The organism is Microbacterium sp. CIAB417 (assembly GCF_022788845.1).
The window spans coordinates 448,451-563,190 of sequence record NZ_JAHZUT010000002.1 but is presented as its reverse complement, the minus strand read 5'-3'; the positions used below and the strand labels follow the sequence as shown (position 1 = coordinate 563,190).

104 protein-coding genes, 2 tRNA genes and 1 pseudogene (2 of these 107 running past the window's edge) are annotated in these 114,740 nt (G+C 69.3%); 43 read left to right on the top strand and 64 right to left on the bottom strand.

Features of this window, described 5'->3' with window-relative positions; genetic code table 11:
- Positions 1-374, top strand: partial view of an NtaA/DmoA family FMN-dependent monooxygenase gene (locus KYX17_RS09390; protein WP_243226728.1) — the end only. The gene continues 970 nt to the left of window position 1, outside the view; 374 of the gene's 1,344 nt are visible here — the last part of the coding sequence; the start codon falls outside the window, past its left edge; it ends in the stop codon at positions 372-374.
- A 659-nt stretch (positions 375-1,033) separates the two neighbouring features.
- Here KYX17_RS09390 and KYX17_RS09385 read toward each other — a convergent pair.
- Positions 1,034-1,897: a sulfurtransferase gene (locus tag KYX17_RS09385; protein WP_243226727.1), complete on the bottom strand. Its 864-nt coding sequence runs from the start codon at positions 1,895-1,897 to the stop codon at positions 1,034-1,036.
- 152 nt (positions 1,898-2,049) lie between these two features.
- Between KYX17_RS09385 and KYX17_RS09380 the strand changes: the two genes are divergently transcribed.
- Positions 2,050-2,493: a MarR family winged helix-turn-helix transcriptional regulator gene (locus tag KYX17_RS09380; protein WP_243226726.1), complete on the top strand. Its 444-nt coding sequence runs from the start codon at positions 2,050-2,052 to the stop codon at positions 2,491-2,493.
- Between the two features lie 40 nt (positions 2,494-2,533).
- A complete protein-coding gene (locus KYX17_RS09375; protein ID WP_243226725.1) occupies positions 2,534-2,956 on the top strand; it encodes an organic hydroperoxide resistance protein in 423 nt (140 codons plus the stop codon).
- Between the two features lie 6 nt (positions 2,957-2,962).
- On the opposite strand, the gene KYX17_RS09370 is transcribed toward KYX17_RS09375, so the two are convergent.
- The 7 genes from KYX17_RS09370 to KYX17_RS09340 all read right to left on the bottom strand — a co-directional run bounded on the left by KYX17_RS09370 (position 2,963) and on the right by KYX17_RS09340 (position 11,074).
- Positions 2,963-3,634: a response regulator gene (locus KYX17_RS09370; RefSeq protein WP_243226724.1), complete on the bottom strand. Its 672-nt coding sequence runs from the start codon at positions 3,632-3,634 to the stop codon at positions 2,963-2,965.
- On the bottom strand, positions 3,631-6,141 hold the full coding sequence (locus KYX17_RS09365; protein ID WP_243226723.1) for an ATP-binding protein: 2,511 nt from the start codon (positions 6,139-6,141) through the stop codon (positions 3,631-3,633). Before KYX17_RS09365 ends, KYX17_RS09370 begins: the two co-directional genes overlap by 4 nt.
- Before the next feature lie 223 nt (positions 6,142-6,364).
- Positions 6,365-6,973, bottom strand: a complete 609-nt coding sequence (kdpC, locus tag KYX17_RS09360) for a potassium-transporting ATPase subunit KdpC (protein WP_243226722.1) — start codon at positions 6,971-6,973, stop codon at positions 6,365-6,367.
- Positions 6,974-6,994: 21 nt separating this feature from the next.
- The gene (gene kdpB, locus KYX17_RS09355) at positions 6,995-9,163 is read right to left on the bottom strand and encodes a potassium-transporting ATPase subunit KdpB (protein ID WP_243226721.1); all 2,169 of its coding nucleotides are present in this window, start codon (positions 9,161-9,163) and stop codon (positions 6,995-6,997) included.
- 2 nt (positions 9,164-9,165) lie between these two features.
- Positions 9,166-10,848 (bottom strand): potassium-transporting ATPase subunit KdpA, encoded by a 1,683-nt coding sequence (gene kdpA / locus KYX17_RS09350; RefSeq protein WP_243226720.1) that lies wholly within the window; start codon positions 10,846-10,848, stop codon positions 9,166-9,168.
- Entirely contained in the window at positions 10,848-10,937 is a 90-nt protein-coding gene (locus tag KYX17_RS09345; RefSeq protein WP_137418923.1) for a potassium-transporting ATPase subunit F, read from the bottom strand. The genes kdpA and KYX17_RS09345 overlap by 1 nt, the downstream gene beginning before the upstream one ends.
- Positions 10,934-11,074 (bottom strand): hypothetical protein, encoded by a 141-nt coding sequence (locus tag KYX17_RS09340; protein ID WP_243226719.1) that lies wholly within the window; start codon positions 11,072-11,074, stop codon positions 10,934-10,936. Before KYX17_RS09340 ends, KYX17_RS09345 begins: the two co-directional genes overlap by 4 nt.
- A gap of 215 nt (positions 11,075-11,289) precedes the next feature.
- On the opposite strand from KYX17_RS09340, the gene KYX17_RS09335 reads away from it, so the two are divergent.
- Genes KYX17_RS09335 through KYX17_RS09325 form a run of 3 tightly spaced genes read left to right on the top strand, consistent with a single transcriptional unit; the run spans position 11,290 to position 13,923 of the window.
- Entirely contained in the window at positions 11,290-11,964 is a 675-nt protein-coding gene (locus KYX17_RS09335) for a TetR/AcrR family transcriptional regulator (RefSeq protein WP_243226718.1), read from the top strand.
- On the top strand, positions 11,961-13,595 hold the full coding sequence (locus tag KYX17_RS09330; RefSeq protein ID WP_243226717.1) for an MDR family MFS transporter: 1,635 nt from the start codon (positions 11,961-11,963) through the stop codon (positions 13,593-13,595). The genes KYX17_RS09335 and KYX17_RS09330 overlap by 4 nt, the downstream gene beginning before the upstream one ends.
- Before the next feature lie 10 nt (positions 13,596-13,605).
- Positions 13,606-13,923 carry a YbjQ family protein gene (locus KYX17_RS09325; RefSeq protein ID WP_243226716.1) on the top strand — a complete coding sequence of 106 codons (318 nt, stop codon included), beginning with the start codon at positions 13,606-13,608 and terminating at the stop codon, positions 13,921-13,923.
- A 4-nt stretch (positions 13,924-13,927) separates the two neighbouring features.
- On the opposite strand, the gene KYX17_RS09320 is transcribed toward KYX17_RS09325, so the two are convergent.
- The gene (locus tag KYX17_RS09320; protein ID WP_243226715.1) at positions 13,928-14,152 is read right to left on the bottom strand and encodes a hypothetical protein; all 225 of its coding nucleotides are present in this window, start codon (positions 14,150-14,152) and stop codon (positions 13,928-13,930) included.
- 104 nt (positions 14,153-14,256) lie between these two features.
- Here KYX17_RS09320 and KYX17_RS09315 point away from each other — a divergent pair, with 104 nt between their 5' ends.
- Together KYX17_RS09315 and KYX17_RS09310 are read left to right on the top strand one after the other, a co-directional pair.
- A complete protein-coding gene (locus KYX17_RS09315; RefSeq protein WP_243226714.1) occupies positions 14,257-14,754 on the top strand; it encodes a DUF6328 family protein in 498 nt (165 codons plus the stop codon).
- Positions 14,755-14,804: 50 nt separating this feature from the next.
- Positions 14,805-15,128: an ATP-dependent DNA ligase gene (locus KYX17_RS09310; protein ID WP_243226713.1), complete on the top strand. Its 324-nt coding sequence runs from the start codon at positions 14,805-14,807 to the stop codon at positions 15,126-15,128.
- Here KYX17_RS09310 and KYX17_RS09305 read toward each other — a convergent pair.
- Positions 15,097-15,555: a MarR family winged helix-turn-helix transcriptional regulator gene (locus tag KYX17_RS09305; RefSeq protein ID WP_243226712.1), complete on the bottom strand. Its 459-nt coding sequence runs from the start codon at positions 15,553-15,555 to the stop codon at positions 15,097-15,099. The two genes, KYX17_RS09310 and KYX17_RS09305, sit on opposite strands and share 32 nt — an antisense overlap.
- Before the next feature lie 146 nt (positions 15,556-15,701).
- Here KYX17_RS09305 and KYX17_RS09300 point away from each other — a divergent pair, with 146 nt between their 5' ends.
- Entirely contained in the window at positions 15,702-15,884 is a 183-nt protein-coding gene (locus KYX17_RS09300) for a hypothetical protein (RefSeq protein WP_243226711.1), read from the top strand.
- An 11-nt stretch (positions 15,885-15,895) separates the two neighbouring features.
- On the opposite strand, the gene KYX17_RS09295 is transcribed toward KYX17_RS09300, so the two are convergent.
- A complete protein-coding gene (locus KYX17_RS09295; RefSeq protein WP_243226710.1) occupies positions 15,896-17,344 on the bottom strand; it encodes an MFS transporter in 1,449 nt (482 codons plus the stop codon).
- Positions 17,345-17,471: 127 nt separating this feature from the next.
- On the opposite strand from KYX17_RS09295, the gene KYX17_RS09290 reads away from it, so the two are divergent.
- Complete coding sequence (locus tag KYX17_RS09290; RefSeq protein ID WP_243226709.1) at positions 17,472-18,023, top strand: NUDIX hydrolase; 552 nt, start codon at positions 17,472-17,474, stop codon at positions 18,021-18,023.
- Between the two features lie 6 nt (positions 18,024-18,029).
- Here KYX17_RS09290 and KYX17_RS09285 read toward each other — a convergent pair whose 3' ends face one another.
- Positions 18,030-18,569 carry a YaeQ family protein gene (locus KYX17_RS09285; protein WP_243226708.1) on the bottom strand — a complete coding sequence of 180 codons (540 nt, stop codon included), beginning with the start codon at positions 18,567-18,569 and terminating at the stop codon, positions 18,030-18,032.
- A gap of 38 nt (positions 18,570-18,607) precedes the next feature.
- Positions 18,608-18,997: a hypothetical protein gene (locus KYX17_RS09280; protein WP_243226707.1), complete on the bottom strand. Its 390-nt coding sequence runs from the start codon at positions 18,995-18,997 to the stop codon at positions 18,608-18,610.
- Between KYX17_RS09280 and KYX17_RS09275 the strand changes: the two genes are divergently transcribed.
- On the top strand, positions 18,963-19,706 hold the full coding sequence (locus tag KYX17_RS09275; RefSeq protein WP_243226706.1) for an Ig domain-containing protein: 744 nt from the start codon (positions 18,963-18,965) through the stop codon (positions 19,704-19,706). The genes KYX17_RS09280 and KYX17_RS09275 overlap by 35 nt on opposite strands.
- Here the strand turns inward: KYX17_RS09275 and KYX17_RS32255 are convergent.
- From KYX17_RS32255 to KYX17_RS09255, 5 genes are all read right to left on the bottom strand, one after another.
- Positions 19,614-21,368, bottom strand: coding sequence for a helix-turn-helix transcriptional regulator (locus tag KYX17_RS32255; RefSeq protein WP_243226705.1), 1,755 nt, complete (start codon positions 21,366-21,368; stop codon positions 19,614-19,616). The two genes, KYX17_RS09275 and KYX17_RS32255, sit on opposite strands and share 93 nt — an antisense overlap.
- A 102-nt stretch (positions 21,369-21,470) precedes the next feature.
- Positions 21,471-21,998, bottom strand: a complete 528-nt coding sequence (locus KYX17_RS09265) for a hypothetical protein (RefSeq protein WP_243226704.1) — start codon at positions 21,996-21,998, stop codon at positions 21,471-21,473.
- 83 nt (positions 21,999-22,081) lie between these two features.
- The gene (locus KYX17_RS09260) at positions 22,082-22,978 is read right to left on the bottom strand and encodes a DUF808 domain-containing protein (RefSeq protein ID WP_243227283.1); all 897 of its coding nucleotides are present in this window, start codon (positions 22,976-22,978) and stop codon (positions 22,082-22,084) included.
- A gap of 83 nt (positions 22,979-23,061) precedes the next feature.
- Entirely contained in the window at positions 23,062-23,133 is a 72-nt protein-coding gene (locus KYX17_RS32425) for a CGNR zinc finger domain-containing protein (RefSeq protein ID WP_374208945.1), read from the bottom strand.
- 73 nt (positions 23,134-23,206) lie between these two features.
- On the bottom strand, positions 23,207-23,476 hold the full coding sequence (locus KYX17_RS09255) for a hypothetical protein (protein ID WP_243226703.1): 270 nt from the start codon (positions 23,474-23,476) through the stop codon (positions 23,207-23,209).
- 680 nt (positions 23,477-24,156) lie between these two features.
- Here KYX17_RS09255 and KYX17_RS09250 point away from each other — a divergent pair.
- Positions 24,157-24,894, top strand: a complete 738-nt coding sequence (locus tag KYX17_RS09250; RefSeq protein ID WP_243226702.1) for a UPF0158 family protein — start codon at positions 24,157-24,159, stop codon at positions 24,892-24,894.
- A 173-nt stretch (positions 24,895-25,067) separates the two neighbouring features.
- Entirely contained in the window at positions 25,068-26,150 is a 1,083-nt protein-coding gene (locus tag KYX17_RS09245; RefSeq protein ID WP_243226701.1) for a hypothetical protein, read from the top strand.
- A gap of 309 nt (positions 26,151-26,459) precedes the next feature.
- Here KYX17_RS09245 and KYX17_RS09240 read toward each other — a convergent pair whose 3' ends face one another.
- Together KYX17_RS09240 and KYX17_RS09235 are read right to left on the bottom strand one after the other, a co-directional pair.
- Positions 26,460-26,678, bottom strand: coding sequence for a helix-turn-helix domain-containing protein (locus KYX17_RS09240; protein ID WP_243226700.1), 219 nt, complete (start codon positions 26,676-26,678; stop codon positions 26,460-26,462).
- A 585-nt stretch (positions 26,679-27,263) separates the two neighbouring features.
- Positions 27,264-27,530: a hypothetical protein gene (locus tag KYX17_RS09235; protein ID WP_243226699.1), complete on the bottom strand. Its 267-nt coding sequence runs from the start codon at positions 27,528-27,530 to the stop codon at positions 27,264-27,266.
- A 98-nt stretch (positions 27,531-27,628) separates the two neighbouring features.
- Between KYX17_RS09235 and KYX17_RS09230 the strand changes: the two genes are divergently transcribed.
- The 3 genes from KYX17_RS09230 to KYX17_RS09220 all read left to right on the top strand — a co-directional run bounded on the left by KYX17_RS09230 (position 27,629) and on the right by KYX17_RS09220 (position 28,733).
- On the top strand, positions 27,629-28,039 hold the full coding sequence (locus KYX17_RS09230; protein WP_243226698.1) for a hypothetical protein: 411 nt from the start codon (positions 27,629-27,631) through the stop codon (positions 28,037-28,039).
- A 53-nt stretch (positions 28,040-28,092) separates the two neighbouring features.
- Complete coding sequence (locus tag KYX17_RS09225) at positions 28,093-28,329, top strand: hypothetical protein (protein ID WP_243226697.1); 237 nt, start codon at positions 28,093-28,095, stop codon at positions 28,327-28,329.
- A 224-nt stretch (positions 28,330-28,553) separates the two neighbouring features.
- A complete protein-coding gene (locus KYX17_RS09220; protein ID WP_243226696.1) occupies positions 28,554-28,733 on the top strand; it encodes a hypothetical protein in 180 nt (59 codons plus the stop codon).
- A 93-nt stretch (positions 28,734-28,826) separates the two neighbouring features.
- Here KYX17_RS09220 and KYX17_RS09215 read toward each other — a convergent pair whose 3' ends face one another.
- The 13 genes from KYX17_RS09215 to KYX17_RS09155 all read right to left on the bottom strand — a co-directional run bounded on the left by KYX17_RS09215 (position 28,827) and on the right by KYX17_RS09155 (position 41,108).
- Positions 28,827-29,582: a phage major capsid protein gene (locus KYX17_RS09215; RefSeq protein ID WP_243226695.1), complete on the bottom strand. Its 756-nt coding sequence runs from the start codon at positions 29,580-29,582 to the stop codon at positions 28,827-28,829.
- Between the two features lie 819 nt (positions 29,583-30,401).
- On the bottom strand, positions 30,402-30,785 hold the full coding sequence (locus tag KYX17_RS09210; RefSeq protein WP_243226694.1) for a helix-turn-helix transcriptional regulator: 384 nt from the start codon (positions 30,783-30,785) through the stop codon (positions 30,402-30,404).
- Positions 30,786-30,997: 212 nt separating this feature from the next.
- Positions 30,998-31,891, bottom strand: a complete 894-nt coding sequence (locus KYX17_RS32250; RefSeq protein WP_243226693.1) for a M23 family metallopeptidase — start codon at positions 31,889-31,891, stop codon at positions 30,998-31,000.
- Positions 31,888-32,304 carry a hypothetical protein gene (locus tag KYX17_RS09200; protein WP_243226692.1) on the bottom strand — a complete coding sequence of 139 codons (417 nt, stop codon included), beginning with the start codon at positions 32,302-32,304 and terminating at the stop codon, positions 31,888-31,890. Before KYX17_RS09200 ends, KYX17_RS32250 begins: the two co-directional genes overlap by 4 nt.
- Before the next feature lie 182 nt (positions 32,305-32,486).
- Positions 32,487-34,100 (bottom strand): apolipoprotein N-acyltransferase, encoded by a 1,614-nt coding sequence (gene lnt / locus KYX17_RS09195; protein WP_243226691.1) that lies wholly within the window; start codon positions 34,098-34,100, stop codon positions 32,487-32,489.
- The gene (locus tag KYX17_RS09190) at positions 34,100-35,044 is read right to left on the bottom strand and encodes a cytochrome c oxidase assembly protein (RefSeq protein ID WP_243227282.1); all 945 of its coding nucleotides are present in this window, start codon (positions 35,042-35,044) and stop codon (positions 34,100-34,102) included. The genes lnt and KYX17_RS09190 overlap by 1 nt, the downstream gene beginning before the upstream one ends.
- Before the next feature lie 91 nt (positions 35,045-35,135).
- Positions 35,136-36,827 (bottom strand): cytochrome c biogenesis protein ResB, encoded by a 1,692-nt coding sequence (locus KYX17_RS09185; protein ID WP_243226690.1) that lies wholly within the window; start codon positions 36,825-36,827, stop codon positions 35,136-35,138.
- A complete protein-coding gene (locus KYX17_RS09180; RefSeq protein WP_243226689.1) occupies positions 36,808-37,572 on the bottom strand; it encodes a cytochrome c biogenesis CcdA family protein in 765 nt (254 codons plus the stop codon). The genes KYX17_RS09185 and KYX17_RS09180 overlap by 20 nt, the downstream gene beginning before the upstream one ends.
- The gene (locus KYX17_RS09175) at positions 37,569-38,174 is read right to left on the bottom strand and encodes a TlpA disulfide reductase family protein (RefSeq protein ID WP_243226688.1); all 606 of its coding nucleotides are present in this window, start codon (positions 38,172-38,174) and stop codon (positions 37,569-37,571) included. The genes KYX17_RS09180 and KYX17_RS09175 overlap by 4 nt, the downstream gene beginning before the upstream one ends.
- Entirely contained in the window at positions 38,171-38,692 is a 522-nt protein-coding gene (locus KYX17_RS09170; protein ID WP_243226687.1) for a signal peptidase II, read from the bottom strand. The genes KYX17_RS09175 and KYX17_RS09170 overlap by 4 nt, the downstream gene beginning before the upstream one ends.
- Entirely contained in the window at positions 38,682-39,326 is a 645-nt protein-coding gene (locus KYX17_RS09165; protein ID WP_243226686.1) for a copper resistance CopC family protein, read from the bottom strand. Before KYX17_RS09165 ends, KYX17_RS09170 begins: the two co-directional genes overlap by 11 nt.
- Before the next feature lie 94 nt (positions 39,327-39,420).
- Positions 39,421-40,413 carry an NAD(P)/FAD-dependent oxidoreductase gene (locus tag KYX17_RS09160; protein WP_243226685.1) on the bottom strand — a complete coding sequence of 331 codons (993 nt, stop codon included), beginning with the start codon at positions 40,411-40,413 and terminating at the stop codon, positions 39,421-39,423.
- 26 nt (positions 40,414-40,439) lie between these two features.
- The gene (locus tag KYX17_RS09155; protein WP_243226684.1) at positions 40,440-41,108 is read right to left on the bottom strand and encodes a thioredoxin domain-containing protein; all 669 of its coding nucleotides are present in this window, start codon (positions 41,106-41,108) and stop codon (positions 40,440-40,442) included.
- Positions 41,109-41,786: 678 nt separating this feature from the next.
- Between KYX17_RS09155 and KYX17_RS31995 the strand changes: the two genes are divergently transcribed.
- Positions 41,787-42,236 (top strand): tyrosine-type recombinase/integrase, encoded by a 450-nt coding sequence (locus KYX17_RS31995; RefSeq protein ID WP_374208933.1) that lies wholly within the window; start codon positions 41,787-41,789, stop codon positions 42,234-42,236.
- A gap of 37 nt (positions 42,237-42,273) precedes the next feature.
- Here the strand turns inward: KYX17_RS31995 and KYX17_RS09145 are convergent.
- Positions 42,274-42,365 (bottom strand) — tRNA-Ser (locus tag KYX17_RS09145).
- A 117-nt stretch (positions 42,366-42,482) separates the two neighbouring features.
- Between KYX17_RS09145 and KYX17_RS09140 the strand changes: the two genes are divergently transcribed.
- Positions 42,483-43,127, top strand: coding sequence for a YoaK family protein (locus KYX17_RS09140; RefSeq protein WP_243226683.1), 645 nt, complete (start codon positions 42,483-42,485; stop codon positions 43,125-43,127).
- An 83-nt stretch (positions 43,128-43,210) separates the two neighbouring features.
- On the opposite strand, the gene KYX17_RS09135 is transcribed toward KYX17_RS09140, so the two are convergent.
- From KYX17_RS09135 to KYX17_RS09105, 7 genes are all read right to left on the bottom strand, one after another.
- Positions 43,211-44,416, bottom strand: a complete 1,206-nt coding sequence (locus tag KYX17_RS09135; protein WP_243226682.1) for an LCP family protein — start codon at positions 44,414-44,416, stop codon at positions 43,211-43,213.
- A gap of 68 nt (positions 44,417-44,484) precedes the next feature.
- Entirely contained in the window at positions 44,485-45,750 is a 1,266-nt protein-coding gene (locus KYX17_RS09130) for an LCP family protein (protein ID WP_243226681.1), read from the bottom strand.
- Between the two features lie 121 nt (positions 45,751-45,871).
- Positions 45,872-46,789 (bottom strand): sensor histidine kinase KdpD, encoded by a 918-nt coding sequence (locus KYX17_RS09125; RefSeq protein WP_243226680.1) that lies wholly within the window; start codon positions 46,787-46,789, stop codon positions 45,872-45,874.
- Positions 46,786-47,505 carry a response regulator transcription factor gene (locus tag KYX17_RS09120; RefSeq protein ID WP_243226679.1) on the bottom strand — a complete coding sequence of 240 codons (720 nt, stop codon included), beginning with the start codon at positions 47,503-47,505 and terminating at the stop codon, positions 46,786-46,788. Before KYX17_RS09120 ends, KYX17_RS09125 begins: the two co-directional genes overlap by 4 nt.
- A complete protein-coding gene (locus KYX17_RS09115; protein WP_243226678.1) occupies positions 47,502-47,768 on the bottom strand; it encodes a DUF4190 domain-containing protein in 267 nt (88 codons plus the stop codon). The genes KYX17_RS09120 and KYX17_RS09115 overlap by 4 nt, the downstream gene beginning before the upstream one ends.
- 5 nt (positions 47,769-47,773) lie before the next feature.
- Entirely contained in the window at positions 47,774-48,277 is a 504-nt protein-coding gene (locus KYX17_RS09110; RefSeq protein ID WP_243226677.1) for a DUF3060 domain-containing protein, read from the bottom strand.
- A 12-nt stretch (positions 48,278-48,289) separates the two neighbouring features.
- Positions 48,290-49,468, bottom strand: coding sequence for an OmpA family protein (locus KYX17_RS09105; protein WP_243226676.1), 1,179 nt, complete (start codon positions 49,466-49,468; stop codon positions 48,290-48,292).
- A gap of 53 nt (positions 49,469-49,521) precedes the next feature.
- Here KYX17_RS09105 and KYX17_RS09100 point away from each other — a divergent pair, with 53 nt between their 5' ends.
- Both KYX17_RS09100 and KYX17_RS09095 read left to right on the top strand, forming a co-directional pair.
- Positions 49,522-50,196 (top strand): hypothetical protein, encoded by a 675-nt coding sequence (locus KYX17_RS09100; protein WP_243226675.1) that lies wholly within the window; start codon positions 49,522-49,524, stop codon positions 50,194-50,196.
- A gap of 29 nt (positions 50,197-50,225) precedes the next feature.
- On the top strand, positions 50,226-50,639 hold the full coding sequence (locus KYX17_RS09095) for a hypothetical protein (RefSeq protein ID WP_243226674.1): 414 nt from the start codon (positions 50,226-50,228) through the stop codon (positions 50,637-50,639).
- Between the two features lie 202 nt (positions 50,640-50,841).
- Here the strand turns inward: KYX17_RS09095 and KYX17_RS09090 are convergent, their stop codons facing one another.
- From KYX17_RS09090 to serS, 4 genes are all read right to left on the bottom strand, one after another.
- On the bottom strand, positions 50,842-51,177 hold the full coding sequence (locus KYX17_RS09090) for an Lsr2 family protein (RefSeq protein WP_243226673.1): 336 nt from the start codon (positions 51,175-51,177) through the stop codon (positions 50,842-50,844).
- A 336-nt stretch (positions 51,178-51,513) separates the two neighbouring features.
- Positions 51,514-51,598 (bottom strand) — tRNA-Ser (locus tag KYX17_RS09085).
- A gap of 55 nt (positions 51,599-51,653) precedes the next feature.
- A complete protein-coding gene (locus KYX17_RS09080; RefSeq protein ID WP_243226672.1) occupies positions 51,654-52,553 on the bottom strand; it encodes an HAD family hydrolase in 900 nt (299 codons plus the stop codon).
- The gene (gene serS, locus KYX17_RS09075) at positions 52,550-53,815 is read right to left on the bottom strand and encodes a serine--tRNA ligase (RefSeq protein WP_243226671.1); all 1,266 of its coding nucleotides are present in this window, start codon (positions 53,813-53,815) and stop codon (positions 52,550-52,552) included. The genes KYX17_RS09080 and serS overlap by 4 nt, the downstream gene beginning before the upstream one ends.
- A gap of 252 nt (positions 53,816-54,067) precedes the next feature.
- Between serS and KYX17_RS09070 the strand changes: the two genes are divergently transcribed.
- The 3 genes from KYX17_RS09070 to KYX17_RS09060 are packed head-to-tail and all read left to right on the top strand — an operon-like array spanning position 54,068 to position 57,099.
- A complete protein-coding gene (locus KYX17_RS09070) occupies positions 54,068-55,066 on the top strand; it encodes a diacylglycerol kinase family protein (protein WP_243226670.1) in 999 nt (332 codons plus the stop codon).
- Positions 55,067-55,114: 48 nt separating this feature from the next.
- Positions 55,115-56,461, top strand: coding sequence for a deoxyribodipyrimidine photo-lyase (locus tag KYX17_RS09065; protein WP_243226669.1), 1,347 nt, complete (start codon positions 55,115-55,117; stop codon positions 56,459-56,461).
- A 20-nt stretch (positions 56,462-56,481) separates the two neighbouring features.
- Positions 56,482-57,099, top strand: a complete 618-nt coding sequence (locus tag KYX17_RS09060; protein ID WP_243226668.1) for a hypothetical protein — start codon at positions 56,482-56,484, stop codon at positions 57,097-57,099.
- A 59-nt stretch (positions 57,100-57,158) separates the two neighbouring features.
- Here KYX17_RS09060 and KYX17_RS09055 read toward each other — a convergent pair whose 3' ends face one another.
- Complete coding sequence (locus KYX17_RS09055) at positions 57,159-57,539, bottom strand: hypothetical protein (RefSeq protein WP_243226667.1); 381 nt, start codon at positions 57,537-57,539, stop codon at positions 57,159-57,161.
- A gap of 86 nt (positions 57,540-57,625) precedes the next feature.
- Between KYX17_RS09055 and KYX17_RS09050 the strand changes: the two genes are divergently transcribed.
- The gene (locus tag KYX17_RS09050) at positions 57,626-58,672 is read left to right on the top strand and encodes an LLM class flavin-dependent oxidoreductase (protein WP_243226666.1); all 1,047 of its coding nucleotides are present in this window, start codon (positions 57,626-57,628) and stop codon (positions 58,670-58,672) included.
- A gap of 192 nt (positions 58,673-58,864) precedes the next feature.
- Here KYX17_RS09050 and pheA read toward each other — a convergent pair whose 3' ends face one another.
- Positions 58,865-59,818 carry a prephenate dehydratase gene (gene pheA, locus KYX17_RS09045; RefSeq protein ID WP_243226665.1) on the bottom strand — a complete coding sequence of 318 codons (954 nt, stop codon included), beginning with the start codon at positions 59,816-59,818 and terminating at the stop codon, positions 58,865-58,867.
- Between the two features lie 107 nt (positions 59,819-59,925).
- Here pheA and pgm point away from each other — a divergent pair, with 107 nt between their 5' ends.
- On the top strand, positions 59,926-61,569 hold the full coding sequence (gene pgm, locus KYX17_RS09040; RefSeq protein ID WP_243226664.1) for a phosphoglucomutase (alpha-D-glucose-1,6-bisphosphate-dependent): 1,644 nt from the start codon (positions 59,926-59,928) through the stop codon (positions 61,567-61,569).
- Positions 61,570-61,829: 260 nt separating this feature from the next.
- Here the strand turns inward: pgm and KYX17_RS09035 are convergent, their stop codons facing one another.
- Together KYX17_RS09035 and KYX17_RS09030 are read right to left on the bottom strand one after the other, a co-directional pair.
- Entirely contained in the window at positions 61,830-65,897 is a 4,068-nt protein-coding gene (locus KYX17_RS09035) for a glycoside hydrolase (protein WP_243226663.1), read from the bottom strand.
- Between the two features lie 339 nt (positions 65,898-66,236).
- The gene (locus tag KYX17_RS09030) at positions 66,237-67,280 is read right to left on the bottom strand and encodes a LacI family DNA-binding transcriptional regulator (protein WP_243226662.1); all 1,044 of its coding nucleotides are present in this window, start codon (positions 67,278-67,280) and stop codon (positions 66,237-66,239) included.
- Between the two features lie 120 nt (positions 67,281-67,400).
- Between KYX17_RS09030 and KYX17_RS09025 the strand changes: the two genes are divergently transcribed.
- The 6 genes from KYX17_RS09025 to galE all read left to right on the top strand — a co-directional run bounded on the left by KYX17_RS09025 (position 67,401) and on the right by galE (position 74,989).
- Entirely contained in the window at positions 67,401-68,321 is a 921-nt protein-coding gene (locus KYX17_RS09025) for a carbohydrate ABC transporter permease (protein ID WP_243226661.1), read from the top strand.
- Positions 68,318-69,196: a carbohydrate ABC transporter permease gene (locus KYX17_RS09020; protein ID WP_192900654.1), complete on the top strand. Its 879-nt coding sequence runs from the start codon at positions 68,318-68,320 to the stop codon at positions 69,194-69,196. Before KYX17_RS09025 ends, KYX17_RS09020 begins: the two co-directional genes overlap by 4 nt.
- 87 nt (positions 69,197-69,283) lie before the next feature.
- Entirely contained in the window at positions 69,284-70,633 is a 1,350-nt protein-coding gene (locus KYX17_RS09015; protein WP_243226660.1) for a sugar ABC transporter substrate-binding protein, read from the top strand.
- 73 nt (positions 70,634-70,706) lie between these two features.
- On the top strand, positions 70,707-72,224 hold the full coding sequence (locus tag KYX17_RS09010) for an alpha-N-arabinofuranosidase (RefSeq protein WP_243226659.1): 1,518 nt from the start codon (positions 70,707-70,709) through the stop codon (positions 72,222-72,224).
- A 17-nt stretch (positions 72,225-72,241) separates the two neighbouring features.
- The gene (locus tag KYX17_RS09005) at positions 72,242-73,987 is read left to right on the top strand and encodes a beta-galactosidase family protein (RefSeq protein WP_243226658.1); all 1,746 of its coding nucleotides are present in this window, start codon (positions 72,242-72,244) and stop codon (positions 73,985-73,987) included.
- A gap of 27 nt (positions 73,988-74,014) precedes the next feature.
- The gene (galE, locus tag KYX17_RS09000) at positions 74,015-74,989 is read left to right on the top strand and encodes a UDP-glucose 4-epimerase GalE (RefSeq protein WP_243226657.1); all 975 of its coding nucleotides are present in this window, start codon (positions 74,015-74,017) and stop codon (positions 74,987-74,989) included.
- A gap of 723 nt (positions 74,990-75,712) precedes the next feature.
- Here the strand turns inward: galE and KYX17_RS08995 are convergent.
- Positions 75,713-76,570, bottom strand: a complete 858-nt coding sequence (locus tag KYX17_RS08995) for a LacI family DNA-binding transcriptional regulator (RefSeq protein ID WP_243226656.1) — start codon at positions 76,568-76,570, stop codon at positions 75,713-75,715.
- 725 nt (positions 76,571-77,295) lie between these two features.
- Here KYX17_RS08995 and KYX17_RS08990 point away from each other — a divergent pair.
- The gene (locus KYX17_RS08990) at positions 77,296-80,331 is read left to right on the top strand and encodes a discoidin domain-containing protein (RefSeq protein ID WP_243226655.1); all 3,036 of its coding nucleotides are present in this window, start codon (positions 77,296-77,298) and stop codon (positions 80,329-80,331) included.
- A gap of 98 nt (positions 80,332-80,429) precedes the next feature.
- Here KYX17_RS08990 and KYX17_RS08985 read toward each other — a convergent pair whose 3' ends face one another.
- The 7 genes from KYX17_RS08985 to KYX17_RS08955 all read right to left on the bottom strand — a co-directional run bounded on the left by KYX17_RS08985 (position 80,430) and on the right by KYX17_RS08955 (position 89,990).
- Positions 80,430-83,732: a GH92 family glycosyl hydrolase gene (locus KYX17_RS08985; protein ID WP_243226654.1), complete on the bottom strand. Its 3,303-nt coding sequence runs from the start codon at positions 83,730-83,732 to the stop codon at positions 80,430-80,432.
- Complete coding sequence (locus KYX17_RS08980; RefSeq protein WP_243226653.1) at positions 83,713-84,513, bottom strand: HAD-IIB family hydrolase; 801 nt, start codon at positions 84,511-84,513, stop codon at positions 83,713-83,715. The genes KYX17_RS08985 and KYX17_RS08980 overlap by 20 nt, the downstream gene beginning before the upstream one ends.
- Positions 84,510-85,595 (bottom strand): glycosidase, encoded by a 1,086-nt coding sequence (locus KYX17_RS08975; RefSeq protein WP_308220860.1) that lies wholly within the window; start codon positions 85,593-85,595, stop codon positions 84,510-84,512. The genes KYX17_RS08980 and KYX17_RS08975 overlap by 4 nt, the downstream gene beginning before the upstream one ends.
- Positions 85,596-85,638: 43 nt before the next feature.
- Positions 85,639-86,400 carry a carbohydrate ABC transporter permease gene (locus tag KYX17_RS08970; RefSeq protein ID WP_243226652.1) on the bottom strand — a complete coding sequence of 254 codons (762 nt, stop codon included), beginning with the start codon at positions 86,398-86,400 and terminating at the stop codon, positions 85,639-85,641.
- A 119-nt stretch (positions 86,401-86,519) separates the two neighbouring features.
- Positions 86,520-87,365 carry a carbohydrate ABC transporter permease gene (locus tag KYX17_RS08965; RefSeq protein WP_243226651.1) on the bottom strand — a complete coding sequence of 282 codons (846 nt, stop codon included), beginning with the start codon at positions 87,363-87,365 and terminating at the stop codon, positions 86,520-86,522.
- 139 nt (positions 87,366-87,504) lie between these two features.
- Positions 87,505-88,842, bottom strand: coding sequence for an extracellular solute-binding protein (locus KYX17_RS08960; RefSeq protein WP_243226650.1), 1,338 nt, complete (start codon positions 88,840-88,842; stop codon positions 87,505-87,507).
- A 125-nt stretch (positions 88,843-88,967) separates the two neighbouring features.
- Positions 88,968-89,990 carry a LacI family DNA-binding transcriptional regulator gene (locus tag KYX17_RS08955; protein ID WP_243226649.1) on the bottom strand — a complete coding sequence of 341 codons (1,023 nt, stop codon included), beginning with the start codon at positions 89,988-89,990 and terminating at the stop codon, positions 88,968-88,970.
- 212 nt (positions 89,991-90,202) lie between these two features.
- Here KYX17_RS08955 and KYX17_RS08950 point away from each other — a divergent pair, with 212 nt between their 5' ends.
- The 3 genes and pseudogenes from KYX17_RS08950 to KYX17_RS08935 all read left to right on the top strand — a co-directional run.
- Positions 90,203-93,706, top strand: a complete 3,504-nt coding sequence (locus KYX17_RS08950) for a hypothetical protein (RefSeq protein ID WP_243226648.1) — start codon at positions 90,203-90,205, stop codon at positions 93,704-93,706.
- A gap of 796 nt (positions 93,707-94,502) precedes the next feature.
- Positions 94,503-94,802 carry a helix-turn-helix domain-containing protein gene (locus KYX17_RS08945; RefSeq protein ID WP_308220873.1) on the top strand — a complete coding sequence of 100 codons (300 nt, stop codon included), beginning with the start codon at positions 94,503-94,505 and terminating at the stop codon, positions 94,800-94,802.
- Positions 94,803-95,562: 760 nt separating this feature from the next.
- Positions 95,563-96,345, top strand: a pseudogene (locus KYX17_RS08935) (sugar ABC transporter substrate-binding protein); the annotation flags it as partial.
- A gap of 61 nt (positions 96,346-96,406) precedes the next feature.
- On the opposite strand, the gene KYX17_RS08930 reads toward KYX17_RS08935, so the two are convergent.
- Positions 96,407-97,372: a LacI family DNA-binding transcriptional regulator gene (locus tag KYX17_RS08930; protein WP_243226646.1), complete on the bottom strand. Its 966-nt coding sequence runs from the start codon at positions 97,370-97,372 to the stop codon at positions 96,407-96,409.
- A gap of 53 nt (positions 97,373-97,425) precedes the next feature.
- Here KYX17_RS08930 and galT point away from each other — a divergent pair, with 53 nt between their 5' ends.
- From galT to KYX17_RS08915, 3 genes are read left to right on the top strand one after another with little or no spacing between them, the layout of a single operon-like run.
- Positions 97,426-98,592 (top strand): galactose-1-phosphate uridylyltransferase, encoded by a 1,167-nt coding sequence (gene galT / locus KYX17_RS08925; protein WP_243226645.1) that lies wholly within the window; start codon positions 97,426-97,428, stop codon positions 98,590-98,592.
- On the top strand, positions 98,589-99,776 hold the full coding sequence (gene galK, locus KYX17_RS08920) for a galactokinase (RefSeq protein ID WP_243226644.1): 1,188 nt from the start codon (positions 98,589-98,591) through the stop codon (positions 99,774-99,776). Before galT ends, galK begins: the two co-directional genes overlap by 4 nt.
- Positions 99,777-99,814: 38 nt before the next feature.
- Positions 99,815-102,004 (top strand): alpha-galactosidase, encoded by a 2,190-nt coding sequence (locus KYX17_RS08915; RefSeq protein ID WP_243226643.1) that lies wholly within the window; start codon positions 99,815-99,817, stop codon positions 102,002-102,004.
- Positions 102,005-102,099: 95 nt separating this feature from the next.
- On the opposite strand, the gene KYX17_RS08910 is transcribed toward KYX17_RS08915, so the two are convergent.
- Positions 102,100-104,310: a glycoside hydrolase family 3 C-terminal domain-containing protein gene (locus KYX17_RS08910; RefSeq protein ID WP_243226642.1), complete on the bottom strand. Its 2,211-nt coding sequence runs from the start codon at positions 104,308-104,310 to the stop codon at positions 102,100-102,102.
- Positions 104,311-104,410: 100 nt separating this feature from the next.
- Here KYX17_RS08910 and KYX17_RS08905 point away from each other — a divergent pair, with 100 nt between their 5' ends.
- The gene (locus KYX17_RS08905; protein ID WP_243226641.1) at positions 104,411-105,007 is read left to right on the top strand and encodes a TetR/AcrR family transcriptional regulator; all 597 of its coding nucleotides are present in this window, start codon (positions 104,411-104,413) and stop codon (positions 105,005-105,007) included.
- Complete coding sequence (locus KYX17_RS08900; protein WP_243226640.1) at positions 105,004-106,455, top strand: carboxylesterase/lipase family protein; 1,452 nt, start codon at positions 105,004-105,006, stop codon at positions 106,453-106,455. The genes KYX17_RS08905 and KYX17_RS08900 overlap by 4 nt, the downstream gene beginning before the upstream one ends.
- Positions 106,456-106,574: 119 nt before the next feature.
- Here KYX17_RS08900 and KYX17_RS08895 read toward each other — a convergent pair whose 3' ends face one another.
- From KYX17_RS08895 to KYX17_RS08885, 3 genes are all read right to left on the bottom strand, one after another.
- Positions 106,575-107,441 (bottom strand): site-specific DNA-methyltransferase, encoded by an 867-nt coding sequence (locus KYX17_RS08895; protein ID WP_243226639.1) that lies wholly within the window; start codon positions 107,439-107,441, stop codon positions 106,575-106,577.
- Positions 107,438-108,487, bottom strand: a complete 1,050-nt coding sequence (locus KYX17_RS08890; protein WP_243226638.1) for a biotin/lipoate A/B protein ligase family protein — start codon at positions 108,485-108,487, stop codon at positions 107,438-107,440. Before KYX17_RS08890 ends, KYX17_RS08895 begins: the two co-directional genes overlap by 4 nt.
- Before the next feature lie 244 nt (positions 108,488-108,731).
- On the bottom strand, positions 108,732-109,580 hold the full coding sequence (locus KYX17_RS08885; protein WP_243226637.1) for an alpha/beta fold hydrolase: 849 nt from the start codon (positions 109,578-109,580) through the stop codon (positions 108,732-108,734).
- Positions 109,581-109,658: 78 nt separating this feature from the next.
- Between KYX17_RS08885 and KYX17_RS08880 the strand changes: the two genes are divergently transcribed.
- The 3 genes from KYX17_RS08880 to KYX17_RS08870 are packed head-to-tail and all read left to right on the top strand — an operon-like array spanning position 109,659 to position 113,104.
- Positions 109,659-111,248: a DHA2 family efflux MFS transporter permease subunit gene (locus KYX17_RS08880; RefSeq protein ID WP_243226636.1), complete on the top strand. Its 1,590-nt coding sequence runs from the start codon at positions 109,659-109,661 to the stop codon at positions 111,246-111,248.
- A 45-nt stretch (positions 111,249-111,293) separates the two neighbouring features.
- Positions 111,294-111,725, top strand: a complete 432-nt coding sequence (locus tag KYX17_RS08875; RefSeq protein WP_243226635.1) for a MarR family winged helix-turn-helix transcriptional regulator — start codon at positions 111,294-111,296, stop codon at positions 111,723-111,725.
- A 5-nt stretch (positions 111,726-111,730) separates the two neighbouring features.
- Positions 111,731-113,104, top strand: a complete 1,374-nt coding sequence (locus KYX17_RS08870; protein ID WP_243227280.1) for an MFS transporter — start codon at positions 111,731-111,733, stop codon at positions 113,102-113,104.
- 134 nt (positions 113,105-113,238) lie between these two features.
- On the opposite strand, the gene KYX17_RS08865 is transcribed toward KYX17_RS08870, so the two are convergent.
- Positions 113,239-114,084 carry a transglutaminase family protein gene (locus tag KYX17_RS08865; protein ID WP_137418863.1) on the bottom strand — a complete coding sequence of 282 codons (846 nt, stop codon included), beginning with the start codon at positions 114,082-114,084 and terminating at the stop codon, positions 113,239-113,241.
- Positions 114,081-114,740 carry the 3' portion of an alpha-E domain-containing protein gene (locus KYX17_RS08860; protein WP_243227279.1) on the bottom strand. Its footprint extends 273 nt past the window's final position, so 660 of the gene's 933 nt are visible here — the last part of the coding sequence; its start codon lies off the right edge, out of view — the gene reads right to left on this strand; its stop codon occupies positions 114,081-114,083. The genes KYX17_RS08865 and KYX17_RS08860 overlap by 4 nt, the downstream gene beginning before the upstream one ends.

Genomic DNA, 114,740 nt, shown 5'->3' with positions numbered 1-114,740 from the left:
ACGGGTCCTTGACCGTCGCGGAGGCGGCAGCGCTGGCGGGTGTGGATGTCGGCGGCCTCGGTCTCGCGCCGGAGCGGACGGTCGCGGAGACTCTCGACGGTTTCCGGCGCAGCCGCGAGGACCGGTACTTCGTGGTGGGCACCCCCGGAGTCGTGGCCGACGAGATCGAACGGTGGCTCGACGAGGACGGCATCGACGGGATCAACTTGCGCCAGTACCACTCCTTCGACACGCTCCGCGATGTCGCTGAGCTCGTCGTGCCGGAGCTGCGCCGGCGCGGGCGACTCCGCGAGGACGGCGCGCCCACCACCCTGCGCGATCGCCTGTTCGGCACCGGCGATCGCCTCCCCGCAACGCACCCCGCCCGCCGTTAGCGCCACCGCGCCCGCATCCGTGCTCACGCGCATCCCGTCGCCCGTGCTCGCGCGCGGCCCGTCGCCCGGCCGCCCCGGCCTGCGTGTCCCAACCGTGCACGCGAAAGCGCCCGTCCGCGTGCACACCTGAGACACGCGTCCATCCGCCCGACCAACGCACACCTCCGTGTCTCAACCCTTCACGGAAAAGGGCCCGTTCGCGTGCATAAGTGAGACACGCATCCGTCTGCCCGACCGACGCGGACTTCCGTGTCTCAGGCGTTCACGGAAAAGGGTCCGTTCGCGTGCACAACTGAGACACGCATCCGTCCCCCCGACCAACGCAGACTTCCGTGTCTCAACCCTTCACGCAAAAGCCCCCTCAAGCGTGCACAACTGAGACACGCATCCGTCTGCCCGACCAACGCAGACCTCCGTGTCTCAGGCGTTCACGGAAAAGGGCCCGTTCGCATGCACAACTGAGACACGCAGACAGCGGAACACGCACGCGGCGGGGCACACGCACGCGGCGGGGCACACACACACGACGGGGCACACACACGGCGGCACACTCACGCAACGGGACACACGCACACGACGGGGCACACACACGGCGGGACACACGCACACGATGGGGCACACGCACGCGACGGGGCACGCACGCGACGGGGCACGCACGCTCAGCGGGCGAAGACCTCGCCCCAGGGCGTGGGGCCGACGGCGATCGGACGCCCCGGGGTACGCGACCAGCGGCTCCAGCCACCGGGAAACACCCGCGCATCGATGCCCGCTGCGGCGAGCGCGAGCGCGCTGTGGGCCGAGGCGATGCCGGAGCTGCACGTCAGGACGAGCTCGGCGGATGCGTCGACACCCGCATCCGCGAGCGTCCGCTGCACCTCGGCGGCTGGTCGCAGCCGCCCGTCGGCCTGCATGTGGGCGAGGGTCGGCACGTTGATCGCGCCCGGGATGTGACCGGCGGCGGGATCGGCGGTGGGAGCGAGACCCCGGTAGTGCTGCGGTGCACGCGCGTCGATCAGCGCGCCGTGCTGCGGAGCACCCGCGGCGGCCTCGATCGAGGCGATCCCGGGATCGGCGTCGGCGAGCCGGACGTTCCCCGGCTCCGGACGCACATCGCCGCCCTCCAGCAGCCCGCCGGCTCCGATCCAGGCTCGCAATCCGCCGTTCAGCACACGCACATCGACGCCTCGGCGGCGCAGCAGCCACCAGGCACGCGCCGCGGCAACGCCGTCGTTGTCGTCATACGCCACGACGAGATCCCCCGCATCCGCTCCCCACGCCCGCGCGGAACGTTCCAGGTCGGCGAGCGTCGGCAGCGGATGCCGGCCTTCCTCCGGATGTCCGGGACGCGCGAGCTCGCGCTCGAGGTCGACGTAGACGGCACCGGGCAGGTGCCCGGTGAGGTAGGCCGGGCGCCCCTCGGGCAGGTCGAGTCGCCAGCGCACGTCGAGCAGCCGCACGGGGCGCCGAGCGGCGGCGAGGGCGTCGCGCAGGTCGTGGGGGTCGATGACGGGTGGGGACGTCATACCGCGAGCCTGCACGCCCGGCATCCGGCGTTCACGGCCCGCCGCAACAGCACGTCACCCGACGTCACACCCCGTCACAGATCGTCGCCATCGTCACATCCTCGCCACGGGATTGAATTGCGCACAACTCAATTGCGTGCAATGCTTCTTCCATGACGGAGACGGCCGGACCGGCACTGGATCGGATGCTGTGCTTCTCGCTGTACTCGGCGAGCAGGGCGACGACCCAGGTGTACCGCCGTCTGCTCGAGCCGTGGCAGCTCACCTACCCGCAGTACCTCGTGCTCGTCGAGCTCTGGGACCGCGGGCCGCGCACCGTCAGCCAGCTCGGCGAGGGCCTCGGCCTGGACTCGGGCACGCTGTCGCCGCTTCTCAAGCGCCTCGAGAAGGCGGGACTCGTCAGCCGCACCCGCGACGACGGTGACGGGCGCGTCGTGACGGTCGCACCGACCGAGCGCGGCACGGCCCTGCGTGCGGAGATGTCCGACCTGCCCTCCCAGATGTGGAACTGCTACGGACTCGAGCCGGATGCCGCCCGCGCACTGCTGACGGCGCTCCACTCGCTCACGGACACGCTGCACGCCGACGCCGACTGAGCCCGAAAACCCCCCGAAGAACCAACGAAAGGTATCCCCCATGGACATCCTCTACACCGCAGAAGCCCTCGCCACCGGAGACGGCCGCAACGGCCACGTCACCACGAGCGACGGACTGCTCGACGCCGACGTGCGTGTTCCGAAGGAGATGGGCGGCGCGGGCGGCGCGCTGAACCCCGAGCTGCTGTTCGCCGCCGGCTACTCGGCCTGCTTCCACAGCGCTCTGCTGTCGGTCGCCCGGATGCAGAAGGTCGCGATCCACGACACGAGTGTCGGCGCGCGCGTCGGCATCGGCTCCAACGGCCAGGGCGGCTTCCAGCTGGCCGTCGAGCTCGAGGTCGTCATCCCCGACCTCCCCGCCGACCAGGCGCAGGCTCTCGCCGACGCCGCCCACCAGGTCTGCCCCTACTCCAACGCCACCCGCGGCAACATCGAGGTCACGGTCCGCGTCGTCGAGGACTGATCCCCCTCAGAGCTGGAGGCGGTATCCCATTCCGGTCTCGGTGAGCAGATGCACCGGACTGGCGGGGTCCGCCTCCAGCTTCTTGCGCAGCTGCGACATGTAGAGGCGCAGATACCCCGAGTCGTTGACGTTCTCGCTCGCCCAGATCTCCTTCAGCAGACTCTGGCGCGTCACGAGGGCGCCCGGATGCCGCGCGAGGAACTCCAGCATCCGCCACTCCGTGGGGGTCAGGTGCACCCGGGCACCCGCGCGGGTGACGGTCTTCGTCGCCAGATCCAGCTCGACGTCGCCGAAGCGCACGACAGGATCGTCGACGGATGCGGCGGCTCGCCGCCCGAGCGCCCGCAGCCGTGCCAGCAGCTCGTCGATCTGGAACGGCTTGGTCACGTAATCGTCGGCACCCGCATCCAGCGCGTCCACCTTGTCGGCGGACCCCGTGCGTCCGGAGACGACGATGATGGGCGCCGTCGTCCACCCGCGCAGCGCCTCGATCACCTGCACGCCGTCGAGATGCGGCATCCCGAGATCGAGCAGCACGATGTCGGGATGCGACTGCGCCGCCAGCGTGATCGCCGCCGCGCCGTCCGCGGCTGCCACCACGTCGTAGCCGTGCGCGGCGAGGGTGATCCGCAGGGCTCGCACGAGCTGCGGATCGTCGTCCGCGACCAGGATCTTCACGAGCCCATCCTCCCCTCGGGTGCCGCATCCGCGGGCCACAGCGGCAGCGAGACGACCATGGTGAGCCCGCCGCCGGGGGTGTCCTCCGCGGTGAGCGTGCCGCCCATGCCCTCCGTGAAGCCGCGGGACAGCGCGAGACCGAGGCCGAGTCCGACCGTGTTGTCGGTGTCGCCGAGGCGCTGGAAGGGCGCGAACATGTCGTCTCGCCGATCCGCCGGCACCCCGACTCCGCGGTCGACGATGCGGATCTCGGCCCGCTCGCCGAGACTGCTCGTCGCCACCCGCACCCGGGCGTCCGGCGGCGAGTGGCGCGCGGCGTTCGCGAGCACGTTCACGATGACCCGCTGCAGCAGCACGGGATCGGCGGCGAGCGCGGGCAGCGCCGGGTCGAGCGCGAGCTCGACCCGGTCGGGACCGAGCCCCAGTTCATCGAGGGCGGCCAGGACGGAGCCGGCGGCATCCACCGGGGCGAGCGCGACGGCGAGCACGCCGGCCTCGACACGACTCACGTCCAGCAGATCGGTCACGAGCGCCGACAGGGTCGCAAGACTCTCCTCGGCGGTCTCGAGCAGCTCGCGCCGATCGGCGGGGCTCATGTGTGCTCCCGCGGCACGGAGGCCGCCGATGGCCGCGACCGCCGCGGCCAGAGGCCGGCGGAGGTCGTGGCTGACCGCGGACAGCAGAGCGGTGCGCACCTGGTCGGTGGCGGCGAGCGCATCGACCTCTCGTGCCGCCGCCGACAGGTCGGTGTGCTCGAGGGCTGCGGCGAGCTGCGCGACGATCACGTCGAGCAGGCGCCGGGCCGACGCATCCGGGTCGGGTCCGTGCAGTTCGAGCACTGCCTCACCGACGGGGAGCGTCGTGAAGTCACCGCCGCGCACCGGCTCGCCGTCGGTGGCGATCACCTCTCCGTCGGCGGCGACGAGGCGGACCCCCGCGAGGCCGAACGCCTCGCGGGTGCGGGTGATGAGGGCGGGCACGGCGCTCTCGCCACGCAGCACGGACCCGGCCACAGTGGCCAGCAGCTCTGATTCGGCCGCGGCGCGTTCCGCGCGGCGGGTGCGGCGAGCGGCCTGGTCGACGATGTAGCTCACCAAGATGGCGATCACGACGTAGAGCCCGAGGGCGAGCGCGTGCAACGGATGCGCGATCGACACGGTGAAGGTCGGTGCGACGAAGAGGAAGTCCAGCGTCAACCCCGACAGGACCGCGGCGAACAGCGCCGGCCAGATGCCGCCCACGAGCGCGACCACCACCACGAGCAGCTGGAACGCGAGCACGTCCGAGGTGATCGACTCGTCGCTGCGGAACGTGAACAACAGCGCCGACAGCAGCGGGCCGACCGTCAGGGCGATCACGAAGCCGAGGATGCGGCGCTTCACGCTCAACGCCCCGCGCTGCACCGAGGGCAGCCGCATCCGTCCACCGGCGGCGGCGTGGCTCACGATGTGCACATCGATGTCGCCCGAGAGCCGGATGACGGTGGCGCCGATGCCGGGGCCGGTGACCGCGGCGGTCCACCGGGAGCGGCGGCTGACACCGATGACCAGCTGGCTCGCGTTGACCGAGCGCGCGAAGTCGACGAGGGCGCGCGGGACGTCGTCGCCGACGAGCTGGTGGTACGTGCCGCCGAGGGATTCGACCAGCGCGCGCTGCTGCGCGAGCGCGCCCGGCGTCGCACGGCGCAGCCCCTCGGCGCTGGACACGTGCACCGCCAGCAGTTCGCCGCCGGCCGAGCGCGCCGCGATCCGCGCGCCGCGACGCAGCAGCGTCTCGCCCTCCGGACCGCCCGTGAGCGCGACGACCACCCGCTCGCGCGTCTGCCAGGTGCCGCGGATGCCGTTCGCGCTGCGGTAGTCGTTGAGAGCGCTGTCGACCTCGTCGGCGAGCCACAGCAGCGCGAGCTCGCGCAGCGCCGTGAGGTTGCCGAGCCGGAAGTAGTTGGACAGCGCCGCATCCACGCGTTCGGCGGGATACACGAGTCCGGCCGACAGGCGGTCCCGCAGCGACTGCGGCGCGAGGTCCACCACCTCGACCTGGTCGGCACCGCGCACCACCGTGTCGGGCACGGTCTCGCGTTGCGCCACGCCCGTAATCTGCTCCACGACGTCACCGAGCGAGGCGATGTGCTGCACGTTCACCGTGGTGATCACGTCGATGCCGGCCGCGAGCACCTCCTCGACGTCCTGCCAGCGCTTCTCGTTCCGCGATCCCGGGGCGTTCGTGTGCGCGAGCTCGTCGATGAGGGCGACGTCGGGATGCCGCGCGATGACCGCATCCACGTCCATCTCGTCGAGCTCGACGCCGCGGTGCGCCCACCGCCGCCCCGGGATCTGCGCGAGCGCCTCGGCCTGCTGGGCCGTGGCTGCCCGACCGTGGGTCTCGACGACGGCGATGACGACGTCGTGGCCCTCCTGGGCGAGCCTCGCGCCCTCGCGCAGCATCTGGAACGTCTTGCCGACGCCCGGCGCCGCGCCCAGCAGCACGCGCAGCTTCCCGCGCTTCATGCCCTCACCCTAATCTCCGCCACGAATCTCCCCCACGCTGCCCGTTCCCCTGTCACAGATCGATCCGCGAGCGTCGATCTGTGACAGGGGAACAACACCACCACCCGCTCGCCTGTCGTAGATCGAGCCGGGAGCGTCGATCTGTGACAGGCGAGCAGAGCCGACGGGCGAGCAGGGCCGGCGGGCGAGCAGAGCCGGCGGGCGAGCGGGGCGACGCACCTCGTCACCGGCTCAGGGCGTCGAGGGCGAGGTTCAGCTCGAGCACGTTGACCCGCGGCTCGCCCAGGTACCCGAGGTCGGGACCGGTGGTGTGCGCGGCCACGAGCCGGCGCACCTCGGCCTCGTCCAGCCCGCGCGTGCGGGCGACGCGCGCCACCTGCAGGTCCGCGTAGGCGGGGCTGATGTGCGGGTCGAGTCCGGACCCGGATGCGGTGAGCGCATCGACCGGCACGGATGCGGGGTCCACGCCCTCGAGCTCGGCGACCGCCTGCCGGCGCTGGGCGATCGCGTCGATCAGGTCGGGGTTCTCGGGACCGAGGTTGGACCCGGACGACGCCGCCCCGTCGTAGCCGTCACCCGCGGCGGAGGGCCGCGACTGGAAGTACTGCGGGAGGGCTGCGCCGTCGGCATCCGTGAACGACTGGCCGATCAGGGCACTGCCGACCACCGTGCCGGCGGCGTCCGTCACGAGTGAGCCGTTGGCCTGCGCGGGCAGCGCGAGCTGGCTGACGCCCGTGATGAGCGCGGTGTAGCCGACACCGAGGACGAGGGTCGCGGCGAGCAGGGTGCGCACGGCGACGCCGGACTGGCGGAGGGCGGAACGAAGGGACATGGTGTCGTCTCCAGAGGGGGCTCAGAAGCCCGGGATGAGGCTCACGACGACGTCGATGAGCTTGATGCCGATGAACGGGGCGATCACGCCGCCGAGTCCGTAGATGAGGAGGTTGCGCGTCAGCACCTGCGACGCGGAGGCCGGGCGGTACCTCACGCCGCGCAGGGCCAGCGGGATGAGGAACACGATCACGATCGCGTTGAAGATGATCGCGCTCGTGACGGCGGATGCCGGCGAGCTGAGCTGCATGATGTTCAGCGCCGCCAGCCCGGGGAAGACGCCCATGAACATGGCCGGGATGATCGCGAAGTACTTCGCGACGTCGTTCGCGAGCGAGAACGTCGTGAGGGCGCCGCGGGTGATGAGCAGCTGCTTCCCGATGCGGACGATGTCGATCAGCTTGGTGGGGTCGCTGTCGAGGTCGACCATGTTGCCGGCCTCCTTCGCGGCCGACGTGCCCGTGTTCATCGCGACGCCCACATCCGCCTGCGCGAGGGCGGGCGCGTCGTTCGTGCCGTCACCGGTCATCGCCACGAGGTTGCCGCCGGCCTGCTCCTTGCGGATGAGCGCCAGCTTGTCCTCGGGGGTGGCCTCGGCGAGGTAGTCGTCGACGCCGGCCTCGGCGGCGATCGCCCGGGCGGTCAGCGGGTTGTCGCCCGTGATCATCACGGTGCGGATGCCCATGGCCCGCAGCTCGTCGAAGCGTTCGCGCAAGCCCTCCTTGACGATGTCCTTGAGGTGGATGACGCCCAGGATGCGGGTGCCCGCCGCATCCGCCACCGCGACGACGAGCGGGGTGCCGCCGGCGGACGAGACCGCCTCGACCTCGCTGGTCAGCTGAGCCCTGGTCGCCGTGGCGATCGCGCTCGATTCCGACTCGACCCACGCGATGATCGCGGAGCCGGCGCCCTTGCGGATGCGGGTGCCGTCGGGAAGGTCGAGCCCGCTCATCCGGGTCTGCGCGGTGAAGGGCACGACCACCGCACCCTCCGGTTCGACGGCGTCGATGCCCTGCGTGCGGGCGAGGTCGACGACGGAGGTTCCCTCGGGGGTCGGGTCGGCGAGCGAGGAGAGCGCGGCGGTGCGGGCCAGCTCCTGCGCATCGATATGCGGCAGCGCGACGAACGCGGTGGCGCGGCGGTTGCCGTAGGTGATCGTGCCGGTCTTGTCCAGCAGCAGCGTCGTGACGTCGCCCGCCGCCTCGACGGCACGGCCCGACATCGCGAGCACGTTGCGCTGCACGAGACGGTCCATGCCGGCGATGCCGATCGCGGAGAGGAGGGCTCCGATCGTGGTGGGGATCAGACAGACGAGCAGCGCCACGAGAACCGGCACCGAGACGGGGGCGGCGGCGTAGGACGCGATCGGGTTCAGCGTCAGCACGACGACCACGAACACGATCGACAGGCTCGCCAGCAGGATGTTGAGGGCGATCTCGTTGGGCGTCTTCTGGCGCGAGGCGCCCTCGACGAGCGCGATCATGCGGTCGACGAAGGTCTCGCCGGGGCGGGAGGTGATGCGCACGACGATGCGGTCGCTGAGCACCCGCGTGCCGCCGGTCACGGCACTGCGGTCGCCGCCGGATTCGCGCACGACGGGCGCCGATTCGCCCGTGATGGCGGACTCGTCCACGGTCGCGATGCCCCACACGATGTCGCCGTCGCCCGGGATGAGCTCACCCGCCGACACCACGACGACGTCGCCGAGGGTCAGCTCGCTCGAGGCGACCTCGGTCGTCGCCGTCTTCTCGGCCGCGCGGTCGCGCTCGGGGTCGTAGGCGAGCAGGCGCCGCGCCATCGTGCTCGTGCGTGTCGAGCGCAGCGCCTGCGCCTGCGCCTTGCCGCGCCCCTCGGCGACGGCCTCGGCGAGGTTCGCGAAGATCACGGTGAGCCACAGCCAGAGGGCGATGCCCCACGTGAAGCCGAACGGCACGGGCGAGCCGCCCGTGCTCTCGGGGCCGCCGAGGAAGGGCTCCGCGATCGCGATGACGGTCGTGAGGGCGGCGCCGACCCACACGAGGAACATGACGGGGTTGCGCCACAGCGCTGTGGGGTTGAGCCCCGCGAGCGCGCCGGGCAATGCCTCGGCGATCTGGGCCGCGCCGAACGCGCGACGGGCGCCGTGCGCGGCATCGGAGGGCGACGGCTCGTCGGGACGGACGAGGTCGGGGGATGCGGGAAGTCGGGACATGGTCACAGAAGCCCTTCCGCCAGGGGACCCAGCGTGAGAACGGGGAAATAGGTGAGGGCGGTGATGAGCACGCTCACGACCGCGAGGAGGCCGACGAACTGCGGCCGGTGAGTCGGGAGGGTGCCGGAGGTGCCGGGGATGCGCTCCTGCGCGGCGAGCGAGCCCGCGAGCGCCAGCACCAGCACGATCGGGATGAAGCGCCCGAGCAGCATCACGACGCCGAGAGCGGTGTTGAGCCACGGGGTGTTCGCGGTGAGCCCGGCGAACGCGGAGCCGTTGTTGTTGGCCGCCGAGGTGAACGCGTAGAGCACCTCACTGAAGCCGTGCAGCCCCGGGTTGAGGATCGAGGTGGACTCGACGTCGTCGCGCACGCCGGGCAGCGCGAAGCTCAGCGCGGTGCCGGAGAGCACGAGCACGGGGGTCACGAGGATGTACAGGCTCGCGAGCTTGATCTCACTGGGACCGATCTTCTTGCCGAGGTACTCGGGCGTACGGCCTACGAGCAGGCCGCCGATGAACACCGCGATGACGGCGAGGATCAGCATCCCGTACAGACCCGATCCGACACCGCCCGGCGCGACCTCGCCGAGCATCATGTTGATCATGGTCATGGCTCCGCCGCCCGCGGTGAAGGAGTCGTGCATCGAGTTGACCGCACCCGTGGAGGTGACGGTCGTCGAGGTGGCGAACAGGGTGGACGCCCAGATGCCGAACCTCGTCTCCTTGCCCTCCATCGCCCCGCCCGCCAGCTGCGGCGCGCTGCCGAAGCCCTGCACCTCGAACCAGGTCATCAATGACAGCGACACCGCGAACAGCGTCCCCATCACCGCGAGGATCGCGTAGCCCTGACGGTTGTCGCCCACCATCCGACCGAAGGCGCGAGGCAGCGACACGGGGATCACGAGCATGAGGAAGATCTCGAAGAGATTGGTCCACGGGGTCGGGTTCTCGAACGGATGCGCGGAGTTGGCGTTGAAGAAGCCGCCGCCATTCGTGCCGAGCTCCTTGATGGCCTCCTGCGAGGCGACGGGGCCGCCGGGCAGGTTCTGCACCGCACCGCCGATGGTGTCGACGGGCGTGAAGCCCGCGACGTTCTGCACGACACCGCCGATGACGAGCACGATCGCTGCGACGATCGCGAGGGGTAGCAGGATGCGGCCGACACCGCGCACGAGGTCGACCCAGAAGTTGCCGATCGTTGCGGAGCCGCGCCGCGCGAAGCCGCGCACGAGGGCGACGGCGACGGCGAGCCCGACGGCCGCCGAGAGGAAGTTCTGCACGGCCAGCCCCGCGAACTGCACGGTGTAGCCGAGCGTGGCCTCGGGCGAGTACGACTGCCAGTTCGTGTTGGTCACGAAGGAGACGGCGGTGTTGAACGCGAGTCCCTCCGGCACCGCGGGAAGGCCCAGCGCGTACGGGAGGAACTGCTGCGTGCGCTGCAGGAGGTAGACCAGCAGCACACCGGCGGCGGAGAAGATCAGCACGCCGCGCGCGTAGGCCTGCCAGCTCTGCTCCGCGTCCGCGTCGACACCGATCACACGGTAGACGCCGCGTTCGATGCGCGCGTGCCGGGGCGAGGTGAAGACGAGGGCGATGAGGTCGCCGAGGGGTCGGTAGGCGAGCCCGAGCGCCAGCAGCAGGGTCGCGATCTGGAGGATGCCGAAGGTGATCGATTCCGCATCCATCAGAACTTCTCCGGACGCACGAGCGCGATCACGAGGTAGACGACGGCAGCGACGGCCAGCGCCGCGGCCACGAGGGAGATGACGATCATGCGCGCTCGCTCCGGGTGGCGGCGGCGTGACGGGTCGACGCGCGGTCGCCCGCCTGCAGAGCGTCGACCCCCTTCAGCACGAGGGCGACGAGCGCGAACAGCGCGAGCGTCGCGAGAACGTAGACGAGATCGAGCACGGGACTCTCCAGGGAACAAGGCCGCGCAGTCGGCGCGGGCGCCCCACTCGGGGCACTCGTCGATCGAACGCCTGGGGCGGGGCACATCCCGTCGTCCTTACGGAATCCGAACGCCCGCCGGGCGGATCCTCATGTCCTCCTCATCCGGCCGCGTCACGGACGACACACTCAGCATGAAATTGCACTATTAGATTAATGGTGCAAAAATGCACATCATGTCCGAAAGTGCAGAATCGGGACGCGATCGCAAACGCCGCCAGACGGAGGGCGCGCTCGTCTCCTTGGCACGCCGACTGACGGCAGAACACGGACTGGCAGGGTTCACCCTCGAGCAGCTGTGCGAGCAGGCGGGCGTCTCGCGCCGCACGTTCTTCAACTACTTCGCCTCGAAGGAGGACGCCGTCCTGGGTTTCGGCCTGCACCGCGACGACAGCGCCGCCGAGCGCGCCTTCCTCGATGGGCGAACCGGCGCGGGGAGGCTCTCGCCCACCCTGCTCGACGACCTTGCCGAACTCGTCTCCGCACGGTGGACGAGCATGGACGTCGCGCCCGAGAGCATCGCGGAACTGATCACCGCCGTGGACCGCGAACCCCGCCTTCTGCCGCGCCTGCTGGCGCACGCCGTGGAGATGGAGCGCTCAGACGCCCGGTTGATCGAGAAGCGCGAAGGACTCGACCCCGGAGATCTGCGCGCGCGGCTCGCTGCCCAGATCATCGGCACCATCGCGCGGGACACCGCGGAGGCGTTCCTCGGCTCCGGCCCCGGCGAGCCTCCGCCCACGCGGCGTGAGCCATCAGCCAGCTACGCCGACCTCTACGCCGAACGCCTCACCGCGGCGCGCGAGCTCTTCCTCACTCAGGACCTCCTCCCGAAAGGCCCCTCCGCATGACCTCGACCACCGCTCGGGCCGACGCCCCGCTGCTGCTGACCAAGCGCCGGATCTGGGTGATCTTCTCCGCCCTGATCGCCGGGATGCTGCTGTCCAGCCTCGATCAGACGATCGTGTCGACGGCCATGCCAACGATCGTCGGTCAGCTGGGCGGCGTCGAACATCAGGTGTGGATCACGACGGCCTACATCCTCGCAACGACGATCGTGATGCCGGTCTACGGCAAGTTCGGCGATGTCCTGGGCCGACGGCGACTCTTCCTCCTCGCGATCGCGATCTTCACGCTGGCCTCCGTCGGCTGCGCGTTCGCGAGCGACTTCTGGATGTTCGTGGCCTTCCGCGCGGTCCAGGGCCTCGGGGGCGGCGGGCTCATGATCCTGTCGCAGGCGATCATCGCCGACATCGTGCCGGCGAAGGAACGCGGCAAGTACCTGGGACCGCTCGGAGCCGTCTTCGGCCTCTCGGCCGTCGCGGGCCCCCTCCTCGGCGGATTCTTCGTGGACCACCTCACCTGGCAGTGGGCGTTCTACATCAACATCCCCGTGGGCATCGCCGCGTTCGTCATCGGGCTCTTCGCGCTCCAGCTCCCCAACAAGCGCGCGACCAAGCCGATCGACTGGCTCGGCGTGCTGTTCCTGTCGGCGGCGACCACGTGCCTCATCATGTTCACCGACTTCGGCGGCGATCGCGAGGTGGGCTGGACTTCGCCCATCACGTGGGCTTGGGGTGCGGGCATGGCCGTGGCCGTCGCGATGTTCGTGTTCGCCGAGTCGCGCGCGGCCGATCCGATCATGCCGCTGAGCCTGTTCCGCAATCCCATCTTCGTGAACGCCACCGCGATCGGCCTCGTGCTGGGCATCGGGATGTTCGCGGCCATCGGCTTCGTCCCGACGTTCCTCCAGATGTCCACGGGCACCTCGGCCGCGACCTCCGGGCTGCTCATGCTGCCGATGATGGTGGGACTGATGGGCACCTCGATCTTCTCCGGGATCGCGATCACCCGCACGGGCCGCTACCGACTGTTCCCCATCGTGGGGACGATCGTGACCGGCATCGCGATGACAGCCATGACGACCTTGACGGCCTCGACGCCCGTGTGGCTGATCTGCGTCTTCCTCTTCGTCTTCGGCGCCGGGCTCGGGCTGATCATGCAGGTCGTCGTGCTCGTGGTCCAGAACGCGGTACCGGCGGCGGAGCTGGGCACGGCGACCAGCTCGAACAACTACTTCCGCGAGGTCGGCGCGGCGCTGGGGACGGCCGTGTTCGGAGCGTTGTTCACGAGCCGACTGACGGAGAACCTCAACGGTGTTTTCACCGGCGCGGGAGCATCGGCATCGGATGCGGCCGCAGCGACCGCCACGATCGACCCGAGTGTGCTCGGCTCACTGCCGGAGTTGGTGCGGACGGGTGTCGTCGACGCCTATGCAGACGCGCTGGCGCCGGTGTTCTGGTACCTGCTGCCGTTCGTGGCCGTCGCCTTCGTCCTCTCGCTCTTCCTCAAGCAGATCCCGCTCTCCGACGTCTCGGGACTCGTGGCGCGCGGAGAGGCGATCGGCGGGGACGAGGCCGAACGTCTCGAAGCGGAGCGCCAATCGACCATCACCCGCGACGCGGGGCGCACCCTGCCCTAGGGTGTGGCGCATGATCATCGTCACAACGAACGACGTCCCCGGTCGCACGATCACCGAGGTGCACGGCGAGGTCTTCGGCCTCACCGTGCGCTCGCGCCATATCGGCTCGAACATCGGCGCGTCGTTCAAGGCTCTCGCCGGTGGCGAGTTGAAGGGCATCACCGAGCTGTTGCAGGAGACCCGCACCGAGGCGCTGTCGCGCCTTGCTGCGGAGGCCCAGCAGAAGGGTGCCAACGCCGTCGTCGCGTTCCGGTTCGAGACGAACGACTACGGCGACACCGGGGGCGTGGAGGTCTGCGCCTACGGCACCGCGGTGACGATCGCCTGACGCGTCAGAGGATCGCGTCGGCGTAAGCGGCCGCCTCGAGCACGGCCTTGGCGTCGTCGAGACTTGCGAAGACGCCCCGGCAGGTGCCGAGCCCGTCCACGGCCTCGAAGCCGTTCGCCGTCTCGGTGACGGTGCCGACGAACGCGGACACGGTGCTGGCGACGTGGAGTCCGTCTTCGACCTGCACCCACAGCGCCCGCGGCGCCGCGGCGGGCACCTGCCGAATCATCGTGTGAGCTTCCACATCCGAGATTCTGCGTCGCACCTCCGACATCCGGGGGCCCCTGGCAGCCGAACGAACGATCTGCTAGTCACGTCCAGGAGGGAGGCGACATGTCGGAGCGAGTGCAGGATGCCGTACCGGGAGACGGTCGCGACGAGAGCGCGAACGAACGGGCGGATCGCAACTGGGACGAGCTCATGCAGGAGCTTCGCGTGATGCAGACGGGCACCCAGATCCTCACCGGATTCCTGCTCGCCGTCGCATTCCAGCCCCGCTTCACAGACCTCGACGGCGTGCAGGTCGCTCTCTACATCGCACTCGTCGTGCTCGCGGGCCTCTCGACGCTTCTCGCACTGGCTCCCGTCACGCTGCACCGCACCGTCTTCGCCCGCCGGATGAAACCCGCCCTCGTACGCGTCGCCGCACGGATCATCGCGGTGGACCTCGCTGTCATCGCCCTGCTCAGCGTCGGCGTCACGGCCCTCATCGTGGACGTCGTGCTCGGGCGGACGGCCGGCGCGATCGCACTCGTCGTGGGCGCCGTGCTCGTGATGGGGCTCTGGGTCGTGCTCCCCCGCCGGTTCCGGCATGATACCCAAAGTAGTTAACCTAGTTAAACGGAATTAGTTAAGCACCTGCCCGGGGTTACCTTAGGTCAATGGGCCAATTGCTTTATGACGGCGGCAGCCAGTCTTTCGACATCGACGACCGGGCCCTCGCCCATCTGCGCCTCGTCTTCATGAACAAGCTGCGCCGCGGCGAGCCGTTCCTGCTGCACCTGGCCGACACCAGCGGCATCGGTACCCGCAGCCTCTGGGTGCATCCGGGCATCTCCCTGGTGTTCGCCTTCTACGGCAGCCGCAACCCCGCCCTCAACCGGGAGTGGGTGGACGCCATGATGGCCGAGGCCAATGGACCTCACGGCTTGACCCTGTCGCCCGAGCCGGCGGTCAGCGACACTCCGCATCGACAGCCTGCGTGATCTTCTCCATCAGCTGAACCACCGCCGCCGACGTTTCCGGGTCGAGCTCTCCGACGGCCTCGCGGATGCGGGCGCCGACCGGGTCGAGATCGTCGATGTCGGTGTCGCGGTCGAAGGGAACGACGAGCTTGCTGCGTCGATCGTCGGGATTGGTTCGGAAGGCAACGAGCCCGCCGGCGTGGAGCTTGTCGAGGATGCCGCTGATCGCCGCGGGCGAGACACCCAGGTACTCGGCGATGTCGCCGGGGGTGAGATCCTCGCCCGCATCCGCACGTTCGAGGATAAGGCGCATCGCGGCGCGCGCGTTCTCGCTCGGGCCGCACGCGGTCTGGCGACGCCGGCTGAGACTGGCCTCGGCGAGCCTCAGCCGTTCGATGGCCGAGACCGCCGGATCCATGGTGCGTTCCTCTGCCGTCTTGCCCGCCATGTCACTCCGCTCCTGGATTAACTACTAGTCTATCTAGCGAACATCCTTGCCGACACACGGGACGGCCACAACCCGGACCCGAGAACGAGGACGCGGTTTTGCGCAACCCCTCGGCCCCCGATATCGCCGCGCGCTATCCTGCCGGGATGTACATGCTGGACGGCGGACCCCGAGCCGGGCAGCTGGTGGACGACCTCCCCGAAGGCTACGCGCTGGGAGACACGCGCTCCCCGGCTGCGGTCGTGCTGGTCGGCGACATCCCCGCTGCACGTGCGTCGTGGCGTGAGAGCTTCCCGCGCTTGCGCGCGCTGCGCCGCCAGGACGGCTGAGAACCGCCGAGTCATTCGCGACCTGCGCCCTTCGCGTCGACCAGGGAGAGCGGATCGGCGATGTCCTCGAGCGACTTGCCGGCGGCGCTGACGCCGAAGATGCCGCACACCACGCCGCCGAGGATCATCACCGCGGAGCCGAGCACGTATCCCCAGAAGAGCGGCCCGCGATCCGATCCGGTCCCGATCAGGGCCCCGTAGAGCGCGGGCGCCGCGGCCCCGACGAGCTGGCCGATCGAGAAGACGTAGGAGATCACCTGGCTGCGCAGCTCCAACGGGAAGATCTCGCTCACCGTCAGATACGCCGCCGACGCCCCGGCGGAGGCGAAGAAGAACGATGCGCACCAGAAGATCGTGTGCGTCACCGCATCCAAAGCGCCGACGTGGAACAGGAAGGCGCTGACCAGCAGGATGAGCCCGGCGAGCACGTAGGTGCCGAACAGCATCCGTCGCCGGCCCCACGTGTCGAAGAAGTGCCCCAGCACGAGCGCGCCGGCCAGGTTACCGAGCGCGAAGACGATGAAGTACTGCGATGCGGACGCGGGTGGGACGTCGTAGAAGTTCTCGAGTACGAGCGCATAAGTGAAGAAGATCGCGTTGTACAGGAACGACTGCGTCACCATCATCGTCACCCCGACCAGAGTGCGCCGGGGGTACTGACGGAACAGCACCTTGGCGATCACGAGGAACGGCACGCGACCGTACTCCTTGACGACGATCGCCTTGCTCTCGTCGACCGGCGGGATCTCCTTGCCTTCCTTACGGATGCGTTCCTCGATCTCGTCGACGCCGCGCTCGGCCTCCTCCTCGCGTCCGTGCGTCATCTGCCACCGCGGGCTCTCCGGGATGTGGCGACGCAGCCAGATGATGAGGATGCCCAGCACGGGTCCCACGAAGAAGCTCAGCCGCCAGCCGAGGTCCTCCGCGAAGATGTCCTGGTTCAGGAAGAAGGAGCTGGCCACAGCGCCGAGCGCCGCGCCGCCCCAGTAGGTGCCGTTGATCGCGATGTCGACGCGTCCGCGGTACTTGGCGGGGATGATCTCGTCGATGGCCGAGTTGATCGCGGCGTATTCGCCGCCGATGCCCGCCCCGGCGACGAAGCGCCAGATGTAGAAGAACCACGGGGCGAAGGCGAGGCCGGCGACGGCGCTGCCGACGAGGTAGATCGCGAGGGAGATGAGGAAGAGGTTCTTGCGCCCGAGCTTGTCGGTCAATCGTCCGAACACGACGGCGCCGGTGACCTGCCCCAGCAGGTAGAAGGTGCCGGCGAGCCCCACCTCCAACGGGCCCATCCCGAGGGTTGCCGCGTATCCGGTCGCCGCGACGATCTGCACCTCGAGTCCGTCGAGGATCCATGAGAAGCCCAAGCCCACCACGATCATCCAGTGGAATCTCGACCACGGCAGGCGGTCTATGCGGGCGGGGACGAGGGATCGGATCTCGGTGGGCTGCAGCGACATGGCTCACTCCTTCCGCAGGCGGCACCGCTGCCCCTGCCGCCGATATTCCTACTCCCGCCAAGCGCACCCCGATGGAACCTTGACCTCGGCGGCGCCGAGGAGTACGCGCATCGCCTACCGTCGAGGGATGAGCGCCCTCCTCGCATCCGTCACCGCCGCCGTCGACGCCTGGCGCACGCGCGACGAGGCGGAGGCCGCGACGCGTGCGGACTTCGTCGCCGCGCTGCGCGATCACGGCCAGGCGACCCTGGAGCGCTCGGGCCCGCCGACGCACGTCACGGCGAGCGCCTTCGTGTTCGACGAGGACGCCGCGCACGTGCTGCTGTGCTTCCACGGCAAGGGCAGGTTCTGGGTGCAGCCCGGCGGGCATCTGGAGGCGGGCGACACCTCCGTGGAAGGTGCCGCACTGCGCGAGCTGCACGAGGAGACCGGGGTGCCCGCAGCGCGGCTGGACGGCATCGTGGTGGCCGATCTGGACCATCACGCCCTCGGCGGCGGGTTCGGCCGGTGCGCGTCGCACCTCGACATCGGCGTCACGGCCCGCGTTTCGGACATCGCCGTTCCTCTCGTCGTCAGCGACGAATCGGATGCGGTGGCGTGGTGGCCGGTGGCGGCGCTGCCGTCGGACTCGGCACCGGGCCTCGCCGATCGGCTGGCACGGGTGCTCGCTGCCCGCTGAGCGGCGCTACTGCGCGGGCTGCGCGATGACCTCGGCGTCGACGGCCGTGCCGTTCAGCTCGAGATAGAGGCGGGACTCCACGACGGAGACCGTCGCGGTGTTGCGGCGCTCGAGAGCGGGACGAGCCTCGTCGATGAACCCCGGCGTGAAGCTGACCAGGCGGATCGCATCGCCCCGGTGGATCTTCTTGCCGTCCCACGCGGCGGCGACCTTCGCCGGATCGCGGTGGGTGTAGACCACCACGCGGCCGGCGAGCTTGCTGCCGAAGTGCAGCCGCGCCGCATCCGGGGCACCGACCTCGATCCATGCCGTGATCGCGCCCGTCGCGTCCCGCACGAGCACCGCGGGCTCCTCGGCCTGCGAGATCCCCTCGCTGAAGGCGATGCCTTCCTCGTACTCCAGGCAGAACGCGAGCACGCGGGTCAGCATGAACGCATCCGTCTCGGAGGGATGGCGCGCAGCCCGCACCGTGAACTGCTCGTAGACCCCGCGGTCCACATCCGACAGCGTCACATCGAACGTGTACATCGTCGCGCCGGCAGCCATAGCCCTCGAGCCTACGCGGTGGTCAGGCCGCCGCCGGTTCAGCGCCGGCCGCGCCAGCGCACGGCGATCATGGCGGCGATCACGCCCGCCAGTGCGCAGGTCGCCACCGGGGCCGCAGGAAGGAGCACGATCGCCGCTCCGGACGCCGCGGCCAGTACGGCCGCATCCAGCGCCCACACGAGCCGCACGCCGGCCATCGGATCCCCCATCGGCGTCGAGATCCGCGTCGCCTGACGCGGATCGACACCGGGCCCATCGTCGTCGACTGCCACGACGAGCGGATCGCCGCGCTCGCGCACGGTGCACCGGATGCGGGTGCCCCCGCCTCCGCGGCGTCCCGGCGCGGCCTCGGCCGGCCAGATCGCCGTGAACCCCGCCGGCACGCTGGCCGCGGTGACCGCCCCGAGTGCGCAGCGGGTGTTCCTCATCGACATCGACGCCTCATCCGCTGCCTACGGCACGATCGTGCGCACGGCGACCGTGCCGCACGATGCGGCGGCGGCCGCTTTCTCGCCCGACGGAACGAATCTGCTCGTGGTGGGCGCCAACAACCTGTCGACGCTCGAGGTCGCGACCGGCGGTGTGACCGAGACGACGGCGATCGATACGACGGATGCGGCCGCCGTGCTCGTCTCCCCCAGCGGCAACCGCGTCTGGGTCGGCAACCGCGCCTCGGGCGCAGTCGGCCTGCTCTCCCGTGCCACGCTCACCGCGGCGACCGGCGGCGCGGGGACCGTCGGCGCGCCGTTCACGGCGACCGTGACCGCATCCGCGTTCGACATCGCGCCCACGTTCGCCGTGTCACCCGCGCTCCCTGCGGGCCTCGCACTCGACGCCGCGACCGGCACGATCTCGGGAACGCCGCTCGCCGCGCAGCCGTCGCAGACGTACACGATCACCGCGTCCGCCTCTGACGGCACGGTCCTGGCGACGACGATCACTCTGCCGATCGACGCGGCGACCGAGCCCACCTTCCCGACGGCGCCGGCCGCGGGCGCTGCGGCCGGCCCGGAGCGACTGGCTGCGAGCGGCGCAACGGATGCGTCAGGTGCGGCGATCGGCGCGCTCGGCGCTCTCCTCGGGGGCGCGGCGCTGGTGGTCGGTGCCGGGATCCGGCGCCGGGGCAACCGCGGTTGAGGCCATCGGCTCGAACGAGACCGTGGCGAGGCCCGCTCGCGAGGGAAGCCCGAGCCGATGCAGGGCCTCGGCGAGGTGGTGCTCGACGGTCTTCACGCTGAGCCCGACGGATGCGGCGATCTCGGCGTTGCGGCTTCCCGCCGCGGCGAGCTGGGCGACCTGACGCTGACGCGGGCTCAGCTGCGCCAGATCGAGCCCGCGCCGCGGACCGAGGAGGGCCGCCGCGCGACCACGCGTCGGCGCTCCCGTGATCCGCAGGATGTCCTCGACGTGGCTCTGGACGGTGCGCGGCGAGAGGTAGAGCACCTGCGCGATGGCGGCGTTCGTGTTTCCCTCGGCGAGCAGCACCGCCACCTCGCGCTGCTTCTCGGTCATCACGGCGAGATCGCCCCGCGCTCCGCCGACCCGCGCGGCCAACTCCCGCCAGCGACGAGCCGCGAGCAGGCGGTGGCGTTCGTAGCCGACCGCATCAGCCTGCCGTGCGAGGCGCAGCAGGAGCTCGAGCGCCGCCGCGGGTTCGGCGGCAGCGAGGGCGTCCGCACGCACGAGCTCCCCGCGCAGCACCTCGGTCGCCGCTCCCGCGGCTTCATCGATGCGCACGGATGCCGCGGCCAGCGCCTCCGCATCCGCCGCCTGCCCCTGCGACAGAGCGATCGCACCACGAGCGCGAGTGAGTGACGAGGCCGCCACGCGATGGCGGGCCAGAGCGCCGCCGCGACGCAGCAGGACGCCGGCGCGATAGGTGTCCCCCCGCGACAGCGCCGCCTCGACGAGCACCTCCGTGGCGAAGGCGCGGTCCCACACCTTGCAACGTGACAGGTCGGCGCCCGCCGCCGAGACGAGCAGCGCCGCCGCGCGCTGCAACTGCCCCACGGCGCGGAAGCCCCAGGCCACGTAGAGCGACGAGCCCACGGAGAGATAGTTCTCGTCGCGGCGCGTGCGTGCGATCACCGCATCGGCGATGGTGAAGAACCGGTCCCGGTCGCCGGCGACAGCGGCGCCGTAGCTTCCGATGGCCTGCAGCACCACGAGCGCCCGCGGCGGCACGATCGCCGCGCTGCGGAAGAGTCCCTCCGCGATGGAGCGCACCTCGTCGCGGCGCCCGTGGAAGGCACCGCTGCGCGCGGCGAGCAACTGCAGGGCCACGGCGGCCGGGTCGGCGCGCTCGGCATCGTACGTCGCCACCTGTCCGGGGGCGAGCTCGGCACCGCGGATGAGCGCGTCGGCGACATCGAAGCCCCCCGAACTGAGCGCGGCCTCGGCCAGCAGATATCTCGTCAGCAGCGACCCCTCACCTGCCTCGGAGAGGGCCCCGGCCACGGCGTTCGCGTCTACGCCGAGACGGTGCGCGTGCTCGGTGCCCGCCATGGCATCCGCGGTCAGCATCGCGGATGCCGCCAGGCGCACGACGGGAACCGCGCACCCGTCGCTCTCGTCCAGCGCGCGTCGGGCGTGCGCGGCCGCATCCGGGAAGCGGCAGGCGATCACCGCGGCGATCGTCGCGGCGACCCGGAAGAGCGCGCGGTCGGCGCGGTGCATAGCCGCTTCCGAGCGCACCGAGGCGCCCGCCAGCTCGGCGGCCGCATCCCCGCCGAAGACGCGCAGCAGGATGCCCGTGACGAACCGCCACGCTTCGGCGCTGCCGTCGACGTCGTCCCCCACGCGGTCCGCCCCTCTGCCCGTTTCGGGGGAATCGTGCCACGCAGGATGCCCGCCGCGATACGAACCGGATGCGGATTCCGCCGAAACCCGCAGCGGGCGGGGTCAGAAGCGGTTCGCGATCGTCTCCCCGAGGCTCGCCCACAGCGCCGGGTCCGCGCCCGATCCACCCGGATCGATGTCGACGAGCAGCAGACCCTCGTTGCCCTTGACGACGAGGATCGTGCCGATGGAGGCATCGGCCCAGCCGCGCGTGACGCCCGGGATCGGCTGCGCGTTCGCGCCTTGGGGATAGAGCTCGGCCGGCAGAAACGCGTCGGCGTCGCCGGTGTACTGGGCGATCGCGGTGTGCGTGTCGGCAAAGGCCCACGTGCACTGCTGCAGTCCCTGCTGCCCCTCGGCAGCCACGCCCTCGATCGTGTCGACACCGAGAGCTGCCGCGATGTCGGCGGAGGGCACGAGCGCGCATGCGTCGCCCGTGCCCGACCCCGCCTCCGGCGCGGGCGCCGAACCCGAATCGGCGTCCGTCGTAGCCGAGCTCCCCGCGGACTCGGCGGTATTCGTCGCAGCCTGCGAGCAGCCGGTGAGCACCAGGGCTGCCGCGACCAAGACGAGCGGCTTGAGAAATTTCACGCCGCGATCATGACAGTCGGCGAGGCGCGCCGATACGACCTGCGACGCAATCCCGCCGGATCCCGCAGTGCGCGCGTCAGGTCTCAGTGGGCCGCATCCGCGCGGGCGCCGCGCTTCGTGAGACGTGAGATTCCGGTGACGACAGCGACGATGACGAGGCCGAGGGCCAGACCGAAGACGGCGGACAGGATCGTCTCGACGATCCACACCACTACGGGACCGGCCGCCTCCACGAGGTGCGTGATGGCGTGAACCAGGTGTTCGGGTCCGTCCCAGAGCGTCTCGGCCAGGTTGCCCACGACGAGATGACCGCCGACCCAGAGCATCGCGACGGTGCCGACGACGCTGATGACCCGGAAGACGGCGGGCATCGACACGACGACGCGTACGCCGAAACGGCGGATGCGGCGCGCGTCGCTCTTCATGAGACGCAGGCCGATGTCGTCGATCTTCACGAGCAGCGCGACCGCGCCGTAGACCAACGCGGTCATGGCGAGACCGATGATCAGCAGCGCGCCGAGGGTCATCCAGATGCCGAAGTCGGGATCGAGGCTCGACAGGGCGATCAGCATGATCTCGGTGCTGAGGATGAGGTCGGTGCGGACCGCGCCGAACACGAGCTTCTTCTCGTCGCGGGGACCGTCCTCGTCGGCATCCTCGTGGTGCGCACCGAACCACTCGAGCACCTTCTCGGCCCCCTCGAAGCAGAGGAACCCACCGCCCAGGATCAGCAGGAACGGCAGGACCCACGGCGCGAACGCGGTCAGCAGCAGCGCGATCGGGATGATGATCACGAACTTGTTGACGAGGCTGCCGAGCGCGATCTTCCACACCACCGGCAGCTCCCGCGCCGGCGTGATGCCCTGCACGTACTGCGGGGTCACGGCGGCGTCGTCGATCACGACGCCCGCGGTCTTCGCGCTCGCCTTGATGGCGGCGGTCAGGATGTCATCGACGACGGCGAGCAGGCCGACCGACATACGCACTCTCCCGGATGCGAGGGCCGCAGCCGAACGGCTGCGGGGGCGGATGCCCTCAGCGAGGATATCGGCCCCGACGGTGCTCACGCCCCCTTGCGCGCCTGATGGCGCGCGACTCGGTTGCGATTGCCGCACCCCGCAGCGGTGCACCAGATCCCTCGGTCGCTCGCACGCGGGTTCGCCGAGCCGAAGTCACCCGCGGTGCGTTGACTCAGCGAAGAGGGTGAGTCACCAGATCGTGCCGCCCCCGACGGAGATGCCGCCCCAGGTGAGGAGGATGAAGATGATCGCGAACACGACGGGCGCGATCCCCTGACCGCTGCGCGCGAGACCCTTCAGCAGGCCGATCACCGTGAACACGGCAGCGACGAGGGAGAGCCCACCGCCGAGGATGAGCCCGATGAACAGCGGGATGGGCATGAGCACGAGCCCCGCGAGACCGAACCAGAATCCAGCCCAGGCGCTCGGGTTGCGGCGACGTTCGACGGTGTAGGACACGTGCCCATTATGCGGTGCGCGGCCTGCAACCCGAGGAGCACTGGAGCGGTAGCAACACAGCCCATGGCCCGAGGGCGCCTGTGGATACGCCCGGCGACGGTCGCCCTAATGACCACCCACGGACCGCCCAGGTTGACCGCCCGTGCAACTTGGAGCAACCGCTGCGTCTTGGTTTGCATCCAGGCAACAACTTGCCTAATATGGCGTCTGAGAAATCGAAGCCTTAGTCGTACCCACGATTAGGGCCGCAGTACTGACCGCACCATAGTAACGCCGACCACCTCGTCAACAGGGCTGGACGGCTATGGCTTGGACCGCAAGGTACCCCGCGAGGGGAAGGCGCTCAGTGAGGTGTTGGCGTTTCTCGCGTAGCTCAGTAGATCCTTTCTGCTGAGAGATCAGTCGAATGCGCGAGGAGCTTGGCAATGACCAACCAACCTGCAGGACATCGAGACAGCGGTTCTCCATTTGAGTTCGCTGGCGACCAACAAGGTAGCGATGTCGAGAATGCGGTAGGTATTGGGGCCAAGTCTCCCGCGACCCATTTACCTCGCGACTCTGCCGGGGGCGCAAGCTCCCGGCAGAGTACGCCCTTGGAGAGTCTTGCCCTGTTGCGCGCTGCGCTGCGAGGGATGCAGAGCTCCCAATCAATTCCGACTGCCGCAGGCGTCTATTCGCGAATGCTCAAGCTAGACAGCGCATTCACCTACCGCTCCGCAGGCTTCACATCATTCCGTCATTTACTTGCCGACGCCGAGTCCCGCGGCGTCGTCGCAACAAGACCGATGGCATCAGGAAGCGACGTCTACGTCATTCTCCTCGGGGACACAGAACCCGCTGCGCCGGAGCCCCCTGCCTCCAGGCTCGAAGGTTCCGTGTCCATTCATAGCGATCTATGGAGAGCAATCCTCGACTGGGGTGACGGCGCGGCCTACGTCTTCGAACGTGATACTTCGCGCACCTTGCCCTTGGCCCCCGAGGAGCATTCCGACGCGAAGAAGTTCGTTCGCGTCCCGACAGTGAGTCGCGCCGAGCAGATCCAATGGATGGCGGAGTTCGCGAACGAGACCAGTCTTGATGCTGGGGGAGCTGAGCTACTGAGCGCCCTGAACGCCGATAACCCAGCGAGAGGGTTCTCTCTCGTACTGAAGTCGCGCGCCTCTGCTGGCCGCCGTTGGAAGAAGTACCTCCGAGAGCGCGTACTCGAACGCGCGAATGATTGGGCCACCAAGAACGGGATCCCGGCGGCTGCGCTTGAAGCGCAATCTCGGGACGTCGTCGACCGCTCCGCACAGAGCGCGAGGTCGATGAGCGCCGAGGAGGACGCGCGAAAGCGCATCCTCGGGCTGCTCTCCAGGCTTCCCCTCCAGGAGCTCTTGCGCTTGAGAATTCCGATCGAGTACGCGCTCGACCAATGACTGCGCCAGCCGACGGATACATCCGTCGGCTGGCTATTGCTGCTCAGTCTCTCGAAGCATCGATCGCGAAGCTGGGCTCAGCTCGCCCTCACCCCGTAGGACCGGGCATCAAGCGGGATCGGACCTACAGCACCGAGCGAATGAGGTTCCGTCTGCCCGCATCGCAGGTCGCTTTGGATGTTCTGCAGCCGTTGGCTTCGAGCAACGTTCTGAGCCTTGATGAGGCGAACTCGAAAGCCGCATGGCGTGCTCTTCTGGACTCTCCCACGCTTACTCTGAGCCTCCCGGCCCCCACCTCACTTGAGACTGGTGCAGATCCGCTCTTGAGCGAGGAGCAACTTCGGCGCATCCGGAGAGTGGCGCTAGCTACGGTCGTTCATCCTGACCCCGAGTGGGACGCAGCCCGGCAACTCACCGGTCCACGAGTGGGCGGCTTGATCGTAATGTCAGCGCTGCCCACAGCTGACGGCTCAGGCCACTCGCACTTCTGGGCGGAGGCAGAATGGAGTTCCTCCGCTCGTGCGTTCTCGGTCCTCATTGAACCTTGGGTTGCGTTAGCCGGAGAGGCAATCCCGAGCAAGGCGCGCCGCATCGCCGTCGTGGCTGAGCCGAGTGCCTACCTAGACACAGCCCAGTTCGCGGAGGACTCACAGCGCATGGCTGCAGTCGTCGGAATGCAGCTCACGAATCACGAGCTCACGCCGTCAACTCACCAGAACGTTCGCAGCGCGTTAGCGTCATCCCGCCCATCCCATCTTGTCGTTGTCGGAACGAGCGCGGCCATGAGGAACATCGCTGATGATTTCGCTCGCGTGAACTCAGGCTCCTCGGTCACACGTCTCGCGTCCGATCACTCGAGTCGCGAGCTTCTTCGTGAGCAGCTACTCGATCTGGCGGGCGTCTCACTCAGCTTCCATGCGTTTCCTGTTAGCGCGACCGTCGACAGGATAAGGATGCCCATAACCGTCGGAGCTTGCTATCACAACGGCAGTTACGTCTATGTTGAAGACCAATCAACCGGGCTTTACTGGACAAAGGACCTCGATAATCACGGGGGCAGCATCTTCAAGACATACATCAAGACTGCGACCGAGCTCGTTTGGGAGAGTGATCGAAACGGACTGGGCGACTCGATCAACAAGCACAAGAGCGAAAACGGAAAGAGCATCCCACTAGGATCGCTCGCGCCCTGCAACCACCAGGGAACACCAAGCCATGCCATCGTCGCTGTCGAGACCCCCGAGACTCAACGCTGAGCGGCCGTTCGCAGCCAAGTCGCTGGCACCCCGGAATTAAGCCACCCGAAGAAACACCCCGGTCACGCGAACTCTGAAGGTAGCGAAGAACGCCCCCGATCTCGCGTGATTCCGCAGGTTCGAGGGCGTTCAGTCTGACGGAGACGGAGGGATTTGAACCCTGCCAGTGCCCGCGGAGTTGCGTGATGACTACCTTAGAGTCGCGTGATTATGCGGTTCTGTGGTCACCAGTGCCATGGTGAATCACCACGCTCAGCGGCCGAGTGTTGCCTCGGCGTTGTCACGCAGCGGGGCGCCCGGGCGCGCGGATCACTCCTTATCGTTGCGATCCGCGCATAGCCACGCGACGACGTCGTCGCGTGTGTAGCGGATGAGACTGGACCCCGGCGGCTGGACGAACCGAGGCCCCATATTCGGTAGCCTGCGCCACCGCTCGAGCGTCTTCGTCGACACCTCGAGCAGCTCCGCCAGGACCTTCGGGGACATGAGCGCCGGCCACGCGTCGAACTGCGACTGATCGTAAGTCATGGCCGCCATTGTGCCGCCAGCCGCGCGAGGATGCCCGTGTGCAAGAGATCGTCTGACTGAACTACCGCGACGAGGCTGCCCGTCGTGTTCGCCGCGACGTGCGCACCGTGCAGCGCTGGCGAGCCGCGGGCATGCCCATGTGGCTGCGCGACGGCGAGCGCGTCGTCGACGAGGAAGTGCTACTCGCCTGGTGGCGCGATCGTCTCGACAACTGGCCCGCTCACCAATACCGAATGCGGCGCAGCACAGCCAACGAAATGTAGTTCGACAACTCCCACTACTACGCGTCGAAGCATGTGCATAAGTGGCGCGACTCCTGCAACCTTCAAGCAGCACTTTAACCATGCGACATTCTTCGCCTGTGGGAGACGGAAAAAGGCAGATCGTGGGCGTATTCACGATCGGCGGCTCGCTGCACTAGTTCACCTATCCCCAGCGCCTGTCCACAGGGAGGGCGGCGTTTTGCACACTTTGGCCACATAGTTATCCACAGGCTCGGTTGGCGAATGACGGAGGCGGGTGATGAGCTTCCTGTACCAACTGAAGAGCGGCTCCACCGGGACTGGAATCACGAGAAGCCGCTCTTCACCCAACATGAGCACTGGAGGTCACATGGGTTCCGACGAGCCTAACCACATCACCGAAGCAGTCCAACTCCATCTCGGCTACATCGCCGCAGGCGCAGCGCAACAGCGCGCCAACGAACAGCGGATGGCACGCCTCCTTGCGGACCGATACCGCATGGATCGCGTCATCCTGGCGGAGCGCCTGGACGTTCCTCTCGAGATCCTCGATCGGATGCTCGGGAACGACGGCCGTGATCGTGATCCGAGCTGCGCGCAGCTCCACCATCGCGCCTGTATCGGGGCTTGGACGCCGCCCGCCGGCGCAGACATCGCGGTCTGCGAATGCGAGTGCCACGAGAGGTAGCTTCTGCCACACTCGCTGGCATGGAGAACGGATTCATCTGGCGCGACGCCGCGGTCACCTACGCCGATTGGGAAGGCACCGCGCAACTCGATCAGCGACTCACCGGACCGGGCATTGAGGAAACGGTCGGCCTAAACAGGGACGAGTGGATGGTCATCGGAATCGACATCGGCGGCGGCGAGCTCGAACACGATCTGCGCGTGATCGCCGTCCACCGCGACCGGATTCCCGATGGCGGCGGCGTCCTCCCAAGGATCGCGGAAGCCAACGAAGGGGAGATCCCCGCGACCGAGTTCCTGATCCACGACGTTGACCCCTATGCCGTCCTGCAGGCGATCACGCACGTCTTCGAGTTGCGCATGCGCCTCAGCGGTGCCAGTGGGCTGCCGATCAGGGTCATCGAGCAATCTGACGTCCCCGAACAGGCGTAGAGAGCGCCGTGAGCTATGGATACACGGGCCCAACCCGTGAACAGTTCGACGCGATGCAGCGCAGCTCGATTGAAGCCAGCACGAGGAGCACCGCCACCGCCGCAGCTGCGACCGCCGAGCGGATGAGCTCGCTCATCGACGCGATGGGGACGCAGCTCGAGCTCGCGAAGCAAGCCCGGGCAGACGCGGCGCGTTCCGAACGATTCACGCGAATCATGGCCTGGTGCTCGCTCTTCGTGGCCGTCGCCTCACTCGGCGCCGCGGTAGCCGCGATCGTCGTTGCGGGCTAGGGCAGCGCTCCCAGGAGCCTGACTGAGCTACGGCACGGGGCTACAGGTGCTATGTGTAACACCATATGGCGCGCGCACCGGATCCGCGGGGAGAGAGGCCGCCCCGCGCGCGGGAGGTGGGCCGCTTCCGGGGTGGTGGAGATGTGGCCGCCCCCCGGTGTCGGTAGTGAACCATATGCTCTGCGGTGCGCCTGGAGTGGTTCCGGGCGGGGGACGGAGTCGACATGACCAAGTTCAAGATCAACGCAGACGTCAGTGGGGTGCCGTACCGCAAGACTGTGGAAGCAGTGAAGTTTCGCCACGAGGGCGACTACTTCTTCTTCTACGGGCCGGGCGACTCGAAGGTCTACGCCGTCGCTTCGTCGCAGGTTCTCACGGTGGAGAAGGAGCTCGACTCGAAGTAGTCCGCGCGGGCTGCTGAACGACCACATGAGAAAAGGCCCCCGCACGACTCACGTGCCGGGGCCTTTGGGGTGCTTGGTGTCTGACTTCTGCGCCTACTCAGCGATGTTGACTCTGGTCGGCGACGCTGGCTGCAGGAACTGGAACACGGCGCGAGTCTCGCCGCGGGCTCGGAGGAGGTTCCGCTCGTACAGGTCGAGGAGCGTGGGCTCACCGTCGGGCTCGGCGGCGGGCTGCTCGTACACGCCCTTGTCGGTCATGGTCATCTCGACAGGGCCGCGTCGTCGGCCGAGGATGGACTTCCAGTCGCCGACCCACGCGGTGCTCTCGATCTGCGGCGAGACGACGATGGGCACGTTCCAGAGGAAGCGGCCGCGGGCGTCGCCGAGCAGAGACGTGGTGAGCGGGCAGTCGTTCGTGTCTTCGGCGAGCTCGACCTCGGTCCGGTCGTCGGAGTGCAGAGCGATGCCGTTCGCGAGGACGCCGGCGATTTCGAGGTCACCGAGCGCGAGACGGATCGACCGGAACATGTTGCCAACGAACGGCTGCATGTTCGTGCCCGGCACGGCGTCGAGGCCACGCGCGGTGGCGCCGCTCTCCGTCTCGCCGCCGTTGATCATGAGGTCCTGCAGCGCTTCGGTGAGGCCGTAGGCGAGCTCGACGGACAGCCACGGCTCGAGCTGACCGAAGTCCTGCAGCCACTGTTCGCGGATCGGCTCGGTCAGGTGCGCGATCGTCGACAGCTCCCACGGCACCGACTCGAGCTCGTATCGGCTGGTGGGCTTCTTCGCGCCGCCGGCGACGGTGGCCGCGTTGTTCTCGCGCGTCGTTTGCCGCAGGTATGAGGCCATCGGGCCGCGAGTTGTTGTCGCCTCGTTGCCATGCGAGGTCTGAGGGGAACGAGAAACGCCCCCGGTCTCGCGTGATTCCGCAGGTTCGAGGGCGCTCAGTCTGGCGGAGACGGAGGGATTTGAACTTCAGCCACTGCTGAGGCGTCCGAGGCTCAACACCGAGCGAGGAAAGATCAACCGCGGATTCCCGCGGCTAACGCGCTCGCGGACCTTTCGTCGAGCGTTGCCGACTGCAGTGCACTTTCGCCCGTCCGTGGGCAAAATGTGGGCACTACACCCAATCGCTCCGCGACGCGGGTGGCGGTCGGGAGCCTTCCGCGAGCAACAAGAGCCGCGCCGCTCAGACAGGGCCTCGCCCGAGGAACCTGACCGGAACTGAACGCTCCATCTGCTCCGACGCTACCTCGGCAAGCTACACCCCGCACGAAGCAGTCACCCGCCTCCTAGCGATTGATCGCCGAATGGGCCCGCCGGTCCACTCGGAAACGTACCCGGCGAGCAGGGTTACGCCCGCGATGGCGGATGGCAGCAGGGCGGTGTCCCGCCACCATGGCGGTCGCACTTCGAGCCCGTCCCCGTGGTCATGCTCGTCGTCATCATCGTGGTCGTCGTGACCGTGCGCGTGCGTAGCGGGTTTCTCGTCGCGCCCGCAGCAGGCGTCACCGTCGACTTGGTGCACGCGAGGTGCCCTGTCCGCCGAGGCGGGCTCGTCGATCGGGCCGCAGCACGCGTCTCCGGTGGTCAGCGGCTTGCTCAGGTGAAGCCGCTTCACGGTCGTGGTGACCTTGCGGTGCTCGTCCGGCCCACAGCACTCCTCGCTCACCGCGCTCCCTCCGCGTTCATGTCGGCCATCGCACCGGGCCCGCAGCACAGCGGCACGTCGCAGTTCTCGTCAGCGCACGTGACGCCGTCATCGAATGCGAGGACGGTATCGACTAGCAAGGTGATCGCCTTGGTCAAGTGGCGGTCGGCGATCTCATAGCGGGTCTGCCTCCCCTCCGGAGTCGCCACGACAATCCCGCATCCCCTGAGACACGTCAGGTGGTTGGAGACGTTGGTTCGGCTGAGTCCGAGAGATTCGGAGAGCCGTGCAGGGTATCCCGGCCCGGCGAGGAGTTCCAGCAGGATCCGAGACCTGGTGGGATCGGCCATCGCGCGACCGAGACGGTTCATCACATCTACCCGTGACGCAAGAGTCAGCATGCGGTGACTATACATCGAATGCTGTATTATTAGGCGCGGATTCTGGGAGCCACCTGAACGGTCGGTGGGCTCCAGGCGATCGTGGCGACTATTGGAGTACAGGCGTCCATGTCAGCACCAGCCTCACCGATCTCGGCGCCCCGCCATAGAGGTGGAATGATGCAAGCGCACGGGCGTCTCAAGAAGATCAGTACGCCCCGCCCTCCACGAACTCACATCCCACCGCTTCTCAAGAACGGGAGCGGGTCGAAGGGTTGGTCGCGCGCGTCCATGATCTCCAGATGCAGGTGCGCCCCGAATGAGCGCCCCGTGTTCCCGACCGCTCCGACCGTCTCGCCCGCCGCGATCGTCTGGCCGGATTGCACACGGAGAGATCCGGATTGCATGTGTGCGTAGCGGCTGGCCACTTTCCTCCCGTCGATGACGTGGTCGATGATGACCATCACTCCGTAGCCCCCGCCTGCTTCCGTGGCGATGCGAACGGTGCCGTCGGCGATGCTCTGGATCTGCGCTCCTTCGCCGGGAGTGAGGTCGAGGCCCTGGTGCATGGTTCCCGAACGCATCCCGTATCCGTAGGTCATGGGGACTCCGACCGCGAACGGCCATTGGACGAGCGCCGACGGGTCGTTCCGAAATAGATCTGATGTGTGCCTGATTCCAGCCGACGCCGCGATGCCCGCCGTGTCGGTAGCAATGTAGTCGCCGCGATTCAGCGGCGCTGCCGCATCGCGTTCCGGCGTGACAAAGGCCTGGATCTCCTCCGCGCGGGGCGCCGCACTCCCCCTACCGACTGACTCAGCGGTATCGGACGAGGATCGCACCGAGGCGGTGAGAGGCACGGTCATCGCCAGCATGACAGCCGCGATGGCCGCTGTGATCGAGCGAGTCACAGCGAAGGATCTGCGCCGTGTCGGCCGACGCGCATCGCTTTCGAGCGCCGAGACGACAGTCGCGCGCGGAACGGATGATCGGTGCGAGGTCGTCGTGCGCGAAAGCTCGACCCACGCCAGGTCGAAGGCATCGACGATTCCTTCCGCATCTCTTGCTGCAATCGGACGACGCGCCTCTCGCAATTCGCGCCGGGTGCGTGGATGTGCATCATTCACCGACCCATCACCTCCCTTCCGCCATGATGTACTCCTCTTTCTCGGTCAGATTGAGATTCCCCGAGCGGCAGGAGCAGCTCTACCGTGGCGGCATCGCCACCGTCGCGGTACAACTGCGCAGCGAGCCATCCCGCACGGTTGGAGGCCTCAGCGGCGGCTTCGGCTTCGGTGTCTGCCTGGGATTGGAGCGCGTCGGCTCGTTGGCTGGCGGCGAAGAAGTCCTGCTGCGCGGCGTAGAACGCATCCGCCGCTTGTTCGGCCGTCGCGCGAGTACGTTGCACCTCATTGGTCAGGCTCTGTATGAGACCCCGGATGCGGGTGATCTCGGCCGTCTTCAGCGTCCCGTTCACCTTCGCGGCCTGCACGTCATCCCAGGACGGGTAGTCGGCGGCGAAAGCGGGCAGCGGCGACACGGAGCCGCCGATCGAACTCGCAGCGATGAGCCCGAGAAGCCCCGCCCCGAGTACCGCGCGGCGGGGCGCACGTAGCCCGAGGATCCGCTGCTCCGCGAGTGAAAGAGCGCAGCGCATGTCGACGCTGGTCGGCCCTCCATCCGGCGTGTGGGGTTCGGCCTGGACGATGGGTTTTGTCGGTCTCATGCTCGTTTCGCCCTTCGTGAATGGGGGTGTGCGCGCGGGCTGGCAGGCCGGGCGCTGTGGTGGATGCCGAGCCCACTGAAGGCGATGACCGCGAGGACGGGGACCAGCCAGGTCAGCCACGGACCGAGAAGCACAGCTGCAGTGAGCCCGGTGCGCAACGGGATGGTGCTGATCTGCGCGGCCGCGGTGTCGACGTCGACGCTGTCGGTCGTGGCCCCTTCGGGGGCGATGACCTGACTTGTACCGACGGTGGAGACATTCACGACGGCCCGGCCGGTCTCAATGGCGCGCATTCTCGCGAATGCGAGCTGTTGTAGGTTCTCGTCGGTGCCACGGAAGTCGGCGTTGTTGGTCTGGAAGACGTATAGTTCCGCGCCGGCGCGAGCGGCGTCCCAGATCACCTGGTCGTAGATGACGTCGAAGCAGATCGCCAACCCAACACCGATGTCGCTCACGGTGACGATCGGCGGATTGCTGCCGGGAGTGTACTCTCGCTGAATCCGCCCGACGAGGTCGGGGACGATGCGTTCGTACAGCCACCGGTCGGGCACGTATTCGCCGAATGGGACCGGGTTGACCTTGTCGTACTGCTGCCGCGCGTTGGTGTCGGCCGTCCACAGCAGGGACGTGTTGAACACGGCTTCACCGCGGGAGGTGACCGCGTTTATCAGCAGCGGCGCACCCGCCGCCTCGACGACACGATCTAGCTGAGTCGCGACCACGGAAGTTCGCAACGGGTCGGCGTCGATGCTGCCTTCCGGCCACACCAGCAGGTCCATCTTCTCGCCCAGTAGCGGCTGCGAGGCGGCGGTCTGCGCGGCGAGCATGTCGCCGGGCGCCTTGGGGTCGAAGTAGGCGGCGGGTCCGTTGCCCTGCACCCACCCGACCCGCAGCGTTCCGGCGGTGGTGGTCGGGAACTGCGGCGTCACGACGAGCAGGAATGCGAGGACGGCGGCGGGGATGATGCCGAGCAGGAACCGGAGGCCGCCCGCGCGGGCCCACTCCAGGATGCCCGCGCACAGCGCTACGACCAGCAGGCTCAGCCCGGTGACGCCGGTCCAGGATGCGGCATACGCCAACGGGCCCTCGACCTGTGTCATCCCGATCCGCGCCCAAGGGAACCCGCCGTAGGGCCACGCCCCCATCGCGATCTCCCGCGTAGCCCAGAGGCTACCGATCAGCAGCGGCACGAGGATCAGTTGCACGGGTCCGCGCGGCCGGTACCACCCCGTCCATCGGTAGGCAAGTGTGAGCGGGACGCCGCCAGCGCCGAACAGAAGCGCCTGCAGGCTGGCGAGAGCGACCCAGGGTATCGGGCCGAGGAACTGTCCGACCCAGGCGAGGTGTGTGAAGAAGAACACGACGCCGAAGACCGTGCCGACGAGGAATGAAGTGAGGATGCTACGTCCGATCAGGCTGATCAACGACATCGTGACCGCCACCAACGCCAGCGGCCACCATCCGATCGCCGGGGTGGCAAGATCCAGCGCGAGCCCGCCGGCGGCCGCCACCACCATCGCAGCCCACAGTGGCAGCCGCGCCGTGCGGTCTAAGGCCATCGCTGTGTTCATGATCGGCTGAGCTGAGGTGGCGAAGTTGGTCGTGATCATCAGCGGGTGTCCTCATGGCGGAGCCTGTCGAGGTACGCGTTGTAGGCGTCGAGCTCGGGATCTCCGTGGGTGTCGGCGTAGCGAGCGGCGGCGGCGTCGCGGACAGTGTCCTCGCGGAACCAGCGGTGCATCACGAACAGCAGCATCAACAAAGTGGGCGCTTCGCCGTACGACCAGGCCAAGCCCCCGGCGAGACCCTGGTCCGCGATCGGATCTACGCCCATAGCCAGCGTGGGCGCCGTGAACGCATCGACCAACAGGGTGGTCGACATCATCAGGAATACCCCGAAGAATGCGTGCAGGGCGGCTTCAGCGAACACGTCCACCGCGCGGCCGCCGTGGCTTAGTCGCACCGGCAGCGGATCGGCGGAGAGCACCGGGATGGTGAAGAGGATGCCCGCGGCCAAGAATCCAATCTCGAGGCCGATGTGCCCGCCGGGCGTTTCCAGAATGCGGTCGGCGGTGTCGGCGAGGTACAGACCGTAGAACGCGAACAGGTAAAGCGGGAGCGCCACCCAGGGGCTCAGAACCCACCGGGCGCCCCGGGTGCGCAGGCCCCAATGAGCTGCGAGGAGCACGAACCGACCGACTCCCTGGTGGGGAGTGGCCCGCAGCAGGAGCGTGCCAGGTGACCCCAGCACCAGCAGCGGGGGAATAGCCATCATGAGGGTGAGCTGCTGGAACATGAACACCGAGAACAATGCATACCCGTACGCCTCGACGCCGAGACCGGTGACCGCGGCCAGGGTGAGGCAGCCGAGCAGGAAGCTAACCGTGCGCCACACTGGCCAGCGCCGTCGGCCGGTCCACAGCCGGATCGCGCCGGCCAGGTAGGCAGCCGCAAGCGCAGAGGCGATCACCGGCAGCAGTGGGAACGGTAGCGGCACGGGGCTGAGAAAGCCGAGCAGGGTCGGCGGTGTCCCAGGGATCCAGTCGTTCACGATGTCATCCCGGTCAGGACGATCGAAGGTCGAGCAGGTCGACCAAGTTGGCCGTCGTCGATCTCGAGATTGAGAGTGTTGTCAGCCGGGCCTCTCATCGGGCGTTCCCTTCCGGGTTCGCATCGCGCGCACGGTTCAGGGCGACAGCGTGGACGTTCGCGATGTCGCGGACGGCCTTATGGAGCGTGGGATCCTCCCCGCGGGCGAGTCCCGCGTATTCGACGTGGACGCCCTCGGCGGTGGTGCGGGCCTTGACCCAGATGCGTCGACGAGGCACGAACAGACCGGCGAACAGTCCCACCGTGGCGAGGATCGCGAAGGCGAGCACCCATCCGCTGGTGGGGTCGTTCTGGATCTGCAGCGACGCGAACCGCTTCACCGGCTCCTGCTCGGACACCGCCTCCCAGGTGATCGTTCCCCAGCCGTTGGGCAGGTCCACCGTGGCGCCGGGGGTGAGTTCGAGGGAGTCCAGGCCGGTGTCGCCGCCGGTGTGCTGAGTGAGTCGGTCGGCCTCGAGGGTGTACACGGATCGGGGCGTGCCGTCGTCGATGCCGAGGTCGCCGCTGAACACGTTGAGGGTGAGCACCGGGTTGACCACGTCCGGGTAGACCGACGTGAACGCGCCGGAAGGCAGCACCCCCTGGGTGGGATAGAAGAAGCCGACCAGGCCGAGCTGCTCGGGCAGCCCGTCCGGAATCTTGATGATCCCCAGCGAGGTCATGTTCGAGTCCTGCGGCAGGAACGGCTGCGATTCGCTCCACACGATCTCGCCGGCGGCGTCACGGACGGTGAGGGTCGGGGCGTACCCGTTGCCGAGCAGGTAGATGCGGTCGCCGGCGACGGCGATCGGATAGTTCACGATCACGCTCTCCGCCCGATCGTCTTGACCGGCGCTGCGGATGGTGACGTCGGCGGAGAAGTCGCCCGCCTGCCCGGCGCCGGGGCTGCCGGGCAGCCGGTAGGAGACGCGGAAGTCGTCGAGGGTGAGCGAGTACGGGGCCAAGCCGGCGCCGTCGACGAACCGGCCGGGGTTGAACGAGGAGTAGTCGCTGAGGGCGTTGACGAACGTGGTGCCCTCCACCACGACCCGTTGCCCGGTGTAGGCGAACCCGCCGCCGATCGCGACCGAGGCGAGCACCCCGACCAGGGCGACGTGGAAGACCAGGTTGCCGGTCTCTCGCAGATACCCGCGCTCGGCCGAGACCGATGCCCATCCCGGCCCGTCGTAGCGGTGCACCCGGTAGCCGGCCCGGCGCAGCTGATGCTCCGCAAGCCGCACCGCCTCCCCCGCCGGATCGGGGACGGCTTCATCGGCCGCGATCGTCGTCTCCTGGTAGGCGGCTAGGCGGGACAGTCGTGCGGGGGTACGGGGCGGCAGGGACCGGAGCGCCTTGTAGTGGTGCTTGGCGCGGGGGATGACGCAGCCGATGAGGGACGCGAACAGCAACAGGTAGATCGCGGAGAACCAGGGCGAGGAGTACACGTCGAACAAGCCGACCGCATCGGCCAAGGGGAACAGGTCAGGGTTGTCGCGTTGCCACTGGGTGACCCCGTTGGGGTCGGCGGTGCGTTGCGGGAACAACGATCCGGGGACGGCGGCGATCGCGAGGAACAGCAACAGCACCAAGGCGGTGCGCATGCTGGTCAGTTGCCGCCACGCCCATCGTGCCCAACCGACCACCCCGAGGGAAGGACCGGTGATCTCGGACGAGGAGTCGGAGTCGAGGTGGTCGGCGGGGCGCAGCGGGTCGACGACCGTGTCGGTCTCAGAGCGGGGCGGGGACATTGATCACCACCTGTTGCAGAGCAGACATCAGCATCGTCCACAGCCCGGTCACCATCAGCATCCCGAGCAGCACCAGCAGGGCGCCGCCGACGATGTTCAGGACACGGATGTGGCGGCGCAGGAACGACGCCGAGCGGGACGCCCATCCCCACCCCAGTGCCAGCAGCAGGAACGGGATGCCCAACCCGAGCGAGTAGGCGAGACCGAGCAGGCCTGCGCGGGCGGGGTCGCCGAGGTTCCACGACATCGACAGGATCGCCGCGAGCGTCGGACCGATACAGGGGGTCCATCCCACTCCGAGCGCGAACCCGAGCAGCGGGGCGCCGATCAGGCCGGCGCGGCTCTGCACTCGGGGACGCAGAGTGCGTTGGGCGATACCGAAGAACCCGATGAACACCAGGCCGAGGGCGATCACGACCGCCCCGAGGATCCGGGTGAGGATGTTGGCGTACTGCAGCAGCAGGAACCCGAACGTGCCACCCAAGATCGTCACCGTGACGAACACCACCGTGAACCCGGCGATGAACAGGCCCACCCCCAGCAGCAGGCGGATGCGCTCCGCTGTGACCGTCGACCCGGTGGCACCGGCACCTGGGTTGCTGCCGGCGGCGCCGCCGAGGTAGCCGAGGTAACCGGGCACCAGAGGCAGCACGCAGGGGGAGATGAACGAGACCAGGCCGGCGAGGGCCGCGATCGGGATCGCGATCCAGAGGGCGCCGTCGACGACCAGCTGACCGGGGTTCATGACGGGTTCTCCTCTGCGAGGGTGTCGGCGACCAGGGTGGACAGGATGGAGGCGCTGGCCAGCTGTCCAATGATCCGGGCGGCGACTCTTCCGTCCCGATCGAGCACGAGGGTGGTGGGGGTGGCCTGGATCGGGGTGACCTGAGCGAACGCGAGCTTGACCTTGCCGTCGTTGACGTCGATCACGCTCGGGTAGGTGACGTTGTTGTCCCGGGCGAACGACAGTGCGGTAGCGGGCTGGTCGTAGGTGTTCACGCCGAGGAACGCGACGTCCTGGTCCTGGTACTCCTGCCAGACCTCTTCCAGCAGCGGCGCCTCGACGATGCACGGTCCGCATGCGGCGTACCAGAAGTTCACCACCAGCACCCCGCCGCGGTAGTCGTCGCTGGTCACGCTGTCGCCGGTCTCGGTGACCCCCTCGAACGCGACCGGTTCGCCGCGGTCAGGCTCCGGGATCTCCACCACTTGGAACTCGCCCGCGATGTAGCCCTTCTCATTCCCATCCCGGTACTGCTGTGCGAGCGAATCGCTGCTCGCGCACCCAGCAAGTACGAGGACAGCCAGCATCACTACGGCTGTGGTGACCACGCGGCCGCGAGTCATGAGCGGCGCACCTTGATCATCGCGCCGGCGACTCGTGCGGTGGCATCTCGTCGCCGCGCCCACAGCACGCCCACGAGGACGATGGCGCCCGCGCCGAGAGCGATGTCGGCGAGGTTGCCGATGAACCAGGTGCCGTAGGCGAGGAAGTCGGTGACGTGCCCGACCCCGAATCCGGGTGGAGAGAAGAGACGGTCGATGAGGTTCCCGATCGCGCCGCCCAGGATCAATCCGAGCCCCACGGCCCACCCCACGGTGCGAGCTCGGACGACGGCGATCACCAGCAGAATCACGATTGCCGCGCCGAGGAGGGTCAGCAGCCCGGTGAAGCTGGCGCCAAGGGAGAGAGTCGCGCCCGGGTTGAAGGCGAGCTGCAGCCCGAGCAGATCTCCCAGCAGCGGCACACGGCGCTCTGTGCTGAGCCCGGACAACGCGGCCGCCTTGGTGGCCTGGTCGATCAGCACCACCGCCGCGGTGATCGCGCAGGCGATCGCGAGTCGTGTCCGTCGGTTACGAGCCATCTGCCTTGCCATCCGTTGAGGACTCTGGCTGGGCCGCTGCCGCGGCGGCGCGGTCACGGCGGCGGCGTTCCCGCGCCACCATGAAGACCACGATCAACGCCCCGCCGACGATGGTCACGCCGCTGATGACGGCCAGCACGGGGAAGGCCTCTCCCCCGCCGGACGCCTGACCGCCGTAGCCGTCATCCCCGGATTCGGCGGCGGAGGATGTGGGAGATGGTTCGGGCGTCTGCTCTGTGGCGGTAGGCGCGGGAGTGGGGGTGTTATCAGGAATCGCGGCGGATTCGAGGGTGTACGTGTACTCGTCACTGATGGGATGACCGTCGCTGGAGACGACCCGCCACCGCACCGTGTAAAGACCGGGCTCCTGATCGCCGGTGAGCGCCTGAGTGACCGTCGTGCCGTCGATCTGCGGCTGTTCGGTCGCGAGGTTCTGACCGCCCGGGGTGATCACTTCGATGACCACAGCGCTGCCCACGGTGAGGATCTCGCCGCTGAACGTCAACGAGATCTCCTGCGGCACCACGCCGATGGTCGCGTCAGCCTCGGGAGTGGCCGAGACGATGCTGTCGTGCGCGGCCGCGGACGATGCGGTTGCGAGCACCATGCCAGTTGCCAGCAGCAGGCTCGCCAACAGGGCGAGGAACGTGGCAGAGCGAAGCCTTCGCGGCATCCGCGCGATGCCAGGGGTGATGTCGGTGTGTGAAGAGGGTGTCATGGCGTGGCTTTCAGGGACGGTCGATGATGTGGTGGGCGATGGTGGTGGCATCTCGCCAGACCCCGGCGATCGTGTCTGCGCCGCGGCCGCTGTACTGCGGCATGCCGGCCACGAACAGTCCCGGGATCCCCGTCTGGGTGCGGGCTCCCCGATCGGTTCGCGCGGCATCGGGCAGCCAGTCGTCGCCCGGTTCGAAGCCGGTGGCGAAGATCACGGAGTCCGGTGCGAGCTCGCTGCCATCAGCGAATGTCACCACGCCGGCGTCTGCGGCTGTCGCGGCGGGGACGATCGTGACGCCGGCGCGTCGCAGCTGGTCGTAACTGTCGCCGAAGACCGGTTCGGGGTGCCGCCTGCGGGTAAGCCACGAAACGGCCGGTCCAGCAGCTGCCGGGTAGCTGCCACTCGGCCGGTGTCGGCGCGGGGTACGCACGGACAAGGTGACCGTGTGAGACGCGGTCAGCTCACGGGCCAGCTGCACCCCGCTGTTGCCGCCGCCGACGACGAGCACCTTTCCCGAAGGGAGCTGGTTCGGGTACAGGTAGTCGCTGCTGTGCAGCACGACGCCAGGAACACTCACGCGTGCGGCCCACTCCGGCACGCGCGGATACGCCGCGGCGGCGGTGGCGCACACGACGTTGCGGGTCTGCACCTCCCCTGCCGTGGTGGACAGCAGCAGCGTGGTTCCGGTGCCGGGACGCTCAACCCCGGTGGCGCGGACCCCCCAGACCGTCTCGACGCGAAGACCGGCCTCGACGAAGGTGAGATAGTCGACGATCTCGTCGACGCGGGGACGCCTGCGTTGATCTCCGGGGAGTCCTCGAGGCGGGAGCGTGCTATGTCGGGCGTCGCTGAGCAGCTCCATCGAATGCCATCGGGATGCCCAGCTGCGCTGCCCCTTGCCGGCCGCGTCGATCATGACGAAGTCCTGCTGCGGACGCAGCCCCTCGGCGTTCAACGCCGCAGCAACGGCCAGTCCCGACTGCCCGGCTCCGACGATGATCACTCGTCGGTGTGACAGGCCCGTGTGCATCACTGACCACCGGAGACGGCAGCCGCGATGGCGTCTTCGAGGTCGTTCAGCGTCTGCAGTTCGAGCTTCTCCCCATCGAGGAAGAACGTCGGGGTGCTGTCGACTCCCAGAGCGCGTCCCTCGTTGAAGTCGAGCTCCACCCGTTCGGTGGTGGCGGGATCGGCCACGGCCGCGTCGTAGGCAGCCATGTCCAGTCCGAGCTCTTCGGCGAAGCCGCGGAACAGGTCGGCTCGGGATTCCTGCGCTTCGCCCCACTCCGCCTGTGTCTCGAACAGCCGGTGGTACATGTCCTCGAATCGGTCCTGCTGTGCGGCCGCTTCCGCGGCGATCGCCGCGTTCTTCGAGTTGAAGTGACCGGGCAGGGGAAAGTACCGCACCACGTAGGTGATCTGACCGGCGTACTTCTCGCGGAGATCTTCAACGATCGGGTAGAACGCGCCACACGCCTCACACTCGAAGTCCAGGAACTCCACCACTGTCACCGCATCCGGCCCACCCTCGTCCAGCACATGCGAGCCTTCCCGCACCACAGATGAGCCGCCGGCGCCGCTCCCTTCCTCCGGGGGTGGGGTGGGCCTCTGATTGACGAGGGCGTACACCACCGCGACCAACACCAGCACGACGACAACAGCGACGGAGATCAACGTCGCCTTCACAGGGGTTTTCATCCGAGTACTCCAAACCGAGCCATGGCACACGACAGAACCCGGGCGTGAGCCCGGGGCGAAGCGCCACCCAGCGAGGGGCGGCATGCCGAATGTCAGGTTCGGGAGATACTCAAATGCGTCAGCGAGAGAATACTCACCCGCGAGTAGGTCAACGGGTGGGGAAACAGCGACAGTACCCGAGGCGAAGTCCCGCGATCAGGGAGAACCCGTCGATTCCAAAGCCGGTGAACCAGCGCCACGAATACGAGCCCGCACAGCACGCCAAGAACACACAGTGCTGCACCCATCAGAGCGCTGGCTCCCGAAGACTCACCAGCCACCGTCTGAAGCTCGCCAACCGCACTCGCATCTACAGCGCTGTCACTCAACGGCTCGGGGAGCGGGGCCACGAGTGCGGACATTCCCAGCGGCGCAGGTGTGGCACCGTCGGCTTCAAGGTGTCCTGCGGCGGCGACGCCCAGCATGAGCAAGAGCGCCAGGCCGAGCCCAGCAATGATCCTCGTTATCAGAAGACGCTCGCTCAACACGGTAACGTGCGGGGTTCGAGCCGACGGGACCATCGCCGATGAGCATACCGTAGGCCTCGTCCAGACCGATGAACGGGCTCCGAGGCGAACCATCCGAACCTCCTCATGGATGAGGATGCCCGAGCACTCCCCATCGAGCAGCACGTAGGGCTTGAATGACGACGATCACCGTGGCAGCTTCACGATGCACCAGCGCCGCGCCTGCGTGTCAGATCCCACCCAAGCGCGCAAGAGGTCGAGCCCAACGGCTCACGTCAAGCTCAAGATCGACGTGCAGGCCCTCGACGGATCACGCACACGTGCGAGCAAGGGCTCGAAGTCGTGGTTCCGCACCGCCGCTGCTGCTGCCGGGGCACCGAACCTGACGCCTCATGAGCTCCGCCACACCGCGGCGTCTCTCGCCGTGCAAGCAGGAGCAAACGTCAAGGTTGTCCAACGAATGCTCGGTCATGCTTCCGCAGCGATGACGCTCGACATCTACGCCGACCTGTTCGACCGCGACCTCGAGGCGCTTTCAGACGCCATGGACCGCGCACGCCACAATGAAGTTGTGGGCAAAATGTGGGCAAACAGCCCAGATGGCGGGGACTTGAGTCGCTGACATCCGCGGAATTCCGGGGGAAACAGCGAGGAAGATTTGGCGGAGACGGAGGGATTTGAACCCTCGGTCCCCTTACGGGGACTCCACCTTAGCAGGGTGGTGCACTAGGCCTGACTATGCGACGTCTCCAGTGGCGGCTTGCGCCGAACACACCCGACCATCATAACCGGTCGGTTCGCCCCCACCGAACAGGTCCCGGATACTCGATAGCGGATGCGGTGGGCACCACATCCGGAAGGGCATGCGGTGGACCCGAAACACCTCGCGAGTTCGGCGGCGCTCGCGCTGCTGGCCGGCTTCGTCGACGGCTTCGCGTTCGTGATGCTCGGCGGCTTCTTCGTGTCGTTCATGAGCGGCAACACGACGCAGGCCTCCGCCGAGCTGACGGGCGGCGCGTGGGGCGCCGCGGGGTACGCGGGACTACTCGTCGCGGCCTTCGTCGCCGGGGGCGTGACGGGCACGGCCGTGTCGATCCGCGCACGGTCGCGCGGCGTCATGACCCTCGTGGCGCTCACGCTCCTCGTGGCCGCGGCACTGGCCGGGATTGGTGACGTGCTGGCGGCGGGACCGGTGCTCGCGGCCGCGATGGGCGCGACGAACGCCGTGCACTCCCGCGACGGCGCCGCGCCCTTCGGCATCACGTACATGACGGGTCAGCTCATGAAGCTCGCGGAGAACATCGTCGCCGCCTTCCGCGGCGGCGATCGGCGCGCGTGGATGCGGCACCTCGCACTGTGGGTCGCGATCGCGATCGGAGCGATCGCCGGCGCGGCGGCGGCGCGCCTGGTCGGCCCCGTGGCGCTCTGGCTTCCCGCCGTCGCCGCGGCGGCGACAGCGGGCGTGCTCGTTCTCCGCCGGAGAACACGGCCAGCGACGTCGTCAGAAGGATGACGCGGACAATCAGCCCCTGATCGGGGCTCACGCCCTATCGGGAGGGACCCGACGTCACGCCGCGTCGCCTCGACCTCTGAGGTCTACTTCTGCGGAACCGTGCAGGTCACCTGGCTGGCGTTCTGGCCGGGAATCGACGACGGCAGCTCGACGGCCGTGTCGGACGGCAGCGCCTCGCTGCCCTCCGTGGCCGTAGGTGCGGGAGCAGTCGCGGCCGGGTCGGGGGCAGCTGTGTCGGGCACCTCACCGGTCACCTCGACGCCGAAGCCGCCGCTCGCGTCACCGGTGAGCTGCAGCGGCCGGTTCTCACGCAGTGCCGCGAACAAGGCGTCCGCGGCACTCGAGATCGGTACGAGCCCGCTACCGGAGTAAGCGGCCGGGTACTGCACGAAGACGATGTCTTCGAACGGTACGTCCTTCAACGCCATCGCGATCTGCGCCATGCGCGTCGGATTGGCGAGCTGCTTGTCGAGCACGAGCTGCTTCTCGCGCACCTGCGTCATGGCGACGTTCGCGAAGTTCAGCAGCTTGCCCGCATCCCCGAACACGGCGTCACCCTTCAGCTTGCGCACGAGCGACGACATGAACTGCTGCTGGTTCGAGATCCGGCCGAGGTCCGAGCCGTCGCCGATCCCGTGACGGATGCGCAGAAACTGCAGCGCCTGCTGACCCTGCAACGTGTGCGTCCCGGCGGAAAGCGCCAAGCCCGTGTGCCGGTCCGAGATGTCGCCCTGCACACAGACGTCGACGCCGCCGACGGCGTCGGAGAGGTTGATCACGCCGGTCCATCGGATGGCGGCCGCGAACTGGATGTCTTCGCCGGTGAGCTCCTCGACGGTGCGGACCGTACACGGGAGCCCGCCGTACATGTACGACGAGTTGATCCGGTCCGTTCCCCCGCCCGCCGTGTTGCCGTCGGCATCCTGGCACTCGGCGATCGGCACGAAGGTGTCGCGCGGGATGGACACGACCGTCACCCGCCGCGGCGCATCGCTGATGTGGACAAGCATCGTGACGTCGTTGCGCTCACCGCCGTCATCGTCGATCCCGCAGCGCGGGAACAGGGCGAGGTCCTGCCCCTCGCACGAGTCGGTGCCCACGAGCAGCACGTTCACCCCGCCCTCGATCTCGCCGAGGCCGGGAGGCAGAGCGGGGTCGCCGTCATTACCGATGTCGACGGCGTTGTCCTGGATGGTGGCAGCGGCATCCCAGAGGTGGAAACCGACGACGCCGGCGGCCGAGGCGATGCCGACGACCACGGCGACCGCCGCGATCGACAGCGCTTGCATCAGCGGATGCGGAGACTGCAACCGCCCATGCCGGGCCACCGGAGCGCTGCGGCCGCGCCGTCTCGGCATCAGCGCAGGTTCCCGTTCGAGCACGTCTCCTCAGCGGCGGTCTGCCCCGCGATGGAGGACGGCAGCGCGACGCTGTCGGTCGGGGTGGTCGGCTGCGCCACGTCGGCGGACTGCGTCGGCGTGGGCGTCGTCGGATCGGTGGGCGCCTCAGAGGGTTCGGCGACGATCGTGCCGTCTCCCTGACTCGTCGAGCCCGTCAGCACGAGCTGCTGGTTCGCGTCGATCGCATCGAACAGAGCCTGGGCGGCGCTCTTGTTGGGCACGACCCGGTTGGCGTCGTCCGGGTCGGTGAGCGTCGGGTACTGCACGAAGACGATCTCGTTGAACGGCACTTCCTTGACGGCGAGCGCGATCTGCACGAGCGTCATCGGATTCGTGAGGCTCTGGCTCGGCGTCACGTTCTCGACGCCGACGGTAGCGAGCTTGTAGAGCGTGGCGGGATCGCTGAGCACACCCTCGCCGACGAGCTTGCGCGCGAGACGCGACATGTACTGCTGCTGGTTGGAGATGCGACCGAGGTCGCCACCGTTCCCGACGCCGTGCCGCGTCCGGAGGAACTGCAAAGCGTCCCAGCCCTGCACGTTGCGCGTGCCGGCGGGCCAGTCGATGCCCGTGTACGGGTCGCGGATGCCGTTCGCGATGCAGACGTCGACGCCACCGATGGCGTCGGTGATCTGGATGACGCCGCCGAAGGTGACGGATGCGGCGAACGGAATGTTCTGCCCGGTCAGCTCGGAGATCGTCTTCACCGCGCAGCTGAGGCCTCCGTAGGAGAAGGTCGAGTTCAGCTGCTGCTTGCTCATGGCCGATGTGGTCGAGCCGTCCGCCCGCGTGCAGGAGGGGATCGGGATCATGAGGTCGCGGGGGAAGGAGATCACCGTCACGCGACGCGGGTTGTCGGAGATGTGCAGCAGCAGGTTGACGTCGTTGAGGTCGCCCTCGGCGTCGGCGCCCGAGCATCGGTCACCGAAGAGCGCGGCGTACTCCGGCTCACAGGCATCGGTACCGGCGAGGAAGAGGTTCACTCCTCCCTCGATCGCCCCGATGTCGGGCGGCACGGCGCTCTGGCCCTCGAGCGCGACCGCGTCCTGCGTGAGGTTGGTCGTCAGGCTCCAGACGTTGTAGCCGACCACACCGATGCCGGCGACGAGCACCACGGCGAGCGAGACGGCGACGAGCTTGAAGAACTGTGCGACGGGATGCGGCGAGCGCAATCGGCCGTGGCGCGCCACCGTCTGGCGACGCCCGCTTCGGGTCGGGCTCACACGGGTCCTCTCGTATGCACAAGCTGCAGGCGCGGCGCGATCCACACGCCCTGCCCCCATAGATCAGAGCCCATCCTAGGAGTGGCGACCTGAGAACGACGTGCGGATCGCCCGGGCGCGCTCAGCGCGGTGCCCGCGGAAGCGCGAGCCGCACACTCGTTCCGCGTCCGAACTGCGACCGGAGGGAGACCTCCCCGCCGTGCCGGTGCACCACCACGCGCACGAGCGAGAGACCGAGACCCGTTCCTTCGACGCCCCGGGCGTCCTGGGCCCGCCACAGCTCCTCCCACACAAAGGGGAGGTCTTCGCCTCGGATGCCCCACCCCGTGTCGGCGACCTCGATCACGACGGCATCCGTCTCCTCCGTGCCGCGCACCTCGATGCGTGCGCCCTCGTCCGAGTACTTCACCGCGTTCAGCAGGAGGTTGCGCACGGCGACGGCCAGCAGATCCGGGTCGCCGGTGACCGGCGGCAAGGGCCACGGGACGGTGGGCAGCGAGGTCTCGACGCTGCGGTGCGCGCCGCGCGCGGCGAGTTCGTCACGCAGCGCGGCCACCTCTTCCTCCACGATGACCGTCAGATCCACGCGGGATGCCTCGATCGGCCGTGTCTCCAGGGAGGAAAGGGCGCGCAGCTGCGTGACGACGCCGCTCAGCCGCGCGGCCTGGGCCGACGCGATCACCAGGTTCTCCGACGGCGTCTGCTCCCCCGCCGCCAGCGCCGAGCGGATGGCGGTCACCGGGTTCTTGAGCTCATGGTCGAGCCGGCGCAGGAACCGCCGGTGCGCATCGCGTTCGGCGACCGAACCCTCGGCGCGGGCGGCGACGAGAGCGGCATCGCGCCGCCGCATCCGCATCGGTCGCACGACGAGCGCAAGCACCAGAACAACGGACAGGAGCGCGCCGGACACGACGAGCACGGTGGCCAGCGGCATCCGCAGCACGAGAGAGCCGTTGCCGCCGGCGAGTGCGAGCACGACGGCGAGGAGTGCGGCCACCGCGAGCGGGGCGGCGACGAGCACCAGGCGCACGGGTTTCACGACGCGCTCACCGGCGCGCAGAAGCGGTAGCCCGCGCCCGGCAGCGTCTCGATCCAGCGCGGCTGCTGGGCGTCATCACCCAGCGCGCGACGCAGTTCCGCGATGCGGTGATCGACGGCGCGCGTGGTGACGGCGAACTCGAAGCCCCAGAGAGTCTCGAGCAGGTGCTCCCTCGTGTGCACCTCGTCGGGGTGCGACATCAGGTACTCCAGCAGGGTGAGCGCCTTGGGCGTCAGCTCGAGCGTCGCGCCGTCGCGGTGCACGCGACGGGCCACACGGTCGAGCCGGAGCCCCGCGCTGACCAGCTGCGACGATGCGGTCAGCGGCTTGCCGCCGCCCGCCGTGCGGCGCAGCACCGCACGGATGCGGGCCACGAGTTCCGGCGGGTCGAACGGCTTGCCGAGATAGTCGTCGGCGACTTCCTCCAGCGCCGCGGTGCGCTCGAACGAGGCGTCCACCTTGGTCAGCATGATGACCGGGGTCCACGCATCCGCACGGCGCAGGCGTCGCACGAGCTCGCGGCCGTCCATGCGGGGCATGAGCACGTCGGAGACGACGATGTGGGGCGCGAAGGCGGCATGTGCGTCGAGGGCGCTCTGCCCGTCGGCTTCCACGCGCACATCGAATCCGCTGCGTTCGAGGAACGGCGCGAGGGTGGAGGTGATCGCCTCCTCGTCGTCCACGAGCAGCACACGGGTGCGCGCCTGGTCGCTCACGAGGCATTCACCACCCAGATCCCGATCCCCAACGCGGCGAGGATCACGACGGCGATCGCCGCGATCGTGAGGTAGCCGATCACGAGCCCCGCGATCGCGAAGCCCGCTCCGCCGGCATGGGTACGGCGGATGCGGGCGAGCGCGACGTGGCCGAAGATCACCGCGAGCAGGTTGAACCCCAGGAGCGCGAGCACGAATGAGGTGATGGCTAGCCCGTCGGTGGGGCGGGTGACGTAGACGTACTGCTGCTGCGACTGGGACATGGTGGTCATCCTCCGGTCGTGGCGCGCGCGGTGTTCGCTGCGCCGGTATCGGTCACGGCTGGGGTTCCGCTCTCCCACCGCACGTCGTTGCCGCTGCCACCGAGTCGGGCGATATCGACCGACGCAGCCTGTACCTGATTGGCGGCTCCGGTGATCTCGAGCGTGCCGATGCGATCGGCGAGCACGACGGCGCCGCTCGCCGTGACCGTCACGAGGGCGCACTCCCCCGTGATCGACACCGTCGCACCCGCCTGCGCGACGACGACCTCGCCCGAGGCGCACGACGTCTGCTGCGCCACGTCGGCATAGCGCTCGCGCAGCTCGTCGGATGCCGCGGACGGACGCACCGATGCGTCCAGGTCCTGCTCCTTCGAAGCCGACGTCGCGGGCGCCGGCGTCGACGAGGGAGCGGGGTCGGCCGCGGGATCCCCGGGCGCCTCGTAGGCGACGGAGCACCCGGTCAGGAGCACGGCGAGGGCGGCGAGCGTGAGCGGCAGCGTCTTCTTCATCGTCTCGTCCGCTCAGAAGGCCGGGATGAAGATCTCGACACGGCGGTTGAGCTGGCGTCCGGCGGGGTTGTCGACGCCGTCGATCTCGTTCGCGGCGACCGGAGCGCTCTCGCCGTATCCGACCGCGCTGAGCGACGCGCTCACACCGCGATCTTTCAGCGCGGCGACGACGGATGCGGCGCGCCGCTCGGACAGCTCCTGGTTATAGCTGTCCGAGCCGATCGTGTCGGTGTGCCCGCCGATCTCAGCCGTCGGGACGTCGAGCTCCGTCATCGCGGCCGCCAACTCGTCGAGCACGCCCGCCGAATCCGCCCGGATCTCGGAGCGGTCGAAGTCGAAGAGCACGCCGTCGCTGAGGGTGATCGTGGTGCCGCAGGAGGTGATGGGTGCGAGTGTGCCGAGCGGCGGGAAGACACCGACCGGCGCGACGGCGGGCAGCGGATCCACCTCGACGGGCTCGCCGTTGACGGCACCGGTGCCGTCGCCGTCGTTGCGGATGTCGAGTCCCTTCGCGACGTAGGAACCGGAGCCGTCGCCGTAGTTGTGGATCTCGACGTCGGCGTCGCGGTACATCGCGGAGCCGTCGCCGTAGTTCCAATGCTCGACGCCGTCGCCGGTGCGCGAGGCGGAGCCGTCGCCGTAGACCCAAGTGGCACCGTCGGCCGTGGTCACCGAGCCGGACCCGTCACCGTAGTTGTGGATCTCGATACCGTCGGCGATGTAGGAGCCCGAACCGTCGCCGTAGACGTTCGCGGTCACCCCGTTGAGGGTGAAGCTGCCCGAGCCGCCGCCGTAGTTGTGCACCGTGCCGTCGGGTCCGGTGAAGGTTCCCGACCCGTCGCCGTAGAGGAGCACCGACCCCTGCGCACTCGCCCGCTCGGTCACGTCGCCGCAGGCAGCGGGGCGCACCTCGATGCCGGGTCGCGGCGCGATCTGGCGGTCCAGCTGGATCGCGAAGCCGCCGAGGGCGCTGTCGAGCAGTGCCAGGTCGGGCATCGTGAACAGCGGGACCGGCGGCACTTCACCGGGCGCGTACCCCGCGACGACGGGAACGGTCGGCGTCGACGACGTCGACGGCGTGCTCGCGGCGACGGGCGCGGACGCGGCCGGGCGGGCCTCGGCGGCGCATCCGGCGACCAGGACGCCGACGGCCGCGACGAGGGCCAGGATGCGGGGGGCGGTGCTGCTCATGCAACGACCGTATCGAGCGGGCGCGGACCGTCGGTCGCAGGACGGTCGCACCTGTGTATCAATCCCGCGACACGGGGGTCGCGCTGCTGCTGGCGCTCTTTGCCGGGTCCCTCGGCCTGCTGAATCTCATCGGCACCCCGATCGTCGCCGCACGCGGTCGCGCGATGGCTCGCCGTGCCGGGGATGCGGCGCACCTGATCGCCGGACGCGAGCTCGCCGCCCACGCATCCGTCGCCTGGCGACGCGTCTCAGCGATCGCGATGGTCTCGTTCATCGCGGTCGTCGGCGGGGCAGGCATAAGCCTGGTCGCGCTGGCCGGCGACGACGTGGCCGACAGCGGCACGGTGTTGGCCGACATCCGCACGGGCGTGCTCGTCACGCTCGCGTCGGCCTTCCTGCTCCTGGCGTGTTCCGTCGGGGTGACGCAGGCCGCATCCGTGCTCGAGGACCGGGAGCCGATCGTGGGCCTCGACCGTCTCGGCGTTCCCGCGTCCGATCTCGCCCGCGCCCGGCGCATCACCGTGCTGCTCCCCCTGCGCTGGGCCGCGCTCGGCGGCGCGCTCGCGGGCATCGCGCTGAGCCTGCCGATCATCGGCATCACCCTGGTGCTGGCGCCGACGTCGCTGCTGATCATCGCCGGGACGTTCGCCGTCGGCGTCGCGCTCGTGCTGGGCTCACTCGCCTCGACCGAACCCCTCGTGCGATCGATCCGGCGGGAGGCCGCCTGATCCACACGGCCAACCCGTGGGACGTCCTCGTGGGGCAGAGCGACCTGCCGCTGACGGCGGGCGTCGACTACATCACCGCGGACGTGCGCGCGAGCGATCCCGCTACGCTCGTGACCCAGGCGGCCCCGAAGGTCGCGGATGCGTCATTTAGCACCTACACGAGCCAGACCGCCTCGCTCACGGACGCGTCCCAGAGACTCAGCGATACCTTCATCGTCCGCGACTTCGGCCAGGGCGCGGTCTCTGGCCTGCAGTTCCGCCTCGGCGCGAACAGCATCCCCACCACGTTCTGTCTCGATAACGTCTCTCTCATCGAGGAGGACTCCGTGCCGCCCGGCGCGGCCGCCAACCTCTGGGACGTGCTGGTCGGACACAACGACATCCCCCTGCCCGGGCGCGACGGCCTTCCGGCTCGACTTCACCGCATCCGCCGCGCGGCCTGAGCACACGATGAGGCCCCGGCGGGTGATTCCCGCCGGGGCCTCGTCGTGCAGCCCTTGCCGCCGGGCGGGCCGGGCTCGCCGTATGGATCCGACACCTGCACCTGCCCGAAATCCTGCAGAATGCGCGTTCCACATCCATTCGCTCTCCTGTCGAGCAGGAATTGCAGGAGTTCGGGCGAAAGGACTTCTGCGAACGCGCGGATTAGTGTGCGGCGTCGTAGGCCTCGAGGACGGCGGCGGGAACTCGTCCGCGCGCGCTCACCTCGTGACCATTCGCCGCGGCCCATTCGCGCACGGCACCGAGGTCACGCGTGTCCTTCTTCGTGCTGCGACCACGCGTCGTGGTGCGCGATGCACTACCGATGGAGCGCCCCGCCTTGATGAACGGCTTGAATGCCTCACGGAGCTTTTCGGCGTTCTTCTCGGAAAGGTCGATTTCGTACGAGCGCCCCTCGAGAGAGAAATGGATCGTCTTTCCCTCTTCAAGAACTTCGCCGTCGAGGTCGTCGATGAGTCGGGTGAAATGCTGTTTGGCCATAGCTCGGGAGTATGACACATCAACCTTTTGCATTTCGGCATCTTGCGCGCCGAAAGAAAACTCATGCGCGGAAACAATGCATTCTTGGTCGGCATGCCTCGGGCAGCGTGGGCCCAACTCCGTTCGAACCCGCTCAGCTCGTCATAACGACGAAAGCGAGCCCCTGCGGGGCCCGCTTTCGTCGTTGCGGAGGGTGTGGGATTCTCCCCACCGCCCCTCCACGCGCCGCTGCGCGACACGCGGAGCCTCCGGCGGCGTGGGCCCAACTCCGTTCGAACCCGCTCAGCTCGTCATAACGACGAAAGCGAGCCCCTGCGGGGCCCGCTTTCGTCGTTGCGGAGGGTGTGGGATTCGAACCCACGGGACATTGCTGCCCACCGGTTTTCAAGACCGGGTCCTTCGGCCGCTCGGACAACCCTCCCGACGCGCAGAATGCACGCGCCGAACGGGCCGAGTCTAGTCGACCCGCCGACGGCTCAGAGGCGGCGCAGCACCTCGGCGACGCCGCCGTCGAGCACGGATGCGGTGACTTCACCCGCCGCATCCTGCACTTCCTGCGGACCCTGTCCCATCGCGACAGCGCGGCCGCCGTGCTGCTTCGCCCACGCGAACATGCCGACGTCGTTGCGGCCGTCGCCCATGACGAGGACGTTCTCGGGCGCCACCTCGAGCCACTCGCGCACGAGCGCGAGCGCCGTGCCCTTGTCGACGCCCTTCGGGGCGATGTCGAGCCAGGCCGTCCATCCCACGGCGTACGAGACCTGGTTGAGCCCCACGCGATCGACCAGCTCGACGAAGTCGCCCTCGTTGTGCTCGGGCGAGACCACGACGACACGGGTCACCGGCTGGCGCGCGAGCTCCTCGAAGGCGACCTTCGACGCGCGGTCGAGGTTCCAGTCGTCCATGTAGTCGGTGTACTCCCGGCGCCCGTCGGGCAGCTCGACGAGGTAATGCGCGTCGGGCAGGTGCTCGCGAAGCAGCGTCAGCACCTCGGCCGCATCGAACGTCTCGACGTGTCTGCGCTCGTAGACGAGGGATGCGGGATCCGCCGCGCCCACTCGCGCCATGATCACCGCGCCGTTCGAGCACACGGCGTAGTCGGGCGCGATCTGCAGGAGTTCCTGGATGCCGCGGGTCGCCTCCCAGCTGCGCCCGGTGGCGAGCATCACCTCGTGACCGGCGCGTCGCGCATCCGCCACGGCCTCGACGATCCCGGGGCTCGGCGACTCGTCCTCGAGCAGCACCGTGCCGTCGATGTCGAGCACGATCAGCATCCGCTCCGCATCCGCGGCCGCGATCTCCTCGACGAGAGCGGCAGCTTCGGCCGGCGTCTCGATCTCGATCTCTCCGGTCGCCGGCAGCCGCGCCTCACTCACGCGATCGGCTCCAGAACCTCGAGGCCGCCGAGGAAGGGCCGCAGCACCTCCGGCACGGTGACCGAGCCGTCGGCGCGCTGGTGCGTCTCGAGCAGCGCCACGATCCAGCGCGTGGTCGCGAGGGTTCCGTTCAGCGTCGCGACCGGCTGCGTCTTGCCCTCCTCGGGGCGGTACCGGATCGACAGGCGCCGAGCCTGGTACGTCGTGCAGTTGCTCGTGCTGGTGAGCTCGCGGTACGCGTCCTGCGTCGGGACCCATGCCTCGATGTCGTACTTGCGCGCTGCGGAGGAACCGAGGTCTCCCGCGGCGACGTCGATGACGCGATACGACAGACCGAGATCCTGCATCATCCGCTCCTGCATCTCGACGAGGCGCAGGTGCTCGGCCTCGGCTTCGGCCGGGTCGACGTAGACGAACATTTCGAGCTTGTTGAACTGGTGCACCCGGATGATGCCGCGGGTGTCCTTTCCGTACGAGCCCGCCTCGCTGCGGTAACAGGTGGACCAGCCCGCGTAGCGCTTGGGCCCGCGGCCCAGGTCGAGGATCTCGTCCATGTGATACCCGGCCAGGGGCACCTCGCTCGTTCCGACGAGGTACAGGTCTTCGTCGTCGAGGTGGTACACCTCGGCGGCGTGCTTACCGAGGAATCCGGTGCCGCGCATGACCTCGGGGCGCACGAGCGTCGGCGGGATGATGGGGGTGAACCCGGCCTGCAGGGCGCGATCGAGCGCGAGGTTCATCAGCGCGATCTCGAGGCGCGCGCCGACACCCGTGAGGAAGTAGAAGCGACTGCCGGAGACCTTGGTTCCCCGCTCCATGTCGATCGCGCCGAGCAGCTCGCCGATCTCGAGGTGGTCGCGCGGGGTGAAGTCGAACGACGGGATCTCGCCGTGCGTGCGCAGGGTCACGAAGTCGTCCTCACCACCGACGGGCACGCCCTCGATGACGATGTTCTCGATCTTCGCGAGCGCCTCCGCGGCAGCCTCCTCCGCCTCGGTCACGGCGGCCTGTGCGGCCTTGACCTGAGCGCTCAGTTCCTTCGCCTCGGCGACGAGCGCAGCCTTCTCCTCCTTGGGGGCGGCGGCCACCCTCTTGCCGTGCGCGTTCTGCGCGGCACGGAGCTCTTCGAACGCCGTGATGGCCGATCGCCGTTCGCGATCGGCGGCGAGCGCCGCATCCACCGTCTCCGCGGACTCGCCGCGGGCTTCCTGGGAGCGCTTGACGAGCTCGGGGTTATCGCGAAGGAGGGCCAGATCGATCACCCGTGAAGTCTAGACGCGGCGGGTGCGCCGCGGATTCCGCCCGCCATGTCCCACTTCCCGCAACGCACGTCCCACTTCCCGCAGAGCATGTCCCAGTTTCTGCAGAAATCGACCCCGGAAACTGCAGCAAGTGGGACACGGATGCGGAGACAACCGCGAAACCTGCGGCAAGTGGGACATGCGGAGGAGACAGTCCCGAGCAGCACCACCGCCCGAGACGCCACAGTGCGCCCGCGGCCCTACTCTGTGAGCATGACCTCGGATGCCGCCGCCGTCCGGCGCGCGGCGCTGGTCTACAACCCCGTGAAGGTCGACGCCCGTCGCCTGCGTACGCAGGTCGTGCACGCCGCCGAGCAGGCGGGATGGGCCCCGCCCCTCTTCTTCGAGACGACCCCCGAGGATCTGGGCCAGGGTCAGACGCGCAGCGCACTCTCGCAGGGAGCGGATGCGGTGCTGGTCGCCGGCGGCGACGGCACGGTGCGTGCGGTCGCCGAAGCCCTCGCCCACACGGGGGTGCCGCTGACGATCGTGCCCAGCGGCACGGGAAACCTCCTCGCCCGCAACCTGCGCCTCCCCCTCGACGACCCCGACCGCGTGATCGCCACCGCGTTCGCCGGCGACACGGTGATGATCGACGTCGGCTTCGCCGAGTTGCACCGCGTCAATGGGGCTCGCGAGACCCACGCGTACGTGGTGATGGGCGGTATCGGACTGGATGCGGCGATGATCGCCAACACCCGTCCGTCGCTGAAGAAGAGCGTCGGCTGGGTCGCCTACGTCGACGGAGCGGCACGCTCGCTCGTCGGGGCCGCGCCGTTCCGCATCGTCTACCAGGTGGGCGACCAGCGCCTGCACTCCGCCCGCGTGCAGAGCGTGCTGTACGCGAACTGCGGGTCGCTGCCCGCGGGGCTCTCCCTCATTCCCGAGGCGTCGGTGATCGACGGGACCATGGACGTCGTGCTGTTCCAGCCCAAGGCATGGTGGGGGTGGCTGTTCGTCTGGCGCCGCGTCGCGTGGGACAACAGCGTGCTGCGCAGGTTCCGCGCCGGCCGCCGGGTGCTGCAGTTGCGCACCCGCGACAACGCCGTGCGCTACATGCGCGGGCGGACGATGGAAGTCGCCGCGGCCGAACCGCATCCGGTGCAGCTCGACGGCGACGAGTTCGGGGAGGCCGTGCGGATCGTGAGCCGCATCGACGCCGGCGCGCTGCGCGTGACCGTGCCGGCCGGGCACGACCTCAGCCGGCTCTGACTGTCAACCCTTCGACTCCGATTCCGGCCCGTTCGCGAGGATGAGCGGGTGAGCAGCCCCACCCTCGTCTGGTTCCGCGACGATCTTCGCCTCGCCGACAACCCGGCCCTGCGCGCAGCGATCGACCGCGGCGAACCGGTCGTCGGGGTGTATGTGCTCGACGAGGAGTCGCCCGGTGTCCGCGCCCTCGGCGGCGCCGCTCGCTGGTGGCTGCACCACTCGCTCGCCTCGCTCGGCGAGCGCCTGCGCGAGCGCGGCGGCAGTCTGGTGCTGCGCCGAGGCGCCGCCGCATCCGTGCTCCCGGAGCTGGTGTCGGATGCGGGTGCCGGTGCCGTCTTCTGGAACCGCCGCTACGGCGGACCGGAACGCGAAATCGATGCCGGCCTCAAGCAGAGCCTGCGCGATGACGGCCTCGAGGTGCGCTCGTTCCAGGCGTCGCTCCTGTTCGAGCCGTGGACCGTGCGCACCGGCTCCGATACCCACTTCTCCGTGTTCACGCCCTTCTGGCGCGCCTGTCTGCATCTGCCGGCACCGCGGGCCCCGTTGCCGGAACCGCGGGAGATCGACGGGGTGGGCAGGACGCCCGCATCCGACGCGCTGGACGATTGGCAGCTGCTTCCGGCACAGCCCGACTGGGCAGGGGGCCTGAGGGAGACGTGGGAGCCGGGCGAGCCCGCCGCGCGATTCCGGCTCCGAGAGTTTCTGAAGGACGATCTCGCGGGCTACGACACCGCACGCGACGAGCCCGCCGCGGGGGTCACCTCCCAGCTGTCGCCGCGCCTGCGCTGGGGCGAGCTGAGCCCCTTCACCGTCTGGCACGACACCCTCGCGACCGGCGCGGATGCGGGACGCTTCCTCTCCGAGGTCGGCTGGCGCGAGTTCGCCTGGCACACCCTGTTCCACTTCCCCGATCTCGCCCGGGAGAATCTGCGTCCGGCCTTCGACGCGTTCCCCTGGCCGCGGCTCCAGCGCTCGCACCTCGAGGCGTGGCAACGGGGGCGCACGGGGGTGCCGCTCGTGGACGCCGGGATGCGGGAGCTGTGGCACTCCGGGATCATGCACAACCGCGTGCGCATGGTGACGGCCTCGTACCTGATCAAGAACCTGATGATCGACTGGCGCCACGGCGAGCAGTGGTTCTGGGACACCCTGGTCGACGCGGATGCGGCCTCCAACCCGTTCAACTGGCAGTGGGTGGCGGGATCAGGCGCGGATGCAGCACCGTACTTCCGGATTTTCAACCCCCAGACCCAAGCGGAGAAGTTCGACAAAGATGGTCTCTACGTCTCGCAGTGGGCCCCGGATTCCGCATCCTTGGACCCGCTCGTCGACTTGGGGGCATCGCGCAAACGCGCGCTGGACGCGTACGAGCACGTGAAAGCCGCCGCGCGCTGAGCGCCCTGGAAGGACCCGAGATGCCCCGTACCGCCGGCAGGCTCCTGCTGCCAGGTGCCGCCGCTGCCGCGCTGGCCCTCGCGGGGTGCACGGCTGCGGGTCCCGACGTCTCTCCGGTAGACGTCCCAGACGCACCCGTGGAAGCTACCCACCCCGGCACGACGCTCTCGGTCGGCGACACGGCATGGGTGAAGGTCCCCGCCGCGAGCGGCGACACGGAGCTCGTGGGCGCAACGGTCCTCTCGATGGATCCCCTGGCTCCCGAGAAGATCGACGGATACACCGAGAAGGCGGAACTGAGCAGCCGGCATCCGTTCGCGATCGTCGTGCAGTACACGTGGACGCCGGTCAGCGAGTACGACAGCACGACCCGCACCGTGCCGCTCATCCCGATCGAAGCGGACGGTTCGTTCGCCGGATGGCTCGCGAACGACGTCGGCAACGTCGCGATGGGCGATGCGGATGCGTGCGGACTGTCGCTTCCCGAGCCGGAGGACGGGACCGCCCTGGAGTGCTGGGTCGCCCTGACGACAGGGCCCGATCTGGGCGGGGTCGAGTTCAACGGCACCAGCCGAGCCGCGACGTTCCCCGACGAGGAACACCCCTACGCCCAGCAGCCCGTCACCTGGAAGCCGTAACCGACGGCTCGATCCGGCGCGCCGCGGAATGCGGGGGCCCGCATCGGCCGTGAACGCCCCTACTCTCGCGTGCGACGGCGCGGAGCGAGCACCAGCGCAAGCGCGCTGCCGACGACGGCGGCGAGCAGCATCCACGTCGAGCGCTGCTGCTGAGCGTCGGCGCACACGTCATGCACGTTCGATACGACGGAGCTCATCTGGTCGGCCGTGGGCGACTGGCCCTCGTCCAGGTAGCCGACGGCGACGAGCCACTCCTCAGCGATCTCGTTCTGCTGCGGGGTGAGGTTCGATACCAGGCTCACGCCCTCGATCGGAGCGAGCACCGCTCGGCACTCGATCGAGCCCACCCAGTTGGACAGCGCGGCGGATGTCGGAGCGAACCCCAGCCACGCCACGCCCGCCACCGTCACCACTGCCACGGCCGCGCTCAACCAACGCATCGCTCCCCCTCGCATGCGGCCCACCATATTCAGCATCGCCGGGTCGCCGGGGAATGCTTCCACAGCCGCTTCGGTTGCCCTCTGCGATGAGCATCACCGTTTCCGTCCTCGACCTCGTTCCCGTGCGCACCGGCCAGACCAGCGCGCAGGCCGTCGCCGCATCCCTCGACCTCGCCGAGCGCGCGGACGAGCTGGGCATCGGCCGCTACTGGTTCGCCGAGCACCACAACATGCCCGCGGTGGCCTCGACGAGCCCGCCGGTGCTGATCGCGGCGGCTGCCGCACGGACGAAGCGGATGCGGGTCGGGTCGGGCGGCGTGATGCTCCCCAACCACTCGCCCCTCATCGTCGCCGAGCAGTTCGCCGCGCTCGAGGCGCTGGCGCCGGGCCGCATCGACCTCGGCATCGGGCGTGCGCCGGGCAGCGATCCGGTCATCACCCAGCTGCTGCGCCGCAGCGGCACCACGAGCGATGTGGAGCAGTTCCCGCAGCACATCGCCGACATCCTCTCGCTCACGAGCGACGCGGGCGCCACGGTGCGCTTCACCTCCGGCGACACCTACAGCGTGCACGCGACGCCCGCCGCGACGACCCTTCCCGAGGTGTGGCTGCTGGGGTCGAGCGACTACTCCGCGCAGCTCGCCGCCGCATCCGGCCTGCCCTACGTCTTCGCGAACCACTTCGCCGGCGACGGCCTCGAACGCGCGCTGACGCTGTACCGCGACCAGTACCAGCCCTCCGAAGCGCACCCGAGCCCGCGCACCTTCGTCACGGCGAACGCGGTCGTGGCGCCGACGGAGGCCGAGGCATGGGAGCGTGCGCTGCCGCAGCTGCGCATGATGTCCCGCATCCGCTCCGGCCGTCCGCTCGTGCCGATGGAGACGGTCGAGCAGGCGCGGGATGCGGAGGCACACGACAACCTCGCCGCGCACATCATCGACAACGCCCGCCGCACCTGGTTCGTCGGGGCGCCCGAGCAGACCGCCGATGCCCTCCGCGCGTTCTCGGCCCGATACGGCGTGGACGAGATCATGGTCTCCCCCGTCGCCGGCGCCTACGACGCGGAGCCGTTGGACACCGCGGGCGGGCGGGCCCAGACGCTCGAGCTGCTCACCCCGCTGCTCGCCGCCTGACGCGGGCGGGTCAAACCTCGGGCTCGCCTCTCCCGTCCGGAGAGCCCGCGCTCAGCCCCCTCTGTTCCCCTGTCACAGATCGACGCTTTCGGCGCGGTCTGTGACAGGGGAACAGTCCACCACCCCGCTCGACTGTCACAGACGGACGGCGGCGGCTCGATCTGTGACAGGTGAGCGCCCGAGGCGGGCGGGTCAGGCCTCGGGTTCTCCGCTGACGAGCGCGCGCAGCCAGTCGCGGGCCTCGACGAACACGTCGTCGGAGTACCGCTCGGGGTAGCGGTTGATCGCACGATCGGCCCGCGGGTACGAGCCGAGGAAGATCACCTTCGGACTGAAACGACGCAGCCCCATGAGGGCGTCGGCCACACGCTCGTCGAGGACGTGCCCGTCGGCGTCGATGACGAATCGGTACCGGCCGAGCGCGTCGCCGATCGGACGGGATGCGAGCAACGACAGGTTGATCCCGCGCGTCGCGAACTGCTCCAGCATCTCCATGAGCGCGCCGGGGTACTCCTCCGGCAGCTCCACGATCAGCGAGGTCTTGTCCGCTCCGGTGGGTGCCGGCGGCGCCACCGTGCGGGCCACCAGCACGAAGCGGGTGACGGCGTCCTTCTTGTCGCCGAGGCCCTCCGCGAGCAGGTCGAGTTCGTGGTGCTCGAGGATGCCGGGAGGGGCGATGGCCGCATCCGCATCGCTGGTTCCGTCGAGCAGACCGAGGGCGGCGGCGACGTTGCTGGATGCGGGCAGGTGCGCGTGGGCCGGGAGCTCACGGCTGAGCCACTGCAGGCACTGCGCATACGCGACGGGGTGCGCGGCGACGAGCGAGACGTCCTCGAGACGCTGCCCGGGCCGGCCCACGAGGACGAAGTTCACCGGCACGAGGTACTCGCCGATGATGCGCAGCCCCGGCATCGTGGCCAGCGCGTCCTGCGCCGTGGAGACGCCGCCGTCGACCGAGTTCTCGATCGCGATCATCGCCGCATCCGACCGACCCTCGACGACATCGGCGAGCGCCTCGCCCACGTTGCGCACCGAACGCCAGATCTGACCGCGCGCCTCAGGCACCTGCGCGAGTGCCGCCTCCGTGAAGGTGCCGGCCGGACCCAGGTAGCTGTAGGTACGACGGGCGACGGATGCGGTGCTCACGGGCACTCAGCCTAGACCGCCCCCGAGCGCCTCCGGTGAACACCGGAAATGAGGCCGCCGAGCGCCAGGAGAGTGACGACGCCCTGCCGGCACGGCAGACTAGTGACATGAGCCGTGCCGGACAGCCTGCTGAGCCTTCTGATCTGATCGACATCGACGAGCTGATCGCCGCCTACTACGACCTGAAGCCCGACGCCTCGGTACCCGCCCAGCGGGTCGTGTTCGGCACGAGCGGTCACCGCGGGTCGAGCCTGTCGACCAGCTTCAACGAGAACCACATCCTCGCCACCACCCAGGCGATCGTCGACTACCGGGCGGGTCAGGGCATCACCGGCCCGCTCTTCCTCGGCCGCGACACCCACGGCCTGTCGCTGCCGGCCGAGCGCACGGCCATCGAGGTGCTCGTCGCCAACGGTGTGGACGTGCGCGTCGACGCCCGCGACTCATGGGTTCCCACCCCCGCCCTGAGCCACGCGATCCTCACCTACAACCGCGATCGCACCGCCGACGACGCGGGACGCGCGGACGGCATCGTCGTGACGCCCTCCCACAACCCGCCGCGCGACGGCGGCTTCAAGTACAACCCGCCCCACGGCGGACCCGCCGACACCGACGCCACCTCGTGGATCGCGGATCGCGCCAACGAGCTCATCGCCGCGGGGCTGGCAGGCGTCAAGCGCACTCCCTACGCCGATATCGACAGCGACACCCTCGCGCAGTACGACTTCCGCGAGGCGTACGTGCGCGATCTCGACGCGATCATCGACATCGAAGCGATCAAGAAGGCCGGCATCCGCATCGGCGCCGACCCGCTCGGCGGCGCGTCCGTGGACTATTGGGCGCTGATCGCCGAGCACTACGGCCTCGACCTCACGGTCGTGAACCCCGACGTCGACCCGACGTGGAGGTTCATGACCCTCGACTGGGACGAGAAGATCCGCATGGATCCGTCCTCGCCCAATGCGATGGCCGCGCTCGTCGCCCGACGCGACGAGTACGACATCCTCACCGGAAACGACGCGGATGCGGACCGCCACGGCATCGTCACCCCCGACGCGGGCCTCATGAACCCGAACCACTACCTGGCGGTCGCGATCGACTACCTCTTCTCGCACCGGCCCGGATGGCCCGCCGAGGCCGCCGTCGGCAAGACGCTCGTGTCGTCGATGATCATCGACCGCGTCGTCGAGGCGCTCGGCCGCACCCTCTACGAGGTCCCGGTCGGCTTCAAGTGGTTCGTGCCGGGCCTGCTCGACGGGTCGGTCGCGTTCGGCGGCGAGGAGTCCGCCGGCGCATCCTTCCTCCGTCAGGACGGCACCGTGTGGACCACCGACAAGGACGGCATCCTGCTGTGCCTGCTCGCCGCGGAGATCCTCGCGGTGACGGGCAAGACCCCCTCGCAGCGCTACGCGGAGCTCGAAGACACCTACGGCGCATCCGTGTACCAGCGCGTCGACGCCCCGGCGACCCCCGAGCAGAAGGCGGCGCTGGCGAAGCTCTCGCCGGATGCGGTCACCGCCACCGAGCTGGCCGGCGAGCCCATCACCGCGAAGCTCTCCCACGCCCCCGGCAACGGCGCGGCGATCGGGGGGCTCAAGGTCGTGACGGCGGACGCGTGGTTCGCCGCGCGCCCGTCCGGCACCGAGGACGTCTACAAGCTCTACGCGGAGTCGCTGCGCGGCGAGGCCCACCTGCACGACGTGCAGGACGAGGCCCGTGCCGTGGTGTCCGAGGCCCTCTCCGGCGCCTGATCCTCGGCGGAGCCCCGGCATCCGGGGCCGCCCGCATCCGGGGCTGCCCGCATCCGGGGCCGCCCGCATCCGGGGCCGCCCGCATCCGGCGGTCCCCGCTGCGGGCTCATGCCCCCCCCACTTTTCCGCGAGACTGCATTCTCATCACGAGATCACGGGTAAACACAGTGATCTCGTGACAAAGATGCAGTCTCGCGGTCTTGGGGTGGGCGCGAAGAAGGGGGCGGAGCCGGCGTTCGGCTCCGCCCCCTTCTTCCGGGTTACTCCGCGGGTGAGCGGCGGCGTGTGGAGACGCCGACCAGCAGCGAGCCCAGCAGCAGCGCCCCGAGGGCGAACGGCAGGGTCGGGCCGAGGTCGAGGCCGGTCACGGCCAGCGGACCGGATGCGGCACGCACCTCGAGCGGCACCCAGCCGATCACCGCGCCGGAGGCATCCGTGACGACCAGCCGGTGCTGGCCCGCGGGTGCATCCGCCGGGACCGTGACCGTGATCGTGCCCGCCGTCGAGACGACCTTGGTCCCGAGATGCATCGGCGTGGAGAACAGCCAGGCGTCGACCGACGAACCGGCGCGGGACGCACCGACGCCGATCGTGATCGACGATCCGGCCGTCACCGCGTCTGGTGCCGTGATGCCGCCGCGCGTCGCGTCGGTCAGAGCCGACTCCGCGGGCGCCCCGGCGCCACCGGTGCCCGGCAGACCTGGGTTGCCGGGCTCGCCCGGCGTGCCGGGTCCGTCCGGGCCCCCGGGGTTGCCGGGTGCCGCGGCCACCACGACCGCGGCCGAGGTGGCCGTGCCCGCGACGAAGCCGTCGGCGGATGCGGTGACGACCGCGCGCAGTTCGTGACCGAGGTCGGCCGCGGTCGCGGTGTACGTGGCAGCGGTCGCCGACGCGATCGGCTGGTCGTCACGGGTCCAGGCGTAGGCGAGGGTGGCGTCGGCGGGGTCGCTCGCGCCGACCTGTGCGGTCAGGGTCGCACCCACCTCGGCGGCGCCCGAGAGCGACACCGCGCCCACGACGACGTGACGCGTCACCGCGATCTTCACCGTGCGGGAGGTGCCGTCGACGGCGGTGACCGTGATGGATCCCGCACCACCCGCATCCGCGGGCTGCACGATCTCCACCGATGCCTCGTCATCGACAGGCACAGCCCCGATCCTCGGCCAGGCCGCCCCGTCCGTGTCGATCGTGTACTCGTCGCGGGCCGGGTCGAACCCGTCGAGCAACGCATTATCGACCGTGACGCGGGCGAGGTCGGCGACGCTGGAGGCGGACGCCGCGAGCGCGTTGATCTCGACTTCGGACACGATCATGTGCGTGTTCTCACGGGCCTGCATCACGATGCGCACCTCGTCGGCGACGACGCCGCCCAGCGGAACCTCCACGATCGGCGCGCCAGATTCCGGAACCGGAACCGCGATGTCCTCGCCGGCGATCCAGCTGCCGCCCGCGGTTCGGTGCTCCACGCGGAGGGACTGGGCCCAGCTGGCCGTGCCGTCGCGATAGAAGTACACCTTCACGTTGGACACCTGCTGCCTCGAGCTCAGCACGTACGTCAGGGTGTCCTGCGTGTTCTTCGCGCCGGAGCGCCAGTTGGACCAGCCCTTGTCGGTCGTGATGCCGTTCTTCGTGCGGTCGACGCTGTAGCTCGGGCTCTCGGTGAACGTCGCCGCTGCCCGGCTGTCGCCGGCGACGTTGCGCGTGCCCGGCGCCGTCACGATGACGCTGAGCCACGCCTCGATCATGGCGCCGCCGGGCAGGGTGATCGACCCGGGAACCGTGACCGTACCCGGCTGCGCGAAGTCGGCGTCTCCGACTCCGCTGAAGTCCCAGGTCACCGGCGCGTCATAGGCGGTTCCGCCCAGGCGCACCTCGGCAGGCACCGTTGCGGGCGCCGCCGCCGTGACGCTGTCGACGGTCGCGCCGGCATACGTCGTGATCGAGACGGGACGCGTCGCCGTGTAGGCACCGACCTCGACCGTGGCCGCGACCTCGAAGCCCGCACCGAAGACATCCGTCCCCGCCCCGGGCACCTGCACGGTTCCCGGGGCGGAGAAGTCCGCGCCGGCCAGGTCCCACGTGACGGCGGCCGTGCGCTGCACGCCACCTCGGTAGTTCAGTGTCACCGTGGTCGGAAGCTCGGGCTGCTCACCGACGGCGGTCGCTGCCGTGACGGGCGCGACGCTCGTCACCCGCGTGGAGGCGGGCGTCCATCGCTGGTTGCCGCCGTTGTTCGAGGTCCACGTGCCCACCGTCGTGCCGTCGGCCGTGCCCTGCCCGTTCACATCGAGCACGCGCTCCGCAGATGCGCTCAGCAGCGAGTAGGTGCGCCCGTCGGTCGTGGACGGGATCCACTGCAGCGCCGGATCGGATGCGGCAGCCGCCGCATCCGCCGACACGAGCGTCGTGCTCGTGCCGTTCACCGCGAGGAAGCGCCCGTCGCCGGCCTCGAGGGCGATGCGGTGTCGGTTCGTTCCCTCGCCGGAGATCGAGTGCACGGTCCACGCTTGCGCAGGTGCCGCATCCGCTGTCGTCGCACCCGTGCGGATCGCGAGGCCGTTGGGGTCGGCCGCGAGGGCCTTGCCGCTCTGGACGCCGAAGAGCTGGTACGTCTCGCCGTCTTCGAAGACGGCCGCATCCGTCGCGACGCCCGAGACGCCCGACACGACGAGCGTCGTGACCGACTTCGCCGGCAGCGTCACCGTCGCGGACTTGGAGGCCGCGTCGACCGGAATGGCCGTGCCCGTCACGAGCGCGTGGTCGGTGACGTCACCGGCCGACGACTCGGTCGTCACGATGGGAGTGACCGTGGCACCGGGAGCGATGGTCGCGAAGCGGGACAGGTCGACCTGCACCGTGCGCTCGGACGCCTCGGAGTTGATGTGCACCAGGGTCACGCCGTCGCCTTCGGCCGTGAGCGCCGCGGTGGTCTGCGTGTCGTCGGTGGGGATGAGACGGTCGCCCGGCTCGATGTAGTGCGTGAAGTTGCGCACCGTGTTGAACTTCGAGTTCGTCAGCACCTTGCACGAGGGGTCTGCGTCGCCGTCGGCGAGACGCCGCTCCGAGTTGCCGTCGGCGTCGCAGTCGAAGTCGATGAAGACGCTGCCCCAGTTGAGCTTTTCGACCTTCTCCATGTTGTAGAGGTCCTCGACCGGCTGCCAGAACACCCAGGCGGTGGGCTCGAGTTCGCGCAGATCGTCGACGATCCGCGTCGCCATGCCGATGCCGTTCTCGATGTTGGTCTGATTGAAGCCGCTGCCCCCGTTCCAGTCACCCTCGACCTCGCTCATCCAGAGCGGCTTGTCGGACGCCTTGGCGATGTCGCGGGCGATCAGTCGATCCCCCGTGCCGTAGGTGTGCACGTTCAGCTGGTCGACGAGCCCCTTGGATTCGGTGCTCCAGCCGTTCCAGTTCTGCACGAACTTCGACGGGTTGGTCTCGTCCATCGCCGAGATGCTCACATCGGTCGTCGTGCCGGGCTCTGCCAGGCGCGCGGCGAGCGCCTTGATCATCTGGTCCTGCCGCGTCGGCCCGATGTGAGCACCCTCCTGGCGGCTGGCGCTGGTGGGCCAGGTCTGACCGTTCGGGATGCGGGTCTGCCAGTAGTCGGTGTTGGGCTCGTTGAACGGGTCCAGCGTGTCGAACGTGATGCCGTGAGTCTTCTCGAGCTCCTCGACCACGTTCACGAGGTAGCTCGAGAACGCCGCCATGTCCTCGGGGGCGAGCTGCTCACTCGTGGCGTTGTTGATGCCGCCCGAGACGTACCCGCTCTGCGTGAGGAAGTACGGCGGGGAGTTGCTGAAGGCCTCCCAGTGGGTGATCTTGTCCTTGAGGGCGTCGAGCCACCACCGCTGTCCCTGATCCGCATCCCAGTTGTAGTGATCGGGGTTCTCGCCATCCCAGGCGGCGGCATAGCGGTCGCGGTCGGCGTAGGTCGAGGTGATCTCGCCCTCGTCGTCGCTCTCGGCGAGGTCCGGGTTCCACCAACCCGGCACCGCGCCGCCGGGGCGCAGGTAGGACGGAACGTCCGTCGCGTTGCCGCCGCCGATGTTGTAACGCGCGATGTTGAGGTTCAGACCGTCTTCGCCGAACACGGCGTCGAACAGCTTCTGGCGCACCTCGGTCGGGTAGCCACCGGTCGCGTTCGCGAACCAGACGAGACTCGTGCCCCATCCTTCGAACGGGTCGGATGCGATCGCGGGATTCGGGGTGATGCGCACGCTGCTCGCGGCGTGGGCCAGCGGAGGTGACACCGCGGCTCCCGCGACGAGAGCGCTGGCGCTGAGGGTTCCGACGCACAACAGCGACAGGAATCTGAGGGACTTCATCGTCGATCCTTCCGGCCGCGTCGTCGCAGCCCTGGGGGATGGTGTTTCGTGTTGACGTAAACATGTTGACGTCAACACGAAACATAGCGGATTCCCAGTCGTCCGCACAACGCCCTCCGCGCGCCGCATCCGCATCCGCGAACGCGCGCCGCACTCCCGCATCCACGCGCCGCGCTCCCGGGGCACCACCTCCCGCGAGACAGCATCTCCATCACGAGATCACGGGTAATGACAGTGATCTCGTGCTGGAAATGCAGTTTCGGCGGATGGATGGGGCCCCGGCCCAGGGCGGCGCGGGCAGGGCGGGTGGGACGGGTGCCCTAGAGAGGCGCGACGAGGTCAGCGGATGCGGGGGCCCGAGCTCTGGCGCACGACGAGCTCGGTCGGCACGAGCGTGCGGTCGTCCACCCGCTCGCCCTCGATCTCGGCGAGGAGGGCACGGATGGCGCCCGAGCCGACGCGGTCGAAGTGCTGGCGCACGGTGGTCAGCGGCGGCCAGTAGTTGGCCGAGTCGGGCATGTCGTCGAAGCCCACGACGCTGACGTCGTCGGGCACCGCGCGACCCGCCTCGTGCAGGGCGCGCACGACCCCGAGCGCCATCTGGTCGTTGGAGACGAACACCGCGGTGACCGAGGTGTCGCGGGCGAGCCTCGTGCCGATCTCGTACCCCGAGTCGGCCGTCCAATCGCCGACCTCGACCTCGGGCACGGGTGCGCCCCGGCGCTCGAGGGTCTCGCGCCAGGCGTCACGCCGGCGCTCGGCCGCGTACGACTCGAGCGGACCGGACACGTGCCACACGGTCTCATGCCCGAGATCCAGCAGATGCTCGGTTGCCAGGCGAGCCCCCTGCGCCTGATCGTTGTCGACCACGGGGTAGGCGTAGGCGGCGTGCGAGTCGACGACCACGACGGGGAGCCCGCTGGGCAGCGCGATCTCTGACTCGTCGAGGCGGTGCGACTCGATGAGGATGACGACGCCGTCGACGGCGTGCTCGCGCAACCGCACGAAGGCACCGGAGACATCGGTCTGCGACGCCGTCTCGACGGTAATGAGCGTCAACGAGTACCCGGCGGATGCGGCGACGGAGGCGACCGCATCCAGGGTGCGGGTGTTGCCGTAGCTCGAGAGCGAGAACATGATCACGCCGATCGAACGGAACTTGCCCGAGCGCAGGGCCCTCGCGGCGCTGTTGGGCCGGTAGCCCAGCTCGTCCATGGCGGCGAGAACGCGGGCGCGGGTGTCGGGGTCGACGTTCGCGCGCCCGTTCGCGACCCGCGACACGGTCTGCCCGGAGACCCCGGCGAGAGCCGCCACATCCGCCATCGACGTTTCGCGGCGGCGCGCACGAGGTTCGCCCGGTGTTGCTGCCGTGACGTGGCTCATGCCCGGATCCTCCTCGATGTTGACGTTGACATGTTAGCGAGAGCGGAGTTATGTTTACGTCAACATACCGCGGAACCCGAATTCTGCGGAGGATTGCGTTCACAGAAGAGGCATCGGACGATGACGACCACAGCGGCTCCCCCACCCGCGCTGCGCGCCCCCAAGCGGCGGCGCTTCGCGGTCGACCAGAAGGGCTGGCTGTTCGTCGCCCCCTTCGCGATCGTGTTCGCACTCGTGTTCCTGGCGCCGCTCGCCTACTCCCTGTATCTCAGCTTCTTCCGCGAGCAGATCGTGGGCGGCAACGCGTTCGTCGGCATCGACAACTACATCACCGCGTTCACCGACACCAAGCTGTGGGACGGCTTCCTGCGCGTGCTGCTGTTCCTGATCATCCAGGTGCCGATCATGCTCGTGCTGGCCCTCGCCGCGGCGCTCGCGATCGACAGCGCACGCCTGCACGCCTCCGGTTTCTACCGGATCGTGATCTTCCTGCCCTACGCGGTACCGGCCGTCGTCGCGGTCCTCATGTGGGGCTACATCTACGGCGACCAGTTCGGCCTCGCCGGCAACATCAACGACCTGTTCGGCGCTCAGGTGCTCACACCGTTCGTGCCCGAGTGGATGATGGTCTCGATCGGCAACATCGTGACCTGGCAGTTCGTCGGCTACAACATGCTGATCTTCTACTCGTCGCTCAAGACCATCCCCGGCGAGCTGTACGAGGCCGCATCCCTCGACGGCGCCGGCACCTGGCGCACGATCTTCTCGATCAAGCTGCCGGCTCTGCGCGGCTCGATCGTCATCGCCACGATCTTCTCGATCATCGGCAGCTTCCAGCTCTTCAACGAGCCGAACATCCTCAAGCCGCTGGCCCCCAACACGATCACGACGTTCTACACGCCCAACATGTACGCGTACAACCTGTCGTTCGCCGGCCAGCAGTACAACTACGCCGCCACCGTCGCGATCATCATGGGCCTCATCACCGCGATCGTCGCCTACGTCGTGCAGCTGCGCGGATCCCGTCAGGAGATGCGATGACCGCCCCCGCCTTCGCCCGCACGTCGCCGTTCATGCGGCGGAAGTCGCTCATCCTCACCATCGTGATGAGCCTGTTCATCCTCTACACGCTGCTGCCGCTGTTCTGGCTGCTGATCAACGCCACGAAGGAGCAGGGCGACCTGTTCACGACGTTCGGTCTGTGGTTCGGCAACGGTTTCCACCTGTGGGACAACATCGTGGAGACCTTCACCTACCGTGACGGGATCTTCCTGCGGTGGCTCGGCAACACCCTGCTCTATGTCGTCGTCGGCGCCGGCGGCGCCACGCTGCTCGCGACCCTCGCCGGATACGGCCTGGCCAAGTACAACTTCCGCGGCCGCAAGGCGGTCTTCGCGGTCGTCATCGGCGCGGTGGCCGTGCCCGGCACCGCCCTCGCCGTTCCCACCTTCCTCATGTTCAGCCAGATGGGTCTGACAAACACCCCGTGGTCGATCATCATCCCCTCGCTCATCAGCCCCTTCGGCCTCTACCTCATGTGGGTGTTCGCCAGCGACGCCGTGCCGACCGAGCTGCTGGAGGCTGCGCGCATGGACGGGGCGGGCGAGTTCCGCACGTTCTTCACGATCTCGGTGAAGCTGCTGACCCCCGGCATCGTCACGGTCGTGCTCTTCACGGTCGTCGCCACCTGGAACAACTACTTCCTGCCGTTGATCATGCTGAGCGACCCCGCCTGGTATCCGCTCACGGTCGGTCTGAACCAGTGGAACGCGCAGGCGACCGGTGCCGCCGCCGAGCCGATCTACAACCTCGTGATCACGGGCTCGCTCCTGTCGATCATCCCCATCGTCGTCGCCTTCCTCATGCTGCAGCGGTTCTGGCAGTCGGGGCTGAGCGCCGGAAGCGTCAAGCAGTGACGAGGGGCACTGTCTGACACCCGATTCCCCCTCACCACCGGCGCGTCCTGCTCCGGCATCCACAACAACGAAGTGAAGGAAAGTCCCATGTCACACATGCGCAAGGGTTCGGTGCTGCGTCGCGCCGCGTCCGTCGTGGCCATGACCACTATCGCGGGCATCGCGCTGGCTGCCTGCGCCGGCGGCGGCGGTGCAGCCTCCGGCGGCGGAAGCGCCGACGACCTCGACAAGGCTCTCGAAGCCGGTGGCGAGATCACGTACTGGTCGTGGACGCCCTCCGCCGAGGACCAGGCGGCCGCGTTCATGAAGAAGTACCCGAACGTCAAGGTGAACGTCGTCAACGCGGGCACCAACACCGAGGAGTACACGAAGCTGCAGAACGCGATCAAGGCGGGCTCCGGCGCCCCCGACGTCGTGCAGATCGAGTACTACGCGATGCCGCAGTTCGCTCTCACCGACGGCCTGCTCGACCTCTCGTCGTACGGCTTCGGCGACCTCGAGAAGGACTACACCGCCTCGACGTGGGGCTCCGTCGACTTCGACGGCAAGATCTACGGCCTGCCGCAGGACTCCGGCCCCATGGCCATGTTCTACAACAAGGCCGTGTTCGACCAGTACGGTCTGACGGTTCCCACCACCTGGGACGAGTACATCGAGACCGCGAAGAAGCTCACCGCGGCCGACCCCACCAAGAAGATCACGAACGACACCGGCGACCCCGGCTTCGCGACCTCGATGATCTGGCAGGCCGGCGGCCAGCCGTTCAAGGTCGATGGCACCACCGTGAACATCGACTTCTCCGACAAGGGCTCGAAGCTGTGGGCCGACACCTGGAACCAGCTCGTCGACCAGAACCTCCTCTCGGACGCCTCCAGCTGGAGCGACGAGTGGTTCAAGGGCCTCGGTGACGGCTCCATCGCCACGCTGATCATCGGCGCCTGGATGCCCGGCAACCTGGAGTCGTCGGTTCCCAGCGCCGCGGGCAACTGGCGCGTCGCGCCCATGCCGACCTACGACGGCACCCCCGTGTCGGCCGAGAACGGCGGCGGCGGCCAGGCGGTCACCAAGCAGAGCAAGAACCCGGCGCTGGCCGCGGCCTTCCTCAAGTGGCTGAACAACGACCAGGAGAGCATCGACATCTTCGCGAAGTCGGGCGGCTTCCCCTCCACCACGGCCGACCTGCAGTCCGACGCCTTCCTGAACGCCACGAGCGACTACTTCGGCGGACAGCAGATCAACCAGGTGCTCGTGCAGGCCGCATCCGACGTGCGTAAGGGATGGCAGTACCTGCCCTTCCAGGTGTACGCGAACAGCATCTTCAGCGACACCGTCGGCCAGTCCTACGCCAACAAGGGCGACCTCAACGAGGGCCTCATGACCTGGCAGGACCAGCTCGTCAGCTACGGCAACGAGCAGGGCTTCAGCGTCAACAAGTAATCACCGACGAGGGGTGGGTCGCATCGCTTGCCGATCCGACCCACCCCTTGCCGCATCCCACCCGAAAGCGATCATGACCTCCGCCACCCGCATCGCCGTCGCGACGAACGTCGACGGCCCCGCCGTCCCCCGCCGCGTCTTCGGCACCTTCGTCGAGCACATGGGCCGCTGCGTGTACGACGGCATCCACGAGAGCGCACACCCCAGCGCCGACGCGAACGGCTTCCGCGCCGATGTGCTCGAGCTCGTGCGCGAGCTCGGCGCGACCGTCGTGCGCTACCCGGGCGGCAACTTCGTCTCCGGCTACCGCTGGGAGGACGGTGTCGGGCCCCGCGACCAGCGTCCCGTGCGCCTGGATGCGGCATGGCATTCCACCGAGACCAATCAGGTCGGCCTGCACGAGTTCGCCGACTGGGCGGAGTCCGCGGGCCTCGAGCTGATGGAGGCGGTGAACCTCGGCACGCGCGGCGTCGCCGAGGCGGCCGACCTGCTCGAGTACACGAACCACCCCGGCGGCACCGCGCTCAGCGAGCGCCGCCGCCAGAACGGCCGCGCCGAGCCGTTCGACATCCGCCTGTGGTGCCTCGGCAATGAGATGGACGGGCCGTGGCAGATCGGCCACAAGACGGCCGACGAGTACGGCCGCCTCGCCGCCGAGTCGGCGCGCCTCATGCGCTTCATCGACCCCGACATCGAACTGGTCGCCGCCGGCAGCTCCAACCACGAGATGCCGACGTTCGGCGAGTGGGAGCGCACCGTGCTGCGCCACACCGCGGAGCTCGTCGACCACATCTCCGTGCACGCCTACTACGAGGAGACGCCGGGCGACCCCGCCAGCTTCCTCGCCTCGGGCGTCGCCCTCAGCCGCTACCTCGACGATGTCGCCGCGATCATCGACGAGGTGCGCGCCGAGACCGGCTCCACCCGCGAGATCGGCATCAGCGTCGACGAGTGGAACGTCTGGAACCAGACGCGCTGGAACGAGGTCGACAAGCCCCGCGTGTTCACCGGCGACTGGCCCATCGCCCCACGTCTCATCGAAGACGACTACACCGTCACGGATGCGGTCGTCGTGGGCTCCCTGCTCATCACCCTGCTACGTCACGCCGACCGGGTCTCGATGGCGAACCTCGCGCAACTCGTGAACGTCATCGCGCCCATCCGCACCGAGCCGGGGGGCCCCGCCTGGCGGCAGACGACCTTCTTCCCGTTCCAGCTGACGGCTGCCGCCGCCCACGGCACCGTCGTCGTCCCGACCGTCGAGAGCGCGTCGATCGAGACCGCCAAGCACGGCGTCGTCGCCGCCGTGGATGCGGTGGCCACCGTGAACGGCGACGAGATCGTCGTCTTCGCCGCGCACCGCGACCTCGACGCGGCCACCGAGGTCGTGATCGATCTCGACCGCGAGATCGCCGCAGCCGATGCGCTCGTGGTCACCGTGCCCGAGGGCGGCGATCGCCACACCGTCAACTCCGCCCAGGCGCAGCCCGTCGCACCCGCATCCCTCGCGGCGGTCGTCGACGGCACCCGCGTACGCGTCACCCTCCCCCCGCTGTCCTGGGCGCGCATCACGCTGCGCGCGACCCGCTGAACGAAACGAAAGACACCGTGAGCACCTTCACCGTCGGCGAGACCGACTTCCTGCTGGACGGCGAGCCGCACCGCATCCTCTCCGGCGCGCTGCACTACTTCCGCATCCACCCCGATCACTGGGCCGACCGCATCCGCAAGGCCCGCCTCATGGGCCTGAACACGATCGAGACCTACGTCGCGTGGAACGCCCACGAGCCCGTGCGCGGGCAGTGGGACGCGACCGGCTGGAACGACCTCGGACGCTTCCTCGACCTCGTCGCCGCCGAGGGCATGCACGCCATCGTGCGCCCCGGCCCCTACATCTGCGCCGAGTGGCACAACGGCGGACTCCCCGTCTGGCTCACCCGGACGCCGGGCATCGGCCTGCGCCGCTCGGAGCCGCAGTACATCGAGGCCGTCAGCGAGTACCTGCGCCGCGTGTACGAGATCGTCGTGCCGCGTCAGATCGACCGCGGCGGCAACGTCGTGCTCGTGCAGATCGAGAACGAGTACGGCGCCTACGGCTCCGACAAGGAGTACCTGAAGATCCTCACCGACCTCACGCGCGAGGCCGGCATCACGGTGCCGCTGACGACCGTCGACCAGCCAGAACCGTGGATGCTGGACAACGGCAGCCTTCCCGAGCTCCACCTCACCGGCTCGTTCGGCTCGCGCGCCACCGAGCGCCTCGCGACCCTGCGCGAGCACCAGCCGACCGGCCCCCTCATGTGCTCCGAGTTCTGGGACGGCTGGTTCGACTGGTGGGGCGGGGTGCACCACACCACCAGCGCCGCCGCATCCGCCGCCGAGCTCGACGCGCTGCTGGCCGCGGGCGCGTCCGTAAACATCTACATGCTGCACGGCGGCACCAACTTCGGCACCACGAACGGCGCCAACGACAAGGGTCGCTACGCACCCATCGTCACCTCGTACGACTACGACGCCCCTCTGGACGAGTCCGGCTACGCGACCGAGAAGTTCCACGCGTTCCGCGAGGTGCTCGCCAAGTACACCGACGTCCCGGCCGAGACTGTGCCCTCGCGTCCGGCGGCGCCCGAGCTGTCCGTTGCGCTCACGGCGACCGGCGACTGGCTCCCCGCGTCCGCCGGGCCCACCAGCGCCGAGCCCTGCACGTTCGAGGACCTCGGACAGCTCGGACCGCTCGTCCGCTACGACGTGGAGCTTCCCGCGGCGGCCTTCGGAGACGACGACGCCGCCGTGCTCGCCTTCGCCGAGGTGCGCGACCTCGCCTGGGTGTCGGTGGACGGCGTCACCGTCGGACGGCTCTCGCGGGCACTGCACGAGCGCACGCTGACGATCCCTCGCGGCGAGCATCTCACCGTGCTCGTGGAGGACCAGGGCCGCGTCAACTACGACCACCGCCTCGGCGAGACCAAGGGACTCATCGCTCCGGCGACCCTCGGTGGCAGCGCACTGACCGGGTGGACCGGAACACTCGTCGACGTGGAGCGCATCGCCGCGAGCATCGGCGCCGCCGCATCCGGATCCATCGCCGGGCGCACGGCGCTACGCGGCGCGTTCACTCTCGAGGCCCCCGCCGACCTGTACCTGGACACCGCGTCCTGGGGCAAGGGCTTCGCGCTCGTGAACGGCTTCTTCCTGGGTCGCTACTGGGTCAACGGCCCGCAGCGCACGCTCTACGTGCCGGCGCCGGCGACCCGCGAGGGCGAGAACGAGATCGTTGTGCTCGAGCTCGAGCAGGTGGCGAAGGCCGTGGCGGCGTTCGTGTCCGAACCCGATCTCGGCCACCGTGAAGAGTGAGCGCCCGACTCGGGCAGGATGGATGACATGACCTGGCTTGTGACCGGCGGCGCCGGATACATCGGCGCGCACGTGGTGCGCGCACTCACCGCGGCGGGCCTCGCCCCCGTCGTGCTCGACGACCTCTCCAGCGGTCACGCCGCGTTCGTGCCCGAGGGCGTCCCCTTCGTCCGCGGCTCGATCCTGCAGCGCGACCTCGTGGAGCAGACCCTGCGCCAGTACGAGGTGACCGGCGTCATCCACGTCGCCGGGTACAAGTACGCCGGCGTCTCGGTGAAGCGGCCGCTGCACACCTACGAGCAGAACGTCGAGGGCACGCGCGTGGTGCTCGCCGCGATGGCGGCAGCAGGCGTCGACAAGCTCGTGTTCTCCTCCAGTGCCGCCGTCTACGGCACCCCCGACGTGCCGCTGGTCGTCGAGGACCTGCCGAAGCGCCCGGCCTCGCCGTACGGCGAATCGAAGCTGATCGGCGAGTGGCTCATCCGCGACCAGGCCGTCGCGACGGCCGACGAGGATGCACCGCTGCGACACACCTCGCTGCGGTACTTCAACGTCGTCGGCTCGGGCGACCCCGAGGTCTACGACACGAGCCCGCACAACCTGTTCCCGATCGTGTTCGAGAAGCTGCTCGCGGGCGAGACCCCGCAGATCAACGGCGACGACTACGACACGGAGGACGGCACGAACGTGCGCGACTACGTGCACGTCGCCGACATCGCCGCAGCCCACGCCGTGGCGGCCCGCCGCCTCGCCGCGGGCGAGCCGCTCGAGGCCGCGTACAACCTCGGGTCGCAGAACGGCCTGTCGGTGCGCCAGATCATGGACGCGATGGCCCGCGTGACGGGCATCGACTTCACGCCCGTCGTCGGCCCGCGCCGCGCCGGCGACCCCGACCGCATCGTCGCCACGGGCGAGCTCGCCGCACGCGACCTCGAGTGGGCGAACCGTTACTCGGTCGACGAGATGGTGCGTTCGGGCTGGGAGGCCCGCCGCCGGGCCTGACCACCGCACGTCGAGCGGGCGTTCGCCACCGCATCCCTCCGGATCGCGGCCGCGGACGCCCGCTTCCGGTTTCGGGGGGCGGTGCGGGTGCCGGGGCGGATGCCGGCCTCTCGGCCGGCATCCGCCCCGGCACCCCAGCTGGCACAACTCAGCCAGTCCCGGCCGGACAGGGCTATGCGGTCCCGGCACCGGCCGGTTCCGGCTGAACTGTGCGCCCCAACTCCGGCACAACCGGCGTGCAGCCCCCGCATCCACCCCAGACGGACGGTTCTGCAGGAGTTAGGGCCCGGATACGGCCAGCACACCCGACCCGCGCCACGATCAACTCCGACCGCGCGGCCCCCGGCACCTCAGCCAGCACAACTCAGCCAGAACCCGCCTGCCCGGGCGGGGCGGCCCCGGCACCGGCACCTTCCCGCTGAACTGTGCGCCCCAACTCCGGCACAACCGGCGTGCAGTCCCCGCACCCGCCCCCGACGGCCGGTTCTGCAGGAGTTCGGGCGCGGATGCAGCCAACACCTACCCAAGCCAGCACGAGTGCTGCGGCTGCGGCACAACTCAGCCAGATCCCACACGGCGGGCGCAGGGCACCCCGCACCGGCACCTTCCGGCTGAACTGTGCGCCCCAACTCCGGCACACCCGGCGTGCAGCCCCCGCAGCCACCCCCCCCCGACGGCCGGTTCCGCAGGAGTTCGGGCGCGGCCAGCCCGCAGTCCCGCGCGTCAGGCGGAGTCGCGCCAGACCACGGGCGCGTCGAGCAGGATGCCGGTGCGCACGCTCTGGTCGCCGTCGAGCTGCGCGAGCACGGCGGCGGCCGCCGCGGCGCCGAGCCCCTCGGCGGGCTGGTGCACGGTGGACAGCTGCGGCGAGGTGCGCGTCGCCCAGGCGCTGTCGTCGAAGCCGACGACCCCGACGTCCTCGGGGACTCTCCGCCCCGCCGCGCGCAACGCCTGCATCGCGCCGGCCGCGACGGCATCGGATGCGGCGAACACGCCGTCGAGGTCGGGGGCACGCTCGAGCAGCCGCGTCATGCCGGCCGCACCGTCGGCGAAGGCGTACAGGTCGACCGGTTCCACCAGCGCGGGGTCGAACGCATCGCCCAACGCCGCACGGAACCCGGCGAGACGGTCGCTGCCCGAGTCCCGGTCGAGGGCGGCGGCGATCATGCCGATCCGACGACGGCCCGTCTCGCGGAGTCGGCTGACGACGGCCTCGGCCGCGCCGCGGTTGTCGATGCCGACCCAGGCGCCACTGATCCCGGGAGGGTGTCCGACGAAGGCGACGGGGAGCCGCAGCCGCTCGACCACGTCGGAGATGGGGTCCTGATGCCGCGCCGAGACGATCACGGCACCGTCGACGAAACCGCCCGAGAGGTACCGGGCGACCCGGTCGGTGTCACGCGCGGTGTCCACGACGACGCACACCATCTGGTAGTCCGCCTGCGAGAGCGTCGTGTTGGCGCCCAACATGATGCCGCCGATGTTGGGGTCTTCCAGGAACAGCGAGTGGGGCTCGTGCACGATGAATCCGACCGCCTGCGTGCGCTGTCGCACGAGGTTGCGCGCCGCCGTGTTGGGCACGTAGCCGACCTCGCTCCGACGACGACGAGGTCGGCGCGGACCGTCCCGCGGAGCGCCGGGCGGTCGGGGCGGAGCGCCGCGGGCAGATCCTCGATCCAAAGGACCCCGTCGCGGGTCCGGTCGAGGCTGTGGTCGACGACGGATGCCGGGGGCGCGCTTCTTTCGAAGACGGTGATTCCCACGGGGATCACTTCCTGTCTGAAGCTCAAGAAGGCGGGCGCACGGCGACGGGGGTCGCGGCGAGCGGCTGTCGTCGCCATTCAATACGCCGCATCGAGCCGGAGCAAGGGAAGCCGCCGGCCTCGGACGATCATCCGCCCTGCCGGCTCTCGCCAGACGGACCGTCCGCCCCCGCGCGGCGACCCGGGGGGTCGGGTGATCAGGGTGGAGTCGGTCCGCATTCGTGTTGACCGTGGACTGTGCCGACGCTATCTTCACAGTACCGAAGCGTTTCGGTAAATACCGGTCGATCGAAGGGGATTGATGAACGCGTGGCCCTCACCGTGGAGCGCAGCTGCGCCGGCGCCGTCTCCGCGTGCTTCCTACGAAACGTTTCGTGTCGTGGCGCACCACACTCTGCGGGCCGTTCGACTCGGCGAGGGGTTCGTTCCGTTGCGCGCATCGACGCGTCCAGCATCCTCACGTGGGATCGACCGGGTCAACACCCTCCATCGCGGAGATCCCCAGCCGTGACGATGCCCATGAAGAGAACAGGACAGACGATCATGAGACGACAGCATCTCCTTGCAGGGGCGCGCGGTCAGCGCCCGCAGCGACCACGGAGCCTGGCGATCGCCGCCGCCCTCGCGGCGTTCGGGCTGACGGCGGCCACCGTCTCGCCGGCATCTGCGGACACGGCGGGCGGCGCCGACGAGGTCCTCCCGCCGGCCCGTGCCTCCGTTGCCGTCATCGATGACTTCCCGCGCGATCCGGGCCCGTGGAAGGACTTCGATTGGGCTCAGCGCTCCCGCGACTACGACGCGTTCCTCTATGACTGGACCGATCGCGGGCCCTTCACGACGATCACCGAAGACCCCGCACCGTTGAACATGCCGGCGGGATCGAAGAGCTTCCGCATCCCCGCCTACTACGGCGACACGCGGGTCAGCCGCGCCGAAGGCCAGCAGGAGTCGGTGGCGCAGATCTCCTCCGTGGTCGGGGCGACCCTCGTCGGCATCGATAAGTCCGACCAGGACGGACACGACTACGTCGACATGCTCCGCACCTTCTTCCACCCCGACCTCGGGGTCGCGCTCAACACCCCCGACGGCAGCGACAGCGCACCGGGCAGCCAGTCGATGTGGTACACGACGACGGCGAACGTCCTCTACGCGATGCTCGGCGCGCAGTACCCGGACGCCACCGACATGGAGAGTATCCAGCGTTCGATCGCCGACAAGTATTACGCGATGCTGGTGCAGCTCGGCGGGCCCGCGGCCGACCTCACGATGCAGGACTACGATTTCGCGCAGATGGTGCCGAAGGCGGGCATCCGCAATGAGGGCGGCGACGTCGCCGCGGGAACCGCGGCCATCCTGCTCTGGGCACACGAGAGGTTCGACGATCAGAAGTACCTCGATGGCGCCGTCTGGGCGATGGACTACCTCGAGCGCAGCAAGAACAGCCTCTACTACGAGCTGCTCGCGATGCTCGCTCCCTACGTCGCCGCGAGACTGAACGCCGAAGCGGGCACCGAGTACGACGTGGTGCAGATGTTCTCGCAGATCCGGTTGGGAATGGAGCGCAATGTGCGTCCCAACTGGGGGATCATGGGCGCGCAGTGGGACGGCCACGACGTGCAGGGACTCTCCGGCAGCCGGACTGACCTGCAGGGGTACGCCTTCGCCATGAACTCGTTCGCGACTCCGTGGCTGGCGGCGACGGCGAAGTACGACACCCGCTTCGCCGACACGGTCGGGCTGTGGATGCTGAACCTGTACAACGCGGGGCGCTTCTTCTACGCCGACCAGATGCCGGCGAGCCAGCTGGAGGACGGTGACCGGTTCATCGGCGACCCCGCGCACGTCATCGCGTACGAGGGACTGCGTCATCGCGGCCCCGGACACGACACCCTCGTGGCCTCCTCGGACGTGTTCGACCGCTCCGGCGGATGGGGACTGAACCCCGAGACCACGAACCTCGGGATCTACGGGGCGTCGTGGGTCGGCTGGATGGGCGGCACCGTGCGCCAGACGAACGTCGAGAAGGTGCTGCGCACCGACCTGAACGCGCTCGACATGTACGCCGACAGCTACCCGACGTCGCTCTATTACAACCCGGGCACCGAGGACGCCCTCGTCGATGTCGCCGTGGACGGTACGCGCGACCTGTACGACTCGGCTCGCGACCGTCTCCTCGCGAGCGGCGCGAGCGGGACGGCGCAGGTGTCGATCCCGGCGGGCTCGTCCGTCGTGCTCGTCCAGCTGCCGGCGGGAGCCGACCGCGACTCCATCGGTCACGAGGTCGTCGCGGACGGCGTCGGCGTGCGTTGGGACACCGACCCCCAGCGCGACCTCGCCCTGGGCGCGTCGGCCTCGGCGAGCACGGGGGATGCGGGCGCCGCGACCGACGGCGACGCCGAGACGACATGGGCGAGCTCGCGCGCCGACGCCCAGAGCCTGACCGTCGATCTCGGCTCGGTGCGCCGAGTAAGTGAGGCGACCCTGACGTGGGCGGCCCATCCCACCGGCACCGTGCTCGTGGAGAGCTCGGCCGACCGGCAGTCCTGGAGTGCGCTCGGCACCGCGTCCGCTCCCGCGGACGGCGCCTTCGCCGACGCGGCTCGTGACGCCCGCTGGGTGCGCGTGAGCATCACCGGGGGCGGGGCCGGCACCCAGCGGCTCCAGAGCGTCGAGGTCCGCCAGCGCGATCTCGCGCTGGGCGCCGCGGCCACTGTCAGCTCGACGGCCAACGCGCTCAACGTGGCGGCGCACGTCACCGACGGCTCGGACTTCACCCGCTGGGAGTCCGCCACGAGCGACCCGCAGTGGGTGCAGCTCGACCTCGGACGAGTGACCGCTCTCGGAAGCGCGCGCATCGAGTGGGAGGCGGCGGCCGCGAAGGCGTATCGCATCGAGGTGTCCGACGATGGTGCGACCTGGCGCACGGCGTATCAGACGACCACCGCCGACGGCGGTGTCGACGAGATCGCACTCACGGAGGGCACGGAGGGACGTTACCTGCGACTGACGGGAACTCAGCGGCTCACTCAGTGGTCGTATTCGTTGTACTCCCTGGAGGCGTACGCCCCGGCATCCGTGCCGACGACGCGGACGACGGAGCCGGCGCTGCACGTCGACGCGACCGAGGTGCGCGCCGGCGGAACCGTCACCGTCAGCGGGACAGGCTTCGACGGTGAGGACCGCGTCAGGATCGAGTTGCACTCGACGCCGGTCGAGATCGGCGCCGCAGACGTCGACGCCTCCGGACGGTTCGAGACGCAGGTCGTGGTGCCGAAGGATGCTGCGACCGGCTCCCACGAGCTCGTCGCCGTCGGTGTGGCCACGGGGCAGGAGGCGCGGGTGGCGCTGCGGGTGACCGCTGCGGATCCCGAGCCGGGCGGCTCGGGTGGCACCGACGGCACGGGCAACGGCGGTGCGGAGTCGTCCGCGGCGGCGAACGGCGGTCCGGGATCGCTCGCCTCGACGGGCGGCGACGGTGTGGCCGGCGGCATCGTCGCGGGCGTGCTGGCCCTCCTCGCAGGCGCAGTGCTCATCGCCGCCCGCCGGCTGCGGCCGAGCGCGGAGAACGAGCCGCGCTGATCTCGCCGATGGCCGGGGTCCCGATCTCATCGCGGACCCCGGCCATCGACGCGCCGGAGACCCGTCGTCGAGGCGTGGGCGTCTCACGCCCTCAGCGCTCAGCGGGCGACAAGCAGTTCGAGCTGTCGGATCTCCAGGGGCGACTGGGCGAGCACGCGCCAGGTGCGGGAGCGCTGCCCCGACAGCCCGAAGGGCCGCAGCTGCCAGGCCCAGCGGAAGGTCGCGTCGGCGCTGAGCGCCGCCTCCCATCCGCCGTCGACGAGGCACTCCACGCGGAACCGGTGCTGCCCGGGCGACGCGAGCGTCAGCGTCAGGAACTCCGGCGTCGCCTCGGCGGCCAAGGAGATCTCGACCCACTCTCCGGCGTCGATGAGCACTCCCGGGGCGGACGCGTCGTCGTCGATCACACCGCTCGCCTCGCCGACAGCCCGCGACGACGCGCGCACTGCGGCGCCCGACGTCAGGTCGTGCAGCACCTTCGGCGTCTGGCCGGGCGCGGTGAGCGACGGCGGTTCGTCCTCGACGCCGGTTCCCCATCGCTGGGGCTCGTCGGAGAGGTCGAACTCGATCGCCGCACCAGAGGCCAGCAGCTCATGCGGCACGAACGTCCGGTGCCATGGCTCACCGTTCAGTCGTACCGATCGAATGAAGCGGTGTGCGCGATCGGCGGCGGGTGCCGAGATCGTGAGGAGCGCACCCACTCCCAGACGTATGCGCGCCTCGGTCACCGACGGGGCGACGAGGACGTAGCCCGCCGTCCCGGGGACGAGCGGATACAGGCCGAGGGCGGCGAAGACCCACCACGCCGCCATCTCGCCGTTGTCCTCATCTCCGGGCCACCCCTGGCCGATCTCACCGCCGGTGAACATCCGCTCGACGGCGGTGCGCACGGCATCCTGTGCGATATCGGGCCGCCCCGCGAACAGCGCCATGAACGGGATGTGGTGGGCAGGCTGATTGGAGGGCGCCCATTGGCCGGCCCGGAGGTTGCGAGCCTCGACCATTTCGTGAATGACGCCGGGATAGGACCCGCTGACCGCGGCGACGCCCGACTCGGGCGTGGCGAAGAACTGCTCCAGCTTGCGATCGAGTGCCGCGCGCCCGCCGTGCACGGCGGCGAGACCGGCGCCGTCGTGCGGCACGGTGAACGCCGTCCCCCAGCCGTTGGTCTCCGTGTAGTCGTATCCCCAGATGCGCGGGTCGTATCGATCGGGGTCGAGGCGGAACCGGCCCTGCAGGTCGCGGCCGACGAAGAAGCCCGAGCGTGCGTCGAACACGTTCGCGTAGGCGGTCGCGCGGGCGGTGAAGTAGGCGACGGCCGCGTCGAGCTCATCGCTGCGGGGATCGTCCTGTCCGACGCGAGTCTGCAGCGCCTCGGCCAGACGAGCGACGGCCAGGTCGTTGATCGCGCCGTCGAGGGTCCATGACAGCCCCTCGGGGACCGACGTGTCCACCCATCCGCGGTACGGCGACGTCGCCAGCCCCTTGCGGCCCACCAGGCTGCGGGGCGGGACGACGGTGGCGTTGCGCAGGGCGGAATCGAACGCCGACCACAGATCGAGGCGGTGGTCGTCGGGGCCGGACCGCTCCTCGACACGCACGGGGACGCCGGCGGCGACGGCGTGCGCGAGCACGATGTCGTTCGAGGTTCCCGTCATCGAGTCGATCGGACCGGGTGCTGCCCAACGGCTCGTCCACCCGCCGGCGCGATAGTGCTCGACGAAACCGTCGAGCAGACGTGCGGCGAGGGCGGGGTCGAGGAGGGCATAGAGCGGCCACGCGGTGCGGTAGACGTCCCAGAACCCGTGGTTGACGCTGAGCTCACCCGCCACGATGTGCGCGCCGCTGCGATCGGCGTCCGAGCCGGCCACGGGATGGAAGGGACTGGCGTAGTGGGGCTGGGGCTGTTCCGCCGTCCCGAGGTTCTCGTGCATGCGGGAAGGGAAGAGTCCCACCCGGTACAGCGCCGTCGCCATCATCGCGCGTTGCTCGGCGTTCGCGTGGGGAAGCTCGACGCGGCCGATCCAGCTGTCCCAGAGTCCGGCGGCGCGTTCGCGAACGGTGTCGAAGTCGGCATCCGCGCCGTCGAGCACGAGGTTCCGCGCCGCTTGAGCCGTGCCGATGAAGCTCGTCGCAAGGCGCACCGTCACCGTGCGGCTCGTGTCGAGTGCGACGCGCACCCAGCCCCTCGGGGATGGTGCGGCCCTGCGCAGGAGGCTCCCGCGCAGGTGGCCTGCCGCCACGACCGGACGGTCGAGGTGGGCGTGAAGGTACGCGCGCGGCGCGCCATCTCGGTCGGCTTGAGCTGCGGCGCCGTCGTCGGTGAAGGCGCTCAGCGCGGCATCCGAGGACGACGGGTCGGGCTCGGGCAGGCGCAGTTCACCGTGGCCGTCGACCTGATCGAAGATGAGGACGGCCTCGCGTGCTCCCGGTGGGTAGGTGAAGCGGAGGAGCACAGTGTGATCCGTCGCGGTCATCTCGCCGAAAATGCCGCCCTCAAGACGCACCCGGTAGTCGTGGGGACGCCCGATCTCGTCGTCGTGCGAGAAGGCGAGCGCTCTTGCCTCCCGGCTGGCCGGCACGGCGGCGCCGGCTCCGTCCGCGAGGCCGGGCATGACCTGGAAGACTCCGCGGTCACCCATCCACGGGCTCGGAAGGTGCGAGGTCGCGAACGCCTGCAACGCCGGCCGGTTGTCCTCCCGATTGTCGGCATGCCAGGAGTACGGCCAGCGGGCCGAATCGGCGCGGGTGACGGGGATGCCGCCGACGAAGCCGCCGGGGACGGCGACGGTCGGTGCGGTGTTGCCCCGCGACAGTCCAGGGCTCGACATCGAGCCCTGCCGGATCCGCGCGCGTTCGGAGGGACGCTCCGCCTCGGTTGGGATCGGATGGATGCCGAGCACGTCGATCCAGCCGTGGAGTGCCGGGGATCGGTCCCCGGTGCGCGTATCGGCGACGCGGAACTCCACGCGTGCGACGATCTCTCCGGCCACGGCGTCGAGGTCGACGCGCACGAGGTTCCACTGGTCGGGATGCAGGGTGCGCCCCTCGTGCTGCGCGCGAGCCTCCACGGGCACCCCGTACTGGTCGACCGGGGCGTGGTCGCTCAGTCGCGCGCCGCTCACGAAGACGAGGTCGACGGCGACGGCATCTGCGGCGAAACCGTCGAGGGGATCGGTCGTGTCGTGCCACTCCGGCAGCACGGCGTATCGCAGTTCGCTGCCCCGATCGATCCGCTGGCCGAGGAGGTCGGCGCCGACGCTGCCGCGGACGTCGAGCACGCCTCCGCCGAACGAGTAGCGGGTCGCGGCAAGGGAGGTGAAGCCCGCTCCCGGGCGGGAAGTGGCCGCGTGGGCGGCGGACGGGCCGTTCCCGGGGTCTTTACGGGGTCGTGACGACATGGTTCCCCGAGCGTACGTCGGCCGACTGGTCGAGGCGTGCCCGCAGATGATCCGCCGTGTCGCGCCACTGCGTCACCGCGATGCAGGCCACACCCAGCTGGAGTACGGGGTTGTCGTTCCCTCCGGGCTGCAGCTGATCGCCGAAGAACAGGATGTCGTCGCGATCGAGCCCTGTCTGAGCGCAGAGCCGTCCGATGCCGTATGCCTTGTCTCGCCCTCGGCGGGTCACGTCGAGTGAGGTCGTTCCTCCGGTGCGCACTTCGAGCCCGGGCAGGAGGGCCGCGACGGCTTCCCGGAGGGCGTGCTTGCGGGTGCCGTCCGGATCCCACGCCTCCTTCTCGGCGATCGGTGCCTGCTGTCCGAGGGCGGAGAACGTCACTTGCGATTCGCGGTCCTCGATGATCGGCCCCCAGGCGCGCTCGTCGCTCCAGAGACCGAGGGTGCGTGCCGCCTGCTCCAGTGCGGCGAACGCGCGACTGCGCTCGTCGGGCGAGAGCGCCTCGACGTAGACACGTTCCCATCCGTCGTCCGTGAACCGGTAATACTGCGTCCCACACGCCGGCAGCACGTGCAAGCGGGTCGGGCGGACGGCACCGGCTTGTGCGAGCGGCGCAAGCAGCTGGGACTCGAACTGGGAGAACTGCCCTCCCGAGATGACGGCGACGTCGGTGACAGCGACGAGCTCGGCGAGGATCGCCGCCATCTCGGGATCGAGCGCCGACTTCGACGGCGCGAGGGTGTCGTCGAGGTCGAAGGCGACGATCGGGGCGAGAGCGCTCATGCTCCGGCGCGCGCGAGCCTGGCGACGCCGATGGCCGAGTCGGCCATGCCGTAGAAGACGTAATACGTGTCGTCGATCTTCTCGATCGCCGTCGGGAAGACGACGTTCGCGACGGTGCCCTCCATCTCCTCCTCCGTCTCAGGAACCAGCAGCGGGACGCTCGTGCGCGCGATCACACGCGAGGGGTCGTCGGCGTCGAGCAGCAGCGCGCCCGCGACGTACTCGACGTCGTTCTGCGGCACGAATGCTCCGCCGACGACGTTGCCGGTGACGCCGTGGTGAATCACGAGCCAGCCCTCGTCCACGCGGAGGGGGGCGGGGCCCGCACCGATCTTGAGCTCTTCCCACGCGAACTCGGGGCCCGCGACGAAGCGGTGCCCCGAGGGGCGGGCCAGTGCGGTGATGTCGCGCTCGACGTCGGATGCCGGGATGTAGGAGATCCACACGCTCGCCCGAGCGTCCGTGGTCCCGGCGGGCAGCGGAGGCTGCTCATCGGGACGGACGAAGCTGAAGTCCCACATCGGGCGGTGCAGCAGCGCGTAGCTGGGCACCCCGTCGGGCCCGGGGACGACCTCGGGGAAGTAGACGACGTCCTTGTTCGGGAACAGGTTGAGGTCGGTGTCGAGCGCGTCCTCGTAGCCGAACTGCAGCGGCCCCAGACGCTCCCACTCCTGTCCATCCTTCGAGATCGCCAGAGCAGGCTTCGGGCCGAGGGGGCCGAAGGCGACATAGGTCATGACGTGCAGCCCGAGCGAGGGAATCCAGGTGATGCGCGGGTCCTCCACGCCGCCGTGTCCCGTGCCGCGCTCCCACGCGCGGTCGGCCTCGAGCACGACACCACGCCGGGTGACGCCGACCGGGACGCCGCCCTCGATCTCGACGTCGGCGATGCCGACCCGCGACACGTTTCCGGCGGAGACAAGGCGGGGGTAGAGGTGGAGCCGTCCGTCTGGGCTCCAGGCCGTCGCGGGGTTCAGCACACCCTCGGCCTCCCGCGGGTCGGCGGGATCGGGGCGCATCAGCACGCCGAGACGCTCCAGCGAGAAGGGGAAGGTCGTGGTGCCATCGAAGATGTCGGTCACTCTGGGGTTTCTTTCGTTGTGGGTGAGGTGGAGATGGTGACGGTCAACCCTTGACGGCGCCGAGCACGCCGCTGACGAGGTAACGCTGGATGAAGATGTAGCCGATGATGAGCGGTGCGGCCACGATGAAGGTCGCCGCCGCCAGGAGCGGCCACTGGTTGGAATAGGTGCCCTTGAAGGCGTAGAGCCCGACGGTTACGGGGAACTTCGCCGGATCGGCGAGCAGAACCGTGGCGAGGATGATCTCGTTCCAGATCCACACGGCCTGGAGGATCAGGATCGTCGAAAGAGCGGGCTTGGACAGCGGGACGACGAAGGAGATGAGATACCGCCAGTACCCCACGCCGTCGATGGCCGCCGCCTCGTCGAGCTCACGCGGGATCGACTTCACGAACCCGCTGTACAGCAGGGGACCGACCCCCACGCCCACCCCCACCATGAGGATGTAGCCGAGCTGGTTGTCGTACAGCCCGAGACGCAGCAGCAGCTGGAACTGGGTGATCAGCGCGTTCGGCAGGAACAGCACGAGCACGAACAGCACCGACCAGAACTTGCCGCCCTTGATGTAGCCGCGCGAGACGGGGAAGGCCAGCACGACGGAGATGACCGTGCCGATCAGCGACCCGGCGACGGTGTACAGGATGCTGTTGAAGATGTACGAGCCGAAGTTGCCCTGGGTCCACGCCTGAAGGAAGTTGCCCCACTGCGGGTCCGTGACGATGCCCACGGGGTCCGAGACGAATTCGGCCTGGCTCTTCAGCGCAGTGTTCAGGAGGTAGAGGATCGGGAACACGAACACGATCATCAGCAGCGCTACGCAGATGTATGCGCCGATCGGATAGCGCCGCCGCCGCCGCCGAGGAGGACATGGCGCTGCAGAGCGGGATGTCGGGGCCGGGACTGTGCCCGGCCGTGTCGTCGTGGTCACAGCTTGGCCTCTCTCTTGCGCAAGTACCACAGGGCCAGCAGGCTCACGATGCCGACGATGGCGAACTGCACCATCGAGATCGCGGCGGCATAGCCTTGCGACTGGGACAGCGTGGTCCCCGACGCTCCGCCGAAGCCCTGCACGAAGACGAGGAGCGAGAGCACCTGCGTGGACTTGTTGCTGGGGCCGGTGAGGACGTAGGTGAGCTGGTAGCTCTGCAGCGCATTGACGATGCCGAGCAGGACGTTCGCGGTGATCGACGGTGCGAGCATGGGGATCGTGATGAACCGGAACCGTTGCCAGCCGGAGGCCCCGTCGATCGATCCGGCCTCGTAGAGCTCTTCGGGGATGGCTTGCAGGCCGGAGAGGAAGATGATGACGGAGATGCCGACGATCATCCAGATCTGGACGACGATGACGAGGGCCAGCGCGATCCTCGGGTCTCCGAAGAAGGCGGACTGTTTGCCGAACAGCGAGAGGAAGCTGGCCGCGGGGCCGCCCGTGACGTTGAACATCAGAGACCACACCAGGCCGGTCACGGTGACGCCGAGGACGGTGGGCATGAAGACGACCGCGCGGTACAGGTTGCGGCCGCGCAGCGGGCGGTTGAGCAGGATCGCGATGCCCAACGCGAGGACGATTTGGATCACCGTGCTGACGATCGCGAACACGAGGGTGTTGCGGAGCGCGTTCGCACTGTCGGCCCACTTGGCAGGCGAGAAGAAGCTGATGTAGTTCTCCACGCCCACCCAGTTGACCGGCAGGTAGGGCAGCCCACGCAGATCGGTGAACGAGACGACCAGCATGCCGACAGCCGGGACGAGACCGAACACGGTGAGCACGATCAGCCCTACCGTGAACGTGATCCGGACCGGCCCGCGACGTGGGAACGGGAAAGATTGAGACACGATGACCTCGAGGAAAGAGAGCGTGGCGCCGCCCCGGCGCTCGTGGTGAGCGCCGGGGCGGCGCGTGGGCGGTTTAGAAGGCGGCCTTCCACGCGGTCTGGGCGGCGGCGGCGGCCTGAGCCGCGTCGTCGGAGCCGAGCGGCGCGAGTGCCGGGTAGTTGAACGGGTAGACGGCGTCCTGGCCGGCCTTGTTGTTCGCAACCCACTTCTGGTCCCAGGCGGGCTGGAACGTGCTGGTGTACTGCGCGATCGAGTTCAGGAAGTCGCTCAGGGCGATGTCCGGCTCGGCGGGGGAGAAGCCGGCGCGGTCGACGAACTGCTTGTAGTTGTCGGGGTCGGAGAAGTAGTCCATCCACGCGAGCGCGGCGGCCTTGTTCTTGGTTCCCGAGGCGATCGCGAGCTGAAGCTCGATCTTGCCGTTGAGGAAGGCGTTGTCGGCGGCGTCGTCCGAGGCCGGCAGCGGGAAGTAGCCGTAGTCGAAGGCTCCCGCGACAGCCGCCTGGATCGTGGGCTCGTTCCAGGTGCCGTCGATCGTCATCGCGTAGTCGCCCTTCGCGAAGCCGGCCGGGATCTCGTCATAGCCCGTGCCGGCGAAGTTCGCCTGCGCGTTCTGGAAGATCGTCTCGGTCTTCTCCAGCACCGACACCGGCTCCGGGTCGGTCAGGCTGACCGTGTTCTTCCAGAAGCCCTCGACGAGCTTCTCCTTGTCGCTCACGTCCGGGTACGTGGAGCCGACGACACCGAGCATCGCGAGGCCCGCGGGCCAGGTGTCCTTGCCGCCGATACCGAAGGGTGCGACGCCGCTGCCCTTGAGGGTCGTCATGACGTTCTCGAGCTCGCTCCAGGTCGTGGGCACGGAAAGCCCATTCGCCTCGAAGATCGCCTTGTTGTAGTAGACGCCCGTCGAGTAGCTGAGGCCCGTCGGAACGACGTACTGCTTGCCGTCGATCGCCTGCGAGTCCAGGACGCTCGGAGTGAAGCGCTTCATGAAGGGCTCGTCGGTCAGGTCCAGCAGTCCGCCGGACCGGGCGAGGAGCACGTCGTCAGAGGTGGATTCGGCAGCGAACTCAGGGACCTCGACGACGTTCTTCGCGACGAGGATGTCCACGTTCCCCGCGGTGAGGCGCGAGGACTTCGTTGCCGGGTAGTTGTCGTTGGACACCGACGAGAAGGTCACCTTCACGTCGGGGTACTTCTTCTCGAAGCCCTCGTTGATCAGCTTGAACGCGGCATCCGACGCGTCGGCGCTGGAGACCAGGATCTGCAGGTCGCCGGATACGGCACCGTCGCCCGACGGCGTCCCGCTGTTGTCGGATGAGCATGCTGCCAGGGCGCTGACGGCAACCAGTGCGGTTGCCAGGATTGCTCCGTGACGGATCAGGCGCCTCGTGCGCAACTTCTTCGTTGCCATGTGTGGATCTTCTCCTCAGTAATTGCGACCTTGGGGGTCCGACTTGCCGAAACGTTTCGGTTACGTCAGCATGCCACGCTCACCTCCTGGCCGCAACCCTGCGGTGGCAGATCGTGGCCAGATGCTCAGTGCACGCGAGGCGCGGGACCCGTCGACGAGCGCACGACGAGCACCGCGGGTTCGATATCCGCATCCGCCGCCGGAGTGCCGTCGATCAGCTCGAGCAGGATGCGTGCCGCCTCATAACCCGTCCGGCGCGGCTGGGTCTGCACCGTCGTGAGGGACGGGCGCACGTACTCTGCGAGTTGGATGCCGTCATAGCCGGCGACGGACAGGTCACCCGGGATCTCGAAGCCCAGATGCTGAGCCTGTGCCATGAACCCCATCGCAGACAGGTCGTTGGCGCAGATCACTGCGGTGGGACGCAGCCGCACCGACAGCATGGAACTCGCGGCCTCGATGCCGCTCTCGTAGGTGAAGGATGCCGGCACCAAGGGTCCGGGGCGCAGTCCCCTGGCCTCGAGGGCGAGCCGCCAGGCCATTTCACGCTGGCGAGAGTGGATGAAGCGCGGGGGACCGCTGACGAAACCAATCGAGGTGTGGCCGAGCCCCACGAGATGGTCGACCAGCTGCTCGATCGCCGCCCGATGGTCCTGGCGCACGCTCGGCAAGGGGAATCCGGGCTCGGGGTTGATGCCGACCGCGGGGAGGCCGAGCTCCTGCACGAGAGCGACGCGCGGATCGTCGATCTCGATCTCGTTGAGGAACACGCCGTCGACGCGCTTCCCCGCAGCGAGGCGACGGTAGCGTTCGAGCGTCCCCGCGGCGTCGGAGCTCGTCTGGAGAACGAGCGCGAAGTCGCGTTCGTCGATCCACGACTCGATGCCGTTGATGAAGGCGCCGAAGAAGGGGTCGAGCTCGAGCACGTCGGGATTGCGGTGCACGACAAGGCCGACGGCGAACGTCTTCTTGCCGGCGAGGCTCTTCCCCCGCACCGATGGCACGAAGCCAAGTTCATCTGCGGCGAGCAGGATCTTCTGGCGCGTCTGCTCCGACACGCCGGGGCGGCCGTTCAGCGCGCTCGACACTGAGCTGATCGCGACGCCGGCGCGTGCCGCGACGTCGGTGATCGTCACGCGACCGGGCATGCGTCCTCCGCTCCTCGGTTCATTCCTCCGACACTAGATCACCGCGTGCGGTTCTCGAGAGGAGTTCGTAGCCGAGGGTCTGTTCGGCTCTCACGTCCACCGTTTCTTGACACCGCTTCCGGTCGCCAATAGGGTTGCCGCGAACCGAAACGTTTCGGTTTCCGTCGTGCCCTCTCGTTCTGGGTGACGAAACGATCAGACAAGGAAGACTGATGACGCACAGATCCCTCTTTCGGCGCACCTCCAGAACGGCGGTGACGATCCTCGCAGCGGGCGCGCTGATGCTCCCCGCTGCGACTGCCTTCGCCGAATCGCCGTCCGCCCCCGCTCCGAACCCCGGCCCCGTCACCGTCGCCGACCTCGCCGACTCGAGCGCCGCACAGCAACGGTGGCTCTCCGAGCCCGACTCGCGCGTCGCGCTCAACCCGAGCCACAGCCAGACCGACGACACCCGTCCGAAGGCCGACAACAGCCTGGACACCATGTTCTACGGCGATCAGCGAAAGCGCACGGCCGACGGTGTCGTCCGCAACTCCTTCACCGCGACCGATGCCCCGACCTCGCTCGCCGCCCTCTACGACGAAGGCGACACCACTCCCACGCTCAGCGAAGGCTTCAACGCCGACAGCGCGACGCACTGGCGCAGCACCAACAACGGCGGGGCACTCACAGTCGGCGCCGGCGGCGGAACGGTCGCCCCCGGCGGCGGGAAGGACTGGGGCGCGGTCGGGCGCGACGTCGTCCTGGATGTCGACGCAGATCCCGTCCTCCTCGTCTCAGTCGCTGCCACGACAGGCAAATGGGCACTGAAGATCGCCCCCGACGGCCAGCCCGACATCGTGGTCCAGACCGACACCGCCGCCACCGGAACCTTCGCCTATGACCTGAAGGCTCTGAACGTGCACAGCGGCAAAGTGACCGTAAAGCTCTTCGCGTCGAACAACGGCACGGCCACCTTCCGGGGCCTGTCTGTCCACGCCCGCCCCGGATTGGTCGAGGACTTCTCCGATCTGGGCGCCTGGAGCACGAACGTCCAGTCCAACAACGGCGCGACCATCGCGCGAGCCGCCTCGGGCGTCGGCGCGACCGTGACGAGCGCATCCAGCTCGGGATTCGGCGCGGTCGCCCGGGCCGTCACCGTGAACCTGACCGACAATCCCGTGCTGACCGTCGCCGTCGGGCCCCTCAGCACGGGGTCGAAGTGGGCCTTGAAGCTCACCGGCGCAGACGGCAACGGCGACTTCGCCGTCATCCAGGACGACACCGACGCGACCGGCGTCTTCAGCTACAACCTCGCTGCTCTCACCGGGCGATCCGGCACGCAGACGTTCGGTATCAAGCTGTTCTCGACGAAGACCCCGGTCCCGACGTCTGCCACCTTCACACGACTCTCCCTGCACGGGTCGAACGACTGGCTGCAGAGTCCCAGCGATTACACGAACACCTGGAATCCCCAGTCCCTCGACTGGACGGGAACGTACGGCGGCTCCGGCTCGTACTCGACCAGCGACGTCTTCGTCGATGCCACCACCGTGTCGCGCCTAGTGTCGCCAGCGAACCTCACCGCCGGCAGCCCGACCCTCGCGGGTCGCTTCTCCGGCGTCGCGGGCTGGGACACGGGCGTACGCGTGTTGACGGTCGCCGCCGACAACTACACGCGCGCGGTGGGCTTCCCCGCCGGCGCAGAGGTGCTCTTCTACGACTCGCCCGGTTCTGCGTCTCAGGGCGCCGGGGGGACGTCGTCGCCGACGTCGACCAGCACGGCATGGGTCGCCGTCCTTCCGAACGACGCCAACAGCGCCATCGGCCTGGGATACGCGTACGGAACAGGTGCGGACGCGACGAGCGCAGCCGCGGCCAGCGCCTCCCGGGGTGCGGACGCCTCCGTGGTCGCGGCTGCGCTGCAGATTCGCACGGATGAGTGGAACGCGTACCTGGCTGCTGTGCCGGCCGTAGAGCAGTACACGCTTCGCGCTGTCTCGGCGGAGGGCACGACGGGAGAGGACATCCGTGCGATGTACTACCGCTCCTTCGTGAACCTGAAGCAGACCGTCGTGCCTCCGCAGCCCGAGAGCGGCATCAGCCACGCGCAGGTCGCCACGGGCAAGGCCGCGACCTACAACGGCGGGTCGGAGCGCAACCGCGCCTCGGCGAGCTGGGACTCGCTGCTCGGCATCCAGTACCTCGGCTACACGGAGCCCGCCCTCGCCTGGGACTCGCTCGTGGGAATGATGGCCGACGTCGAGGCAGACGGCGGCTTGAACGGCGAGTCGCTTCCCAGCCGCAAGGCTCAGACGGCGTGGATGCTGTACTCGATCACCGGTGACAAGGACAAGCTCGCCGAGGTCTATCCCGCCATCAAGGCGCACATGGGCTGGTCGAGCGAACACCTCGCCTGGAACATCGACTCGCACTACCCGGGGGGCGGCGTCCCGGCTTCAGAGGAGCGCGATGCCGAGTTCGTGAACTCGCTCGCCATCGACCTGGACTACGCCGCCGAGAGCGCTCGGGTCCTCGGCCTCGACGCCGACGCGGCGTCGTTCCTCGCGCTGCAGAAGACACTCCTCGCGCAGTACCAGGAGTGGTTCTTCATGACCGACGGCAGGGCGGTGCAGTACTACTGGACCAGCAAGCCCGACGCTACATACGACCAGCGCAAGGGCACCGTCAACTACGTCGGCACCGGTCTGCACCTTCCCGGCCTCACCGACGCGGAGACGACGGCCATCATGGCCCGGTTCGACGCGGAGTACGACCCGGTCGCGCAGTTCGCCGGCACGGCATCCGACTCGATCAAAACGCCGGACGCGCAGTTCGTCGCGTACGGCCTGATCGAGCACGGTCAGGCGCAGAAGGTTCAGGTCTATCTCGAGTCGACGCTGCGCGACATCACCCGCACCAACCGGTTCAGCGAGGTGTATCAGCAGGGCAAGAACCCCGGTGACGCACCGATCTCGCGGGGTGAGAGCCCGACGACCTTCGGCATGGCCCACGTCATCGACAATCTGTGGATGCTGAACGGGTACCGTTCCGACGAGGGCACGCCGACCTTCGTGCGGCTGCCGGGGGCGACCGGCGGAGTATCGGGACTGCACCATCTCGGGCGATCCTTCAGCATCGACCTCGACGGCACCCAGGTCGTGCTCGGCGGCGACGCCGCAGCTCAGCCGGGTGTGTGCGATCGGGTCGATGCGCCCGAGGGGCAGCCGATCGAGCTGACCACGACCTGCGGGTCGCTAACGCTGTCGGCGGACACCGTGCAGGCGGGGCAGAAGGTCACCGTGCGAGCGGGAAAGCTGCCGGCGACGACATCCGCCCGGATCGAGCTGCACTCCGACCCCGTGCTGCTGGACGAGGCCACGACTCGCGACGACGGCACGTTGGAGCGGACGGTCCTGATTCCGGCGGACGTCCCCGTGGGCCGTCACACGATCGTCGTGACCTCGGGTGTCGTGGTGGCGCAGGCCGACATCACAGTGCGTGCCCCGCAGGTGTCCGGCGGTGGTGACGGCGGGACGACGCCGAACACCGGCGGCGGCTCGGGCGTCTCCAGCGGCGGGGCGGGCGGCTCCGGGTCGCTCGCCTCCACCGGCGGCGACGTCGTGCTGTGGGCCATGTCGGGCGGCCTCGGCCTCCTCGTTCTCACGGTCGGGATCGTGATGGTCGCACGCGCGAGGAACCGGTCGAGAGCGATCGCACACGACGAGAACGTCTGAGCCCGAACCAGCGCGGGGCGGGTCGCACTCTTCGTGCGGCTCGCCCCGCGCCGCTTCGACGTAACAAGCACTACCGTAGGCGCGGAGCGAGCCCCAACGGAGCGCTTCCGCAATGCGCTGCCCCCGGCAGGCCCCGATGTTGATCGTTGCTTTCGCGTTGGTCTTGCAGATCACCCGGCGGATCTCGACGTCGTAGAGCCTGTCGCAGAATGCCGTATTCGAGCGTCACCAGTGATGGAGGATCTGGTGATCGGGACCGCGGGGGCAAACTCGACGATTCTCCTGGCAAGCGCTCAGGCTTTGGCGGTGTGGGTCTTCCGAATGTTGTAGGCGGCTGCTGCGGGGTTCAGCTCACCTCGGACTGCATCGAGTCCTCTGCGAGAGAGTCGGCTGAGGATTGTTTGAGGGTTCCGATGATGGGCTCGACGGTCGCGCCGCGACGCTTGCAGGTGGCTGGTCCCTGGGCCATCCGGAGCCAGTGAGCCATCGCTTCGCGTGGAGTCGCCCTGGCAGGCGAACGCGTCTACCTCCAGGGCGACGTCACCAACGGCGCGATCCGTGGTAACCGGTTCGTTCGGACGGCGGAATGGCTCGCCTCGGACCGGGCCTACGATCGCAACTGGGCGATCCGCAGCGACGCCGCGGCCCTCCAGCTCTGCGGCCGTCGCCGAGCGCCGGTCGGCGCTTGCGGCCAACGGTCTGAGTGGCCGTGTCGCGCATCAGAGTATGTGGCAGGGGTAGTTAGTTGCTGATGCAGCGCCCCTAGGTCTGATCATCATGAGTCGTCCCCCCGACGATCCCTGCGGAGAAGAAGCTCCGCATTGTGTTGTCTGTGTTGCAGGGTGAGATCTCGATCGCTGAGGCGGCCCGCCGCGAGAAGGTGTCTGAGCAGGCGATCGGGAGCTGGAAGCGGCAGTTCCTCGAGGGTGGGAAGGCCGGGATCGACGCGGGCAAGTCGAAGCCGTCCACCCGGGAGCAGCAGCTCGAGGACGAGGTCGCCGAGCTGACCCAGGCCCTCAGTGAGGCAGCGGTCGAGATCCGAGTGTGGAAGAAGTCCGCCGAGGGCCGGCTGGGCCCTTCGAGGACCTCGAGGTGATCCGCACCCATGCGGGCATGTCGACCGCGAGGTTCTGCCGCCTGATCGACATGCCCGAACGGACCTGGCGGCGGGGGCAGGCCAAAGCCCGCACCGATCGGCCGCCGAAGGGCCCCTGGCCGCAGCCGTCTCGCAGCGCCGTCCGGGACGTCGTGGTCCGGCACGCGGCCGCGCATCCTGCGTGGGGTCACCGGAAGGTCTGGGCGATGACCCGCCATCACGGGTACCGGGTCTCGCAGGCGACCGTGCTGCGGCTGCTGCGCGACGAGGGCCTGCTCCTGGAGGCGAACCACCAGCGGGAGCGTCGCAAGCTCGCCGAGCGCCGCAAGGCCGCGTTCGCGACGGAACCGACGGGCCCGAACCAGGTGTGGCAGCTGGACTTCTCCAAGCACGAGACCACGACCGGCGGAACCTGGCGGATCGCATCCTGCCGGGACTACCGGGCCAAGTACGAGTTCGACGCGCACGTGTCCCCGACAGCGAACAAGCACGACGCCGTCGCCGCGGTCGAACTCGCCCTCGCTGAGGCCGAGGCACTGATGGGACACCCACTGATCGACGACTGCGAGGTCAACGAAGCGACCGGCGAGCTGCTACCGGTCGTGACGATCGTCACTGACAACGGTGGCCCGTTCCGCTCGTTCACGTTCGAAGCGTTCATCGCCGCGCACCCCGAGATCCGGCACGTCCGCACGAGAGTCCGAACGCCGGGTCAGAACGGGTCACGTGAACGTGGCTTCGAGACGATGAAGTACGAGTGGAGGCCGCGAAGAAGATCCGCGCTCTCGGCGGCTACATCACCAACTTCTCGCAGTCCGACATCAACCAGTTCGCGGGCTTCGTCTGGCAGGCCGGCGGGCAGTGGTTCGACAACGGCTCCGACGGCTGGAAGGTCTCGCTCACCGACGACGCCTCCACCAAGGTGGCCGACTACTGGCAGGACCTCATCTCCGAGGACCTCGTCAGCACCTACCCGGCATGGACCGACGAGTGGAACAACGCCTACAACTCGAGCCAGGTCTGGACGTGGAACTCGGCCGTCTGGGGCGCCAACTCGATCTCCAGCGGCGCACCCGACACGTCCGGCAAGTGGTCGGTCGCGCAGATGCCGCAGTGGAAGGCCGGCGACGCCGTCTCCGGCAACTGGGGCGGCTCCTCGATCGCCGTGCTCAAGGGCAGCAAGCACCCGTACGAGGCGTCGAAGTTCGCTCTGTGGCTGAACACCTCGGATGAGGCGCTGACGGCGCTGAACAAGGCCGCCAACATCTACCCCGCGACCACCGAGGGCATGAAGCTCCCGTCGCTGGCCGAGGGCGTCGACTTCTACGGCGGACAGAAGATCTACGACGTGTTCGCGCAGGCGGCCACCGAGGTCACCCCCGACTTCGCGTGGGGCCCGACGATGACGCAGACCTACGCCGACGTCTCGGACGGCTTCAAGGCCGCCGTGTCCGGTTCGGGGACGCTCGCCGACGCGCTGCAGAAGGGTCAGGACTCGACCATCAAGACGCTCGAGTCGCAGTCGATCCCGGTCCAGAAGTAACACCGACCGTGATGCCCCGGGATGCCGCCGCATCCCGGGGCATCACGCGTTCCGGATCGCGTCAGGCACTGTCGCGGACAACGAGCGTCGCGCCGATCTCCTGCGCGGATGCGGCCTCGTCCGTCTCGATCATGCGCACGAGCACCTCGACGGCTCGAGAGCCCAGTGCGTCGAAGTCCTGCCGCACGGTCGTCAACGGCGGACGGTACTCGGCCGCATCCACGATGTCGTCGAAGCCGACGACCGCGATGTCCTCGGGCACGCGGCGGCCCGCGTCGGCGAGGGCGCGCAGCAGCCCGAGGGCCATCTGGTCGTTCGCGACGAAGACGGCGGATGCGGCGGCGAACGCCACCCCGCGCTCGTAGCCCGAGCGGGAGGTCCAGTCGCCGCGCTGCGGCTCGGGGGCCTTGATGCCCGCCTCGGCGAGCTCCTCGCGCCAGCCGCGCTCGCGCTCGGACGCCGCGAAGGAGGTCACCGGGCCGGCCAGGTGATGCACCGTGCGATGACCGGCATCCAGCAGGTGCCGCGTCGCGAGACGCGCGCCGCCCGCGTGATCGGTCTGCACGATCGTGAAGCGGTCGTCGGGCGGCGAGTCGACCACGACGAGACGAAGCCCCGCGGGCGGCTCAGCACCGCGGGCGAGTCGCGTCGCCTCGTTCAGGACGACGGCTCCGTCGACACCCTGATCGCGCAGCTGCGAGAACGCCTCCGCGATGTCGCGGGTGCCGGCGACCGTGACGATCGCGAGCGCGTAGTCGCGTACGGCTGCGGCCTCCGCGATCGCCTGCAGCATGCGCGAGTTACCGACCGAGGCGAGCGTGGACACGACGAGGCCGATCGTGCGGGTCTGCCCGGTACGCAGCGCCCTCGCCGCGCGGTGCATCCGATAGCCCAGCGCGCTCATGGCCGCCTCGACCCTGGCGCGGGTGGCCGGGTCGACGCGCGGACTCTGGTTGACGACGCGCGAGACGGTCTGCGCGGAGACGCCCGCGTGTGCGGCGACATCCGCCATCGATACCCGAGCCATCGCACCCCCGTCGTCATGTTGACGATATCACGCCCGAAATGTAGCGTGTTATCGTGAACACACCTCAGCAGGATGTCGCACTCCTCGGTGCGGGCGTCGTGAAGCGACCCACGCGCCTCGCCGACGGCCGCGAGCTCATCTACTACGACGATCCCGACACCACCCTTCCGCCCGAGCGCAGCATCGATGCCCGCGAGCTGGCGCCGCGTCCGGAGACCGCGACGATGCGCCTCGACGTGCTGACCGGCGACTGGATCTCCATCGCCGCCAACCGTCAGAACCGCGCGTTCCTGCCGCCGGCGGAGCTCGACCCCCTCGCCCCGCAGACACCCACGAACCCTTCGGAGATCCCGTCGCGCTACGACGTGGCGGTCTTCGAGAACAAGTCGCCTTCGTTCGGTCCGGCCCTCGCCACAGCGACCGACGACGTCCCGGCGGCGGTCGACCCGCCGCGGAGTCTCGCGGACCTGGCCGAGTACGGACTCGGCCGTACCCGCACCTCCGTCGGACGCACCGAGGTCGTGTGCTTCAGCCCCGAGCACGCGGGCTCCTTCGGCACCCAGACCGTCACGCGCGCACGCACCGTGATCGAGGCCTGGGCGGATCGCACCGCAGCACTCTCGGCACTGCCCGGCATCCAGCAGGTCTTCCCGTTCGAGAACCGCGGGCAGGAGATCGGTGTGACCCTGCCGCATCCGCACGGGCAGATCTACGCCTACCCGTACGTCACCCCGCGCACGCAGCGACTGCTGGCCGCGCTCGAGCGCACCGGCGACGACCTGTTTGACCGCATCCTCGAGATGGAGTCGCAGAGCGAGCGCGTGATCCTCACCGGCGAGCACTGGACCGCCTTCGTGCCGTTCGCCGCGCGATGGCCCCTGGAGGTGCACCTCGTGCCGCACCGCCACGTCGCCGACTTCGCCGAGACGAACGACGCCGAGCGCGACGAGCTGGCGCCGCTGTATCTGCGGCTGCTGCGCGGCGTCGATGCGCTCTACGACACCCCGACGCCCTACATCGCGGCCTGGCATCAGGCCCCCGTGCACACCGGACGCTCCGGCGCTCGCCTGCACCTCGAACTGACCTCGCCGCGCCGCGCGGCCGACAAGCTGAAGTACCTCGCCGGAAGCGAGGCGGCCATGGGCGCCTGGATCGGCGACGTTCCGCCCGAGACCGCCGCCGCACGCCTGCGCGAGGCCGTAGAAGGAGTATCACTGTGACCCAGACGGACGCGGCCGCCGCCGCCCGCGACCTGTTCGTCGAGCTCACCGGGAGCGCGCCGGTCGGCCACTGGTCGGCGCCCGGCCGGGTGAATCTCATCGGCGAGCACACCGACTACAACGACGGCTTCGTGCTGCCGTTCGCGATCGAGCACCGCACCCACGTCCAATTGGGTCTGCGCGAGGACGGCCGCATCCGCGTCGTGTCGACGTTCGACCCGGTGCCTGTCGAGGTCGCACTCGACCAGCTCGACGCGCTCTTCCCCGAGAGCCGCGACGACGTACCCGAGTGGTCCACGTACCCGCTCGGCGTCGCATGGGCGCTGCTGGCGGCGTCGGGGCGGGATGCGGCGAGCGTCACCGGCGTCGACATCGCGATCGCCTCCGACGTGCCGGTGGGGGCAGGACTCTCCTCCTCCGCAGCGATCGAGGGCGCCACCGCATCCGCTCTCAACGATGTGTGGGAGCTGGGCCTGGACCGCGTAGCGCTCGCGAAGGTCGGCCGCGTCGCCGAGAACGAGGCGGTGGGCGCGCCCACCGGCATCATGGACCAGATGGCCTCGATGCTCGGCGAGCGGGATGCAGCGATCTTCCTCGACTGCCGCACGCTGGACACCACGGTCGTCGACCTTGGCTTCGCGGCCGCGGGTCTCGAGCTGCTGGTGATGGACACGAACGTGAAGCACTCGCACTCGACCGGCGGCTACCGCGAGCGCCGCGCGTCGTGCGAGCTCGGGGCATCGGTCATGGGCGTTCCGGCGCTTCGCGACGTGCGCGTCGAGGACCTCGAAGAGGCACGGACGAAGACCGACGATGTCACCTTCCGGCGGATGCGGCACGTCGTGACCGAGGACCAGCGCGTGCTCGACACCGTCCGGACGCTCGGCGAACAGGGCCCGCGTGCCATCGGTGAGCTGCTGCTCGCCTCCCACGCCTCCATGCGCGACGACTTCGAGATCTCGGTTCCCGAGCTCGACACCGCGGTCGAGGCAGCCATGGCAGCCGGGGCGATCGGCGCGCGTATGACCGGCGGCGGCTTCGGCGGCGCGGCCATCGCGCTCGTCGACGCGGACCGGATCGATGCGGTGTCGGATGCGGTGCGCCGCGCCTTCGCCGACGCCGGGTTCGCCGCCCCCACGATCTTCACCGTGACCCCGTCGGCCGGCGCACACCGCGACGCCTGATCGGCCGCGACGACCTCCACCCGCGCGAAGGAGCACCGATGCACCGCGACGACGACACGACTGCGCACCTGCGCGCCGCAGGTGTGAGCCTGCTGATCGAGCTGACCGACCCGGTTCCCCGCATCCTGCACTGGGGAGCGGATCTCGGCGACGCCACCGATCTCGGCGCGGGCATGCGTCTCACGGGTGCTCCCGCCGTCCTGAACAACGCGCCGGATGCGGCGCGCGCGTTCACGATCTGGCCGACCGAGCGCGACGGCTGGTCGGGGAGCCCTGCCCAGTCCGGTCACGCGGGCGGTGCGGCCACGACACCTCGTCCCCGCCTCGTCGATGCGCGGGTGTCGCACGAGGAGGCGGGGGGCGGCCTGATCCGCATCCTGCTGCACGACGAGGTCACCGGTCTGGACGGTGAGGCGACTTACGCCCTCGACCGCTTCGGTGTGCTGAGCGTCGGGCTCTCCCTCACGCGTCCGGCCGAGAGCGGCACGGACGCACCCTACGATCTGGAGGCGCTGCGCGCCCTCATGCCGGTTCCCGCCCGCGCGAGCGAGGTGCTCGACTTCTCCGGCAAGTGGGTGCGCGAACGCTCGCCGCAACGCGGTGCCTTGCGCGACGGCAGCCACGTGCGGCGCGCGCGGCGCGGCAAGCCCGGGCACGACTCACCGTTCCTGCTCGCGCTGGGAACACCGGGGTTCGGCTTCGGGCACGGTGAGCTCTGGAGCGCGCATCTCGCGTTCTCGGGCGATGCCGAATACCTCGCCGAGAGGCTGCCCGAGAGTGCGGGGGCGCTGCGCTCGGTGATCGGCGTCGGCGAGCTCCTCCGCGCCGGCGAGATCCGTCTCGCGCCCGGCGACCGCTACAACGCCCCGCTCGCGATCTTCACCTGGTCGGATGCGGGCCTCGACGGTCTCTCCGACCGCCTGCACCGGCGCCTGCGCGCGCGTGCCACGCATCCCTCCTCACTCCGACCGCTGACGCTCAACACCTGGGAGGCGGTCTACTTCGACCACGACCTGACGCGTCTGTCCGCGCTCGTCGCGCGCGCCGCCGAGGTCGGCGTCGAACGCCTCGTGCTCGACGACGGCTGGTTCCGCCACCGCCGATCCGACCGCGCCGGCCTCGGCGACTGGTACGTCGACGAGGGCGTCTGGCCCGACGGACTGGGCCCTCTGGTGGAACAGGTACGCGCCGCCCGCATGCAGTTCGGCCTCTGGTTCGAGCCGGAGATGATCAGCCCGGACTCGGACCTCGCGCGCGAGCATCCGGAGTGGATCCTCGCCCCCGCCGAGGGCCTGGGCGGCACATCGCGCCACCAGCAGGTTCTCGACATCGCCCGCCCCGAGGCGTGGGAGTACCTGCTGGAGCGCATCAGCTCACTGGTCACGGCGTACGACATCGACTACCTCAAGTGGGATCACAACCGCGACCTGCTCGAGGCCGTCGCGCACCGCGCCGACGGCGACCGCCCCGCGGTCCACGCGCAGACCCTCGCGCTGTACCGGCTGCTCGACGAGCTGCGGCGCCGGCATCCCGCGCTCGAGATCGAGACGTGCTCTGCGGGCGGCGGGCGAGTGGATCTCGGCATCCTGGAACGCACTGACAGAGTCTGGGCATCGGACTGCAACGATCCCGTCGAGCGGTCGCAGATCGAACGCTGGACGCGCCTGATCGTGCCACCGGAGCTGATCGGCTCGCACCTGGGCGACGCCGAGGCGCACACGACCTCGCGCGTCACCGATCTGTCGTTCCGGTTCCTCACGGCGCTCACCGCGCACGCCGGGATCGAGGCGGACCTGACCCGCCAGGACGACGCACAGCGGGCGGCGACCCGCGCCTGGGCAGATCTCTACCGGGAGCTGCGCCCCCTCGTACACACCGGCCGCATCGTCAACGCGGACCTCATCGACGACGCGACACAGCTCACCGGGATCGTCGCGCAGGACGGATCGCGCGCGCTCTTCACCTGGGCTCGACTGTCGAGCTCCGCCGACGGTCAAGTCGGCCGCATCCCGTTCCCCGGGCTCGATGCGTCAGCGCGGTACGGCATCCGCATCCGCACCGAGGTCGGGCTGGCGAAGCGTCGCGACGTCGCGCCGCCGGAGTGGATCAGCCGCGCCCTCGAGGAAGAGATCGTGCTGGCGGGCGCTGTCCTGGCGACCGCAGGCGTTCCGCTGCCGACGCTGGATCCGCAGCAGGCGATGCTCTTCGACGTGCGACGCCTCGACTGACCCGGGCAGCGGTGGGGATGCGGTGAGCGGAGGACGCCTCGAGGGATGCACGCCCTCCGCTCACCGGATCCTCTCCGCTCACCGCATCCTGAGCCTCAGGCGTTGCCGGCCGCGATCAGCTCGTCGACCTGCTGCTCGCTCACGGGCGCGTTCGGGAAGGCGGCCAGGCGGCCGATCGGGAACGACGCCATCATCTTGACCATCCCCGCGTCATCGCCGAACATCGCCGTGATGGCCGGGCCGATGATCGAGGCCGTCGCGGGGTTCTCCAGCAACTCGCCGATCGACGACTCGCGCGACAGCGGCGGACGCACCTCGTCGCCTGCCAGCTCGAGCGCGACGGACGAGCGGATGTCGCGGCTCGATGAGGCCACGTCGAACACGTACTCGCCGGGCTCCACGACCCAGCCGTCGACCCGGATGTCCCAGTAGGCGAGGTCGCTCCGACGCACGATCAGCTCGGCCGTGCGCGTCTCGCCCGGCTCCAGTGCGACCGACAGGAACGACTTCAGCTCCCGCGGCGCCCGCTGCACCGCCGAGCCCGGCAGCGAGGAGTAGACCTGCACGATCTCGCGGCCGGCGACGTCCCCCGTGTTGGTGACGTCGACCCGAACCCGCACGTCGCCGGTCTCGGTGACCTCGGCGACCGCATCCCCGTAGGAGAAGCTCGTGTAGGAGAGGCCGTGGCCGAACGGGAAGGCGACATCCTTCCCGCTCGCGTCGAACCCGCGGTAGCCGACGAGGAGACCCTCGCCGTAGCGCACGTGGCCGAACTCGCCCGGGAAGCTGCCAAAGGAGGGGGTGTCCTCCAGCCGCAGCGGGATCGTCTCGGTGAGCTTGGCCGACGGGTTGACGTCGCCGAAGAGCACGTCGGCCGTGGCCGAGCCGCCGGCCTGTCCGAGCAGCCATCCCTCCAGGATCGCCGGCACGCGCTCGGCGAAGGGCAGGGCGACGACGCCGCCGTTGGAGAGCACGACCACCACGTTCGGGTTCGCCTTCACGACCTCGTCGACGAGCGCGAGCTGCGCAGCCGGCAGATCGATGTGCGTGCGGTCGAAGCCCTCCGACTCCTCCGCGGCGGGAAGGCCCAGGAACAGCACGACACGTTCTGCGGATGCGGCCGCGGCGACCGCCTCGGCGCGCAGCGCGTCCGCATCCCCGCTGCCGTCGAAGGTGAAGCCCGCGGCGTAGGCGACCTCGCCGTCGGCAGCCTCGCGGATCGCGTCGAGGGCCGCATCCACCCGCGTCGGGTTGATCAGGGAGGAACCCGCACCCTGGAAGCGCGGCTCCGCGGCGAACGCGCCGATCACGGCGATGCGCTGCGAGCGAACGAGCGGGAGGATGTCGCCGTCGTTCTTCAGCAGCACGATCGAGCGGCCCGCGGCCTCGCGGGCGAGAGCGTGGTGGGCCTCGACGTCGAGCACACCGGATGCGGCGGGCCGAGCTCCGGCCTTGCGCACGAGATCGAGCACCCGACCGGCGGCGAGATCCAGGACGGCCTCGTCCAGCGAGCCGTCCTTCACGGCGGCGACGAGCTGTGCGTCGGTGCGGCCGCCGCTCGAGGGCATCTCGAGATCGAGCCCGGCCACGACACCGGCGACCCGGTCGTTGACCGCGCCCCAGTCGGAGACGACGAGCCCCTCGAAGCCCCACTCGCCGCGGAGCACGGAGGTGAGCAGCCACGGGTCCTCGGACGCGTAGACGCCGTTGATGCGGTTGTACGAGCACATGACCGTCCACGGCTGCGCATCCTCGACGACGCGCTGGAAGCCGCGCAGGTAGATCTCGCGCAGCGGCCGGGGGTCGACGTCGCTCGAGACGCGCAGCCGATCGGTCTCCTGGTTGTTCGCGGCGAAGTGCTTGAGCGAGGCCCCCACACCTCGCGACTGGATGCCGCGCACGAGGCCGGCACCCATGACGCCCGAGACGATCGGGTCCTCGGAGAAGTACTCGAAGTTGCGGCCGCACAGCGGGGAGCGCTTGATGTTGACGCCCGGGCCGAGGATCACGGCGACGTCCTCCAGCGCGGACTCCGCGCCCAGGGCGACCCCCACCCGCTCGGCGAGCTCGGGGTCGAACGACGAGCCCAGTCCGACGGCCGGCGGGAAGCAGGTGGCGGGAACGCTCTGCGCGAGACCGAGGTGGTCGCTCGCGGCCGACTGCTTGCGCAGTCCGTGGGGACCGTCGGTCATCATGATCGAGGGCACCCCGACCCGCCCGATCGGCTTGGTGGTCCAGAAATCGCGCCCGCTGGTGAGCGAGGCCTTCTCCTCGAGCGTCAGCTCGGCGGGGGACACATCCGTCATGGTGCTCCTTCGTGATCGCGGCGCTGCTCCGCGCCGACGCGAAAAGCTTATGTCGCTCGGTTTTCGTCGCACAAGCGGTTTCGGGCATATCCTCGGGAACATGACGCAGCGGGGGTCCTACGCGAAGGGCGTCGCCCGGCGCGAGCAGATCCTCGAGGTAGCCCTCGCGGTCATCGCCCGCGAGGGCTACCGCGCCGCATCCGTGCGCGAGATCGCCGACGCCGTGGGGCTCAGCCAGGCGGGGTTGCTGCACTACTTCGACAGCAAGGAGCACCTGTTCGTCGAGATCCTCCGCAAGCGCGACGAGTTGGACCTGCGCACCTACCACCCCGAGGGCGCCGAGGACCTGCCCGCGGCGTACGAGCGGATGATCGCGCACAACGCCCAGGTTCCCGGGCTCGTGCATCTGTTCGCGCGGATGTCGGTGGAGGCGGGCGATCCCGCGCATCCGGCGCACGCGTACTTCGCCGAGCGCACCTCGGGATTCCTCGACGGCCTCCGCGACTGGTTCCAGGAGGCAGCCGAGACGGGGCGGATGACGCCCGACATGTCGCCGGCCACCGCCAGCAGGCTCGTGCAGGCCTCGTGGGACGGCGCGCAGCTGCAGTGGCTGCTGGATCCGTCGGTCGACATGGCCGCGATCGTCCGCGCCGCGTTCCGGAGCGCCTTGACCGGACACCAGGCGCAGCTGCGATGACCGATCCTCTCGTCACCGTCTCGACCGGCACCCTTCGCGGCGTCCGCCGCCCGGGCTCGCTCGCCTTCCTCGGCATCCCGTTCGCGGCCCCACCCGTCGGTGAGAACCGCTTCGCGGCGCCCCAGCCCGTGGCGCCGTGGGAGGGGGTGCGCGACGCGACCGCCTACGGCCCCACCCCGCAGCGCGGCGACACCGGCATCACCCTCATCCCCGAGCCTTCCGTACCGGGCGACGCGACCCTCAACGTGAACGTCTTCACGCCCGACACGGATGCGGCAACCCCCTTCCCCGTCCTCGTGTGGATCCACGGCGGCGGGTACATCTCCGGCTCGCCCGCGAGCCCCTGGTATGACGGTGACACGTTCGCCCGCGAGGGGATCGTCGTCGTGACCCTCTCGTACCGGCTCGGTTTCGACGGGTTCGGGGCGATCGATGGCGCGGCGAGCAATCGCGGCGTGCGGGACTGGATCGCAGCCCTCGAGTGGGTACAGCAGAACATCGCGGCATTCGGCGGCGACCCCGCACGGGTGACGATCGGCGGACAGTCCGCCGGCGGCGGGGCGGTGCTGACGCTGCTCGGGATGCCGGCGGCGCAGCACCTCTTCTCGGCGGCCTGGTCGATCTCCGGCGCTCTGGGAGATGTTCCGCTCGACGAGGCGCGCGCCCGCGCCTCCCGCCTGGCGGTCGCCGCGGGGGTGAGCGCGGACCGCGACGGTTTCGCGTCCGTGCCGGAGGAGACACTGCACGCACTGCAGAGCACGATCGAGCTCGCCCCGCACCGCGGCCGGCTGGCCCCGCTGCGGGAAATGATCGCCGAACGCGCGTGGGGCCCCGCCGTCGACGGCGATCTGCTGCGCACCGACACCCCGACCTCGATCGCGGCGGGCGTCGGTACCGACAAGCCCCTGCTCCTCGGCTCCACGGCCGACGAGTTCACCATGGTCACCGACTCGTTCGCCCCGAAGCTCCGCCTCATCCCGGCCTGGCTGGCATTGGCGGCCCTCGGACTTGACGGCCGCCGGCGCCGGAGGTACCTGCGGGACAACCCGGGCCCGCGCGCGAAGGGCACCGCAGCCGTGCTCGGCCGCTACGTGACCGACCGCGTCTTCGGCGCCCTCGTACCGCGCGTCGCGGACGCCCGCGGCTCGGCCGCCGCGACGTGGACGTACCGGTTCACCTGGAGCTCGCCCACGATCGGCTGGGCCTGCCACTGCCTCGACGTGCCGTTCTGGTTCGGCCGACTGGACGCCGACGGCGTCGCGCGGATCGCGGGCCCGCATCCGCCCGCATCCCTCGCCGAACGGATGCACGCGACGGCGGTGGGGTTCATCCGCGACCACAGGGCGTCCTGGACCCCGTGGGGAGAGGCGCCCGGCACCACACAGGTCTTCGACGTCGACTCCCCCGTCGTCGAAGACGGCTACGCCGGCACCGCCGCCCTGCTCTGACGCTCCCGCTCTTTTTGCGCGCCTTTCCCGCGAGACTGCATTTCCCGCACGAGATCACTGGGTTTACCCGTGATCTCGTGACGCGAATGCAGTCTCGCGGTCCTGCCGGTCCGGCCGGCTCAGGCCTCGCGGGGCAGGGGCGGGATGAGCACGGCACGCGGCATCCGCTGACGCATCACGGCGACCGCATCAGCGTTGTCGTCGACGAGCACCGCATGGCGGCCGAGGGGAGCCGCGACCGCGCCGGTCGTGCCGCTGCCGGCGAAGAGGTCCAGCACCGCGTCGCCGGGGCGGCTCGACGCCTGCACGATGCGGCGCAGCACGCCCTCGGGCTTCTGCGTCGGGTAGCCCGTCTTCTCGCCGCCGGAGGTCGGCACGATCGTGTGCCACCACACGTCTGTCGGCAGCTTGCCGCGCGCGGCCTTCTCCGCCGTGACGAGCCCCGGCGCCATGTACGGCTCGCGATCCACCGCATCCGCATCGAAGAAGTACCGCGCTGGATCCTTCACGTACACGAGGATCGTCTCGTGCTTCGTCGGCCATCGGCGGCGAGTCTTGGCGCCGTAGTCATAGGCCCACACGATCTCGTTCAGAAACCGCTCGCGACCGAACAGGGCGTCGAGCATCACCTTCGCGTAGTGCACCTCGCGGTAGTCGAGATGCAGGTACAACGTGCCGTCATCGGCGAGCAGCCGCCACGCCTCGAGCAGCCGCGGCTCGAGGAAGCCCCAGTAGTCGTCGAACCGGTCGTCGTACGCGCGCAGGTCGCCCCGCAGACGCGCATACTCCTGGCCACGGAAGCCGGGACGTGAGACCGCATCCGGAGCGGGGGTGGTCACCGTCTCGATCGCGCGGATGCGGGAGCGCCCCGTGTTGAACGGCGGATCGAGGTAGACGAGCGTGAAGGCTCCGGAGGGGAGCTCCTTCGCGATCGCCAGGTTGTCGCCGTGGTGGATGGCGACGGTTCCGGGGGTGGGCCCGCTCACGGCACGCGCTGCAACCACGCATCCGTGGCGAACTTGCTCTGCACGAGCGCCTCCGCCTCGGCGTATTCCTCGTCGGTGATATGTCCGGTCGTCGCGCCGTACATCGTGCTGAACGTGCTGATGAAGCGCTCGATGATCTGCTCGCGCGGCAGCCCAGTCTGGCGCCGCAGCGGGTCGACGCGCTTCGCGGCCGACACTGTGCCCTTGTCGCTCAGCTTCTCGCGGCCGATGCGCAGCACCTCGGTCATGACCTCGCCGTCGAGGTCGTAGCTGAGGGTCGCGTGGTGCAGGACGCCGCCGTTGGCGAGGCGCTTCTGCGCGGCACCGCCGATCTTGCCCTGCGGAGAGGAGATGTCGTTGAGAGGCTGGTACGTCGCCTCGACCCCAAGCGAGCGCAGCGCCTGCAGCGCCCAGTCGTCGAGGAACGCGTAGGAGTCCGCGAACGTCATGCCCGCCACGAGGGATGCCGGCACGTAAAGCGAGTACGTGATGATCGCGTTGGCGCCCATCATCATCGCGCCGCCACCCGAGATGCGCCGCACGACGTCGTAGCCGTGGCGAGCCGCACCCTCCGGGTCGACCTCGTTGCGCAGCGACTGGAATGAGCCGATCACCACCGCGGACTCGTTCCATTCCCAGAGCCGGAGCGTGGGGTTGCGGCGTCCGTCGCCGACGCGGGCGGTGAGCACCTCGTCGAGGGCGAGGTTCATCCGCGGCGAGACGGGCGCGTCGTGCACGACCTCCCAGGAGAAGTCCTTCCATCCGGGAGCGGCGACCAGCGCCCGTCGCACAACCGTGCCGACCGCCTCGGGCGAGAAGCCCAGCAGCTGCGCGCCGTCGGGAAGCGCCTGGCGCACGGCGGCGGCGATCGCGGCCGCATCCGTCTCGACCGACAGCCCCTCGACCGCGCGGTTGATGTCGAGCAGAGCCTCGTCCGGCTCGAGGAAGAAGTCGCCGGCGAGGTGCACGTCGGCGATGCGCCCCTCCCGCACCTCGAGATCGACGACAACGAGCTTGCCCCCGGGGACCTTGTACTCACCGTGCATGCTCTCAGCCTAGGTCGCCCGCTCCCCCGCCGGCCTTGATCCTCGGCCCACACCCGGGCAATCGCCGCATCAGCCGCGTCTCGGGCTCAGCCTCTTCGCCCTGTCTCTCGCCCCTCGTCCCTACTTGCCGCCGAGACTGCATTTCCGGCACGAGATCACGGTTAATACCCGTGATCTCGTGTTCGAAATGCAGTCTCGCGGAAGAAAGAGGTCGTGGGTGGCGAGAGCGCGGGAGAAAGAGCGCTCAGACGCGGGAGGGGATGCGGGCGTCGAGCCAGGCCAGGAGGTCGGCGCGCACGTCGGCCTGCATCACCTCGTTGAAGATCTCGTGGCGCGCGCCCGGGTAGACGAGGGTCGTGACGTCGGTAAGCCCGGATCGCTCGCGGTACTCGGCGGCGAGCTTGTGGACGCTGCGCGGGCCGCCCACGGTGTCGTCGCGCCCGACCATGAGCAGGATCGGGATGTCGCGACCCAGGTTCCGGCGCGGACGGCCGAACAAGCGCGCGGCATCGACGGGGCCGAAGAGCTTCAGCAGGGGCGTGCCCGTGGTCAGCGGGTCATCGACGAACGCGCGTCCCACCGAGAGGTCGCTCGAGAGCCACGCGGTGCCCGTGGCATCCTCTCGCCGCCACGGCGCGTTGAGGTTGCCGGCGTTGAGGGTTCCCGGCAGACGCAGCGCCGACCCCGACAGCACGACGGCGTCGTAGGCCTCCGGATGCCGGTTCACCAGGATCTGCGCGAGGAAGGACCCCCACGAGTGGCCGAGCAGCACGAGCGGCAGGTCGGGGTTCTCGTCGCGGATGCGGCGGGTCAGCTGCCAGACCGCATCCACCGCCGCCCGGTGCCCGCCTCGGCCGAGCCGGCCGAGCCGCGCGGGATCGCCCCACTGCTTCATACCGGTGCGCCCGTGCCCGCGATGGTCGTCCGCGTACACCGTGAAGCCCGCGGCAGTGAGGGCGGCGATGAGCACGGGATAACGACCGGCGTGCTCACCCACGCCATGAAGCAGTTGGATGACACCACGCGCGGTGCCCTGGGCGGGATGGACGTCGTAGACGATGGCGACGCCGAGCGCGTCGGTGAACTCCGGCATGCTCTCGATGTTATGGGTCGCGCGCGGCTCGGACGGGTGTAATCTCTCGTCGAGAAAGCTAGAAAAGCGAGACATATTATGAACGCTCCGTCATCACGTCGCTGGGCGGGCCTGGTGTTCATCAGCGTCGCCGTGTCGCTGATCATCGTGGACTCGACGATCGTGAACGTCGCCGTGCCCTCGATCGTCGACGAGCTCGGCGTCTCCTCGACCGAGGTGCAGTGGATCCAGGAGGCGTACACCCTCGTCTTCGCCGCGTTCCTCCTGCTGTTCGGGTCGATCGCCGATCGGATCGGCCGGCGACGGCTCATGCTCATCGGCGTCGCACTCTTCGCGCTCGCCTCCATCGGCGCGGCGCTCGCGCCGGACGGGCGCCTGCTGATCCTCGCCCGACTCGTGCAGGGCGTGGGCGGCGCGATGATCCTGCCGACGACCCTCTCCCTCATCAACGCGACCTTCCGCGGCAAGGAGCGTGGCGTCGCGTTCGCCGTGTGGGGCTCGACGATCGGCGGCATGGCGGCCGTCGGACCTCTGCTGGGCGGCTGGCTCACCACGGCGTTCTCGTGGCGCTGGGCGTTCGGCATCAACCTGCCGCTCGCCGTCGTCATCGTGATCGGCGTCCTGCTGACCGTTCCGGAGTCCCGCGAATCGGCCCGACGCGGCATCGACGGGGTGGGCGCCTTCCTGTCCGTCGTCCTGTTCGGTTCGCTCGTGTTCGGTCTCATCGAGGGGCGCACCTACGGCTGGTGGCAGAACAGCGACACCACGTTTTCGCTCGGCTCGTTCAGCTGGCCGTTCTCGATCTCGCCCGTCCCCGTGGCCTTCGCGATCGCCGCCGTCGCGCTCATCGCCTTCATCTCCTGGAGCGTGCACCGGGTGCACCGCGGACGCGCCGCTCTCCTCGATCTGTCCCTGTTCCGCATCGGCACCTTCCGCGACGGCAACCTCGTCGCGCTCACGGTCGCGCTCGGCGAGTTCGGCATCATCCTGTCGTTGCCCCTCTGGCTGCAGTTCGTGCTCGGATTCGACGCACTGCAGACGGGCCTGGTGCTTCTGGCCCTCGCGATCGGCTCCTTCGTCGCGAGCGGATTCGCCGGCGCCGCATCCGGTCGCGTGACGCCGGTCACGATCGTGCGGGTCGGACTTCTCGCGGAGATCATCGGCATCGTCTGGGTCGGTCTCGTCGTCGCCCCGGATGCGGCGTGGGGCTGGCTGCTGCCGGCGCTGTTCGTCTACGGATTCGGCGTGGGGCTCGCGACCGCACAGCTCACGGGCGTCATCCTGCAGGACGTCCCGGTCGAGCTGTCCGGGCAAGGCTCGGGCACGCAGTCCACGTCTCGCCAGGTCGGCGCGGCACTCGGCGTCGCGATCCTCGGCACGGTGCTGTTCACCTCGACCGGCGGCCTGCTGGCGAGCTCGCTCGACGATGCGGGGGTGCCCGCATCCCAGCGCGACCAGATCGTCTCGAGCGTCGTCGACTCCGCGGGCGGCGCCATCGCAGGTCTCGCCGCGAACCCGCAGACCGCCGAGATCGCGACCGCCGCCGAGACGGCCTTCTCCGACGGCACCCGCTACGCCGCGTTCACCGCGGCGGGATTCATCGCCGTGGGCCTGGTGGCGACCCTCACCCTCGGCGGGCGTCGCCGCGAGCAGGTCGAGTCCGGATAGTCGCTCGATCCTTAGCAAGACTAATGAGCTATGCTAAGGATCGAGATGACCGACGAATCCCCCCGCGCCGCAGAAGCGGCAGAGCTGCGCATGTCCGTCTTCCGTCTCGCCCGGCGCCTGCGCGCCCAGCGCGCGGTCGACTCGATGAGCGACGGGCAGTTCTCGGTGCTCATGGCACTGAAGGTCAACGGCACGCGCACGCTCGGCGAGCTCGCCGCGCGCGAGCGGGTGACGGCTCCGTCCATGAACCGCACGGTCAACTGCCTCGAGGAGTCGGGCTACCTCGAACGCCGCAGCGACGACACCGACCGTCGCAAGGTCAACATCGTGCTCACGGATGCGGGCCGCGCCGTCGTCGAAGAGACGGTGCGCCGCCGCAACGCCTGGCTGGAAGAGGCGCTCGACGAGCTCGACGCCGATGAGCGCGCGACGCTGCACGCCGCATCCGAGATCCTGCGCAAGGTGGCCGAGCGATGAGTGCCATGTTCCGCTCGATGCGGCTGTTCAACTACCGCGTCTGGTTCCTGGGCGCGCTGGTCTCGAACATCGGCGGGTGGATGCAGGCGACCGCCCAGGACTGGGTGGTGCTGACGCAGCTCACCGACAACGACGCCACGGCCATGGGCGTCACGATGGCGCTGCAGTTCGGCCCGCCCCTCGTGCTCGTGAGCGTCACCGGCTGGGCAGCCGACCGCTTCGATCGCCGGCGGATGCTGCTGGTCACCCAGTCGACGCTGATGCTGCTGGCCGTCACCGTCGGCGTCCTCCTGCTGACGAACGTCATGACGCTGCCGCTCATGTGGTGCTTCGCGGCGGCGTTCGGCGTCGCGAACGCGTTCGACGCACCCGCGCGTCAGGCGTTCGTGACCGACATCGTGTCGCGCGACGACGCCTCCAATGCCGTCGCCCTCAACTCCGCATCCTTCAATGCCGCGCGCCTGCTCGGACCGGCGATCGGCGGCGTGCTGATCGTGCTCGTGGGCACCGGGTGGGTCTTCATGGTCAACGCGGGCACCTTCCTCGCGATGCTCGTCGCACTCATGCTCGTGCGCGTACGCGAGCTGGTCCCGCGCACGAGGGCGCCGGGCGGTGCGCGCCTGGCCGACGGCTTCCGCTACGTCGCGGGACGACCGGATCTCAAGGTCATCTTCGCGATGGTGTTCCTGATCGCCGCGTTCGGCATGAACTTCCCGATCTTCGCCTCGACCATGGCGGTGCAGTTCGGGCAGCAGGCCGACGGGTACGGGCTGCTGAGTTCCGTGCTCGCCATCGGCTCACTCGCGGGCGCACTGCTCGCCGCGCGGCGCGATCGCGCCCGGATGCGGGTCGTGATCGCAGCTCTCGGCGCCTTCGGCGTCTTCTCGCTCATCTCCGCGGCGATGCCCACATACCCGCTCTACGCGGTGAGCCTCGTGTTCGTCGGCTTCAGCACCGTCACGATCCTCACGACCGCGAACGGCTACGTGCAGACCACGACCGACCCCGCCCTGCGCGGTCGCGTGCTCGCGCTATACATGGCGGTCATCATGGGCGCCACCCCCATCGGGGCCCCGATCGCCGGGTGGGTCGCCGACGCGTGGGGCCCCCGCACCGCGATCGACGTCGGCGCGGTCGCGGGTCTCATCGGCTGCGCGATCGGCGTCACCTGGCTCCTCGCATCCGGTCGGGTGCACCGCGATCCCGAGGCGCGTCTGCGCTTCGAGATCGACGAGACCCGACCCGTGCGCGTCGTCGCCCCCGAGGAGTTCAGCGACGAGGTGGCCGCGGCGACCGCCCCGGTCACCCTCCCGGATGCGGCCGCCCGCCGCCGCATCCGCCGCCGCTCGCCGCGCACCGCCCGCGCCCCGCGTCCCTGACCCGCCGCGGCAGGCCTGGCGCGCCCGCCCCGCCGCGCGCGAACGTCGGAGATTGGGCCCGATGTCGGAGGTTTCTGGTCGCATCCTCCGACATTCGGCCGATTCTCCGACCGGGCCGAGGCGCGGCGCGGGGGTCAGGCCTCGCGGGTGATCGTCACCTTCACGTGCAGGTTGCTCTTGAACGGGCCCGCGTACACGCCACGCAGCGGCGGCACGTCGTTGTAGTCGCGGCCGCGACCCACGAGCACGTGGCGGTCGCCGATCTCGATGTTGTTCGTCGGGTCGAAGCCGGTCCACTCGCCGGCGAACCATTCGACCCAGGCGTGGGACTCCCCCGTCACCGCGACGCCGACCTCGGCCTGCGGACGCGGGTGCAGATAGCCCGACACGTAGCGCGCGGGGATGCCCACCGAGCGCAGCGCCCCGATCGCGATGTGCGCCATGTCCTGACACACACCCTTGCGCGCCTCCCACGCGTCGATGGCCGTGGAGTGCACGCCCGTGACGCCGTGCATGTACTCCACCGCATCCCCGATCGCGACGCAGATCTCGTGCGCCGCGCGGCCCGGGTCGTCGTGACGTGACGCGTAGGATGCCGCGAGTTCCGCGACCTCGGGATGCGGGCGTGTGCGGTGCGTCTGCGTCAGCTGCTCAACCGTCTCGAGCGACCGCGCCGCCTCGACGGCGAGCCGGTCCCAGGTGATGCCGGTGTGCTCGATGGGCCGCGGACGCACCTCGACGAGGGAGCGGGCGGTGATCGTCAGCGCCTGGTGCGGCGAGAGCACGTCGAACGCGCTCACCCGCGTGCCGAAGTAGTCGACGTAGGTGTTGACGGCGGTCGACGGCTCGATCTCGAGCGCCGCGCTGAGCACGAACTGGCTCTCGGTGGTGCCGGGCAGCATCCGCGCCTCGTTGTAGGAGGCGGAGACGTCGCCGCCGTATCGGAAGCCCGTCTCGTGCTCGATCCGCAGCCGCTTCATGAGGTCTCTCCGATCCAGCTGGGCTCGGCCTGCGTCGGGAAGAAGCGCTGGCGGATGGCGTCGGACGCTTCGCGCGTCACGGTCTGCACCCGGAGCATATGGGCGGGCAGCTCGCTCAGGATGTCACCGATCGGCAGATACTCGAGGTCGTTGCGGATGCGGCCGAGCGCCCGCAGCACCTGATTGGACTGCCCCACGCGGTCCTCGCGCGGGTCGATGGCCGAGATGCACTCCTCGGCCCGCGAGATCGAGTAGATGATCGAGCGCGGGAAGAGGCGGTCCAGCAGCAGGAACTCCGCGGCGTTTCGCGCACTCGGCATCCCGCGATAGGTGCGCAGGTACGCCTCGTACGCACCGCAGGAGCGCAGGATGGTGGTCCACGACGGCCCGGATGCCTCGGTCAGCGATCGGGTCGCGAGGAGCCTCGCCGTCATGTCGGCCCGCTCGATCGAGCGACCGAGGGTGAAGAACTGCCAGGCCTCGTCCCGACTCGTCGAGGAGTCGACGACGCCGACGGCGAGGGCGGCGCGCTCGCGCACCCACTGGAAGAACTCGTGCACCTTGTCGGTCTGCAGTCGGCGCGGCATCCGCGCGTTGGTCGTGTTGAGACACTCCCACAGCTCGGTCGAGACGATCTCGCGCGCGCGGCGGGCGTT

Bases quoted from the DNA above. Each gene is read 5' to 3' on its own strand.
- KYX17_RS09385 (WP_243226727.1), bottom strand. From the start codon at position 1,897: ATGACGTCCCCACCCGTCATCGACCCCCACGACCTGCGCGACGCCCTC.
- KYX17_RS09380 (WP_243226726.1), top strand. From the start codon at position 2,050: ATGACGGAGACGGCCGGACCGGCACTGGATCGGATGCTGTGCTTCTCG.
- KYX17_RS09375 (WP_243226725.1), top strand. From the start codon at position 2,534: ATGGACATCCTCTACACCGCAGAAGCCCTCGCCACCGGAGACGGCCGC.
- KYX17_RS09365 (WP_243226723.1), bottom strand. From the start codon at position 6,141: ATGAAGCGCGGGAAGCTGCGCGTGCTGCTGGGCGCGGCGCCGGGCGTC.
- kdpC (WP_243226722.1), bottom strand. From the start codon at position 6,973: ATGTCCCTTCGTTCCGCCCTCCGCCAGTCCGGCGTCGCCGTGCGCACC.
- kdpB (WP_243226721.1), bottom strand. From the start codon at position 9,163: ATGTCCCGACTTCCCGCATCCCCCGACCTCGTCCGTCCCGACGAGCCG.
- kdpA (WP_243226720.1), bottom strand. From the start codon at position 10,848: ATGGATGCGGAATCGATCACCTTCGGCATCCTCCAGATCGCGACCCTG.
- KYX17_RS09345 (WP_137418923.1), bottom strand. From the start codon at position 10,937: ATGATCGTCATCTCCCTCGTGGCCGCGGCGCTGGCCGTCGCTGCCGTC.
- KYX17_RS09335 (WP_243226718.1), top strand. From the start codon at position 11,290: ATGTCCGAAAGTGCAGAATCGGGACGCGATCGCAAACGCCGCCAGACG.
- KYX17_RS09330 (WP_243226717.1), top strand. From the start codon at position 11,961: ATGACCTCGACCACCGCTCGGGCCGACGCCCCGCTGCTGCTGACCAAG.
- KYX17_RS09325 (WP_243226716.1), top strand. From the start codon at position 13,606: ATGATCATCGTCACAACGAACGACGTCCCCGGTCGCACGATCACCGAG.
- KYX17_RS09320 (WP_243226715.1), bottom strand. From the start codon at position 14,152: ATGATTCGGCAGGTGCCCGCCGCGGCGCCGCGGGCGCTGTGGGTGCAG.
- KYX17_RS09315 (WP_243226714.1), top strand. From the start codon at position 14,257: ATGTCGGAGCGAGTGCAGGATGCCGTACCGGGAGACGGTCGCGACGAG.
- KYX17_RS09310 (WP_243226713.1), top strand. From the start codon at position 14,805: ATGGGCCAATTGCTTTATGACGGCGGCAGCCAGTCTTTCGACATCGAC.
- KYX17_RS09305 (WP_243226712.1), bottom strand. From the start codon at position 15,555: ATGGCGGGCAAGACGGCAGAGGAACGCACCATGGATCCGGCGGTCTCG.
- KYX17_RS09300 (WP_243226711.1), top strand. From the start codon at position 15,702: ATGTACATGCTGGACGGCGGACCCCGAGCCGGGCAGCTGGTGGACGAC.
- KYX17_RS09295 (WP_243226710.1), bottom strand. From the start codon at position 17,344: ATGTCGCTGCAGCCCACCGAGATCCGATCCCTCGTCCCCGCCCGCATA.
- KYX17_RS09290 (WP_243226709.1), top strand. From the start codon at position 17,472: ATGAGCGCCCTCCTCGCATCCGTCACCGCCGCCGTCGACGCCTGGCGC.
- KYX17_RS09285 (WP_243226708.1), bottom strand. From the start codon at position 18,569: ATGGCTGCCGGCGCGACGATGTACACGTTCGATGTGACGCTGTCGGAT.
- KYX17_RS09280 (WP_243226707.1), bottom strand. From the start codon at position 18,997: ATGAGGAACACCCGCTGCGCACTCGGGGCGGTCACCGCGGCCAGCGTG.
- KYX17_RS09260 (WP_243227283.1), bottom strand. From the start codon at position 22,978: ATGTCGGTCGGCCTGCTCGCCGTCGTCGATGACATCCTGACCGCCGCC.
- KYX17_RS09250 (WP_243226702.1), top strand. From the start codon at position 24,157: ATGCTCAAGCTAGACAGCGCATTCACCTACCGCTCCGCAGGCTTCACA.
- KYX17_RS09240 (WP_243226700.1), bottom strand. From the start codon at position 26,678: ATGACTTACGATCAGTCGCAGTTCGACGCGTGGCCGGCGCTCATGTCC.
- KYX17_RS09235 (WP_243226699.1), bottom strand. From the start codon at position 27,530: ATGGTGGAGCTGCGCGCAGCTCGGATCACGATCACGGCCGTCGTTCCC.
- KYX17_RS09230 (WP_243226698.1), top strand. From the start codon at position 27,629: ATGGAGAACGGATTCATCTGGCGCGACGCCGCGGTCACCTACGCCGAT.
- KYX17_RS09225 (WP_243226697.1), top strand. From the start codon at position 28,093: ATGCAGCGCAGCTCGATTGAAGCCAGCACGAGGAGCACCGCCACCGCC.
- KYX17_RS09220 (WP_243226696.1), top strand. From the start codon at position 28,554: ATGACCAAGTTCAAGATCAACGCAGACGTCAGTGGGGTGCCGTACCGC.
- KYX17_RS09215 (WP_243226695.1), bottom strand. From the start codon at position 29,582: ATGGCCTCATACCTGCGGCAAACGACGCGCGAGAACAACGCGGCCACC.
- KYX17_RS09210 (WP_243226694.1), bottom strand. From the start codon at position 30,785: ATGCTGACTCTTGCGTCACGGGTAGATGTGATGAACCGTCTCGGTCGC.
- lnt (WP_243226691.1), bottom strand. From the start codon at position 34,100: ATGATCACGACCAACTTCGCCACCTCAGCTCAGCCGATCATGAACACA.
- KYX17_RS09185 (WP_243226690.1), bottom strand. From the start codon at position 36,827: ATGTCCCCGCCCCGCTCTGAGACCGACACGGTCGTCGACCCGCTGCGC.
- KYX17_RS09180 (WP_243226689.1), bottom strand. From the start codon at position 37,572: ATGAACCCCGGTCAGCTGGTCGTCGACGGCGCCCTCTGGATCGCGATC.
- KYX17_RS09175 (WP_243226688.1), bottom strand. From the start codon at position 38,174: ATGACTCGCGGCCGCGTGGTCACCACAGCCGTAGTGATGCTGGCTGTC.
- KYX17_RS09170 (WP_243226687.1), bottom strand. From the start codon at position 38,692: ATGGCTCGTAACCGACGGACACGACTCGCGATCGCCTGCGCGATCACC.
- KYX17_RS09155 (WP_243226684.1), bottom strand. From the start codon at position 41,108: ATGAAAACCCCTGTGAAGGCGACGTTGATCTCCGTCGCTGTTGTCGTC.
- KYX17_RS09135 (WP_243226682.1), bottom strand. From the start codon at position 44,416: ATGCAAGCGCTGTCGATCGCGGCGGTCGCCGTGGTCGTCGGCATCGCC.
- KYX17_RS09115 (WP_243226678.1), bottom strand. From the start codon at position 47,768: ATGTCCCAGTCGCAGCAGCAGTACGTCTACGTCACCCGCCCCACCGAC.
- KYX17_RS09110 (WP_243226677.1), bottom strand. From the start codon at position 48,277: ATGAAGAAGACGCTGCCGCTCACGCTCGCCGCCCTCGCCGTGCTCCTG.
- KYX17_RS09105 (WP_243226676.1), bottom strand. From the start codon at position 49,468: ATGAGCAGCACCGCCCCCCGCATCCTGGCCCTCGTCGCGGCCGTCGGC.
- KYX17_RS09090 (WP_243226673.1), bottom strand. From the start codon at position 51,177: ATGGCCAAACAGCATTTCACCCGACTCATCGACGACCTCGACGGCGAA.
- KYX17_RS09070 (WP_243226670.1), top strand. From the start codon at position 54,068: ATGACCTCGGATGCCGCCGCCGTCCGGCGCGCGGCGCTGGTCTACAAC.
- KYX17_RS09060 (WP_243226668.1), top strand. From the start codon at position 56,482: ATGCCCCGTACCGCCGGCAGGCTCCTGCTGCCAGGTGCCGCCGCTGCC.
- KYX17_RS09055 (WP_243226667.1), bottom strand. From the start codon at position 57,539: ATGCGTTGGTTGAGCGCGGCCGTGGCAGTGGTGACGGTGGCGGGCGTG.
- KYX17_RS09050 (WP_243226666.1), top strand. From the start codon at position 57,626: ATGAGCATCACCGTTTCCGTCCTCGACCTCGTTCCCGTGCGCACCGGC.
- pgm (WP_243226664.1), top strand. From the start codon at position 59,926: ATGAGCCGTGCCGGACAGCCTGCTGAGCCTTCTGATCTGATCGACATC.
- KYX17_RS09035 (WP_243226663.1), bottom strand. From the start codon at position 65,897: ATGAAGTCCCTCAGATTCCTGTCGCTGTTGTGCGTCGGAACCCTCAGC.
- KYX17_RS09030 (WP_243226662.1), bottom strand. From the start codon at position 67,280: ATGAGCCACGTCACGGCAGCAACACCGGGCGAACCTCGTGCGCGCCGC.
- KYX17_RS09025 (WP_243226661.1), top strand. From the start codon at position 67,401: ATGACGACCACAGCGGCTCCCCCACCCGCGCTGCGCGCCCCCAAGCGG.
- KYX17_RS09020 (WP_192900654.1), top strand. From the start codon at position 68,318: ATGACCGCCCCCGCCTTCGCCCGCACGTCGCCGTTCATGCGGCGGAAG.
- KYX17_RS09015 (WP_243226660.1), top strand. From the start codon at position 69,284: ATGTCACACATGCGCAAGGGTTCGGTGCTGCGTCGCGCCGCGTCCGTC.
- KYX17_RS09010 (WP_243226659.1), top strand. From the start codon at position 70,707: ATGACCTCCGCCACCCGCATCGCCGTCGCGACGAACGTCGACGGCCCC.
- galE (WP_243226657.1), top strand. From the start codon at position 74,015: ATGACCTGGCTTGTGACCGGCGGCGCCGGATACATCGGCGCGCACGTG.
- KYX17_RS08990 (WP_243226655.1), top strand. From the start codon at position 77,296: ATGAGACGACAGCATCTCCTTGCAGGGGCGCGCGGTCAGCGCCCGCAG.
- KYX17_RS08985 (WP_243226654.1), bottom strand. From the start codon at position 83,732: ATGTCGTCACGACCCCGTAAAGACCCCGGGAACGGCCCGTCCGCCGCC.
- KYX17_RS08980 (WP_243226653.1), bottom strand. From the start codon at position 84,513: ATGAGCGCTCTCGCCCCGATCGTCGCCTTCGACCTCGACGACACCCTC.
- KYX17_RS08970 (WP_243226652.1), bottom strand. From the start codon at position 86,400: ATGATCGTGTTCGTGTTCCCGATCCTCTACCTCCTGAACACTGCGCTG.
- KYX17_RS08960 (WP_243226650.1), bottom strand. From the start codon at position 88,842: ATGGCAACGAAGAAGTTGCGCACGAGGCGCCTGATCCGTCACGGAGCA.
- KYX17_RS08955 (WP_243226649.1), bottom strand. From the start codon at position 89,990: ATGCCCGGTCGCGTGACGATCACCGACGTCGCGGCACGCGCCGGCGTC.
- KYX17_RS08950 (WP_243226648.1), top strand. From the start codon at position 90,203: ATGACGCACAGATCCCTCTTTCGGCGCACCTCCAGAACGGCGGTGACG.
- KYX17_RS08930 (WP_243226646.1), bottom strand. From the start codon at position 97,372: ATGGCTCGGGTATCGATGGCGGATGTCGCCGCACACGCGGGCGTCTCC.
- KYX17_RS08915 (WP_243226643.1), top strand. From the start codon at position 99,815: ATGCACCGCGACGACGACACGACTGCGCACCTGCGCGCCGCAGGTGTG.
- KYX17_RS08910 (WP_243226642.1), bottom strand. From the start codon at position 104,310: ATGACGGATGTGTCCCCCGCCGAGCTGACGCTCGAGGAGAAGGCCTCG.
- KYX17_RS08905 (WP_243226641.1), top strand. From the start codon at position 104,411: ATGACGCAGCGGGGGTCCTACGCGAAGGGCGTCGCCCGGCGCGAGCAG.
- KYX17_RS08900 (WP_243226640.1), top strand. From the start codon at position 105,004: ATGACCGATCCTCTCGTCACCGTCTCGACCGGCACCCTTCGCGGCGTC.
- KYX17_RS08890 (WP_243226638.1), bottom strand. From the start codon at position 108,487: ATGCACGGTGAGTACAAGGTCCCCGGGGGCAAGCTCGTTGTCGTCGAT.
- KYX17_RS08885 (WP_243226637.1), bottom strand. From the start codon at position 109,580: ATGCCGGAGTTCACCGACGCGCTCGGCGTCGCCATCGTCTACGACGTC.
- KYX17_RS08880 (WP_243226636.1), top strand. From the start codon at position 109,659: ATGAACGCTCCGTCATCACGTCGCTGGGCGGGCCTGGTGTTCATCAGC.
- KYX17_RS08875 (WP_243226635.1), top strand. From the start codon at position 111,294: ATGACCGACGAATCCCCCCGCGCCGCAGAAGCGGCAGAGCTGCGCATG.
- KYX17_RS08870 (WP_243227280.1), top strand. From the start codon at position 111,731: ATGTTCCGCTCGATGCGGCTGTTCAACTACCGCGTCTGGTTCCTGGGC.
- KYX17_RS08865 (WP_137418863.1), bottom strand. From the start codon at position 114,084: ATGAAGCGGCTGCGGATCGAGCACGAGACGGGCTTCCGATACGGCGGC.